A 112,418-nucleotide genomic window follows, 5' to 3' on the forward strand; every position below is an offset into this window, starting at 1 on the left:
GTAGCGCCCGGCCAGCGCGTCGAGGCTGTCGAGCCCGTGCGCGCTCTCGTCGGCGCAGACCGGCACCGGCCGGGCGATCCGCGCCAGCAGCGCGTCGGAATCGGCCGGCAGCGGCTGCTCGACAAGCTCGACCCCGACCTCGGCGCAGGCCGCGAGGTGCGCTTCCAGAATGTCGGGCGACCAGCCTTCATTGGCGTCGACGATCAGCCGTGCCTGCGGCACCGCGGCACGTATGGCCTTGAGGCGGGCGATGTCGCCGGCCGCGCCGAGCTTGAGCTTGAGCAGTTCGTGGCCGGCATTGCGGGCGGCGTGCGCCATCGCCTCCGGCGCGTCGAGGCTGAGCGTGTAGGCAGTGACCACCGACTGCGGCGCCGGCAGGCCGGCCAGCTCATGGGCGCGCCGACCGTTGCGCTTGGCGTTGAGGTCCCACATCGCGCAGTCGAGGGCGTTGCGGGCCGCGCCCGGCGGCAGGTGGATCATCAGGTCTTCGCGCCGGAGCCCTTCGGCGACGAGCTTTTCGAGCGCCGCGAGCTGTTCCGCGACCCCCTCCACCGTCTCGCCATAGCGGCCATAGGGCACGCATTCGCCGCGTCCGACATGGGCCCCGTCGCGCAGCGTGACGGTGACGATGGCGGCCTCGGTCTTCGAGCCGCGGGCGATGGTGAAGCGGCCGCGGATCGGGAAGCGTTCGGGCGTGACGATGAGATCGGTCATGGTGGATACAGCCGGGAACGGGACGAATCGGTGCCCATCCGTCAACATAATCCCCACTGTCCCCGACCGGGCGTCGCATCGAAAGCACAGTCGCGCCGATTAAGTCGCCGAACCGGCGTCATTAAATCGAATCGCGGGGGCGCTATCTCGACGGTCGCAGGCCCCACCGCTAAGTAATGCATTGCGAATTCCGTATCGGCGTCGCGGCCGGAGGGCGGTCGTGCCCGCAGGAGAGGTCATCTTGGGAGCTGCTGAAGCGCCGCTTCTGGCTACCGCCCGCAATGGCCGCGAACTCGTGTTCGTGGGCAATGGCGGCTGGATTGCCGGGCAGGGCCGCGCGCTGGAAGGCAGCGTGGACGCGGCGCTGGCGGAGGTGCGCGCGGCGCCCGCCGAGACGGCGCGGATCGACCTTTCCGGGGTGCGCAGCTTCGACACGCTCGGAGCCGTGGTGCTCGACCGGCTGCTGCAGGCGCTCGACAAGGACGGCATCCGCTTCCAGATCGTCGGGCTGGAGCGCCGCTTCCGCCCGCTGCTCGACGACATCGTCAAGGGCAGCCACGAGAACCCGCCGCGCCGCCACCGCGTGAACCCTTTGCTGGGCGGCATCCAGCTGATCGGCAAGACGGCGGTGGCGACCGCCGAGGACGGGCTGGCGCTGCTCTCCTTCATCGGCGCGGTGGTCTCGGCGTTCCTGCGCGTGCTGGTGCGCCCGCACACTTTCCGCTTCATCTCGATGATCTATCATCTGGAGCGGGCGGGCCTGCGCGCGGTGCCGATCGTCGCGCTGATCACCTTCCTGATCGGCTGCATCATTGCCCAGCAGGGCATCTTTCATTTCCGCAAGTTCGGCGCCACCACCTATGTCGTCGACATGGTCGGCATCCTCACGCTGCGCGAACTCGGCGTGCTGATCGTCTCGATCATGGTGGCCGGCCGCTCGGGCAGCGCCTTCACCGCGGAACTCGGTTCCATGCGCATGCGCGAGGAGGTCGACGCGCTGCGGGTGATGGGGTTCGACCCCAACGAGGTGCTGGTGCTGCCGCGACTGGTAGCGCTGATCATCGCCGTGCCGCTGCTCACCTTCATCGGCAATATGTGCGCGCTGTTCGGCGGCGGGCTGGTGGTCTGGCTCTATGGCGGCATCTCGCCGGAAATCTTCCTGAACCGGCTCAAGGACGCGATCGCGCTGAACACGTTCGAGGTCGGCATGATCAAGGCGCCGTTCATGGCGGCGATCATCGGCCTGATCGCCTGCATGGAGGGCATGCGGGTCGGCGGCAGCGCCGAGTCGCTCGGCGCGCACACCACCGCTTCGGTGGTGAAGGCGATCTTCCTGGTGATCGTGGTGGACGGGCTGTTCGCCATGTTCTTCGCCGCGATCGACATGTGAGGGCGCCGGTGCACGCCGACAGCGAAACCCGCCGCAGCAGCGCCCAGGCTCTCCCGGAAGTGGCGCCGGGCGAGCCGATCATCCATGTGCGCGACCTCGTGGTCGGGTTCGGCGAACGGATCATCCTCGACGGCCTGTCGCTCGACGTGATGCGCGGCGAAATTCTCGGTTTCGTCGGCGCCTCGGGCGGCGGCAAGTCGGTGCTGACGCGCACCATTCTCGGGTTGGTGCCCAAGCGCGCCGGCACGGTGGCGGTGTTCGGGCAGAACCTCGACGAACTGACCCATGCCGGACGCCGGGCGCTGGAACAGCGCTGGGGCGTGCTGTTCCAGCAGGGGGCGTTGTTCTCCTCGCTCAGTGTGCGGCAGAACATCCAGTTCCCGATGCGCGAATATCTCGACCTGTCGCAGGGGCTGATGGACGAACTGACCGTCGCCAAGCTGGAGATGGTGGGCCTCGCCCCCGACGTGGCGGAGAAGGCGCCGTCCGAACTTTCCGGCGGCATGATCAAGCGCGTGGCGCTGGCGCGCGCGCTGGCGCTCGATCCCGAGATCCTGTTCCTCGACGAGCCGACCTCCGGCCTCGACCCGATCGGTGCCGGCGAGTTCGACGAACTGATCGCCACCCTGCAGCAGACTTTGGGGCTTACGGTATTCATGGTAACCCACGATCTGGACAGCCTTCACACGGTCTGCGACCGCATCGCGGCGCTCGCCGAGGGCAAGGTCATTGCCGTCGGGCCGATCGAGACCATGCTGGCTTCGAAACATCCCTGGGTTTCGGCCTATTTCCACGGGAAGCGGGCGCGCGCCGCCGGCTTCGGGGTTGAGGGGGCGCGCTGAGGAGACCATGGAGACACGCGCCAACTATACCGTCATCGGACTGTTCACCCTCGCCGTGGTCGCGGCGGGTTTCGCCTTCGTCTGGTGGTTCACCGGATCGGCCAATCGCGGGCCGCGCACCTCCTATGACGTCGTGTTCAGCGGCGTGGTGAGCGGGCTGCTGACCGGCTCGACCGTCACCTTCAACGGCATTCCGGTCGGCGAGGTCACGGCGCTGCGGCTGGACGAACAGGATCCGCGCAAGGTGATCGCGCGGATCGCCGTGCAGCCGACCACGCCGATCAAGTCCGACACCCGGGCCACGCTCGACTCGCAGCTGCTCACCGGCCTCGCCTCGGTCGGCCTGGTCGGCGGCTCGACCCAGGCCGCGCCGCTGCCGGTGCCGCCGGAAGGGCAGTTGCCGCGCATCGACGCCGACACGTCGGCGGTGCAGGACCTGATGCGCACCGCCCGCGAGGTGCTGGGCCGCGTCAACGACATCGCCATCCGCGTCGACGACCTGATCAAGGCCAATGACGCCAAGGTGTCCTCGGTGATCGACAATGTCGACAAGTTCACCGCCGCGCTGGGCGACAACGCCGGCAACATCGACAGCTTTCTCAAGGAAATGGGCGGTGCCGCGCAGCGTATCTCGACGCTCGCCGACAATCTCGACAAGGTCGTCACCGCCATCGACCCGACCAAGGTCGGCAACACGATCAACGACATCAGCGGCTTCACCGCCCAGCTCGACACCATGGCCAACAAGTTCAACGTCATCCTCGACAATGTGAACGCCATGACCACGAGCGAGGAAGGCAAGGGGATGTTCAACGAGATTTCCAGCGCCGCTGCGGAGGTCCGCAAGCTCGCCGCCAATCTCGACACCCGCACGGCGGAGCTTTCGGCCAATCTCAACAAGTTCACCGGACCGGGGCTGCGCCAGTACGAGGCGCTGGCGGTGGACGGCCGGCGCACGCTCGCCGAGATCGAGCGGGTTTTCCGCAATCTGGAGCGCAACCCGCGCCAGTTCATCTTTGGCGGTTCGAATGTTCCCAATTACAGTGGGCGCTAGGCGATGGGGCGCCAGATGATGAGTATCCGGGGAACCGACGGGGGCAGGGGCGTTCGCGTGACCTTCGACGAGACAGGCCGCCGGCTCAAGGCGGGCGAGCATGCTGTGCGCGAGGGCGCCCTGCGCACCGCAGTCGGGCGGAGACGTGCCGGGGTGGCGGGCATCGTGGCGCTCGCCCTCGCGCTCGGCGGCTGCGGCACGCTGCTTTCCGGCGGCGACAAGGCGTTGCCGACCTTCGACCTGAGCGCGCCGTCGGATTTCCACGCGCCGCGCCGGGGCTCCGGCCTCATCGTGGTGGGGCCGCCGACCGCGCTGGCGGTGCTGGACACCGAGCGGATCGTGGTCGAACCGCAGCCCGGACAGATCACCTATCTCGGCCAGGCGCAGTGGAGCGACCGCCTGCCAGCCCTGTTCCAGGCGCGGCTGATCGAATCGTTCGAGAATGGCAATCGCGGCCGCTCGGTCGGCCGCGCGGGCGATGGGCTGAGCGCCGACTACATGCTGCTCTCGGACCTGCGCGCCTTCGGGCTGCGCACCTATCAGGGCGGTCCCGAGGCGGTGGTCGAGGTATCCGTCAAGATTGTCGGGGCCAATTCGGGACGGATCGTCGCCGCGCAGGTGTTCTCCGGCCGCGCCCCGGCCACCTCCACCAGCGGGCCGGACGCCACGCGGGCGCTCGATCAGGCCTCGGACGAGGTATTCCTGCAGATCGTGCGCTGGGCGTCGAGCCGCTTCTGACCCGGCCCGACGCCGGGACGGGGCACGGCCGTGCCAGTCGCGGCGCTCCCGCCGCGCCGACATACGCAAAAGGCCCGGCGGAAGCCGGGCCTTTTTTGTTACGCCCATTCAGGCGGCGGTCAGAACCGGTAGCCCGATGGCGGCACGCACGTTGCCGGTCAGGTCCACCCACAAGGTGCGACTCGCGCCGCGCCCTTGATCCTGAGAGAGGGACCGCCTCAGCCTGCCCCGCCGCCACCGAAACCGGGCCTGCCCGGTTTCGGCACTCAGCGACGTGCAGGGGCGAACGGACTTCCTCAGAAGTCCATTCCGCCCATTCCGCCCATGCCGCCGCCCGGCATGGCCGGGGCAGCGCCACCCTTCTTCGGGATGTCGGCGATCATCGCCTCTGTGGTGATCAGCAGCGAGGCCACGGAGGCCGCGTTCTGGATCGCCGAGCGCAGCACCTTGGCCGGGTCGATAACGCCGGCCTTGTACATGTCGACATACTCGCCGGACTGGGCGTTGAAGCCGTAGGCGTAGTCGCTCTTCTCAAGGATGCGGCCGACGATCAGCGAGCCGTCTTCGCCGGCATTGCTGGCGATCTGGCGCGCCGGGTACTGCACGGCCTTGCGGACGATGTCGACGCCGGTCTTCTGGTCGGGATTGGCGGTGACGACCGCGTCCAGCGCCTTGATCGCGCGCAGCAGGGCAACGCCGCCGCCCGGGAGCACGCCTTCCTCGACCGCCGCGCGGGTGGCGTGCAGGGCGTCGTCGACGCGGTCCTTCTTCTCCTTGACCTCGACCTCGGTGGCCCCGCCGACGCGGATCACCGCGACGCCGCCGGCCAGCTTGGCAAGGCGCTCCTGCAGCTTCTCGCGGTCGTAGTCCGAGGTGGTCTCCTCGATTTGCGCCTTGATCTGCGACACGCGGTCCTCGATGTCCTTCTTGGCGCCGGCGCCATCGACGATGGTGGTGTTTTCCTTCTCCAGCACGACCTTCTTGGCGCGGCCGAGCATGGCGAGGGTCACCGTGTCGAGCTTGATGCCCAGATCGTCGGAGATGGCGGTGCCGCCGGTGAGGATGGCGATGTCCTGAAGCATGGCCTTGCGGCGGTCGCCGAAGCCGGGCGCCTTGACGGCCGCGACCTTGAGGCCGCCGCGCAGCTTGTTGACCACGAGGGTGGCGAGCGCTTCGCCCTCGATGTCCTCGGCGATGATCAGCAGCGGCTTGGAGGTCTGCACCACGGCTTCCAGCACCGGCAGCAGTTCCTGCAGGCCGGAGAGCTTCTTCTCGTGGATGAGGATGTAGGGGTCCTCGAACTCGACCCGCATCTTCTCGGCATTGGTGATGAAGTAGGGGGAGAGATAGCCGCGGTCGAACTGCATGCCTTCGACCACGTCGAGCTCGGTCTCGGCGGTCTTGGCTTCCTCGACGGTGATCACACCCTCATTGCCGACCTTCTGCATCGCCTCGGCGAGGTACTTGCCGATCTCGGCGTCGCCATTGGCGGAGATGGTGCCGACCTGGGCGATCTCGGCGTTCGAGGTGACCTTGCGGGCGTTCTTCTTGAGGTCGGCCACGATGGCGTCGACGGCGAGGTCGATGCCGCGCTTGAGGTCCATCGGGTTCATGCCGGCGGCGACCGACTTGGCGCCTTCCTTGACGATGGCCTGGGCAAGCACGGTGGCGGTGGTGGTGCCGTCGCCGGCGAGGTCGTTGGACTTCGAGGCCACTTCGCGCACCATCTGGGCGCCCATGTTCTCGAACTTGTCCTCGAGCTCGATCTCCTTGGCGACGGTGACGCCGTCCTTGGTGATGCGCGGGGCGCCGAAGCTCTTCTCGATGACGACATTGCGGCCCTTGGGGCCGAGCGTGACCTTCACCGCATTGGCGAGGATGTCGACGCCGCGCAGCATCTTCTCGCGCGCGTCGCCAGCGAACTTAACTTCCTTGGCAGACATGATTTCTTCTCCGGTGATGCGTTGCGAGCAGCGTCAGGCGCTGCCTCAGGCGGCCTTCTTGGCCGCGGAGGCGCCTTCCAGAACGCCGAGGATGTCGGACTCTTTCATGATGAGGTAATCGACGCCGTCGATCTTGACCTCGGTGCCCGACCACTTGCCGAACAGCACCCTGTCGCCAGCTTTCACGTCGAGTTCGACGAGCTTGCCGGCCTCGTCGCGGGCACCGGGGCCAACGGCGACGACTTCGCCCTGGGAGGGCTTTTCCTTGGCAGTGTCGGGAATGATGATGCCGCCCGCGGTCTTCTCTTCCGCATCGATACGCTTGACCACGACCCGGTCATGCAGGGGACGGAACTTCATCGGTTCTCTCCAATCGTGAACGATCGTTTGCTCCTGCAACCGCGTCCGCCGGGCCGCCGGCCTCGACGGAATTCGCGTTGCCGGACGGACATCTAGGCGCCGGGGAAAGGCCGCGCAAGGCGTGGGCGGCAAAAAATTGGCAGTCCCGGGATCAGAGTGCCAGCAACGTGAGCGCCTGTCTGTCAGCACTCATTTCAAAATGCTGCTAATGCTTTGATTTTGAACAGCTATTTGCAAATTTAACCTTGCCGGACGGCTGAGCCGGCTACACACTCGGATTCGGTCGCGATCAGGAGGCTCCGCATGACCGAACACAGGGTAACGTCGCGTGGCGTGGCTTTGGACGGTGCCGCGCCGAAGGTATCCGAGGATTTTCGCCGGCAGCTTGAGGGCTACGGGCTGACCACCGCGCAGATCCTCTACCGGATGCCCGATCATCCGGGCATTCTCCAGACCTATCTCTGGCAGCATTACGATCTCTGTCCTCATTTTCCCGAGCTGAAGCGTTTCCTCGCCTTCTGGCGGCGGGAGCTGGAAGGCCCGCTCCATTCCGTCACGGTGGCGCATGCGCGGCTGATCGGACCGGCGGAACTGCGCCGGGTGGAGGGCGAGTTCGTGCTGAACTGAGCCTTTCGAGCTTGCCCGTCTTTTGAGCGTGCTGCCCTCTTCTTGCCGCTTCCGACGTGCTATGAGGTTGCGCGCAGGAGGGGGGCCGGTTCGGCGCCCGCAGAAAGTCAGGCAGCTGGTCAGTTTCGTGGATCATCGTTCTCCGCGCACGTCGGAACTGCTCTCGGCGATCGTCACCGCCCATTCGGCGGAGCGTATCGGCGTCGGCGAGATTGTGCATGCCCTGCGCAACCGTGCCTTCGGCCTCTCCATCCTGCTGCTCGGGCTGCCGAACTGCCTGCCGATGCCGCCGGGCCTGCCGGTCATCTGCGGCATCCTGCTCTGCCTCGTCGGCGGGCAGATGGTGATGGGCCGGGACGAACTGTGGCTGCCGCGCTGGCTTGCCAACCGCACCCTGTCGCGCGGGCTGCTGGAGAAGATCGTCAACGGCTCGCTGAAATGGATCCGTCGCTTCGAGGGCTATTCGCGCCCGCGGCTGCCCTATTTCTCCTCGCCCTCCGCTCGCTTCGTGCTCGGTGGACTGGTGGTGCTGCTCGGGTTGCTGCTGCTGCTGCCGATCCCGATCTTCGGCAACCTGCCCCCCGGCATCGCGGTGGTCATCCTCGGCCTCGGCCTGGTGGAGCGCGACGGGGTGTTCATCCTCACCGGCGTCGTCGCCACGCTGATAAGCTTCGGCGTGATGGGGCTGCTCAGCTGGCTGCTGTTCCAGGGCGCGCTGGCGGTCATCTGAGCCGATCGGCTTCGTCTACCTTGATGGGCGCATACCTTGATGGGCGCATGAGGCGAATTCGCCTCACCCCCGGCCGACGAAGGGTGCGCTGCTGGCCATCAGGGTCATGCTCAGCACATTCGCGTCGAGCGGCAAGCTGGCCATGTGGGCGACGGCGCGGCCGGCATGGACAGGGTCGAAGGTCGGCTCGACCATGATCTGGCCGCTGGCCTGAAGCACGCCGGTCTTCATCTTCGCCGTCATGTCGGTCTCGGCATTGCCGATGTCGATCTGGCCGCAGGCGATGTTGTGGGCGCGGCCCTCCAGCGCCACCTGCCTGGTGAGGCCGAGGACGGCGTGCTTGGTGGCGGTATAGGGGCCGGTCAGCGGACGCGGCGCGTAGGCCGAGATCGAGCCGTTATTGATGATGCGTCCGCCCTTGGGGTCCTGCGTCTTCATCAGCCGCATGGCGTGCTGGATGCACAGGAACACGCCGGTGAGGTTGACGTTCACCACATGCTGCCAGTCTTCGAGCGGAATGTCCTCGATCGGCGTCGCCGGGGACCAGCCGCCGGCATTGTTGAACAGCACGTCGAGCCGGCCGAAACGCTGCTTAACCGTGTCGAACAGCGCGGCAACCGAGGCCGGGTCGGAGACATCGGCGGTGACCGGGTGGCCCTTGCCTTCCATGGCGGCGGCGACGGCTTCCAGCGGGTCGGCGCGGCGACCGGCAAGCACGACGGTGAAGCCGGCCTCGCCGAGGGCGAGCGCGGCGGCCTTGCCGATGCCGGTGCCGGCGCCGGTGACGAGGGCGATGCGGGTGGCGTTCATGCGGGTTCCTCCCAGAGCCGGCGAAGATGGCCGACGCGCGGCCGGCGGGCAAGGTGGGTGTCGGGCGGCAGGAGGGGGAAGGGATCGCGGCGCGCCCCCGCGCTCGATGCGATCATCGGAAGGAACCCTGAAGCATTGTCCGCGTTGTCAAGGCGAACCTGATGCTTTCAAAACCGGAGGTCAAGGCCATGCCCGCGATCCTGATGTGGCTCATCGGTATTCCGATTCCGATCATCATTCTGCTTTATCTCCTCACCTGACGATGAGTGGATTTTTCTCTCGCCGCTTCGAGGGGTGAGGGTCTGAAAATGGGTCGCCCGGCGAAGAACGGGCGGCCCATCTCATTTTTACACGCGAAGATCAGCGTCCATAGGGCGGCCGGGGAATCGAGGTGTGCGCCGCGCGCAACGCCGCCGACCAGCGCTCGCGCAGATCGTGGAAATAGGGCTCTCCGGCCTCGACGCGGAAATTGAGTTCGGCCTGCCCGGCATCGCGGCGCGCCATCAGCACGTCGATCGGCATGCCGACGCCGAGATTGGAGCGCATGGTGGAATCCATCGAGATCAGGCCCGACTTCAGCGCGTCGTAGAGATCGGTCTCGAAGGTGATGGAGCGGTCCAGAACCGGCTTGCCGTATTTATGCTCGCCGATCTGCAGGAACGGCGTGTCGCTGGTGCATTCGATGAAATTGCCGGCGGCATAGATCATGAACAGCCGCATGCGCCCGCCATTGACCTGCCCGCCGAACAGGAACGACACGTCGAAGCGCAAATCGGCGTCCTTCAACGCCTCGCCATAGAGATCGTAGACGTGCCGCACCGCCCGTCCGACCAGTTGCGTCGCCCGGAACATGCTGGTGCAGGTGGACAGAGTGTCCTTGAGCCCGGTCTCCGGGTTGTCGAGCCCCTCCTGCAGCGTGCTGATCACCGCCTGCGAGATCGAGAGATTGCCGGCGGTGGACAGCGCCAGAACATGACGGCCCGGCTCCTCGAAGACGTGCAGCTTGCGGAAGGTCGAGACGTTGTCGAGCCCGGCATTGGTTCTCGTATCGGCGATCATGACGAGGCCGTCACGCACCAGAATACCGCAACAATAGGTCATTGAAGGCGCTTCCCCTGTCCTGCCGGCCAGGAGGCCGGCAGTTCGTTCCCGCGCCCTTATACCGGTGCGCTTTCCTGTCGGGCAACCTCGGCCCCGACCGCTACCCCTGAACCTGACGGCTCGACTGGTCCACCTTGAGGGCGACGGTGAGGTTTTCGTCGCCGCCGCCATAGCGATTGCCGCGCACCGGCGCGGCGCCGAGATAATCGAGCCCTACGGCGACGCGGACATAGGCTTCGGTGGGGCATTGGCGGTTGGCGGCGTCGAAGCCGATCCAACCGAGCCCGTCGACATAGGCCTCCGACCAGGCATGGCCGGCCTGATGCCCGGCGCCCTGCGCGGCGTCTGCTCCGTCGCCGACCAGATAGCCGCTCACATAGCGCGCGGGCACGCCGACATGGCGGGCGCAGGCGGTGAACACATGGGCGAAATCCTGGCAGACCCCGCGTTTCAGCCTGAACGCCTCCGAGGCGGTGGTGGAGACATGCGTCGGGTCGGGATCGAACTCCATCGCCTCGGTGATGGCGTCCATCAGCGCGTGCAGCCGGGCGATGCGGTCGCTCTCGCCGCTGCCGGTGGCCTCGGCGAAGGCGACGAGGTCGGAATCCGGGGTGGTGAGGTCGGTGCTGCGCAGGAACAGCGAAGGGGGAAAGCGCTCGTTGATGCCGCGGATGACGCCGGCGGTGTCCTGCGTCTCGACCTCGCCCTCCACCAGCACGCGAAGCTCCCGGAGCGGCCCCTCCACTGCGAAGGTGTGGGTACGGTTGCCGAAGGCGTCCTGATGGGCGCGTAGCTGACAGCCCTCCGACACGTCGATGCGCCAGGAGACCACATACTGGCCGTCATGGCTGCACGGCGTCAGGCGCAAGGTCTGGATCGCGCCATTGGCCGGCGGATCATAATTGTAGATGGTCGCGTGATTGACATGGATACGCATGACGCAGGCCGGTTCAGAGCAGGTACTGCTCGGTGACGGTGGAGCCGAGGCGGTTGTTCTCGGTCACGAAGGAATCGATGTATTCGTGCAGTCCGGTCTGGAAAATGTCCTCCATGCGGCTGTTGCCGAGCCGGGACAGGGTCGAGCGGGCCAACCGCTGGGAGCCACCCTGCCGGCCGTAATAGGCGGCTATATCGTCGAGATAGCGCGTTATGTTCTGGTAGCAACTGGTGAGCGAGCGCGGCATCTGCGCGTTGAGGATGAGCAGGTCCGCCACCAGCCACGGCTTCACGCTCTCGCGGTAGACCCAGTGGAACGAGGTCAGCGCCGACACCGAGCGCAGGATCGAGGTCCACTGGAAGTAGTCGAGCGGACCGCCGATATGCTCGGAATCCGGCAGCAGCACGTGGTATTTGACGTCGAGGATGCGGGCGGTGTTGTCCGCCCGCTCGACATACATGCCCACCCGCGAGAACCAGAAGGCGTCGTTGCGCAGCATGGTGCGGTAGGCGGCGCCGTCGAAGCGGAGCGAGGTCTCCTTGACGAAGGACATGAAGCGCGCCAGTTCCTCGCGCGTCATGTTCTTGGTCGAGTGGCGCTTCAGCTCCAGCCAGGAGGAGTTGATGGTCTCCCACATCTCCATGGTCAGCGCGGTGCGCACCGAGCGCGCATTGGTTCGGGCGATCTCGAAGCAGTTGCGGATCGAGGACGGGTTCTCCGGCGCGAAGGCCAGGAAATTGATGACGTTCTGTTCGGTCACCTCGTCGCCGTGGACGGCCTTGTAGGCCTCGGCGCAGCCGGCGGTGAGCAGGGCCGAGCGCCACTCATTGGTGGACCCGCCATAGGCGGCGGGAAGCTGGGCGAGGCGCTGGGTCACGTCGAGGATGCGGGCGAGGCAGTCCGCCCGCTCCATATAGCGGGCCAGCCAGTAGAGATTGTCGGCAGTACGAGAAAGCATGGGACCCGCGTTCTATTTGGCGTTGCGCCAGGCAAGCGTGGCGACGCCGGCCGCGATCAGGAGCGAACCGCCGACGCGGTTGATGGTGGCGATCAGGCGCGTGCTCTGCACCGCGCCGCGCAGGCGGCCGGCGAGCAGCGCGTAGCCGAAGGCATTGGCGGCGGCGAGGGCGAGGAAGGTCGCCTCGAAGATCAGAAGCTGGGTCAGGAAGTCCCGACCGGGATCGAGGAATTGCGGTAGGAACGCCACGAAGAAGGTGATGCTCTTGGGGTTCAGCGCCGTGACCACCCAGGCATGCGCCATCATCCTCCAGGCCGAGCCGGCCGTGCGGGCCTCGCCGAAGCTGGCCTTGCCGCCGGCCCGCCAGAGCTTGATGCCGAGCCAGATGAGATAGGCGGCGCCGACCCATTTCAGCGCGGTGAACAGCGTCGCCGAGGTGGCGAGCAGGGCGCCGAGGCCGAGCATGGACAGCGTCATGGCGGTGAAGTCGCCCAGCGCCACGCCGAGGGCGACGGGCAGGGCGACCTTGCGCCCCTGGCCGAGCGCATAGGAGACGACGAGAAGTATGGTCGGCCCGGGTATCACCAGCAGGACCGCCGAGGCGGCGACGAAGGCCAGCCATGTTTCAATCGACATCTGCGCTCCCCTCATTGCATTCCAGAGAGCACCGTCATCCTGAGGTGCGAGCGAAGCGAGCCTCGAAGGATGCTCATCTGGGGCGATATCCTTCGAGGCCCGGCTGCGCCGGACACCTCAGGATGACGTGGTGTTTTCCGTCCCTAGAACGCCGAACTCAGTTTTCCTCCAGCACCCAGGTGTCCTTGGTCCCGCCGCCCTGGCTGGAATTGACCACCAGCGAGCCGGCCTCCAGCGCCACCCGGGTCAGCCCGCCCGGCACGATGCGCACCCTGTCGGAGCCGGTGAGCACGAAGGGGCGCAGGTCGACATGGCGCGGCGCGATGCCTTCCTCGACGAAGGTCGGGCAGGTCGACAGCGCCAGCGTCGGCTGGGCGATGAAATTGTTGGGGTCCTGCTTCAGCTTGGCGCGGAACAGCTCGATCTGCGCCTTGTCGGCGCGCGGGCCGATGAGCATGCCGTAGCCGCCCGAGCCATGAACCTCCTTCACCACGAGATCGCCGAGATGGTCGAGCACGTATTTCAGGTGGTCGGGCTCGCGGCAGCGCCAGGTCGGCACGTTCTTCAGCAGCGGCTCCTCGCCGAGATAGAAGCGGATGATGTCCGGCATGTAGCTGTAGACCGCCTTGTCGTCGGCGACGCCGGTGCCGACGGCGTTGGTCAGCGTGACATTGCCGGCATTGTAGGCGCTCATCAGCCCCGGCACGCCGAGCGCGCTGTCCGGCCGGAAGGTGAGGGGGTCGATGAAATCGTCGTCGAGCCGGCGATAGATGACGTCGACCCGGCGTGGCCCCTCGGTGGTGCGCATGTAGACGACATCGTTGCGCACGAACAGGTCGCGGCCTTCGACCAGTTCGACGCCAAGCTTGTCGGCCAGGAAGGAGTGCTCGTAATAGGCCGAGTTGTAGATGCCGGGAGTGAGCACCACGACCGCCGGGTCGCTGTTGGGGCTGCCCGGGGCCAGCGATTTCAGCGTCGCCAGCAATTCGTCGGTGTAGTTCTCCACCGGGGCGACGCGGTTGTCGGCGAACAGCTCCGGGAAGAGCCGCATCATGATCTCGCGGTTCTCCAGCATGTAGGAGACGCCGGAGGGCGTGCGGGCATTGTCCTCCAGCACGTAGAAGGTGTCGGCATCCACCCGCACCACGTCGATGCCGGCGATGTGCACATAGAGGTCGTGCGGCACTTTCTGGCCGTTCATCTCCGGCCGGAAGGCGGGGTTCTGGTAGACGAGGTCTTCGGGAACCACGCCGGCCCTGAGGATTTCGCGGCGCGAATAGATATCCTTGAGGTACAGATTCAGCGCCCTGGTGCGCTGTTCCAGCCCCCGCGACAGCCGGCGCCATTCGCTGCCGGTGAGGATGCGCGGAATGATGTCGAAGGGGATCAGGCGCTCCTGGGCATCGCTGTCGCCATAGACGGCGAAGGTGATGCCGATGCGCCGGAAAATGAACTCGGCCTCCTTGCGCCTCATGTCCAGCACGTCCGGCGGAACGTTGCTCAACCAGCGGGAGAGAGTGGCGTAGGCGGAACGGATCGAGCCGTCCGCATTGGTCATTTCGTCGAAGGCGACGCTCATTGGTGCAAATCTACTCCCCAACTCCGCCAAGTTAGCTACAAAGCTCGTGCCAGCGGAAGGGGAGGAACACTCCCCATGGCGATAATTGCGAGTTTGCGCACCGTTTGCCCATTTGGCGGGCAATGTGCCCTCACTTGCGGCGGATGGTGCGGTGAATTGCGGCGGAGAGCAGCTTTAGGCCCGCCGTCGAGGGAGGAGAATCGGATGTCGACCTTGGCAGGGCCGGTGACGGCGGCGGTATTGGTCATCGGCGACGAGATACTTTCGGGGCGTACCAAGGACCGCAACATCGGCTATATCGCCGAGTACCTGACCGCCATCGGCGTCGATGTGCGCGAGGTGAGGGTGGTGCCGGACATCGAGGAAGAGATCGTCGCCGCCGTCAACGCGCTGCGCGTCCGCTACAGCTACGTGTTCACCACCGGCGGCATCGGGCCGACCCATGACGACATCACCGCCGATTCGGTGGCGAAGGCGTTCGGGGTGGCGATCGACGTCGATCCCCGCGCCCGCGCCATGCTGCTCGAATACATCAAGCCCGAGGACCTCAACGAGGCGCGCCTGCGCATGGCGCGCATCCCGGCCGGCGCCGAATTGGTGCCGAACCCGGTGTCGAGGGCGCCCGGATTCTGGATCGGCAACGTCATCGTCATGGCCGGCGTGCCGACCATCATGCAGGCGATGCTGGACCAGGTGGCGCCGAAGCTACAGACCGGCGTGCGCATGCTGTCCGAGACGGTGCGGGCGGATGCGCGCGAAGGCGATGTCGGCGGCCCGCTCGGCGCCATCGCCCAGGTCAACCCCGAGGTGAGCATCGGCAGCTATCCCTTCATGGCCGACGATGGACGACCGAACACCAACCTCGTGGTGCGCGGCCGCGACCCGGCGAAGGTGGCGGCGGCGGTGGCGCAGGTGCGGGCGATGGTCGAGGGACTGCGCAAGCCGGGCTGAACCGGCGGGCTGACGCTGCGGCTTGAACCTTATGGTCCGCTTTTTCCCGTGCGAAGCCGGCAATTTCCGCCCGGCGGCACTGGAGAAGGCGGTGCGCTGCCGCTAATGATCTGGGCGACGTTCTGCCAGCCGACCGGGATCCACCTCGATGTCCGACGACCGCCAGAAGAAGGCCTTTCCGGTCTCCTGGGACCAGTTCCACCGTGATGCGCGCGCCCTTGCCTGGCGGCTGGCTGGCGCCGGCCCGTTCGAGGGCATCGTCTGCATCACCCGTGGCGGGCTGGTGCCGGCCGCCATCGTGGCGCGCGAACTCGGCCTGCGGATGATCGAGACGGTGTGCATCGCCAGCTATCACGACTATACCCAGCAGGGCGAGATGCAGGTGCTGAAACCCATTTCCGGGGCGGTGACGGCGGCGGTCGGCGAGGGCGGCCGGGGGCTGCTGGTGGTCGACGATCTGGTCGATACCGGCAAGACGGCGCGTCTGGTGCGCGATATGCTGCCGGCCGCCCATTTCGCCACGGTCTACGCCAAGCCGCTCGGCCGGCCGCTGATCGACACCTTCATCACCGAGGTGAGCCAGGATACGTGGATTTATTTCCCGTGGGATATGGGGCTGAGCTTCCAGCCGCCGATCCGCGACGGGGCAGCGTGAGGACGACACATGGCCGGCAGCCACAATGACGACGAGACCGACGACGCCTATGACGCCGCCTTCGACCAGCACCGCGCGGCGCTCTACGACATGCTCATGGACTATGCCGACACGCATGAGCTGAGCGACAGCTTCATGGCGGTGCTGGCTTCCGATATCGGCCTGTCGCTGCGCATGGTCGCCTATGCGGCGGAGACCGAGAAGCCGTCGGTCGGCGGGCTGCGGCTCGACCTCGACCGCTATGCCCGCGAATTGGGCGACAGCGTGCGCGACGCCAAGAAATACGCCGCCGAGTTCATCGCCGAGGCCAAGGCCGCCCAGGAGGCCGACGAGGAAGAGGACGACGACGAGGACGAGGATGGGGCCGCAGAGGGCGAGCCGAAGGCCCAGCCCTCCTGAACGCGGATGCCGGGAGGTCGCTCGCCTTTCGGCTTCCCCTGCGCTATGCCGGGCTGCGGTAAACAGCGCCGCTTAGGGAACCCTACCGATGACCCCCGCGATCATCTCCGGCATTCTGCTTTCGCCGATCACGGCCTTCGTCGCGCGTTTCCTGCTCGTCTTCATGTTCCTCGGCAGCGCCATCAGCAAGATCGTCGACTTTGCCGGCGCCGAGGCCGAGATGGCCCATTTCGGCCTCAGCCCGCCCTGGCTGTTCGCCGTGGCGACCGTCGTCACCCAGGCGGTTGGCGGGGTGCTGATCCTGCTGAACCGGGCGGCCTGGCTGGGGGCCGGGGCGCTGGGCATCTTCACGCTGCTGACCATCCCCATCGCGCACCATTTCTGGAACATGGAAGGTCCGATGGCGCAGTTCGAATTCTATGTGGCGGTCGAGCATCTCTCGGTGCTCGGCGGCATGTTGCTGGTCGCCATCCTGGCCGAGCGCACGCGCGCGGCCTGACGGCGGAACGTCTTACGGGAGCCTTCATGAACACCGCGGCGCGCACCATCGATCCCACCAGCGACGCGGCCATCGCCGCCTCGGTGACGCCGCGCCCGATCGAGGAGATCGGCGACCGGCTCGGCGTGCCGGCCGCCGCGCTCTATCGCTACGGTCCCGACAAGGCGAAGATCGCGCTCGATTTCGCCCGCAAGGCCGAGGCGAAGGCGGATGGCCGGCTGATCCTCGTCACCGCGATCAACCCGACCCCGGCGGGCGAGGGCAAGACCACCACCACCATCGGCCTCGGCGACGCGCTGGCCCGCGCCGGCAAACGCGTCGCCATCGCGCTGCGCGAGCCGAGCCTGGGCCCGGTGTTCGGCTCCAAGGGCGGCGCGACCGGCGGCGGCCATGCCCAGATCGTGCCGATGCAGGACATCAACCTGCATTTCACCGGCGATTTCCACGCCATCAGCGCCGCGCACAACCTGCTCGCCGCCACCATCGACAACCACATCTACTGGGGCAACGCGCTCGACATCGACACCCGCCGCATCAACTGGCGGCGCGTGGTCGACCTCAACGACCGCGCGCTGCGCAGCGTGGTGGTGGGTCTCGGCGGGCCGGGCAACGGCTTCCCCCGCGAGGACGGCTTCGACATCACGGTGGCGAGCGAGGTGATGGCGATCTTCTGCCTCGCCCGCTCGCTGGAGGACCTGGAAGAGCGGCTTGGTCGCATGGTGGTGGCGCAGAACCGCGCCCGCCAGCCGATCACCGCCGGCCAGCTCAAGGTGACGGGGGCGATGACGGCGCTGTTGCGCGACGCCTTCCAGCCCAATCTGGTGCAGACGCTGGAGGCGACCCCGGCGGTGGTGCATGGCGGGCCGTTCGCCAACATCGCCCATGGCTGCAATTCGGTGATGGCGACCCGCACCGCGCTCGGCCTCGCCGACTACGTGGTGACGGAGGCCGGCTTCGGCGCCGATCTCGGGGCGGAGAAGTTCCTCGACATCAAGTGCCGGCAGGCCGGGCTGACGCCCTCCGTGGTCGTCATCGTCGCCACGGTGCGGGCGCTCAAGATGCATGGCGGCGTGGCGCAGAAGGACCTCGGGGCGGAGAATGTCGCCGCCGTTTCCGCCGGCACTTCCAATCTCGTGCGGCACATCGAGAACATGAAGGCGTTCGGCCTGCCGGCGGTGGTGGCGATCAACCGCTTCACCGGCGACACGGCCGCCGAGATCGACGCGATCAGGGCCGCCTGCGCGGCGGTCGGCGCCAGCGTGCATCTGTGCTCGCACTGGGCGGACGGTTCGGCCGGGGCCGTCGGGCTGGCCGAGGAGGTGGCGGCGCTCGCCGCCGGCCCGTCGGCGTTCCGCCCGCTCTATGCCAGCGAGTTGCCGCTTCTCGCGAAGATCGAGGCCATCGCCACCCGCATCTACCGCGCCGGCGCGGTGGCGGTCGAGCCGGGCGCGCTGCGCAAGCTTGGCGAGTTCGAGGCGCAGGGCCATGGCGACCTGCCGATCTGCATGGCCAAGACCCAGTACAGTTTCTCCGCCGACCCGACCCGGCGCGGCGCGCCGGAAGGCTTCGTGCTGCCGGTGCGCGATGTGCGGCTCTCGGCCGGCGCCGGCTTCGTGGTGGCGCTGTGCGGCGACGTGATGACCATGCCGGGCCTGCCCTCGCGCCCGGCGGCGGAAGACATCTTCGTCGACGAGACCGGCTTCATCGGCGGTGTGTTCTGACGGCAGCGAACGCCACCGCTGCACGGCACCCGCGGGCGTGGCGAAACTGGTAGACGCAACGGACTTAAAATCCGTTTCTCTCTGAGAGTGCCGGTTCGAACCCGGCCGCCCGCACCATCTTCTTCTTTCCGCACGGGCGGGAGGGGCGCGGCAGGCGTCCCATCCCGTTGGTGGTCCGACCGGCGGCCAGCCGGCTCGGGTGTGCCGGCCCGTTCAGTCGACCAGTTCGATCCTGTGCTCATAGTGGCCGGCATCCCGGCGCGTCGTGGTCATCTGTCCGCGCGCGCCGATGAACCGGCCGGTGCCGCCGACAATGGCCCGCACCTGCGGCGCGTCCACCACCATCTCGCCGGCGCCGACCGCGTAGACCGAGCGTCCGGCGATGACCAGCGTATTGGCGTCGCCGAAATCCAGCACGATGTCGGCGAGGCGGTCGAAGAATTTGTCGCCGGCGCCATCGGGCACACCCACCGTGGTGATGAGGCCGTTCATGGTGCCTTTCTTGCCATCCGGGGTGGTGAAGCCGGCTTCGAAGGCCAGCATGTCGCCATGCGAGGCGCCTTCCTTGCCGAGGTCGATATGGACCAGTTCCGGCTTGTCCTGGGTGACGCTGAAGGTCTCGCCGGCCTGTGCGGCGGGGGTGAGCAGAAAGGCACAGAGAAGGCCCGCGAGCGGGGTGAGGGTTTTCATGTGGCGCGTCCTGATGGCTGGAAGGTGCCCGTACGGGAGCACGATAGCTCCACCTATCGCGGTACCAATCACGCCGTGCAGCCGCAAAGGCTATTTTTGGACGCATTTTCCGGCCGGGCGCGCGGGTTCGGCCGCGTCGGCGCCGGTCAGAGGCCGCCGAGTATCGTGTCGGCGAGCCCGGCCACGGTGGCGACATGGGCGCGGCTGGCCTCATAGGCGGCGTCGCCGTCGCGGCGGCGGATGGCCTCGTGCACGCGGCGCATCTCGCCGATCGCCTGGGCGTGGCGCCCCGGCGTGGCGATGGTCATGCCGCGCAGATGGTTGATGCGGGCGTTGAGCGAGCGCACCACGTCCCACGCCACGCGCTTTCCGGCGGCGCGGAACAGGATTTCGTAGAATTCGGTCGTCGCCTTGAGCACGCCGCGCGGGCTGCCGGCCTTGAACGCGGCGTCGATGGTGTCGATGGCGGCGCCGAGTTCGGCGATGGCGGCGGCATCGGCCTCGACCGCGCAGGCCCGCGCCGCCTCGCTCTCCAGCAGCCCGCGGATTTCATAGATCTGCGCCGCCTGCGAGGGGTCGGGCCGCGCCACCGCCGGGCCCTGGTTGGGAATGGTCTCGACCAGCCCCTCGGCCTCCAGATGCCGCAGCACCTCGCGCACGACGGACCGGCTGACGCCGAGCCGCTCGCACAGGGTGCGCTCCACCAGCCGCTCGCCGGGCTTGAAGCGGAAATCGAGAATGGCGTCGCGCATCTTCTCCAGCGTCAGGCCGCGCAGCGTGACCGACTGGCGCTCCACCTTCATGCCGTCCGCACCGGGCAGTTCGGCGCCTTCCGGCGCATCCGTCCGCATGGTCATCCCCGCCGTTGCGCCCATCCGCGCCCCTCGCTTCCTTGTCGCCCGACCCCGTGGCGAACGCAATTGACTCGACTGTCTTATGGTATACCATCTTACGAACAAGCTTCATACACCTGCCGGACGCTGGACATGCCGCTCGCACTCAGGAAGATCGTCACCTACACCGAAACCACCCTGATCGAGGGCGGGCGCGCGGCGCCCGTGCCGCTGCGGTTCTTCGCCGCCGCCGCGGTGCTGCGCAATCCATGGGCGGGGCAGGGCTTCGTCGAGGATCTGCGGCCGGAGATCCACGCCGTTGCTCCGGTGCTGGGCGAGACGCTCACCGCCGAGATCCTGCGCATGGCCGGCGCGGGCGAGGCGGTGGAGGGCTATGGCAAGGCCGCCATCGTCGGCACGTCCGGCGAGGTCGAGCACGCCTCCGCGCTCATTCACACGCTGCGTTTCGGCAATCACTATCGCAGCGCGGTCGGCGCCAAGAGCTATCTCGCCTTCACCAACACCCGCGGCGGGCCGAACACGCCGGTCGTCATCCCGCTGATGCACAAGCTCGACGAGGGCATGCGTTCGCACTACCTCACCATCCAGTTCTCCATCCTCGACGCCCCGGCGCCGGACGAGATCGTGGTGGCGCTCGGCGCCTCTATCGGCGGGCGGCCGCATCACCGCATCGGCGATCGCTACCAGGACCTGAAGGAACTCGGCGACACCCAGCAGACGGCGTCCCGCCATGGCTGAGGGGCGCGCGGTCGAGGGCATGGCGGTTCACGAGGGCCGCGACGGCCATGCGGTGCGCACCCGCTATCGCCGGCAGGGCGTGACCGGCGCGACGCCGGTCGTGCTGGTGCACGGCGTCGGCATGGCGATCGCGGCTTGGGAACCGCAAATCGCCGCGCTCGCCGCGCGCTTCGACGTGATCGCGCTCGACATGCCCGGCCATGGCGGCTCCAGCCTGCCGCCGGTCGATGCGAGGCTCTCCGACTACAGCGACGCCGTGATCGCCGTGCTCGACGCGCTCAAGCTGCCGGCGGCGGTGGTGGTCGGCCATTCCATGGGGGCGCTGGTGGCGCTCGACACCGCTTTGGCTCACCCTTCCCGTGTGCTCGGCGTCGCCGCGCTCAATGCCGTGTTCTGCCGCACGCCGGAACAGCGCGCCGCCGTGCTCGCGCGCGCCACGGCGCTGGCCGGGGAGGGGGGCGCCGGCGCGCCGGACGAGTCGCATCAGGCGGCGGTGCAGCGCTGGTTCGGCGCGCCGGTGCCGCCGGCGCTGCGGGAGGCGGCCGCGCGGGTCGCCCGGCTGCTCGCCGCCTGCGACCCCGTCGGCTATGCGCGCACCTATGCGCTGTTCGCTACCTCCGACGCGGTGCACCGCGAGCGGCTCGCCGCGCTCACCGTGCCGGCGCTGTTCATGACCGCCGACGGCGATCCCAATTCCACCCCCGCCATGTCCGAGGCGATGGCCGCTCTCGCCCCGCGCGGACGGGCGGAAATTCTCGCCGGCGCGCGGCACATGATGAACCTCACCGCGCCCGACGAGGTGAACCGGCGTCTTCTGGCCTTCCTCGACGAGGTCGCGCCGATGCGCCGCGAGACGAAATCCTTCGACCCGAAGGCGTTCCGGCAGGCGCTCGGCGCCTTCCTCACCGGGGTCACGGTGGTGGCCACCCGCGATGAGGCGGGCGACATGCGCGGCTTCACCGCCAACTCGTTTTCCTCCGTCTCGCTCGACCCGCCGCTGATCCTGGTCTGCATCGCCCGGACCGCGTCGAGCTACCCGGTATTCGCCGCCGCCGCGAACTTCGCCGTCTCGATCCTCGCCGCCGACCAGAAGGAAGTCTCGGCGCTGTTCGCCTCGAAATCGGCGGACAAGTTCGCCGCCAGCCGCTGGCATCTCGGCCCGGCCGGCAGCCCGGTGATCGAGGGTGCCAGCGCCTGGTTCGACTGCACCCGCCACGAGGTGGTGGAGGCGGGCGACCATGTCATCCTGATCGGCAAGGTGGCGGGCTTCGGCGCCGCCCCCGCCGCCCCGCTCGGCTATTGCCGCGGCGCCTATGTCGATGTGTCGCTGGGCCAGGAAGCGCTGGCGCGGCGCGACGAGCCGGCCCGCGTCGGCGCTATCCTGGAGCGCGACGGCGCGGTGCTGCTGGTCGAGAACGGGAAGGGCGGGCTCGATCTTCCCGCCGGCACCTGCCTGGAGCCGGCGAGCAACCCGCGCAGCCTGCGCGGCGCGCTCGCCCGGCTCGGCATCGAGGGGCGGCTCGGCTTCCTGTTCGCCGTGTTCGAGACTCTGGGCGCCGGCGAGGGCAGCGTGTCCATTTACTATCGCGGCGGCTTCGAGGGCGAGCCGCGCCCCGAGCACGGCGCGCGACTGGTGCCGTTCGCCGACATAGACTGGGCGCGGCTGGCGGACGAGGCGGTCCGCACCATGCTGCGCCGCTATGTCCGGGAACGCAGCGAAGACACCTTCGGCATCTATGTCGGCGACGCCATGCGCGGCACGGTCCATCCCTTGGCCGCTGCCGCCTCCGCCCCGATGCCGACGGCCAGCGCCTGAAGAACCAGCGGGGACCAAGGTCATGAAGTTCTCCCTCTTCGCCCACATGGAACGCACCGATCCCGCGATTCCCCATCGCCGGCTGTTCGACGAGCTGGAGGCGATGGCGCTGGCTGCCGAGGCCGCCGGCTTCGAGACGGTTTGGATCGGCGAGCACCACGGGATGGAGTTCACCATCGCGCCCAACCCGTTCATCCAGCTCGCCCATCTCGCCGCCCGCACCTCCACCATCCGGCTCGGCACCGGCAATGTCGTCGCCCCGTTCTGGCACCCGATCCGGCTCGCCGGCGAGGCGGCGATGATGGATGTCGCCTGCAATGGCCGGCTCGATCTCGGCATCGCCCGTGGCGCCTACATGTTCGAATATGAGCGGCTGCTGCCGGGCCTCGACGCCATGGGCGCGGGGCTGCGCATGCGCGAGCTGGTGCCGGCGGTACAGAAATTGTGGGAGGGCGACTATGCCCATCAGGGCGAGTTCTACGCCTTCCCCACCACCACCGCCTCGCCCAAGCCGGTGCAGGCCGGCGGCCCGCCGGTGTGGATCGCCGCCCGCGACCCCAACAGCCACGCCTTCGCGGTGGCGAACGGGTGCAACGTGCAGGTCACGCCGCTCGCTTCCGGCGATGGCGAGGTGGCGAGCCTGATGGAGCGCTTCACCGCCGCCGTGGCCGCTCACCCGCAGGTGCCGCGCCCGAAGATCATGCTGCTGCAGCACTGCTTCGTCGGCGAGAGCGACGCCGAGGTCGACCGGCTCGCCGACGACCTCTCCGCCTTCTACGGTCTGTTCGGGGCCTGGTTCGCCAACAAGCGGCCGATCCGCCAGGGCATCATGGCGCCGCTCTCGCCCGAGGAGCGCGCCGCCTTCCCGCAATATGCGCCCGAAACCGTGCGCCGGAACCTCGTCATCGGCCGGCCGGACGAGGTGATCGCGCGGCTCAAAGCCTATGAGGCGATGGGCTACGACCAGTTCTCGATCTGGATCGACAGCGGCATCGGCCATGCGCGCAAGATGAAGTCGCTCGACCTGTTCATCCGCGAGGTGATGCCGGCCTTCGCGCCGGCGCCCGCCGCCGCGGCGATGGCGTGAGGAAACAGCTTATGGCCACCCCCGCCCTGCGCGACGACTTCAGGCTCTATATCGACGGCGCCTTCGTGGCCGGCGAAGCGAGCTTCGAGAGCCTCGATCCGGCGCGCGGCATGCCTTGGGCGCGGATGCCGGCCGCCTCCGCCGCCGATGTCGACCGCGCGGTGCGTGCCGCCCATCGTGCCTTCGACGATTCGGCCTGGGCCGAGCTCACCGCCACCCAGCGCGGCAGGCTGCTGACGAGGCTCGGCGATCTGGTCGCCGCCCATGCGCCCGAACTGGCCGAGCTGGAGACCCGCGACACCGGCAAGATCATCCGCGAGACCCGCGCGCAGATCGGCTATGTCGCGGAATATTATCGCTATTTCGGCGGCCTTGCCGACAAGTTCGAGGGCGCGCATCTGCCCGTCGACAAGCCCGACATGGAGGCTTATCTGCGCCGCGAGCCGATCGGCGTGGTGGCGGCGGTGGTGCCGTGGAACTCGCAGCTCTTCCTCTCGGCGGTGAAGCTCGGCCCGGCGCTGGCGGCCGGCTGCACCGTGGTGCTGAAGGCCTCCGAGGACGGCCCGGCGCCGCTGCTGGCCTTCGCCCGGCTGGTGCATGAGGCCGGCTTCCCGCCCGGCGTGGTCAACATCCTCACCGGCTTCGGCGAGGAGTGCGGGCGCACGCTCACCGCCCATAAGCTGGTCTCCCGGGTCGCCTTCACCGGCGGGCCGTCGACGGCCCGGCACGTGGTGCGCAACACGGCGGAGAACCTCGCCTACACGACGCTGGAACTCGGCGGCAAGTCGCCGGTCATCGTGTTCGCCGATGCCGATCTGGAGAGCGCGGCCAACGCCGTGGTGGCCGGCATCTTCGCCGCCTCCGGCCAGAGCTGCGTCGCCGGCTCGCGGCTGTTCGTCGAGGAAAGCGTGCGCGAGAAGCTGCTCGCGATCCTTGCCGAGAAGGCGCGTCGCATCCGCATCGGCGATCCCGCCGATGCGGCGACCGAGATGGGGCCGCTCGCTACCCCACGCCAGCTCGCCCATATCGAGGCGACCGTGGCGGCGAGCCTGGAGGCCGGCGCCGCGCTCGTCACCGGCGGTGGCCGGCCGGCAGGGTTCGAGGACGGGCTCTATTACGCGCCGACCATCCTCGCCTGCGCCGGCAACGAGGTGCCCTGCGCGGCGCAGGAACTGTTCGGTCCGGTGCTGTCGGTGATCGCCTTCGAGGGTGAGGCCGACGTCGTCGCCAAGGCCAATGACAGCCCGTTCGGGCTGGCCGCCGGCGTCTTCACCTCCAACCTCACCCGCGCACACCGACTGATCCGCAAGCTGCGCGCCGGCATCGTCTGGGTGAACACCTACCGCGCGGTCTCGCCCATCGTGCCGTTCGGCGGCTACGGCCAGTCCGGACTCGGCCGCGAGGGCGGCGCCGAATCCATACGCGACTACACCCGCACCAAATCGGTCTGGATCCGCACCTCCGACGAGCCGATCGCCGATCCCTTCGTGATGCGCTGAGGAGACCCGCCATGCTTTACGAGATGCGCACCTACCGGCTGAAGACCGGCACGGTCCCGGCCTATGTGAAGCTGGTGGCGGATGAGGGCATCGCGCTCCAGAAGCGCCATCTCGGCCAGCTGGTGGGCTATTTCACCAGCGAGATCGGGCCGCTGAACGAGATCGTCCATATCTGGGCCTATGCCAGCCTGGACGACCGCGCCGCGCGCCGCGCCCGGCTCAATGCCGATCCGGCGTGGCAGGCCTTCCTTCCCAAGATCCAGGCGCTGATCGAGGTCATGGAGAACAAGATTCTCCTGCCGACCGCGTTCTCGCCGCTGGACTGAGACCCGAGCGCGACAAGCGCCGCCTTGTGCCGACGAAAGCAGCGTCGGCGAAACAGAGATCCAAAGGGGAATCAGAGATGTCTCGCAGCAACGGAATGCGCCTAGCCAAGGCCATCGCCTTCAGTGCCCTCATCGTCGGCGCCGGGCTCGGCGTCGCCGCCGCCCAGTCGCAGGCGATCGTCTTCACCAGCTGGGGCGGTACCACCCAGGACGCCCAGAAGAAGGACTGGGCCGAGCCCTTCACCAAGAAGACCGGCATCGCCGTGAAGCAGGACGGCCCCACCGATTACGGCAAGCTCAAAGCCATGGTCGAGAGCGGCAATGTCGACTGGGACGTGGTCGACGTCGAAGCCGATTTCGCCGCCGCCGCCGCCAAGGACGGGCTGCTGGAGCCGATCGACTTCGGCGTCGTCAACCGCGGCGATCTCGACCCGCGCTTCGTCACCGACCATGCGGTCGGCAGCTTCTATTATTCCTTCGTGCTCGGCTTCAATCCGGCCAGCCTCGGTGAAAAAGCCCCCAGGAACTGGGCCGACGTGTTCGACACCAAGGCCTTCCCCGGCAAGCGCACCTTCTACAAATGGTCGGCGCCGGGCGTGCTGGAGATCGCGCTGCTTGCCGACGGCGTGCCGGCCGACAAGCTCTACCCGCTCGACCTCGACCGTGCCTTCAAGAAGCTCGACACCATCAAGTCCGACATCGTCTGGTGGGGCACCGGCGCGCAGTCGCAGCAATTGCTGGCCTCCGGCGAGGCGCCGATCGGCCAGTTCTGGAACGGCCGCCTGTTCGCGCTCGAACAGAGCGGCGAGAAGGTCGGGGTGTCGTGGGAGCAGAATCTCACCGCCGCCGACATGCTCGTGGTGCCCAAGGGGGCGAAGAACAGGGAGGCGGCGATGCAGTTCCTGGCCGAGGCGACCAGCCCGGAAGGTCAGGCCAGCTTCGCCACCGACAGCGGCTACGCGCCGGTCAACGTCAAGTCGGCGGCGCTGATGCCGAAGGACGTGGCGGCGAACCTGCCGGACCAGCACACCTCGTCGCAGATCAATCTCGACATGGCCTACTGGGCGGCGCATCGCGACGAGATCGGCAAGCGCTGGTACGCCTGGCAGGCGAAGTGAGGCCGGCGCGCCTTCGCCCCCTTGCCTTCGCCCGGGCGGAGGCGCGCCGAACGGATTCGAACGCAGGCCGGCGGCGCCGTCGGCCTGCGCCTTTTCCATCGTCCAACCGACCGCCCTTCGCGGCCGGCCCGATGCGAGCCTTTCGATGACCCTTTCGCACGCCGCGCATGTTCCCTCTCCGGCGCGACCGCGCCGGCTGCCGGCCGGCCTCGCCGCCGTGACGCCGGCCTTTGCGCTGGTGGCGGTGGTGTTCGTGCTGCCGGTGCTGGCGCTGCTGCTGCGCAGCGTGCTGGAACCTGAGCCGGGACTGCAGAACTACGCCGCCTTCTTCGCCTCGACCACCTATCTGAAGGTGCTGGGCAACACCTTCCTGGTCGCCGCCACGGTGACGGTGGCCACCGTGCTGCTCGGCTTCCCGGTCGCCTGGTTCCTGGCCATCGCTCCCGGCTTCTGGTCGCGGCTGCTGTTCGCCGTGGTGATCCTGTCGATGTGGACCAACCTGCTGGCCCGCACCTATGCCTGGATGGTGCTGCTGCAGCGCACCGGCCTGATCAACCGGACACTGATGAATCTCGGCCTCATCTCCGAGCCGCTGCCGCTGATCAACAACCTGGTCGGCGTCACCATCGGCATGACCTACATCATGCTGCCCTTCATGATCCTGCCGCTGCACGCCACCATCCGCTCCATCGATCCCTCGGTGTTCCAGGCCGCGTCGCTGTGCGGGGCGAGCCGCTGGCAGGCCTTCACCCGGGTGATGCTGCCGCTGACCGCGACCGGCATCGCCGCCGGCGCGCTGATGGTGTTCGTGATGTCGCTCGGCTATTTCATCACCCCGGCGCTGCTCGGCGGCACCTCCAACATGATGCTGGCCGAACTCATCGCCCAGCTCGTGCAGTCGCTGCTCGACTGGGGGCTGGCGGGCGCCGCCGCGCTGGTGCTGCTGGTCGTCACCCTCGCCATCTATGCGGTGCAGCTGCGCTTCTTCGGCTTCGGCCAGGCGAGGAGCTGAGGCGATGCTGCTCGATTTCTCCCGCCTCGGCCCGTGGCGCCTCGTGCTGGTGCTCATCGCCCTGCTGGTCGGCGCCTATCTGCTGCTGCCGATCCTGCTGATCGTCGGGCTGTCCTTCGGCTCGTCGCGCTGGCTGCAGTTTCCCCCGCCGGGCTGGACGCTGCGCTGGTACAGGGAACTGTTCGACGATCCCGCGTGGATCGCCTCCTTCCTCACCAGCTTCCGGATCGCCGCCGTGGTGACGGTACTGTCGGTGGTGATCGGGCTGATGGCCTCGTTCGGCCTCACGCGCGGGGAGTTTCGCGGGCGGGAGCTGCTGCGGGCGCTGTTCCTCACCCCGATGATCCTGCCGGTGGTGGTGCTGGCGGTGGCGCTCTACGCGTTCTTCCTGCGGCTGCATCTCAACGGCACGTTCACCGGCTTCGTGCTGGCGCATCTGGTGGTCGCGCTGCCGTTCTCGATCATCGCCATTTCCAACGCGCTGGAGCGTTTCGACCGCGACATCGAGACCGCCGCCATCGTCTGCGGCGCCAGCCCGCTGGAGGCGAAGCTGCGGGTCACCCTGCCGGGCATAAGGCTCGGGCTGATGAGCGCGGCGCTGTTCTCCTTCCTCGCCTCCTGGGACGAGGTGGTGATCGCCATCTTCATGGCGAGCCCGGACCTGCAGACCCTGCCGGTGCGCATCTTCTCGACGCTGCGCCAGGACCTCTCCCCGGTCATCGCCGCCGTCTCCACCGTCCTCATCGCCCTGACCGCCGGTCTCATGGCCCTCGCCGCCCTGCTCCGGAAGGACGCACGATCATGACCTGCTTTCTCGACATACGCGGCATCACCAAGAGCTTCGGCAAGGTGGCCGCCGTCTCCGACGTCTCGCTCGAGATCGCGCGCGGCGAATTCATGACCTTCCTCGGGCCCTCCGGCTCCGGCAAGAGCACCACGCTCTACATGATCGCCGGCTTTTTCGACCCGAGCGCCGGCGACATCCGGCTTGAGGGGCGCAGCATCCTGCGCGAGCCTTCGAACCGGCGGAACATCGGCATGGTGTTCCAGCGCTACACGCTGTTTCCCCATCTGAGCGTGGCCGAGAACGTCGCCTTTCCGCTGCGGGTGCGGCGGCGGCCGGCGGCCGAGATCGCGCGCAAGGTCGAGCAGATGCTGGCGCTGGTCCGGCTGGAGGGCTTCGCCGACCGGATGCCGGCGCAGCTTTCCGGCGGCCAGCAGCAGCGCGTCGCGCTGGCGCGGGCGCTGGCCTATGATCCGCCGCTGCTGCTGATGGACGAGCCGCTCTCCGCCCTCGACAAGAAATTGCGCGAGGAAATCCAGGTCGAGATCCGCCGCATCCACCGCGAGACCGGCGTGACCATTCTCTATGTCACGCACGACCAGGAGGAAGCGCTCAGCCTGTCCGACCGGGTGGCGCTGTTCAACCATGGCCGCATCGAGCAGGTCGGCAAGGGGCGCGACCTCTACGAGGCGCCGCGTACCCGTTTCGTCGCCGGCTTCGTCGGCCATTCCAACTTTCTCGACTGCACCATCGCCGCCCATGCGGGCGAGCGCGCCGATATCGTGCTGCCCGATGGCAGCCGGTTGCCGGAACTGCCGATCGACCGGCAGGCGCCGGTCGGCGCCGCGGCGCGGCTGATGATCCGCCCCGACCGGCTGCGCATCTCCAGCCCGGCCGGAGCCGATGCGCCCGCCGGCATCGACGCGGTGCTGTCCGACGCCACCTTCATCGGCGAGACCTTCCATTTCGCGCTCACGACGGCATGGGGCGGCGCGCTCAATGTCCGCATGCCCTCGCACACGCTGCCGCCCGCCGGGCACGGCGTGGGCCAGCGGGTGCGGCTGAGCTGGGCGCCGGGCGACGCCCGGCTGTTCGCGGAGTAGGGCGAACCGACGTCACGCCGGCCCGGTCATCGCCGCCTGAATCCTGAGCGTCGATCCGTTCTGGAGACTGGTTCACCGATCTGATTGCGATGCAATCAGATCGGAACGTGCTCTAGCCCGTCGCGGCCGTCTCGCTCTCGCGCATCATCAGCGCGGCGCCGAGGAAGAAGTCGAGCGCCCCGATGCCCAGCAGGATACTGGCCAGATCCGGTATCCACCACACCTCGCCCCCGCGCGGCACATAGGCGAGGATCGAGGCGGCCATGAAGGCGAGGCAGCCGAGAAGGTTGATGAACACGATCCGCCAGTCGAGCTGCCTCGGCCGCCAGCTCCAGTAGCTATGCCCGGCTTCGGCATAGGCGAGATAGCCTGAGACCAGGAACAGCACCGAGCCGATCATTCCCGGCAGCCACACCGCCACATCCTGCACGTACCAGCCGTCGCCGACGCACAGCGGGTCGAAGGTGTTGAAGTTGAAGGCCACCGTGCCGACGAACTGGCAGAAGGTGCTCAGCCATCCCGGGCTGCGCGGGTGCCAGCCGATCAGCGACAGCCGTCGCGGCGCGGCGGCATCGGCCGGGTCGAGCGTGAATTCGGCGGTGTTGGCGGCCTGGAAATGCTGGAGATAGCCCGCCAGCGTGAACGGGATCGAGCCCATGAAGAACACGACATTGATGGGCGTCGCCGGAAGGCCGGCAGCTTCGGGCAGCAGGCTGAGCAGGCTGCCGAGCATGAACAGCAGCGAGCCGAGCGCGAACAGTGCGCCGGTCCACCAATTATAGGCCTGCGTCTGCCAGAACGGGACCGGCGCGTTCTCCAGCGCCCGCGCCGCCCGCTCCAGGCCCTTGCGGTGCTGGCGCGCCCGCCAGATGATTCGCCGGCCGGCATAGGCGTAGCTGCGCCTGGTGATGAAGGGCCACGGTCCGGCAATGTGCATGCGCGGGCCGAGCGGATGGAAGAGACGCGCCCTCATCGGCGGTTTACGCCGCCTTCGCGCCTATCAGCGCTGCGGTGGCGTCGCTCGCCTCGCCATCGAGCCGGTCGACCGGCAGCACCTTCGGCTCGGCGACATCCACCAGGGCCGCAAGATCGAAGCGGGTGAAGTTCAGGCTCTTGTAGTCGCGCACGAAAAACAGCTTGCGGTCGAGGTCGGAAAGGCTGGTCCAGGAGGTGAATTCGGTCGCGTAAGGTTCCGAGGCCGGCTGGTCGAGCCCCGCCACTTCCATGTGGCTGCCGCCCTGCGCGGGATAGTCGATGCTCACCCCGCGCGGCCGGTCGAAATTGTTGAGGATGTGCGCCAGCGTGCGCATGGCGAGGTCCGGCGTCGCCGCCTTCTCGGTGAACTGGGCGTAATAGGCGGCGCGAACGAAGCGCCCGACCGAGGTGTTGGAGGCCGGCAGGCCGGCGGTGGCGATACCGGAATCCGGCTGCACCGCCTTGTAGCCGCCGAAGCTTGCCGACGACCGGTCGACATTCGAGAGGAAGGTGTAGTTGTCGAGGTTGGTGAGGTGCCAGGCGAAATTGGGGCCGTTGGTCATCACGCCCACCGGGTTGTCGTGCACGCTCATCTCGCCGTGGTCGAACTCGATCACCAGCGCCGCGCCGGTGGCGTCGTGCACCACATAATGGAACGGCGATTCGATCCCGCCGAGTATGGCGAGTGGAACGAGCACGATCGGCTGCGCATCGAGCGCGGCCTTCACCTGCGCCACCGTGGCGAACTGGCCGAGGCACCAGGTGCCGAGATCGGAGGCGGACAGCACCGCCTGCGTCATCGCCACCGAGCGCTGCTTGCCGGCCGCCGTCGGGTAGGACAGCAGGCTGAAGCTCAAACCCTGGTCATTGAGGCCCTCCAGCACCTTGAGATCGTCGATGCCGATCGGCGCCTCGGGGGTGGGAACCCGGCACGGCATGGTGACGGTCAGCATGGCGTGCCGGGCGCGGAATTCCGCCGCCGGGTGCCCCTCGACCTCCGAGCGGGTGGGGAAGCCGACGGGGAAATAGACGATCTGGTAGGGCAGGTCGATGGTGAGCTCCAGCGTGCGGCCGAAATACGCCTTCCCCTGCGCGTCGCGGTAGCTCAGCGATGTGCACATCTCGTCCTGTCCCCTTCGGTTCGGCTCGGGCCCCTCTGGCACCGGTTGCGCGCGACAGTCCTGCTGAACCGGGCCATTGGCGCCGGCGCCGCCGTCGAGCCGCGACTGTTCGAGGTTTGGTGGCATGATTCAGCAGGAGGGAAAAGGGCGAACCCTGCGTCACCCTCGTGTCCGGAGGCCGCCGGGCCGTTCGCGCGCCGTGGCGCCACCGGAATTTGATCTGCCGCCAAGCCCTTGCTACCCCTTTGTTCCAAGGCTTCCGACTCGCGGAAGACTTTGCCGGAGGCTGCCATTGACATACGGGTTCTCCGTTTCAGGTCACGTGGTCCGGCGGCTGGAGCGTCGCCCCTCATGGCGGCGGCGCGCCGCGGTCGTGACCCTCGCCATCTGGCCGCTCACCGGCTGCGTTTCCACTGGCGCGCCCGCGATTCCGCTGTTTGGCGCCTATTTTCCGTCCTGGCTGCTCGCCGCGCTGCTCGGCATAGTCGGCGCGGTGATCGTGCGGCTGCTGTTCGTCCGGATCGGCATTGACGACGCGCTGCCGGTCCGTCTCCCGGTCTATGTCTGCATCGCGGCCGCCATCGGCTTCGCGATCTCTCTCCTCGGCTTCGGAAGGTAGGCCGTGGACACGCAAGACCATCCCGGCCCCCAACGTCGACTGGCGATCGTCGTCAGCCTGCTGGCGGTACTGGCGGCGGGATTTCTGGGCTGGGAGTATATCCGCAATGCCGAACTCAACCCGCTGTCGCAGGATGCGGAACTCACCGCCGACGTGACGGCGATCTCGGCTTCCGTCCCCGGACGTATCGTCGCCATCGGCGTCCGCGAGAACGATGCCGTGCGCAAGGGCGAACTGCTGTTCGCCCTCGACCCGGCGACCTATCGTCTTCAGGTCGAGCAGGCGAAGGCCGACCTGCGGCTTGCCGAAGCCACGCTGGGCGACAAGCAGCGCACCGTCACCGCGGAACGGGCCAATGCCGTGATCGCGCAGGATCAGGTGACGCGGGCGCGGCAGAATCTCGAACTGGCGACGCAGACCCTCGGCCGGCTGGAGGCCTTGCGGCCGAAGGGCTATGTCAGCGCCCAGCAGGTGGACGATGCGGCGACCGCCAAGCGCGATGCGCAGGTGAGCCTGAGGCAGGCGATGCAGCAGGAGGCGGCGGCCGTCGCGCTGGTCAGCGATACCGCGGCGGCGGTGGCGCTGGTCGAGGCGCGCCGCGCGGCGCTGGCGATCGCCGAGCGGGCTTTGAACGACACCCAGGTGACGGCGCCGTTCGACGGCAAGGTGGTGGGGCTGGAGACGGCGGTCGGCGAATATGTGCTGCCGGGCCAGTCGATCTTCGTGCTGATCGACACCGGCGCCTGGTACGCCTCCGCCGCCTTCATCGAGACCGAGCTGGCGCGGCTGCGCGTCGGCAACTGCGCCAGCGTCTACACGCTGGCCGATCGCGAGGTGAAGATGCGCGGCCGGGTGGAGGGCATCAGCTGGGGCGTGCAGTCGACCGAGCAGATCAGCCTGCCGCGCAAGATGCCGATCGTGCCCAAGAGCCTCGACTGGGTGCGGGTGGCGCAGCGCTTCCCGGTCCGCATCCGCCTCATCGATCCCCCGTCCGACCTGATGCGCATCGGCGCGTCCGCCACCGCGATCGTGCACCATGACACGGACTGCTGAGCAGCCCTGGGCCGGCATCTTCCGGCAGGCCTGGGCCGATCTCCAGCCCTTTCCCGGCCGCTTCGCCATGACCTGGCGCGTCGCCCTGCTGTGCGCGCTCGTCTGCGGCACGGCGATGCTCTACAAGGTGCCGGAATCCGCCATCAGCTGCTACCTCATCATCTTCCTGATGCGGCCCAACGGGGCGGAGTGCGTGGCGCAGGCGATCGGCCTGACCATCCTCGTCAGCCTCATCGTCCTCCTCATGGCCCCGATCATCCAGGCGACGGCGGACCAGCCGCTGCTGCGCATCGCGCTGATCGCGGCGACCTCGTTCGCCTTTCTGTTCCTCAGCTCGGCCTCTCAGCTCGGCGAGATAGGGGCGATCATCGCGCTGGTCATCGCCTTCGTGCTGACGCTGGTGGATCAGGTGCCGGCCGGGGAGATCGTCACGCGAGGCCTGCTCTATGCCTGGCAGATGGCGGTCATGCCGATGGCGCTGATGGCCGTTTTCTGCATGGTCTTCGGTACGTCGCCCCATCGCCTGCTGCGCCGGAGCGTGTGCCGCCGTCTCGACGCCGCCGCGCAGGCGCTGTCGGGGGAGGCGCGTGCGCCGCTCCGCGTGGCATTGGAGGAGGGGCTCGCGGCGGGCGACAAGCAGGCCATGCTGGCGCGCCTGCTGCACACCGCGCCGAGCGCGGAGGTGAGGTGGCTCTCCGGCGCCGCGGCGACCGCCTATCGCCTGCTGCTGGCGGTGGCCGCGCTGCCCGCCGAAATCGGTTCCGACGCGCGAAAGGCGCTTGCCGACCAGTGTCGCTCGGCAGCGGCCCTCATTGCCGGCGGCCGGCGCCCCGAGCCTCCGCCGGCTGTGGCGATAACAGACACGGGACCGGCCGGTGTCGTCAGGGAGGCACTGGCCGGGCTGGCGCAGCCGAATGGCGGCTCCGGTGCCACAGCGGCCAAGCCGGCCTTCCTGGCCACCGACGCCTTCACCAATCCCGATCACCAGCGCTACGCGCTGAAGACGACGGCGGCGGCGATTGCCTGCTATCTGATCTATTCGCTGATCGACTGGCAGGGCATCCATACGGCGATGATCACCTGCTATGTGGCCGCGCTCGGCACCACCGGCGAGACCGTGCACAAGCTGGCGCTGCGCATCATCGGCTGCCTGATCGGCGCGTCGCTCGGTCTCGGATCGATCCTGTTCGTCATCCCGCATCTGCAATCGGTGGGAGGGCTGATGGCGCTGGTCTTCGCTGGCGTGCTGGTCGCGGCATGGGTGTCGTCGGGCAGCGAGCGCGTCTCCTATGGCGGGGTGCAGATCGGGCTCGCCTTCCTGCTCACCATCCTCGACGGCTTCGCGCCCAGCACCGACATGGATTCCGCCCGCGACCGCGTCGTCGGCATCCTGCTCGGCAATCTCGTCGTCTATCTCGTCTTCACGCAGATATGGCCGAAGAGCGCGGTGGTCGATGTGCGCGAGCGGCTCGCCCGCGCGCTGGCGGCGCTGTCGCGGCTGGCGGCGATGGACCCGCCCGCGCGCGCCGCCGGCATCGCCGACGCCGCGGCGGCGGAAACCGAACTGGCCAAGGCGCGCGAAGCGCTGGCGCTGCTGCCGTTCGAGCCGCCTCATCAGCGCCCGCCCGAGGCTCTCGTCCAGCGCCTGCGCCGGCTGGTGGAGGAAGCCCGCAGCGCGCTGCCCCCGTTGATGTTCGCGGCCAACGTGCCGGCGGAGACCTCGGCCATGTTCGCGCAGGCGGCCGAGCGGATCGGCCGGCACGAGGGAGGCAAGTCGCCCGCGGGGGCGGCGGTGCCGGCAGGCGAGGCGACCGAGCCCCTCGCCCGGCGGGCCGAGCGCATCGCCGCACTGGCGGCGGGGTAGGGGGCATGGCCGCACATCTTCGCTTCCCCCGTTCGCGGCCAGGCGCTCTCTGGCTTGTTTTGGCCGGGCTCCTGCTGCCGGGCTGCGCCACCAATGCGCTGAAGACGGCGCCGCAGAGCCATGACCAGCCCTGGGCGCCGGAGACGGCCGCCCCGGCAGGGGGCGAGGGCGCCGTGGAGACCGGCGGGGCGGCGACATCCGCCGGGGTGTTCAGCGTGCCGGCCGACCCGCAGGTGGCGCAGATGCAGCCGACGCCGGGCATCGACCCCCGCCGCGCCTACGGCCTGCCCGAACTGATCGACATCGCCCAGACTCAGAACCCGCTGACCCGCGTCGCCTGGCAGCAGGCGCGGCAGGCCGCGCTGGCGACCGGCATGGTGGAGGCGACCTATCTGCCGTTCATCTCGGCCAATGTGATCGGCGGCTGGCAGGACGTCTCCGCATCGCTTCCCGTCGCGATCGGCAGCACCAGTCAGGTGTCGAGCCGGATCGAGGGCGTGTCGCCGCAGGTGGCGCTGCAATGGCTGGTGTTCGATTTCGGCCAGCGCGACGCGCTGCACAGGACCGCGCGCCACAACGCCACTGCCGCCAATATCCTGTTCAACGGCGCGCATCAGAAGATCATCCATGACGTGACGCGCAGCTATTTCCTCTACAGCGCGGCGCGCGGCCGGGTGCGGATCGCCGAGCAGAACGCCGTCAATGCCCGCGACATCTCCGCGGCGGCGCAGGCACGCAATGACGAGGGGCGCGGCACGACGGTGGAAGTGGCGCAGGGGCGGCAACTGGTGGCCCAGGCGCAGTTCGGCCTCGTGCAGGCGCAAGGCGCCGAGCGCGACGCCTATCAGGTGCTGCTCGGCGCCATGGGCGTGTCGCCGATGACCCGGCTGAAGGTCCGCGAGGCCGGCCGCCGGGCGTTGCCGGAATCAGTCGGCGCGCCGACCGAGGCGATGATCAAGGCCGCGCTCGCCCGCCGCCCGGATGTGCTGGCCTCGTTCTCCGCGATGAAGGCGAGCCAGTCGGCTATCGGTGCGGCGCAGGCGGAATTCATGCCGAAAGTGTTTCTCGGCGCGGTGGCGGCCGGCGGCGATGCCAGCTTCAGCGCCACCGGCCTGCCGACTATCGGCCAGCAGGCCTCCGCCACCGGCGTCCTTCTGGGCGTGACGGTGCCGCTCTATGATGGCGGGCTGCGCGCGGCGCAGCTCAAGAACGCGGAATCGCTGGCGGCGGCGAGCGAGGCCACCTTCGAGACGACACGCGACACCGCGGCCCGGGAGATCGTCATCAGCGCCGAGACGCTGCGCTCGGCGCTCGCCTCCTATCGCGCGGCGACAGCGCTCGCCAGCGCCGCTGCCGTGACCTATGACGCGGCGGTCGACGCCTACACCAGCGGGGTCGGTGACATTACCGCCGCGACCGCTGCCGATAGCGGCCTGCTCACCGCCCGGCAGGCCCAGTCGGATGCCCATGCGGCCTCGCTGGTGGCGGCGGCCAACCTCGCTTTCGTGCTCGGCGCGATGACGTCGAGCGAGGTTCCGGCCGGGCTCGCCGGGCGGTGAGGGCGCCCCTTGCCGCCCCGGCGATCGCATCCTGCGGCAAGCGGGTTGCTTGATTTCAAGGCAGCGATATCGCTTACTCCACGGCAGTGGGTAGCTTTTGCGACCATCATCGCCCTGCCTGCCCGCGAAGCGGTGCCGGTATCCCGGGCAGGCCGCCGCGCCGCCGCCTTTCTCCCGGCGGTGGTGCCGACCGCCCCCGCTGTTCTCCGTCCACGTCGCATCATGAAAGGACGCCAGCCTTGACGTCAGAAAAGCCCAGCGCCGGTCTGCGCAACGATCTCCTCGACGACATCTATTCGTCGGCCGATCTGCTCGGGATGCTGCCGAAGTCCGAATTCCCACTGGTGGAGAGGGAGCCGCGCCACGTCTTCGCGGCGGTGCGCGACGAACTGATGCTGGACGGCAATTCGCGGCAGAACCTCGCCACCTTCTGCCAGACCTGGGTCGATGACGAGATTCGCGACCTGATGGACCTGTCGATCGACAAGAACATGATCGACAAGGACGAGTACCCGCAGACGGCGGAGATCGAGGCGCGTTGCGTGCGCATGATGGCCGACCTGTGGAACGCGCCGGACCCGCAAGGCACCGTCGGCTGCTCCACCGTCGGCTCGTCGGAGGCGGCGATGCTGGGTGGCCTCGCGCTGAAGTGGCAGTGGCGCAAGCGTCGCGCCAAGGAGGGCAGGCCGGCCGACCGGCCGAACATGATCTGCGGCCCGGTGCAGATCTGCTGGCATAAGTTCGCCCGCTATTTCGACGTCGAGCTGCGCGAGATCCCGCTCGAAGGCGACCGGCTGATCATGACGCCGGAGGAGGTGCTGGCGCGTGCCGACGAGAACACGATCGGCGTCGTGCCGACGCTGGGCGTCACCTTTACCTGCCAGTACGAGCCGGTGAAGGCGGTGAGCGACGCGCTGGACAAGCTGCAGGCCGAGACCGGGATCGACATCCCCATCCATGTCGACGGCGCTTCCGGCGGGTTCCTCGCGCCGTTCTGTGCGCCCGAGGTCGAATGGGATTTCCGCCTGCCACGCGTGAAGTCGATCAACACCTCCGGCCACAAATTTGGCCTCGCGCCGCTGGGCGTGGGCTGGGTGATCTGGCGCGAGGTGGCCGACCTGCCGCCGGAACTCGTCTTCGATGTGAACTATCTCGGCGGCGACATGCCGACCTTCGCGCTGAACTTCTCCCGCCCGGGCGGGCAGGTCATTGCGCAGTATTACAATTTCGTCCGACTGGGGCGCGAGGGCTACGCCAAGATCCAGAACGCCTGCTACGATACGGCGGAATATCTCGCCCGCGAGATTGCTGCGCTCGGCCCGTTCGAGCTGCTCTATGACGGCAATCGGCACGAGGGCATTCCGGCACTGTGCTGGAAGCTGAAGGACGAGAAGGGCTTTGGCGGCTACACACTCTACGATCTCGCCGACCGGCTGCGCTCGCGCGGCTGGCAGGTGCCGGCCTATTCCCTGCCGGCGGACCGGCAGGACCTGGTGATCCAGCGCATTCTGGTCCGCCACGGGGTGAGCCGCGACCTCGCCAGCCTGCTGCTCGACGATTTCCGGCGCGCGCTGGACTTCTTCGCCAAACACCCCGTCACGCATCCGCTCACCGATGACGAGGCGGGCGGGTTCAACCACAACTAGGCTTCGAGGGCCGGGCGCCCGAGCGCGCCCGGCTTCTTCGACAATCGGTTCAGCCGAGCGTCATCAGACTGGCATTGCCGCCGGCGGCGGCGGTGTTGGTGCTGGTGGAGCGCTCCAGCATCAACAGGTCGAGCGGATAGGTCTCGCCGCGCGCGATGTCGTCCGGCGCGAGCCCGTGCACCAGCACGATGGGACCTTCGCGCGCGGCGATCGCCTCGTTGAGCTGGCGCAGCGCGTCGCCGTCGCCCTCGAACAGCACGGCGTCGAAAACAGCGTCGGCATGGTTGTCGGTCAGGCTGACCCACATCTCCAGCCCGGCGGGCAGCGGCGGCAGTTGCGAGCCTTCCAGCAGCACGCGGTTGCCGGTCGCCAGTGCCGCTGCGACCTGCACGGCGAGGCCCTTCGGCGTCGACGCGAGGCACAGCACGATGCCGCGCGGGGAGAGGGCATAGAGGTTTCGCTCGCCGACCGGGCCGGGCAGTTCCTGCATATAGCCGAAGGGCGAGGCGTCGAGCACCGCGCCGCACAGGGTCCGTGTACCGGTATCGGACTGGAAGTCGACCCAGAGCCGGGCCGGGGCAGGGGCCTGCTTCGGCGGCAACAGGGCCGCCGGGCGCCGCGCCAGCAGCCGGCCGAGATAGAGCGGCCCGCCGGCCTTCGGCCCGGTGCCGGAAAGGCCATGTCCGCCAAAGGGCTGCACCCCGACCACGGCGCCGATGATGTTGCGGTTCACGTAGACATTGCCGACCTCGATGTGGGAACTGACCCGGGCGATGGTCTCGTCGATGCGGGTATGCAGCCCGAAAGTGAGGCCGTAGCCGGTGGCGTTGATCGCCTCGATCAGGCGATCGAGCTCGTCGCGGCGGTAGCGCAACACATGCAGCACCGGGCCGAACACCTCGCGCCCGATCTCGGCGATGTCGCCGATCTCGATCAGGGTCGGCGGCACGAAGGTGCCGTGGCGCGCCTCTTCCCCGAGGGCGACCCGCTCCACCCGGCATCCCGCCTCGCGCAGGCGCTCGACATGGGCCTCGATGCCGGCCTTCGCCTCAGCGGTGATGACCGGGCCGATATCGGTCGACAGAAGGACCGGATTGCCGACGCTAAGCTCCTTCAGCGCCCCGCGCAGCATCTCCAGCGTGCGGTCCGCGACGTCCTCCTGCAGGCACAGGATGCGCAGCGCCGAGCAGCGCTGGCCGGCAGAATCGAAGGCCGAGGCGAGAACATCGGCCACCACCTGCTCGGCCAGCGCCGAGGAATCGACGATCATCGCATTCTGGCCGCCGGTCTCGGCGATCAAGGGGATGACGCTGCCATCGGGATTGAGCCGATCCGCGAGCTGGCGCTGGATCAGCCGCGCCACCTCGGTGGAGCCGGTGAACATGACGCCGCGCGTGCGGGGATCCGCCACCAGCGCCGCTCCCACCTCGCCGGCGCCGGGAAGAAGCTGCACGGCGCCCGCCGGCACGCCGGCCTCGCGCAGGATTTCGACGGCGGCGAAGGCGGTCAGCGGCGTCTCCTCGGCCGGCTTGGCCAGCACGACATTGCCGGCTGCCAGCGCTGCGGCGACCTGCCCGGCGAAGATGGCGAGCGGAAAATTCCACGGGCTGATGCAGGCGACCGGCCCAAGCGGGCGATGAGTGTCGCCCGAGAATCCGTCGCGCACCTGCGCGCCGTAATAGCGCAGGAAGTCCACCGCCTCGCGCACCTCGCCGACGGCGTTGGGATAGGACTTGCCGGCCTCGCGCACGATGATGCCGATCAGCGCCGGCATGCGCGCTTCCATCAATTCGGCGGCGCGCAACAGGCCGGCGGCCCGCTCGGCCGGCGGTGTCGATTGCCAGATCGGCGCCGCGGCGTGGGCGAATTCCATGGCGCGGGCGACGGTCTGCGGCGTCGCCTCTTCGACCGTGCCGACCTGGTCGCGATGATCGGCGGGGTTGAGCACCGGGCGGGCGACGCCCTCGGCCGGGCCGTCGGCGAGCAGCGGCTTGGCCGCCAGCGGCGCAGCGCTGCCGGCCAGCAGGGCGGCGGCGAGAGAGGCGAGGCGCTGCTCGTTGGAGAGGTCCAGCCCGGCCGAATTGCGGCGCTCGTCGCCGAACAGGTCGGCCGGCGCAGCGATGCCGGGATGCGGCGCGCCCACCGGATCCATCCGCCGGGCGGCCTCGACCGGGCTCTCGATCAGTTCGTCGACCGGGACGGCGGGGTCGGCGATGCGGTTGACGAAGGAGGTGTTGGCGCCGTTCTCCAGCAGCCGCCGCACCAGATAGGCGAGCAGCGTCTCATGGGTGCCGACCGGCGCGTAGATACGGCACGGCCGGCCGAGCTTCTCGCGGCCGACCACCTCCTCGTAAAGCGGTTCGCCCATTCCATGCAGGCATTGGAATTCATATTGTCCGGCATAGTAGTTGGCGCCGGCCATTTCCATGACGGTCGAGAGCGTCTGCGCATTGTGGGTGGCGAATTGCGGGAATACGGCGTCGGGCGCCGCCAGCAGCTTGCGGGCGCAGGCGAGGAAAGCGACGTCGGTGTGGAGCTTGCGCGTATAGACCGGAAAGCCTTCCAGCCCCTCGACCTGGGCGCGCTTGATCTCGCTGTCCCAATACGCTCCCTTGACCAGCCGCACCATCAGCCGGTGGCCGGAGCGACGGGCGAGGTCGATCAGGAAATCGACCACATAGGGGCAACGCTTCTGATAGGCCTGAATGACGAAACCGATGCCGTTCCAGCCATTTAGCGCCTCATCAAAACAAAGAGATTCAAGCAGATCGAGCGAGATTTCGAGCCGGTCGGCTTCCTCGGCGTCGATATTGAGGCCGATGTCGTAGTGCCGCGCCAGCTTGGCGAGCGCTGTAACACGTGGCAACAACTCATTGATAATACGGGAATATTGCGAGCGGCTGTAGCGTGGGTGGAGCGCGGAGAGCTTGATCGAGATGCCCGGCCCTTCATAGATGCCACGCCCAGCCGAAGCCTTGCCGATGGCGTGGATGGCCTGCTCGTAATCGGCGAAATAGCGTTGCGCGTCGGCCTCGGTGGTGGCGGCCTCGCCGAGCATGTCGAAGGAATAGCGGAAGCCCTTCGCCTCCAGGCGGCGGGAATTGGCCAGCGCCTCGGAGATGGTCTGGCCGGTGACGAACTGCTCGCCCATCATCCGCATGGCGACGTCGACGCCGCGGCGGATCAGCGGCTCGCCGCCGCGTCCGATGAGGCGGGTAAGCGCGCCGGACAGCCCGGCCTCGCTCGATGTGGAGGTCAATTTGCCTGTGAGAACAAGGCCCCAGGTGGCGGCGTTGACGAACAGCGAAGGGCTGTGGCCGACATGCGCCTGCCAGTCGCCATGGCCGATCTTGTCGCGGATCAGCGCGTCGCGGGTGGCGCGGTCGGGAATGCGCAGCAGCGCCTCAGCGAGGCACATCAGCGCCACGCCCTCCTGGCTGGACAGCGAATATTCGTGGATCAGCCCCTCCACCGGCCCCTTCTGGCCCTTCTCGCGCAGGGTCTGCACCAGATGCCGGGCGCGGGCCTGCGCCGCCTCCGCCTTCGCCGGTGGCAGCGTGGCGGGGCCGAGCAGCACCGGCACGGCCTCGGTTTCCGGCAGCCGATAGGCGGAAGTGATGCGGGCGCGCAGCACGCCCTGGGGCTGGATGCCGCGGGCAAAGGACAGGAACGGGCTGTCCGCATGCACGTCGCCATCGGCGACTGCGGGGACTGCTGCCACATCAAGCTGCTGAACCGCCGAAAGTCCGCTCTCGGTGCGCTCGATTGCAGCCGTGAGGGCCTGCTTGACGAGAGCGTGCGCGGTGCAACCCTCGCGCTCGGCGGCGGCCTTAAGCCGGCCCCGCAACGCCTCGTCGATCTTCACGCCGATGGTGGTCTGAGACATGGCCGCCCGCCCCGCTATGTTCTGGAAACGTCACCCTATGGGCATCCCCATATGGCAAAGGTGTAACCTCAGGCGAGAAAAGGCGCAACCAAATCTGGCGGCACGGCGCGAGCGCATTTGAAGGTGGCACCGCATGGGCAACCCTCGGCGTTTGCGGGTTGTAACCTAAGCCGCCGCGCCGGCCGCCGCGCCTCCGATCCCGGCCCCCCACGTCTGAGGCCATGGTCACACGCAGGATACTCCTTGGCAGTTGGTCGCGCGATGCCCACCTGACCTTCATGACCCGTCTCGCAAACGTCCCTCTCTCCGTCCTCGACCTCTCCTTCGTCGCTTCCGGCAGCAGCGGCCCCGAGGCGCTGCGCGGCACGCTCGATCTGGCGCGCCATGTCGACGCGCTCGGCTTCGCGCGCCTATGGGTGGCCGAGCATCACAATCTGGCCTCGGTCGCCTCCGGCGCGCCGGACATCATGGCGGGGCAGATCCTCGCGGTGACGGAGCGCATCCGCGTCGGCTCGGGCGGCGTGATGCTGCCGAACCATGCACCGCTGATGGTGGCGGAGCGGTTCAAGGTGCTGGAGGCGCTCTATCCCGATCGCGTCGATCTCGGTCTCGGCCGGGCGCCGGGCACCGACCAGCTCACCTCCCACGCGCTGCGGCGGCGCCAGGATGTGGACCCCGGCGACGATTTCCTCGACCGGCTGAAGGAACTGATGCTGTGGGACAGCGGCCAGTGGCCGGCCGACCACCCCTATCGCAATATCCAGGTGATGCCGGTCGACGTAAAGCTGCCGCCGCTCTGGCTGCTCGGCTCTTCCGGCTACAGCGCCCGGCTCTCGGCGCAGATCGGGGTGGGCTATGCCTATGCGCATCATTTCGCCCAGCATGACGTGCTCGACGCCATGCTGAGCTATCGCGACGCCTTTCAACCCTCGGAGCGGCTGGCGGCGCCCCACGCCATCCTCGCGCTGGCGGTCGTGTGCGCGCCGACCGACGAGGAGGCGGAATATCTCGCCGGCAGCGTCGATCTCGCCCATCTCAGGCGCGCGCGCGGCCATTACGGCCCGATCCCGACCGCGGAGGAGGCGGCCGCCTATCCCTATAGCGAGGCCGACCGCGTCTTCATCCGCCGCAACCGCGACAAGGTGCTGGTCGGCGGGCCGGGCAAGGTGGCGGAGGGGCTGGAGCGCTTCCTCGAGACCACGCTGGCGGACGAATTGATGATCACCACCGCGATTCCTGACATGGCGGCGAAGAAGCGCTCCTACACGCTGGTCAAGGCGCTGCAGGCGGCGCCGGCGGCCTGACGCAGCGTCCGAAACAGCGTTATCCCGGACGGCCGCAGGCCGATCGGAGATCGCCTGCCGATAACGGATGACGATCCCGGCTCTCCGCTGCGCTTCGGCCGGGATGACGTCTGAAAGGGGCTACCCCGGCGCCCGAGCCGGGCGGGTGACCAGCCAGATGCCGAGCGCGATCGGCACGATGCCGAGAATGTCGAGCGGCGGCACCGCTTCGCCCAGCAGCAGCCAGCCGAAGAACAGGCCGAGCGGCGGCATCAGGAAGTGCAGGCTGGAGGCCGCCGTCGCCGAGGCGCGGGTGAGTAGATAGAACCACAAACCATAGCCGCCTATGGAAACCGCGACCACCAGAAAGGCGAGGCCGCCGAAAAGGTTGGCGGTGAGGTGGATGTCGGCCGGGTTTTCGGTGGCGAGCGCGACGGGAATGAGCGCAAGCCCGCCCGCCAGGCACTGCACGGCATTGCCGCTCCACACCCCGCCGCGCGGGGCGAGATATTTGAACGCGAGCGTGCCGGCGGCCAGCGCGGTGACCCCGCCGCCGATCAGCAGCGTGCCGGCCAGGCTCTCATGCGCACCGGCGAGGCGCGAGCGCAGCACGATGACGACACCGAGAAGGCCGAGCGCGATGCCGGCCCATTTGGCCAGGCTCATCTTCTCGCCCAGCAGCGGCCCGGCGGCGAGCGCGACCAGCAGCGGCAGACAACTGGTGAGCACCGCCGTATAGGCCGAGGAGGTGAAGGTGAGCGCGGTCCAGTTCAGCCCGAGATAGACCGCGTTGTTGAGAATGCCGATGCCGATCAGCGCGAGAATGTCGCGCCGGCGGATCGGCGGCAGGTCGCGCCGGCGCGCGCCGCTGTCCCACAGCGGGGCGAGTGCCAGCATGATGGCGCCGGCCAGCAGCAGGCGCGCCGACAGCAGGATCAGCGGCGGGCAATCGGCCAGCGCCAGCTTGGCGCCGGCGAAGGCCGAGGACCACAGCACGCAGAACAGCGCCACCAGCAGCGGCAGCGGCAGGAAGGTGGCGGCGGCGCCGGTGTGCGGCGCGACCGGGCGCAGGGCGGCCAATGGCGTGGAATCCGCCAGGCCCGCCTTCGATGCGGGAGGCATCGCTCGTCTCCATGTCTCGATGCGCGCGCACCCTAGGCGAACCGAGATGGATCGGAAAACGAGATGTTTTCATGGCATCCATGAGAAAATCCGATCCTGCGCCGGTGCAGGGCGGTCTCAGGGGCGCCAGCCGTAGATCCAGCGATAGCGCTCGAGCACCGCGCTTTCCGGCTGGACGCGCATCACCAGGTCGCGGGCGAGGCGGGCCGGGCCTTTGAGGTGGTAGATGCGGTCCATGCCGCGCGCGGCGCGCTGCACCTGCGCGGTGCGGGGCAGGCGCGCGGCCTCGTAGCGGCGCAGGGCGGCGGGAATGTCGGGCGTGCTCGCCAGTTCGCGGGCCAGCACCATCGCGTCCTCGATCGCCTGCGCCGCGCCCTGGGCGAGGAAGGGCGGCATGGCATGGGCGGCGTCGCCGAGCAGCGTCACCGGGCCGGCGCCCCAGCTTGTGAGCGGGTCGAGATCGAACAGCGACCAGCGCAGCCAGCGCTCGGGGGCGTCGAGCAGCGTGCGGGCCTGCCTGCACCAGCCGCGGTAATGCGCGAGCAGTTCGTCGCGTGTCCCGGCCTCGCTCCAGCCATGGGCCTGCCGCTCGTCCGGCGTGACGGCGACCAGATTGATCGCGCGGCCGGCCTTCACGGGATAGCTGACCAGATGCGCGCCGGGGCCGAGCCAGAGCCGGGTCACCGGGTCGGCGAGGTCGGCGGGCAGGGCGTTCGCCGGGACGGTGGCGCGCCAGGCGGCGCGGTGGCGGAAGCAGGGCGTCGCTTCCGGGTGAAGCGCCGCGCGCACCACCGAGCGCAGCCCGTCGGTGCCGACCAGCGCATCGGCGTGGAGCGTCTCCTCGCCGCCGGCGTGGCGCAGGCGGAGGGCGACGCCGGCGGAATCGGCCGTGAAGCCCTCCAGCGCGTGGCCGAGCCTGAGCGTGATCGCCGGCACCTCGCGCATCGCGGCGAGCAGGGCGGCTTGCAGATCGGCGCGGTGAATGACGAGGAAGGGGCCTCCGAAGCGGGCCTCGGCCTCCGCGCCCATCGGTCCGCCGCTCAGCCGCGTACCGCGCCGCCCGTCCATCACCGCGAAGGCGTCGGGAAACACCGCGTTGGCGGCGACGCGCTCATAGACGCCGAGCGCCTCCAGGCAGCGCGTCGCGTTGGCGGCGAGCTGGACCCCGGCGCCGGCTTCTTCCAGCACCTTCGCACGCTCGACAAGCGTGACGGCAAAGCCGGCCTTGGCCAGAGCGAGGGCGGCGGTGAGCCCGCCTATGCCGGCGCCGGCGATGGCGATGCGACGCGCGGACACGCCCGCCGCTCAGGCGGCGGCCGGAATCTCGAACAGCGCGCCCGGCGGAGTCGATTCGGTGCCGTGCAGGTGGGGATCGAACTTGTAGAGGGTGGAGCAATAGGGGCAGACGATCTCGTCGTCCGAGCCCATGTCGAGGAAGACATGCGGATGGTCATAGGGCGGCAGCGCGCCGACGCACATGAATTCCTTGGCCCCGATGGAGATTTTCGGCACGCCGGCCGAATTGTGGAAATGGGGAACTACGTGGCCCGCCATGATGTTCGCCTGTCCGCGCTCGCGTTGAAATCGGCGCGACCATAACCGCTGCCGCGCCGCGGTCCAAGGGGGCGGATGCCGCGCCGGTGCGCCGCGCCCCATCGCTTCGCCATAATGGCGGGGCAGGAAGCGGTAATCGCGCCCGATGTTTCCTATATTCTCGCCATGTATCGCTTCTTCGCCGCCTTCGGCTTCCTTCTCGCCTTCGCCGGTGCCGCCCATTGGGTGGTGCCGGCGGGGCGGCAGGCGTTCGCGCTGATCTCGGCGCGGGACGATGCGGCGCGGCTCGCCGATCTCCAGCTCGACGGCGTGCTGACCGAGGTGCGGACGGCGTCGGAAATCGACGCCGCGCTGGCGGAGAATGACGGCGAGCTGGCGACGAGCTTCATCGAGCTGGCCGACGCGCGCGGTGTGAAGGTGACGGCGGAGCGCCGCGCCCGCGTCGCACTGGCCAATGCGCCGGGGGCAAGCCTCGCGCGCGGGGCGGGCCGCTTCGGCCAGGGGTTCCTGACCGGGCAGGGCGAGGACCTCGCCGGCCTCGCCGGGGCCACGATGGGCGACCTCACCGTGTGGGGCGACGTGCGCGACCTCGGCCGCGAGGCGGTGCACTGGGCGCGCGGCGAGCCGGTGGACCGGTTCATGGTGAACCTCGCCGGCATCGGCATCGTGGCGACCGGGGCGACCTATGCCGCCTTCGGCGCGCCGCTGACGCTGCGGGCGGGCATTTCCGTGCTCAAGGGCGCCAGGCGGGCCGGGGTGGTCGGCGGGCGCTTCGCCGGCACTATCGCGGCGGCGATGCGTGGCGGCTCAAAGGCGCAGTTCGCCGCGCTGGCGGGCGATCTCGGCACGGCGGGATCGAAGGCGGGAACGCGCGCCACCTTCGCCGGTCTGCGCCATGTCGACGATGCGGCGGGCGCGGCGCGGCTGCGGGTGCTGGCGCAGGCCAAGGGCGGCAAGACGCTGGCGGTGGTGAAGACGCTGGGGCGCGGCGCGTTGTTCCTTACCGAGGCGCTCTCCAGGCTCGCCTTCTGGGTCATGGCGGGCGTGCTGAACCTGTTGGGCCTGATCGCCTCGTTCAATTCCATGGTGGTGGCGATGCTGCGCCCGATGTGGAAGAAAAAGCGTCGCTGGCCACTTGCCCTGCCGGCGTAAAGAGCCGGAGGCGATGATGCGCCGATCCTTCCTGACATTGCTTGGCCTCGCCGTGGTGTCGCTGGCGGCCTTGCCGGCCGGCGCGGCGGAGAATCGCTGCGGCTGGTATGTGAACCCGACGCCCGGCAACTGGTATCTCTCCGACCGCGACGGCGACTGGTGGATGCGCTCTCAGGGCGGCATGGAGGCCGAGGGCTTCGAAAACGCGCCCGATTTCGACACCCGGCAATATGTGAAGCTGCAGCCCAATGGTTACGGCTATGGCTGCGCGTGCCTGAGCGTCGACACCGACAAGGCGAAAATGAACATCTCCCGCATCTATTCCGGCACCATCCTGCCGCTGTCGCGCTGCCGCAACGACAAGGCGCTGGACAAGCCGGACTAGGATGGCGCCTGCGGGAGGCGGGTTGGCAGCGGCGGCCTGGCTGATTAGCGTGCCGTTTCCCCCGGACGGAGCGCTCCATGCCGACCTTCAGCCACGACGGAATCGACATCGCCTATCTCGATGAGGGAGAGGGCGAGCCCATCGTGCTGGTGCACGGCTTCGGTTCGAACAAGGAGATCAACTGGGTCGGGCCGGGCTGGGTGTCGACGCTGACCGGCGCCGGGCGGCGGGTGATCGCGCTCGACAATCGCGGCCACGGCGCCTCCGCCAAGCTCTACCAGAGCGAACTCTACGACCCGTGGCTGATGGCGCGCGACGTGCTCGCGCTGCTGGACCATCTCGGCCTGAAGCGTGCCGACCTGATGGGCTATTCGATGGGCGGGCGGATCAGCGCCTGCGCAACGCTGACCGCGCCGGAGCGGGTGCGCTCGCTCGTTCTCGGCGGCATCGGCATCCATCTTATCGCCGGCGCCGGCCTGCCGATCACCATCGCCGATGCGCTGCGCGCACCGAGCCTCGACGAGGTGAGCGACCCGATGGGCCGCCTGTTCCGCGCCTTCGCCGACCAGACGAAGAGCGACCGCGAGGCGCTGGCCGCCTGCATCGTCGGCTCGCGCCGCACGCTGAGCCGCGACGAGGTGGCGCGCATTGCCGTGCCGACGCTGATCGCGGTGGGCACGCGCGACGAGGTGGCGGGGGCGCCCGGCCCGCTCGCCGAACTGATCCCCGGTGCGCGGGCGATCGACATTCCCGACCGCGACCACATGCGCGCGGTGGGCGACAAGGTGTTCAAGGAGGCGGTGCTGGCCTTCCTCGCCGAGCCGCGCTGAGGCGGCGGTGGGCATCTGTGCCCCAGTGGCTTGTTCGCATTTCGATTCAACCGGGCCGGAAAGATGAGTCAACGGAATCGGTTGCCGGGCGTTGTTCGCAGGAGGATTCATGCGCGGCTCACATTTCGATTCAACGGCGCGCGCCGTTGGTGGCGAGGGGCGTTCCTGCATTCCTGCAATGGCGGCGGCGTAGGCCGTCGCGGAGGCCTGTGCTAGGCTCGGGCCAACTCGGTACATCCGGCTGGCGCCCGCGGGCGAACGGCGAGGGTAGAAAAATGGCTGTGAATACTCTTCAGCGCGTCGAGGCGCCGCGCGCGCTCGACAAGGTCGATCCGGTCTGGGCGCGGGTGCGCGCCGAGGCGGAGACGATCACCCAGCGCGAGCCGGCGCTGGCCAGCTTCGTGTTCTCCACCGTGCTCTACCATACCTCGCTGGAGCGGGCGGTGGCGCACCGCATCGCCCAGCGGCTCGACCATGGCGACGTGCCGGCGGACATCATCCGCCAGGCCTTCGAGGAGGCGGTGGCGGACGACCCGCAGATCGGTGTCGCCATCCGCGCCGACATCGTCGCCGTTCTCGACCGCGACCCGGCGACCGACCGGGCGATCCAGCCGCTGCTCTATTACAAGGGCTTCCACGCCATCCAGACCCACCGCCTGGCGCACTGGCTGTGGAAGCATGGCCGCACCGATTTCGCGCTCTACCTGCAAAGCCGCTCCTCGGCGGTGAACCAGGTCGACATCAACCCGGCAGCGCCTTTCGGGCGCGGCATCTTCTTCGACCACGCCACCGGCATCGTGGTGGGCGAGACGGCGGTCATCGAGGACAATGTCTCGGTGCTGCAGGGGGTGACGCTGGGCGGCACCGGCAAGGAGCATGGCGACCGCCACCCGAAGATCCGCCATGGCGTGCTGCTCGGCGCCGGCGCAAAGGTGCTCGGCAATATCGAGGTCGGCCATTGCGCCCGCGTCGCCGCCGGCTCGGTGGTGCTCAAGCCGGTGCCGGCCCGCACCACGGTGGCCGGGGTGCCGGCCAAGGTGGTGGGCGAGGCCGGCTGTGCCGAGCCCTCGCGCAGTATGGACCAGATGTTCGACCAGTACGCCGACATGCCCTCCTTCCTCGGCGAGGCGATCTGAGCCCCGTTGTGTGAACAGCCGATTGTGCCGGCGCCGGTTGCGCCGGCCGGCGCGTCGTGGCAAGCCTGCGGCCCGATCAAACCTTCTGGGAGCACGGACTTGGAAAAGAAGGACCTGGAACGCGTCCAGACCTATATGCGGCGCCTGTTCACCAACACGCAGCTGCGCGTCGTCGCGCGCCCTAAGAAGAAGGATTCGGCCGAGGTCTATCTCGGCGACGAGTTCATCGGCGTCCTGTTCGAGGACAAGGAGGATGGCGACCTCTCCTATAATTTCCAGATGGCCATTCTCGACACCGATCTCGAGGACTGAGGGCGATGCCCGTCTATGCGCTCGACGGGGTGGCGCCGGAATTGCCGGCGCTCGGCCGCTTCTGGATCGCCCCCACCGCCGAGGTGATCGGCAATGTGCTGGTCGGCGACGAGGCGAGCGTGTGGTTCGGCTCGGTCATACGCGGCGACAATGAGCGCATCACGCTGGGCGCCCGGGTGAACATCCAGGAACTGTGCGTGCTGCACACCGATCCCGGCTTCCCGATGACCATCGGCGACGATTGCACCATCGGCCACAAGGCGATGCTGCACGGCTGCACCATCGGCGCCAACAGCCTGATCGGCATGGGCGCGACCATTCTCAACGGGGCCAAGATCGGCCGCAACTGCCTGGTCGGCGCCGGCGCGCTGGTGACCGAAGGCAAGGAATATCCCGACAATTCGCTGATCGTCGGCGCGCCGGGCAAGGTGATCCGCACCCTCGACGCGGCGATGGAGCAGCGCATCCACGGCACCGCCGCGCATTATGTGCGCAACTGGCGGCGTTTCGCCGAAGCGCTGAAGCGGGTCGACTGAGGCGACGGCGGGACCGTGTGCGCCCCGGGACGGGCTTGAACACCGTCGGGCCGCGTCGGGATGGGGCGCCGCGCGGGCGGCGCGAGGATATTCAAACAGCGTGAACATGGCGCTCATGGCCATTCTGGCCTTCGCCCATGCCTTCGAGCAGGCGACGCTGCTGCGACGGTCTGCGGCCCTGCCCGTTTGACTGCGGCCCTTGCCAAAACGCCCGGTCCCAAGGCAATCGGCTTGCGGACATGCCGGAGAACGGCGTTCGTCATGCTATCGCCGCAACCCTTCCGGAGATATAGATCGAACATTATAAAACGGCCCGATTGAAGCCGGCGGAGCGGGTACGAGGCGTATGTGACACAGGCGGATCGCGAGAGTGAATGGGCCGCTGACATGCGCGCCGCACGATCGGGCGATGCCGATGCGTATGGCCGGTTTCTCCAGTCGGTGACGCCGCATCTGCGTGCCATGGCCCGGCGGAATTGCGCCCAATACGGGGCCCCCCTCGGCGATGCCGAGGACGTGGTTCAGGAAGCCTTGCTGGCGATCCATCTGAAGCGCCGGACATGGGACCCCGCCCGGCCCATCACGCCATGGATTTCGGTCATCGTCCGCAACAAGCTGATCGACATGCTGCGCCGGTCGGTTCGGTTGACCGTGCCCATCGACGATCTCGCCGAAGTGCTCGCGGCCGAGGAGCCGGCCGACGATTCACCCGCCGTCCATATCGGGAGCCTGATGGGCAGGCTGAAGGAGCGCCAGCGCGCCGTCGTTCAGGCCGTCAGCATCGAAGGCTGCACGACCCGGGAAGCCGCCGCCCGTTTGCGCATGAGCGAGACGGGCGTTCGCGTGACGCTGCACAGGGCATTGAAAGCCCTTGCGGCGCTTCATCAGGCGAACCCGGGATGAACGGCAGATCCCCTTGCCGTTTGCGCCCGGCTGCTTTCTTGCGGCCGCCGGTTGCGGCGCCATTCGGGCCGCTCCTGGGGCCGCCCGAATGGCGCAAAGCTCAGTTCCGGCCGACCGAATAGGGCGCCAGCACATCGCCGAGCGAGACCCAGTTGTCGGTGTCGTCCTGCGCCTGCCGCTTGACGAAGCGATAGCCGGTCTCGTGCCACAGCACGATCGCGGCCTCCTGGTTGTCGAGCACCAGGTCGCCGCGATCGGTGACGACGGTGAGGACGGCGTGGCCGTCGCCCTTGCGGTCGCGCACCACGGTCACCAGCAGCGTGTCGGCCGGCCAGCCGAGCCCGATCAGCGTGCGGCGCTTGAGCAGCACATAGTCCTCGCAATCGCCATAGCCGTCATCGGGATAGGTCCAGCGCTCGATCTCGCCATAGTGGTCGAGGTCGGTCATCGGCTCGATACGGCGATTGATGTCGTCATTGACCTGGTGCAACTGGGCGAAATCGGCCTCGGTGAGCGCCACCTTGCCGCCCCGCCCGGTGTGCATGCCGCAATCGGCCGGGTTCTGCGTGCAGAACTGGAAATAGCCCATCGGCACGGTGGTGTGCGCGCCGACCGCCATGTTGGCGGCGAAGCTGGAGAGCATCGCCACCGTCCTTTCCGCGCGGGCGGGCGCGGCCTGTGTCAGCACCGCCGCGAGGGTTGCCGCAACAACCGCTTTGCCCGCCGCGAGAAGGGCCCATTCGAGCCTCTTTTTCATCGCGTACCTCATCCCTGTCACTGGATGAGAGCTTAGCGGAGAGGATTTTATACGCGTCTAAGCGATGCCGTAGATTCGTAACAACGCTGGACAGGGAATGTTAATATGTCTTTTTGTTGGTGTTAACCACGACAATAGGCAAACTGTTCATCACGCTGTTTAAGCCGACCGCAACCGTCTCCGGCGTCGCGCGGGGAGGGCGCGCGGGCGTTCACGCCAAGATGCACGCCGGTATGCCTTGCCGCCGCGCGCCGGGCGGCCTATGTGATCGACGTGCTCGAACCGCCCCGCCTTGCCGCCCACAGACGCGAACCGATGCTCAACGTGCCGCCGGTGATTACCGTGCTGGCGGCGGCGATGCTGCTTATCCAGCTGGTGCGCGACTGGGTCGACGTCGAGACCGGCATCGAGATCCTGGCGCTGTTCGCCTTCATCCCCGCCCGCTTCGACCCCTCCGTGCTGGCCGACGGCGTGCTGCCGGGCGGGACGGCGGCGGATGCGTGGACCTTCGTGACCTATGCCTTCCTGCATGGCGGCTGGACCCATGTCGGGCTGAACCTGTTGTGGATGCTCGCCTTCGGCACGCCGGTGGCGCGCCGCTTCGGCGCCGTGCGCTTCCTGCTGTTCTTCGCCGTGACGGCGGCAGCGGGGGCGGGGCTTCACCTCGTCACCCATGAGGGCGAGCTGGTGCCGATGATCGGCGCCTCGGCGGCGGTGTCGGGCTGCATGGCGGGCGCGCTGCGCTTCATGTTCGCGCATGAGGGCCGCGGCGCTTGGCGGCCGGGCATGATGGAGAGCGCGGTGCACTTTCCCGCGCCGCCGCTGACCCGGGTGATGCGCGACCGGCGGGTGATCGGCTTCGTGGCGGTGTGGTTCATCATCAACCTCGCCTTCGGCGTCGGCGCGCCGGCCGGCATCGTCGACGGCAGCGTCGCCTGGCAGGCGCATATTGGCGGCTTCCTGGTCGGCCTGCTGCTGTTCCCGCTGTTCGATCCGATCCGCGGCCGCCCCGATGGCGATTACTACTCCCCGCCGACCCGGCACTGACGCGGCGGAGCCCGTCTGCCTGCGAACCACTCGCCTGCCGCCGAACCACTTGCCTGCCGCTGCGTTAAAGCGGATCATCCCGACGATGGCTCGCCCGTTTTCGACGGGAAGAAGCCGAATGAGCGGGCGGCGGACCGGAGCGTGCTCCGTCGTCCCGCGGATCCGGGAAGGAGGCTTGCATGACGGTTCGGACCATTCTTGAGGAAAAGGGCTTCGAGGTGCAGACGATCGCGCCCGAGGCAACGCTGCGCGAGGCGACGGAACTGCTGGCCGCCAAGCGCATCGGCGCGGTCGTGGTGACCGATCCCGAACGCCGCGTGGTCGGCATCCTGTCGGAACGCGACGTGGTGCGCGTGATCGGTCTCGACGGGCCCAGCCGGTTCGACGACAGCGTCGCCTCGGTGATGACCACGCGTGTGGTGACCTGCGACGGCAACGAGACCGTCCATCAGATCATGGAGCATATGACCGGTGGGCGCTTCCGGCACCTTCCGGTGGTGCAGGGCGGCAAGCTGGTCGGCATCATCTCCATCGGCGACGTGGTGAAGGAGCGCCTCGCCGAGATGGAGCGCGAGAGCCACGCCATGCGCGAATACATCATGTCGGCGTAGGCCGCGCGCGCCTGCGACATGGCCGGGCCGGGCGACCTGCCGGGCGACCTGGCGACGCGCTTCGGCACGATGGGCAAAGCGTGGATCCCCGGGTGACGCCCGGGGATGACGGCGCGAGGGCGGGAACCCGCCGTCGCGCTCGTCCGCAGGTCGATCCCGGATCGCGTCCCGCGCGGCTGCCGGGCCGGCTCTAGAAGCGCGGCGCGTCGGTCTTCTTCGGCGTGCCGTACACGGCCGCCGGGTCGAACAGACGGCCTTCATCGTTGACGGCGAGCTTCAGCTCGGGCGTCGGCGCGGCACCGAGCGGCACCGAGCGGAAGAAGCAGGAGCGGTGCCCGGTGTGGCAGGCGGCGCCGGGCACACCGGGGCCGAGGCTCGGCATGCGCACCCGCAGCACCACGGCGTCCTGGTCACAGTCGACCCGCAGCTCGACCAGCGTCTGGAACTGGCCGCTCTCCTCGCCCTTCTTCCACAGCTTGCCGCGCGAGCGGCTGAAATAATGCGCGACGCCGGTCTCGATGGTCAGCGCCAGCGCCCGGGCGTCCATATGCGCGACCATCAGCACGGTGCCGTCATCGGCATCGACGGTGACGGCGGTGACGAGGCCATCGGCATCGAATTTCGGGGAGAGGCGCTCGCCCTCCTCGATCTCGGCGGTGCTGCCACGCGGGGCGAAGGATGTGTGGGTCACGGGAGCCTGCGGAAGCGCGGCGCGCTCACGAACGCACGCCGCGCAGCAGGCTCATGAAGCGAACCTGCTCCTGCGGGTCGTCGCGGAACACGCCGGTGAACTGGGTGGTGACGGTGGAGGCGCCCTGCTTGCGCACGCCGCGCATGGCCATGCACATGTGCTCGGCCTCGATCAGCACGGCGACGCCGCGCGGCTTCAGAATCTCGTCGATCACGGTAATGATCTGCGAGGTCAGGTGCTCCTGGGTCTGTAGCCGGCGCGCATAAATGTCGACGATGCGGGCGATCTTGGACAGGCCGACCACGCGCTCGACCGGGAAATAGGCGATGTGCGCCTTGCCGACGAAAGGCACCATGTGGTGTTCGCAATGCGAGTGAAACTCGATGTCGCGCACCACCACCATGTCGTCGAAATTGCCGATCTCGCCGAAGGTGCGGTCGAGAATGGCTTCCGGCCCGGCGCGGTACCCGCTGTACAGTTCCTCATAGGCCCGCGCCACGCGCTTGGGCGTGTCGAGCAGCCCCTCGCGCGCGGGATCGTCACCCGCCCAGGCGATCAGGGTGCGTACGGCGGCCTCCGCCTCCTCGCGCGAGGGGCGGCGCGCGGCAGACGCCTCCATCTCGCTCTGGGCGCTGCGCATCAACGACTTAAGCACGGCATCCATGACGAACTCCGTTCGACGGCGCGCCTCTTCAACGGCGCCGAAGTGTCCCTGTTCCGTCTCGTCATACGTGCCGCCACTCGCCACGGATCAGCCACGCATCCAGACCATAGCCACCGAGCGGGCGCGCCGGAAGGGACTTCCCGGCTGTTGCTTTCGCTTGGCGGCCACCGCACCTATATAAGCCAGAGCGGCCGGGCTGCAATGCGGGCGATGGCTGCCTTTGCGCGGATGAACGGCTCCGACGGACGGACGATCTGGCATGCTCAACGATGTTTATAACCGCCGCATACTTGAACTTGCCGCCGACATACCGCGGCTCGGCCGGCTTGCCGCGCCCGATGCCTCGGCAACGGCGCATTCCAAGCTTTGCGGCTCTACCGTGACCATCGACCTGGCGCTGCGCGACGGGGTGGTGGCGGATTTCGCCCATGAGGTGCGGGCCTGCGCGCTCGGGCAGGCCTCCTCCTCGGTGATGGGCGCGCTGATCGTCGGCTCGACGCCGGCCGAGCTGCGCGCGGTGCGCGAGGCGATGCGCCGCATGCTGAAGGAGAACGGCCCGCCGCCGGACGGACGCTGGGCCGAACTCGCCGTGCTGGAGCCGGTGCGCGACTACAAGGCGCGCCACGCCTCGACCCTGCTCACCTTCGACGCCGTGGTCGACGCGCTCGACCAGATCGCGGCGCGCGATGCCGCCCGCGAGGCGGCGGAGTAGGGGCCTTTCCGCCGGCCGCATCCCGGCCGAAGCGGGTCGGCCTGCCGCGGTCCGGGATGACGGGCGTTGCGGCGAGTTCACTGCCGTGAGGGCTCAGCGTTCGGTGAAGAAGGTAAACAGCACCTCGCCCTTGGCGTCGGTGAGGCAAAGAAAACGGTTCGCCGTGTCGGAGCGGTCGCGTTGGATATAGGCCTCGCCCATGATGACGCCCTTCACCTCGGTGTCGCCGAGCTTGCCCTCGGCCTGCGCGATGGTGAGTCCGTCAATGTCGATATAGATGTCCTCGATCGAGGGCGACGCCTGCTTGAGATTCTTCAGCGCGTCCGCCTTGCAGGCGGCGACGCGCTGCATGTCCGGGTCGACCTCGGGCGAGGTGGCGGCGGAAGGCGCCGGCTGGGTGCCGCCGGCCGGGCCGGGCGAGACATGCCCCGCTGCCGGCGGTTGCTGAGCGGGCGGGTCCTCGGCGGGCGGCAACTGCGCGGGCACCTGTTGCACCGGCACCTGTGGCGCGGGCGGTTGCTGGGCGAATGCGGGGCCAGCCATGAGGAGACCGCCCGCCAGCGCCGCCATCGTCCAGAACCCTGTTGCCGTCATCACGCTCTCCCCGGGTGCCGACCGGCATCTTCGCCGGTCCTCCATCGGGGCAACGCGGCGGAGTCGCGCCGGTTCCCGGTTAGGGTCGCGCCATGAGCGCGCCGCGTCCCGCAATCAGCGTCGCGGCGCTGGTGGCCCGGCTGCCGCGGCTGATGCTGCGGGCGCCGATCCTGGTCTACCGCTACAGCTTCTCCGCCTTCATGGGCCGGCAGTGCCGCTATCTCCCGACCTGCTCGGAATTCGCCGAGGAGGCGATCGAGACCCATGGCGCCTGGGCGGGCGGCTGGATGGCGGCGGGGCGCATCTGCCGCTGCCATCCCTGGGGCGGGTCGGGCTTCGAGCCGGTGCCGGCGCAATTGCCGCCAAAAGCGGCGTGGTATATGCCGTGGCGCTACGCACGGCCCCCCGGGAGCGGGACGCCGGGCGACGATTGACCGAGACCCATGAAGACCGAATACGTGTGAAGACCAACACGCCTACCTGCGTGGTTCGCAGGAGTGGGCAGGAGAAAAACCGATGTCCGAGAATCTCGTGGCGCAGAACGTCGCCGGCGCGCCGGCAACTGTGAACCTCACCTTTCCCGATGGCGCCGTCCGAGCCTATGCCTCCGGCACCACCGGCACCGAGGTCGCCGCCTCCATCGCCAAATCGCTGACCAAGAAGTCGCTGGCGATGAAGCTCGACGGGGTGCTGAGCGACCTTTCCGATCCCATCACGTCAGACGCGAAGTTCGAGATCGTCACCCGCGAGAGCCCCGAGGCGCTCGAACTCATCCGCCACGACGCCGCCCATGTGCTGGCGGAAGCGGTGCAGACGCTGTGGCCGGGCACCCAGGTGACCATCGGCCCGGTGATCGAGAACGGCTTCTATTACGACTTCTTCCGCAACGAGCCGTTCACCCCGGACGATTTCACCGCCATCGAGAAGAAGATGCGCGAGATCATCGCCCGCGACGCGCCCTTCACCAAGGAGGTGTGGGACCGCGAGACGACCAAGCGCGTGTTCGCCGAGAAGGGCGAGGCGTTCAAGGTCGAGCTGGTGGACGCCATCCCCGCCGACCAGATGATCCGCATCTACAAGCAGGGCGAGTGGTTCGACCTCTGCCGCGGCCCGCACATGCCGAGCGTCGGCAAGGTGGGCGACGCCTTCAAGCTGATGAAGGTGGCCGGCGCCTATTGGCGCGGCGACAGCAACAACCAGATGCTGACCCGCATCTACGGCACGGCATGGCGCACCCGCGAGGAACTCGACGCCTATCTCCACCAGCTGGAGGAAGCGGAGAAGCGCGACCACCGCCGGCTCGGCCGCGAGATGAACCTGTTCCACTTCCAGGAGGAGGGGCCGGGCGTCGTGTTCTGGCACCCGAAGGGCTGGAACCTGTTCCAGAACCTCGTCGCCTATATGCGCCGGCGCCTCGCCGCCGACTATGCCGAGGTCAACGCCCCGCAGGTGCTCGACAAGTCGCTGTGGGAGACCTCGGGCCATTGGGGCTGGTACAAGGACAACATGTTCAAGGTGCAGCCGGCCGGCGACACCGAGGACAATGACCGCGTCTATGCGCTCAAGCCGATGAACTGCCCCGGCCATGTGCAGATCTTCAAGCACGGGCTCAAGAGCTACCGCGACCTGCCCATGCGCCTCGCCGAATTCGGCAATGTGCACCGCTACGAGCCCTCGGGCGCGTTGCACGGGCTGATGCGGGTGCGCGGCTTCACCCAGGACGACGCCCACATCTTCTGCACCGAGGAGCAGATGGCGGCGGAGTGCCTGAAGATCAACGAGCTGATCCTCTCCACCTACGCCGATTTCGGCTTCGAGGAGATCGTGGTCAAGCTCTCCACCCGCCCCGACAAGCGGGTCGGCTCGGACGCGGTGTGGGACCACGCCGAGGAGGTGATGGGCCGGGTGCTGATCCAGATCGAGGCCGAATCCGGCGGCAAGATCAAGACCGGCATATTGCCGGGCGAGGGGGCGTTCTACGGACCCAAGTTCGAGTACACGCTGCGCGACGCGATCGGCCGCGAATGGCAGTGCGGCACCACGCAGGTCGACTTCAACCTGCCGGAGCGCTTCGGCGCCTTCTATGTCGACGCCGATGGCGGCAAGAAGACGCCGGTGATGATCCACCGCGCCATCTGCGGCTCGATGGAGCGCTTCACCGGCATTCTGATCGAGCACCATGCCGGCCATTTCCCGCTCTGGCTGGCGCCGGTGCAGGCGGTGGTGGCGACCATCACCTCCGAGGGCGACGACTACGCGCAGGAGATCGTCGCGGCGGCGAGGAAGATGGGGCTGCGCGTCGAGCAGGACCTGCGCAACGAAAAGATCAACTACAAGGTGCGCGAGCACTCGCTGGCCAAGGTGCCGGCGCTGATCGTGGTCGGGCGCAAGGAAGCGACTGACCGCACTGTCTCGATCCGCCGGCTCGGCTCGCCCAACCAGACCACGCTGACGCTGGACGAGGCGCTGGCGGCGCTGGTGGCGGAAGCGAGCCCGCCGGACACGCTGCGGGATTGAGCGGGCGCGCGGCTTCCTCTGCCTGCCGAAGGAGAGGAGGCCGTCGGGCTGATGCCTATTTGTCCGGCGTCTCGGCCGGGCGCACCGGAGGCGGAATGGGCGGTGGCGGGTAGGGCTCGGTCTCGCGCCGCAGGCTGGGGTTCGAGGTGGCGCCGGGCACGTTGAGCCGGCGCTGCTGGGGCGTCCAGTAGGACGGGCCCTGCATCAGGTTCTGGCTGTTGGGCCGGACCGAATCGCGTCGCTGGGGCATGGTGGGATTGGGCCTCGTGGTAACCTGGGCCATGGCGGCGGTGGCCGCAACGACCGTTGCCGCCGCCAGAAGAACCGCCGGGAATGTCTTCATCACTGAACGTCGCGCCTCCCGTCCCTCTATGTAGGGCACCGGGGCGCGCGCCGCCATGCCCGGCTCGCGCTTCGCTTCCGCCCCCCGCTCGCGTCACATGCCGGCCGCCGCGCCGCCCTACCGCGATAGGGGGCGCCGCCGGCGAAGGCGAAGTTGCGATTTTTGTCGCGTGCGGCCGTGCCCGGCGGCGTTGCTAAGGGGGGGCATTGTGTGGATAGTCCGCGCTTGCCCGCGTCGGGGCCGGTGTCGAGAAGCTGAGAGACGGTGGAAGCGGGATCATGACGGACCAGAACGCGTCGATTCTGGTGGTCGACGATGTCGCCGAAAACCGGGACCTGCTGATGCGCCGGCTGAAGCGGCTCGGCTTCACCCATATCGACGAGGCCGCCAACGGCATCGAGGCGCTCGCCGCCATCGACCAGAAGCCCTACGACCTCGTGCTGCTCGACATCATGATGCCGGAGTTGGACGGCTTCGGCGTGCTCGACCGGCTGCGCGCCGACGGGCGCATCAACGAGTTGCCGGTGATCGTCGTCTCCGCGCTCAACGAGATCGAGCCGGTGGTGCGCTGCATCGAGCTGGGCGCCGACGATTTCATCTTCAAGCCGTTCAACCCGACCCTGCTGCGCGCCCGCGTGCTCGCCACGCTGGAGAAGAAGGGGCTGCGCGACCGCACCCGCGACGAGCTGAAACGCAAGCAGGCGGAACTCACCGAGGCGCGCACGCTGCAATTGGCGCTTGTGCCGCCCCCCTTCGCCGGGGCCTTTGGCGGGCGGCAACTGACCATCGACGTGCTGCTGGAGCCGGCAAAGGAGGTGGGCGGCGACCTCGTCGACTACTTCCCCGTCGGCGATTCGAAGATGGTGGCGGTGATCGGCGACGTCTCCGACAAGGGCGCCGGCGCGGCGCTGATGATGGCCCGCACCCATTCCATGTTCCGCTCGCTCGGCACCCGCCCGGACGCGGCCGAACTGTTTTCCGACCCGGCGCGCGCGGTCGGGCTGGTGAACGACGCGCTGGCGCGCGGCAACGGCTCCTGCATGTTCGTGACGCTGCTGCTGGCGGTGCTCGATGTGCCGGCCGGCACGCTCGCCTATGTGCGCGCCGGCCATGTGCCGCCCTATCTGCGCGCGGTCGACGGCACGGTGTCGCGGCTCACCGCCGCCGGTGGACCGGCGCTCGGCGTGGTGGAGGAGTTCGTCTTCCGCGCCGCGACGGTGACGATGGCGGCCGGCGAGGGGCTGCTGGTGGTGACCGACGGGCTGACCGAGGCGCACGACCATGCCGGCGATCTCTATGGCGAGGCGCGGGTGGGCGATTTTCTCGCCGCGCTCGGCACGGAGAGCGCGCCGCTGCCGCGCCTCGCGGCGGGGGTGCGGGCGTTCGAGGCGGGCCTGCCGGCCTTCGACGACATGGCGGCGCTGCTGCTGACGCTGGACCCGCCCGGCGCGGGCTGAGGGGACGAGGGGAAGGGATGACCGAGGACGAGTGGGTGAGCGAGGCCACGCTGCTGCGGGCGACGCTGGAGAACATGTCGCAGGGCGTCGCCATGTACGACGCCAAGCATCGCCTGGTGACCTGGAACCAGCTGTTCCGCGAATATCTCGACATGCCGGACGAGTTCCTCGGCACCGAGCACACCTTCTCCGACTATATCCGCTATCTCGGCGCGCGCGGCGAGTTCGGCGAGGTCGACGTCGAGACGGCGCTCGCCCAGCGCCTCCTGCAGCTCCAAAAGCCGCACCGCTTCGAGCGCACAAGGCCGGATGGCACCATTCTCGAAGTGCGGCGCGACCCGGTGCCGGGCGGCGGCTTCATCGCCATCTACACCGACATCACCGAGCGCAAGCTGGCCGAGATGAAGCTGCGCGAGGACGAGGAGCAGTTGCGCGCGATCGACGCCGCGGCGCCGATCGGCCTCGTCATCATGGACCTGACCCACAAGGTGGTGCGCCATTCCAATGGCTGCTTCGGCCGCCTGATCGGCCGCGGCGCCGGCGCGCTGGTCGGCCGCGCGCTGGGCGAGCTGTTCGACGACCCGGCGCGCGGGCAGGAACTGGCGGACATCCTCGCCACGCCGTCGAGCGAGCGACAGGAGTTCAACCTGCCGCATGCCGACGGCTCGACCATCTGCACCATGGTCTCGCATGAACGGCTGGACTTCCGCGGCACGCCGGCGGTGATCGCCACCTTCGTCGACATCAGCGACCGCGTGCGCATGGAGCAGCAGCTGCGCGAGGCCAAGGAGGCGGCGGAATCGGCCAGCCGGGTGAAGTCGGCCTTCCTGGCCAATATGAGCCACGAACTGCGCACGCCGCTGAACGCCATCATCGGCTACAGCGAGATCCTCTCGGAGGACGCCGCCGACGCCGGCGACAGCGCGCTGGTGGCCGACCTCGACAAGATCCAGGCGGCGGGCAAGCACCTTCTGGGGCTGATCAACGACATCCTCGACCTGTCCAAGATCGAGGCCGGGCGCATGGACGTCTATCTGGAGCAGGTCTTCCTCTCGCGCATGGTCGAGGAGGTGAAGACCATCGTCGGCCCGATGATGCAGAAGAACGCCAACCAGCTGGTGATCGACTGCCCGATCGATGTCGGCACGCTGCGCACCGACCTGACCAAGCTGAAGCAGAGCCTGATCAACCTGCTGAGCAACGCCGCCAAGTTCACCAAGGACGGCACGGTGACGCTGCGCATCGCCCGCGACACGCTGGCGGACGGAAGCGAGGCGGTGCGCTTCGATGTCCGCGACAGCGGCATCGGCATGAGCGAGGAGCAGATGGGCCGGCTGTTCCAGGCCTTCACCCAGGCGGATTCCTCGACCACCCGCAACTTCGGCGGTACCGGCCTCGGCCTCACCATCACCCGGCATTTCGCCGCCATGCTGGGCGGCACCATCTCGGTGGCGAGCGAGCCCGGCAAGGGCTCGACCTTCACCATCGAGCTGCCCGTCGAGGCGCCGGTGGCGGCTGCCGAGCCGGACGAGGCCGAGATCGTCGACCCCGGCGCGCCGGCCGAGCCGGGCGCGATCACCGTTCTGGTGGTCGACGACGACCCGGCGGTGCATGACGTGCTCTCGGCGACGCTCGGCAAGGAAGGCTATGTGCTGCGGCACGCGCGCGACGGTGTCGAAGCGCTCAACATCATGCGCAAGGAGCCGCCCGACATCGTCACGCTCGACGTGATGATGCCGAAGATCGACGGCTGGTCGGTGCTCGGCATCATGAAGTCCGAGCCGGCGCTGGCGCATATACCGGTGATCATGCTCACCATCGTCGACGACCGGAACCTCGGCTATTCGCTCGGCGCGTCGGAATACATGACCAAGCCGATCGACCGGCAGCGGCTGATCGCCCTCATCCACAAATTCGCGCCGGGCAACGAGGACGGCGTGGTGTTCGTCGTCGACGATGACGAGCCGGTGCGCGCCATCATGCGCGCCACCATCGAGGGTGCCGGTCTTGCCGTGGCCGAGGCGGCGAACGGGCAGGAGGCGCTGGACTGGCTGGAGCGCCACCCGCTGCCCGCCCTCGTGCTGCTCGACCTGATGATGCCTGTCATGGACGGCTTCACCTTCCTTTCCCGGGTGCGGGCGCAGCCGAAATACGCCGATCTGCCGATCGTCGTGCTCACCGCCAAGGAACTGACCGAGGACGAGCGTGATTTCCTCGCCCGCAACACGCTGCTGATCCTGAACAAGGGCGCGCAGCCGATCGGTTCGCTCGGCGCCGCGCTCGCCCATATCGCCAGCCACGGCCACTGAGAGAGGCGCGATGACGAAGATTCTCCTCGTCGAGGACAATGAGATGAACCGCGACATGCTTTCGCGGCGGCTGACGCGCAACGGCTTCGAGGTGGTGATCGCGGTCAACGGGCAGGAGGGGGTGGACCTCGCCCTCGCCGAGAAGCCGGCGCTGATCCTGATGGATATGAGCCTGCCGGTGCTGGACGGCTGGGAGGCGACGCGGCAGGTGAAGGCCAATCCGGAGACCGCCGGCATCCCCGTCATCGCGCTCACCGCGCACGCCATGGCCACCGATCGCGAGCAGGCGATGGCGGCCGGATGCGACGATTTCGACACCAAGCCGGTCGAGCTTCCGCGCCTGCTGGGCAAGATCAAGGCACGGCTGGGCCTGCCGGAATAAGGCCGCCGCGGCGTCGGCGAGACCGTCACCGTGGCGTCATGTGACGCTTCCATAACGGCGCGCGGACCGGTTCTGCCACCCGGCGGGATATTGGCCGGTGCGTCTCCGTTTTCCTGATCTCCCGGCGAGAAAGTAATCGGCCTATGGCAACCATCGCGCTCATGTTCAGCGGGCTGGGACTGTTCTTCATCGGCGTGCGGGGCCTTTCGGCCAATCTCGTGCCGTTGGTCGGGCGGCGGGCCCGCGCCGCCTTCGCCCGCGCGCTGCGCGGCAATGTCAGAACGGCCATCAGCGGCACGCTCGCCGGCATGATCACCCAGAGCTCGACGGCGGTGTCGTGGATCGTCGTCTCCTTCGTGCGCGGCGGCGTGCTGGCCGACGGCCCGGCGCTGATGGCGCCGAGCTGGTCGAATGTCGGCACCGCGCTGCTGCCGCTGATCGTCGCCATCGACACCTCGACCGCCGCCGGCCTCGTCATCGGCGTGGTCGGCTTCATGACCTATTTCCGCCTGGCGCGCGGCGACCGCATGCGCAACGTGATGGAAGCGGCGCTCGGCGCCGGGCTGCTGCTGTTCGGCATGCATCTCGTCTCCATCGCCGTGGGGCCGATGCGCGAAGCGCTGATGGGCCACCCCGCCTGGAACGCGGCGGTGGAGAATCCCTGGCTGCTGGCGCTGATCGGCGCCGGCTTCTCGCTGGCGGCGCAGTCCTCCTCGGTGGCGGCGGCGCTGGCGGTGGCGGCGGTCGGCGGCGGCTTGCTGGACTTCGGCTCGGCGCTGCCCCTGATCGCCGGTGCCAACGCCGCGGCAATGATCAACAACGCGGTGCTGATACCGGGCGAGACGCGACCGGGCCGGGTCGTGTTCGCGTTGCAGGTGGTGCAGAAGCTGGGCGGATCGCTGCTGCTGGTGGCGCTTGCCGTTTTCGCGGCGCTGCGGCCCGACCTTGTGGCGGCTCTGCTGCGGAACGGGAGTGGCGATGTCGGCGCCGAGCTGGCGCTGATCTTCCTGGCGACGCAGATCGGCGGCGCGTTGACGTCCGCCCTGCTTGAAGGGCCGACCCGCCGCGCCGTGGCCCGGCTGCTGCCGATGAACGCGGTGGAGACGCTCTCCCAGCCCGCCTTCCTGCTGCGCGAGGCGCTGGGTGACACCGAAGCGGCGCTCGACCTGTCGATGCGCGAGGTGGCGCGGCTCGGCGCCCGCCTGCCGCAGATGGTCGAGCATGTGCGCGAGGAGGGCGATGTCTCGGCGCCGCCGGCGGCGGTGCTGCGTGCCGCCGGGGCGGCGCTGACCGAGGCGATCCGCGCCTATCTCGCCTCGCTGCTGGACGCCCGGCTGTCGCGCGACCAGGTGGCGGTGGCGCTGCTGCTCGACGATGCCGCGAACAATACCGGGGCGCTGCATGAGGCGCTGGCCGACTATGCCCATGAGGCGGCGGCCGCCCGCGCGGTGCCCACCGCGCAGCGGCTCAACGAGGCGCTGCACCTGCTGCTCGGCGCGGTCGCCGACCATGCCGAGAGTCTCGGCGCCGAGGAGCCGGAGCTGGTGCTGGGCCTGCTCGGCCATCGCGACCGGCTGATGGAGGATCTGCGCCAGCGGCTGTCGTCGCAGAATGACCTGTCGGCGGAGGAGCAGAACGCGCTGTTCCGCATGACGGTGCTGTTCGAGCGGATCGTCTGGCTGGCGCGGCGGCTGGTCAACGGTCTGACGCAGGTACGCCGCGCCCGGAACGGGACCTAGGGAACGTTTTGCCGGTCAGGTCGATTCAACCTGATCGGATCAGGCTCTCGCGGATTCCTTCAGGCGGCAATCGTCACGCGGCCAGCGAGAAGGTGAGGCGCTTCACGTTGCGATTGCCTTCGCGCGCATAGGCGAAGCTGTCGCACAAGGTGCGCACGAGGTGGACGCCGAGCCCGCCTATCGGGCGCTCCTCCACCGTGCCGGCAAGATCGGGCGCCGGCGCGGCGAAGGGGTCGAACGGGTCGCCATCGTCGCTGAACACCAGTTCCAGCCGGTCGCCCGCCCGCCGCACATGGATGGCGATCTCGCCGGCCCGCCCGTCGGGGTAGCCGTAATCGACCGCGTTGTTGAAGAACTCGTCCACCGCGAGCTGGAGCCGGTAGGCCGGCTTGGCGGCAATGCCGGCGGCCCGCGCGTAGGCCTCGATCCGCGTGCTGAGCCTATCGAGCTGCGTGACATCGTTGGGCAGGCGGAGATCGAACTCGATGTCGGTCATTGCCCGCTCCGCCACCTCCGCCGGAATTGTCAGGTCATGGTGGCGAGGGCGGCCTCGCGACTGGTATGGATCGGGATGAGCGAGGAAAAGCCGCTGACGTCGAACACCTCGTGCACCTGCGGGACCAGGCCGCACACCGCGAGCGTGCCGCCGGCGCCGCGCACCAGCTTGGTGGCCTTCAGCACCACGCGCAAGCCGGCGGAGCTGATATAGGTCAGTTCGGCGAAATCGAGCAGGATCGTGCCCTCGTTCGGCGCGCCGGCGAGGAACTCCTCCAGCTTCGGCGAAGAACTGCTGTCGAGCCGGCCCTTGACGGCGGTGACAACGATGGTGCCCTCGACGATGCGGTCGATATGTATCAAGGCCTGGCTCCAGAAATCGGTTTCGGCGGCGCAGTGCGGCGGTGGCCGCGCCCGCGAGCGCCTGCCAGCCCGTCTGCGCGCAGGTGAAGCAGGAGTATCGGCAAAGCCGGGGGCGTGCAAGCGCATGAAAACGCAGCCGCGCCGGCGCGCCGCCGTGGCCGGTGTCGGGCGGCCGGTGGCGGCATCCGGCGCGGCGCCGGTCAGTGCTCGAAGCGCAGGGTGAGCTTCTGCCGCGTGCCATCCTTGCCGAGGATCAGCTTGTCGGCGCGCTTGCTCAGCATGTAGCCGACGAAGCGTGCCACCGCCTGCGCGTCGCCGAGCAGGTCCTCCGGCGAGGGACGCTGCGTCGGGATGGCGATCGGCTCGCCCTCGTAGATCAGGCTGACATCGAAATTGTTCTCGTCGAAATGCGCCCGCATTTCCAGCGAGCCCTGCGCCACCTCGGTGTCCAGCAGCATTTCCACGCCCTCGGCGACCACCGGGATGGCGGCGGCGACGACATCGCGGCGCGCCCCCCACAGGTCGCCCTGATGCTCCAGGAACTCCGTCGCCACGGTGAAGGGATTCTCCAGCGTCGTGACGGTGCGCGAGGCCTCCTGCCGGATGCCGATGCGGAAGAACAGGTTCAGCCCCACCGCCACGCCGGTCGAGACCGAGAGCGGCGATTCGAGCACGGGCTGCATCCAGTCCGGGGTGCTGGTCACCAGCTCGGGCAGGATGGCCACGGTGAGGCCGGCGAGAACGGCGAGGCCGACGGTGAAGATGCGCCGGTCGCTCAGGCGCCGCGAGAGGATGAGGTCCATGCCGGCGACGATGAGGAAGGCGGAGGCATAGACGAGAATCGCCCCGACGACCGGCGCCGGAATGAGCGTGATCGCGCCGATGAGCTTGGGGGAGAAGGCGGCGGCGAGGATGACCAGCCCGGCGATGGTGCCGATCCGCCAGGCGGTGGCGCCGGTGGCGAAGGCGACGCCGATGGCGGCCGAGGAGGAGGCGCTGGCGAAGCCGCCGGTCACCGCCGCGCCCATGTCCGCGACCGTGTTGGCGCGGATCGCCCGGCCGGCCTGATTCATGTCGGCGCGGCGCCAGTCGGCATCGTCCATGCGCTGCATGGAGACGACGGTGCCGAGCATGTCGACGGCGGAGATGATGCCGGTGATGATGGCCGCGGGCACGAGCGCCCAGGAGAGGGTCATCCCCGGCCAGCCGATGCGCGGCAGGTCGACATAGCGCAGGGTCTCGAAGGTCGCCGCCGGCGCCGGCGCCACGCCGAGATAGGCGGCCAACACCCAGCCCACCGCGGCGCCGATGGCCACGGCGAACAGGCGAAGCAGGCCGCGCGAGAAGATGGCGAACACGATGATGATGACGAGCGAGACGAGGCTGACGAAGGGGTAGCGCCCGTCGAGCGCGCCCTGTGCCACCTCGGTGAGGCCGAAGAAGCGCCGCAGTGACGGCTCCGCCAGCGCCACGCCCAGCATGGTAACCGCGACACCGCAGATCTCCGGCGGGAACACCGCGCGCAGCGCGCCCATGAACCGGGTCAGCGAGAGCTGCGAGACCGCCGCGATCAGGCTCATCGTGGCGTAGAGCGCCGGGCCGCCGGCCGACAGCGACTGAACCGCCAGTGGCAGATGCGGCGTGTTCGGGATCTGCACCAGCAGCATGCCGGCGCCGAATTTCGGCCAGCACTCGATGATGGTGGCGATGCCCATGAAGATGATGCAGCTCGTTATCAGCACCTGCGTGTCGTCGAAGGACAGGCCGGCCTCGGCCGCCGCCACCAGGGGATAGACGAGGAACAGCAGCGCAAGGGTCGCGTGCTGCACGCCGAGAATGACCAGCGTGCCGAGCGGCGGCTTCTCATCGGCCGAATAGAGGATGTTTGACGGCTTGCGCGGCATGGAGAGGCCCTGAGGAGGACGGAGGCGGCGACGGCTCCCGCCGGGAAGAGACACGAGGCCCGCCGCCCGGCGTGGCCGCCGACGAGAGAATCCGTCCGGCGACTATGGAATTTCGAGCAGAGGCGGGCAAGTTCGCATGCGTTTGATCTTTGGTCGTGCTCAATAGCGGAGGGGCGAGAGTTCCAGCACGCTGGCGACCGCTATGGCGCAGTAGCACAGGACGGCACCGGCCTGCACGGTGCGCCGCCGCGCCAGCGCGGCGATCGCACTGAACAGGGCGGCGGCGCCGATCATCGCATTGAAGGGTGACGTCAGCGCGATACCCCAGAACCACGCATTGGCGAGGATGGCCAGCAGGTGATAGGCGGCCAGCAGCAGCAGCGCCCAGCGCCCGTCTTGCTCGAACGCGGCGGCCGGCTCGGTGATCGGGGTGTCGGTCGGCACGATGAGCGCGGCGGCGAGGAACAGCACCATGGCCAGGCCGACGAGGAAGGTGAAGTCCGCCAGCGTCCAGGAGGCGCGCGGCGCCAGCTCGGCCAGCGCCCACCAGAATTGCAGGATTTCGCCCAGCACGATGGCCGCCACAACCAGCGGCAGCCAGTCGAGGGCCACCTGCCGGCGTGACTTGAAGGCGATGGCGAAGCCCGAGAGAATACGGGCGATGCCGAGCCCGAGCATGGTCGAGAGAACGACCGCCACCCAGTGAAAGATATCCATCGGAGGTCGCCGTCTCCCGCTTGTGCTCCCGGCGCCGCACCGGCGCGCCGCCGCGAGAATGGCACGTCGCCGCCCGGTGATTAAGGCCCTTCCGGCAGCGCGAACACGGTGAGCTGGCCGCCGAGCGCGGTATAGCGCGACAGCGCCGCATAGGCATCCCCGGCGCCGGAGCCGGCATTGGGGTCGGTGAGCCCGGCGGCGAGGCCGATCCCCGCCCAGCCGCCGACGCCGGACAGCACCGCGACATATTGCCGGCCGCGATGAGCGTAGGTCATCACATTGCCGACGATGCCGGAGGGCGTCTTGAAGCGGTACAGTTCCTTGCCCGTGCGCGCGTCCACCGCCTTCAGCCATCCCTCCAGCGTGCCGTAGAACACCACCCCGCCCGCGGTGGCCAGCGCCCCGGACCAGACCGAGAAGGTCTCCGGCAGCGACCAGACGGCGCGCCCTTCGCGATTGTCCCAGGCGATGAAGCGACCCGTCCGCCCATCGCTGCCGGGCGACGGGTACATGGCCAGCGTGGCGCCGACATAGGGCTGGCCGACGGCGTATTCGACGTGGAACGGCTCATAATCCATGCACAGCGTGCTGACCGGCACGTAGAAAAGCTGGGTCTGCGGCGAGAACGCCGCCGGCTGCTGGTTCTTGGCGCCGATGGCGGCGGGGCAGATGCCGGAATAGGTGACGTCCTCGCCTTCCGCCTCGGTTCCGTATTTCGGGTCGCGGACCGGACGGCCGAAGCCCGGGCTCGCCCGGTCCATGTCGATGCCGCTGGACCAGTTGGTGTCCGGCTCGAACTTTTCCGCCACGATGAGGTCGCCGGTCGCCCGGTCGAGCGTGTAGGCGAAGCCGTTGCGGTCGAAATGGGTGAGGAGCGGGCGCGTGCGGCCGTCGACGACCTGATCGGTGAGGATCATCTCGTTGACGCCGTCATAGTCCCACTCGTCATGCGGGGTCATCTGGTAGACCCAGCGCGCCATGCCGGTGTCGGCATCGCGGGCGAAGATGGCGTTCGACCATCTGTTGTCGCCGGGCCGCTGCGAGGGATTCCAGGTGCCGGGATTGGCGGTGCCGTAATAGATGAGGTTGAGCGCCGGGTCGTAGGCGAACCAGCCCCAGGGCGCGCCGCCGCCGACCTGCCACTGGTCGCCCTGCCAACTCTTCAGCGAGGAATCCGCACCGACCGGGCGGCCGAGTTCGGTGGTCCGGTCCGGATCGACCCGCATGTCGGCGTCCGGCCCGGTGGAATAGGCCCGCCAGGCCAGCGTGCCGTCCTTGATGCGATAGGCGCTGATGTGCCCGCGCACCCCGAACTCCGCCCCGGCGATGCCGACGATCAGCTTGTCCTTCACCGGCATCACGGTGGCGGTGTTGGATTCACCCTTGCGCGGGTCGCCATTGGCCACCCTCCAGCGTACCGCGCCGGTCCTGGCGTCCAGCGCCACGACATGGGTGTCGGCCTGGGCGAGGAAGACCATGCCGTCGGCATAGGCGAGGCCGCGATTGACCAGATCGCAGCACATGATGGCGGCGGTGTCGGCGCTCTGCCGGGGCTGGTATTTCCACAGCATGCGCCCGTCATGGTCGAGGTCGAGGGCGTAGACGGCGTTGGGAAAGGGGGCGTGGACATACATCACCCCGTCCACCACCAGCGGGCTGCCTTCATGGCCGCGCAGCGCGCCGGTGGAGAAGGTCCACGCCACCTTGAGCCGGCCGACATTGGCCGCGTCGATCTGGTCGAGGCGCGAATAGCGGGTGTTGGCATAGTCCAGAGTCTGGATCGCCTGCTGGGCGGGGTCGGCGAGGTGGGCCGGCAGGTCGTCGGCGGCGCCGGCGGTGATGGCGCCGGCGAACAGCGCCGCAAGCAGCATCGCACGCAGCGCCACACGTGGCGCGGCAGCGGCGAGAAGCGCCGGCAGGGGAGAGGTGATGGCCAATGTCATCTCGCAGCTGGCGTTCGGGTCCGGCGGGACGCGGCGCGGTTCGCCGCACCGCGACCGATAGCACGCGACCGTTGCGGAAGGGCAAGGGGGGCGGCGGGCGGCCCCGCGGGCCGTGCGTCGCCGGTAAACGGGAATTGCCGGGCGGTGCCCGGGATTTTCATTTAAAGCAGAGTATGGCCGAGCGGCGATCCAGGAGGCGACAGCGGCGTTGTCTTCAGGGGCCCGTCCCGACCGATACCGGAGTTCGCCATGCCTGCCACGCTGCCTGCTATCCTGCCCGTCAAACTGCCTTCCGTCCTTGTCGCCCTGGTGCTCGCGGCGTTTCCCGGCGTCGCGCAGGCCCAGTATCCCGGCAATCCGGCGCTGCGCAATCCCGGGGCGACGACGCCCGCGCCCAGGCGCGCCGGCCCGCCGCCCGCCACCTATGAGCCGGCGCCGCAGCCGCCGCCGGCGATCCGGCAGGACAACCCGTTCCCGAGCTGCGTCACCGCGCCCTGCAACGCGCCGCCGGTGATCCAGACGCCGCGTTCGGGAGAATGAGCCGGCGGCTGCCGGCCCGGGAGGCGCCGGCAAGGGCCTGCGTCTCCCGGTCATATCGGCGGTTTCAGTTTCGGTTTGGGGAGTTGCGGGCAGGGGCGGGCGAGGGATTCGGCCTTCGCAGGCCCGGAATCACGGCCTTGAGCGGCACGTCGCTACCGTCGTCAATGCGCATCGGCTCCCTGCGGCCGATCGGCCGTCGCTCTGCTCACAGCGCGAAGAAGTCGCTGCAGAGCGGCGCGCACATCAGCAGCGGTGGGACGACGTGGATCGCGCCATCGGCTACTCCGTCACACGACATCAAGAGGCTGCGGCGTCCGCCCGCCGTCGGGGCTGAGGGCGCGGAGGGGCGGCGTTTCCCGTGGCCTGAACTGCGGCGCATCCGCCGGGATGTCGCGCGATGGGCGCGGCTGCAACGTCGCGATGCAGTCGGCGTCACTGCTTGGCACGGTGCTCGCAAGGAGCCGCTCCGCGCCACTTACTGACGCCAGCGCGGCGCTTGAAACCTGACTTTCGCGCACCGGCCACGATCCGGCATGCATGACATGCCAGTTCATTGCTGGCTCGATCATCCTTCCCGCAGCCGGTAGCCGACACCGGGCTCGGTGATGATGAAGCGCGGGTTGGCGGCATCGTCTCCCAGCTTGTCGCGGATGTGGCCGATGGCGATGCGCAGATAATGCGTGTCGTCGGCGTGCGCCGGGCCCCACACCGTGGCGAGGAACTGGCCGTGGGCGATGAGGCGGCCGGGGTGGCGGGCGAGCAGGGCGAGCACGTCGAACTCCTTGCGGGTGAGCTTCACCTCGCGCCCCTCCACGCGCACCGTGCGGCTGGCGAGATTGATGCTGAGCGGGCCCAGCGTGTGCTCGGCCGGCTCGCTGACGCGGTCGAGCCGTGAGCGCAACAGCGCCCGCAACCGCGCCAGCAATTCGCCCACCGCGAAGGGCTTGGTGACGTAGTCGTCGGCGCCCGCGTCCAGCGCCGCGATCTTCTCGGTTTCCTGATCGCGTACGGACAGGACGAGGATCGGCACGCGCGACCATTCGCGTATGGCGGCGATCACCGCCTTGCCGTCCATGTCCGGCAGGCCGAGATCGAGCACGATGCAGTCCGGCGCCGAGGTGGCGGCGAGTTCGATGCCCTGCCGGCCGCGCTCCGCCTCGGTGATGTCATAGCCGCCGCTGCCGAGCGCGATGCGCAGAAAGCGGCGGATCGGCGCGTCGTCTTCCACCACGAGAATGCGGGCAGGGGGCGTGTCAGGCTCGGTCATGTGCCGTCGTCGGTGGGCGCCGTGGCGAGGGGCAGGCGCAGCGCGATGGTCGTGCCGCGTCCGTTCGGCCCGGGCAGCGCGCGGGCCGTGCCGCCGTGAGCCTCCACCAGACCGCGCACGATGGCAAGTCCGAGCCCGGTGCCGGCGGGGCGCCCGTCGCCTTCGGTGACGCGGTGGAACAGGTCGAACACTTTCTCCCGCTCGCTGTCGGGAATGCCGGGGCCTTCATCGCTGATCGCGACCAGCGCCTCCGGCCCTTCGGCATGGGCCGAAACGGTGATGGCGGTGTCGGGCGGCGCGTATTTGGCGGCGTTCTCGATCACATTGGTCAGCGCCTGGCCGATCAGCACCGGGTCGACATCCAGCATGGGCAGATCGCGCGGCAGGGCGATGTCGAGATGATGGCCGGCAAGCGACCGGGCGAGGTCGGTGCGCACCCGGCCGACGATTTCCGCCAGTTCCACCGGCGCGCGGCGGGGCGTGAGCGCGCCATGGCCGAGGCGGGTCATGTCGAGCAGGTTCTGCACGTAGCGGTCGAGCCGGCGCGCCTCGTCGAGCGCGGTGCCGGCGAGTTCCCGCCGGTCGGCGCGGGAAAGCCCGTCCGGGTCCTCGGCCAGCGCGGAGACCGTGCCGATGACGGTGGCGAGCGGGGTGCGCAGATCGTGGCTCACCGAGTTGAGCAGCGCCCCGCGCAGCCGCTCGCTCTCGCCGGAGACGCGGGCATCCGCCAGTTCCTCGGCGAGGCGCACCCGCTCCACCGCCACCGCGACCTGGTCTTCCACCGCCAGCAGCAGACGGCGGGTCTCGGGATCGAGGCTGCGGCTGCGGTTGCGAAAGCGCACGCCAATGACGCCGAAGGTCGTCGCCCCGGCGGCGAGCGGCACGAACAGCCACTCGCTCATCGGCAGGGTGGCGGTGCCCGCGCCGGCGGGATCGTTGCGCTCGAACGCCCAGCGGGCCGCACCCTCGGCGCGAGCATCGAGTTCCTCGATGGTGGGATGGCCCTGCACCTGTTCCAGCGTGCCGGACGGGCCGGGCATGAGGATGAGCGACTGGCAGTCGAGCGTAGCGGCGATGTGGTAGGCGCCCGCCCACAGCACGTCGTCCGCTTTGCCGGCTGAGGCGATCTTGCGGGCGAAATCGTACAGCGTCTCGGTGCGGCGCTGTGCCAGCCGCATGCTTTCCACCTGCGCCTTCAGCCGGCTGGCGAGCGTTCCGGTGAACACCGCGCCGACGAGGAAGACGAGGATGGAGACGATATCCTCGGGGTTGGAGACGGCGAGTGTGTAATAGGGCTCGGTGTAGAGCAGATTATAAGCGAGGGAGCCGAGCGCGGCGGCGGCCATGGACGGGCCGAGCCCGTAATTCGCCCCTACGACGAGCACGGCGGTGAGATAGATGGCGGAGACGGCGCCGCCGGGAATGGCGTCCCACACGCCGACCGGCCAGGCGAGCAGGCTCGCCGCCGCCACGGCCACTGTCGCCGCGACATAGCCGCGCCAGTCCGCTGCCACGCGCGGCCAGCGGGCGGCGTGGCGGCGATGGGCGGGCTTCGGATCGGTGACGACGGTGACCTCGAAATCCGTCGCCGCGTCGAGCAGTCGGTCGGCTACCGGCTCGCGCAGCAGCCCCGCCGCCGTGCGCCACCAGGTGCCGTGGCCGCGCGGGCGGCCGATGACGAGGCGCGAGACGTTGCGGCTGCGGGCGAAGCGCAGCAGCTCGGCGACGGCGTCGGATTCGGCATGCAGCGTCGCGGTTTCCGCGCCGAGAGTCTCGGCAAGGCGCAGCGCGTCGAGCGTCGCGGCGCGCGCTTCCGCTGGCAGGGTCTCGTGGCGCGGGGTGACGACGGTGGCGACGATCCAGGGCAGGCGCGCCCGGTCCGCCATGCGCCGGCCGGCACGGATCAACGCCTTCGCCACCGGCGCCTCGTTGACGCACACCAGCAGGCGCTCGTCCGTCGGCCACGGCCCCTTGACGGCGTTCGCCCGCATATAGGCCAGCATTTCCGCGTCCACCCGGCTCGCGGCGGTGCGCAGGGCGAGTTCGCGCAGGGCGGTGAGGTTGCCGCGCGAGAAGAAGTTTTCCAGTGCCCGCCCGACCTGCTGCGGCACATAGACCTTGCCGTCCCTAAGCCGCTTGATGAGCTCTTCGGGTGGCAGGTCGATCAGCTCGATGCCGTCTGCGCGCTGCAGTACATGGTCGGGCACGGTTTCCATCACGCGCACCCCGGTGATGCGCGAGACGATGTCGTTGAGACTCTCGATGTGCTGGATGTTGAGCGTCGTCGTCACGTCGATGCCGGCGTCGAGAACCTCCAGCACGTCCTGCCAGCGCTTGGGATGGCGCGAGCCGGGGGCGTTGGTGTGGGCGAGTTCGTCGATGAGGGCGAGGGCGGGGCGGCGGGCGATCAGCGCGTCGAGGTCGAGTTCGCTCAAGGCCTGGCCGCGATATTCCACCGGACGGCGCGGCAACTGCTCCAGCGTGCGCAGCAGCGCGGCCGTCTCCGAGCGGCCGTGCGTTTCCACCAGCGCCACCACCACGTCGAGCCCGTTCAGCTGGAGCGTGCGCGCCTCTTCCAACATGGCAAAGGTCTTGCCCACGCCGGGGGAGGCGCCGAGGAAGATTTTCAGTCGTCCCGGCGCGCCCCGGCCGCGCGCCTCCGTGCGCGCCTCCTCCAGGAAGGCTTCGGGGGCGGGGCGCTCCTCGTGCGGAGTGGGCATCGCGTCACGCAGGGTCCGTTAGCGATTCAGCGCATCCAGCGCGAGATTGAGCGCCAGCACATTGACTCGCGGCTCGCCGAGAAGGCCGAAGCGGCGGCCCATGGTAGAGCCGTTCACCAACGCGCGCACCTCGTCCTCGGGCAGGCCCCGGGCGCTGGCGACGCGGCTCACCTGAAGCGCGGCGGCCGCGGGCGAGATGTCGGGATCGAGCCCCGAGGCGGAGGCGGTGACAAGATCGGCCGGCACCGGCCCGCCGCCCAGCGCGGCGACCCGCGCCTTTACCGCCTCGGCGAGCGCGGCGGAGCTGGGCCCGAGATTGGAGCCGGTGGAGCTGGCCGCGTTATACGGGTCCTCGATGCTTTTCGCCGGGTCTGCCGGATCGGCGCCGGTGGTGGCGGAGGGGCGGCCGTGGAAATAGCGCTTCGAGGTGAAGGACTGGCCGATGAGCGATGAGCCCACCACCCGGCCCCCGACCACCACCGGCGAGCCATTGGCGGCTTCGGGCAGGGCGAGTTGCGCGAGGCCGGTGACCGCGAGTGGATAGGCGAGGCCGGTCAGCGCGGTGAACAGCGCGAGCAGAACCAGCGCGGGGCGAAGTGTGCTGATCATATCCGGGTCCTCTCAGGCGAGATGCAGCAGGTCGACGACAAGGTCGATGGCCTTGATGCCGAGGAAGGGAACGATGAGCCCGCCGAGCCCATAGACCAGCAGGTTGCGCCCCAGCAGGGCGGAGGCGGAAGCCGGCGTGTAGGCCACCCCCTTCAGCGCGATGGGGATGAGCGCGACGATGACCAGCGCGTTGAAGATGACGGCGGACAGGATCGCCGATTGCGGGCTTCCCAGCCCCATCACATCCAGCACGCCGAGGCCGGGATAGGCCGCGACGAACAGCGCGGGCAGTATGGCGAAGTATTTCGCGACATCGTTGGCGACCGAGAAGGTGGTGAGCGCGCCGCGCGAGATGAGCAGCTGCTTGCCGACCAACACGATCTCGATGAGCTTGGTCGGGTCGCTGTCGAGGTCGATGAGGTTGCCCGCCTCCTTGGCGGCGGGGGTGCCGGTGTTCATGGCGACGCCGACATCGGCCTGCGCCAGCGCGGGGGCATCGTTGGAGCCGTCGCCACACATGGCGACCAGCCGGCCTTCGGCCTGCTCACGGCGGATCAGCTCCAGCTTCTTCTCCGGCGTCGCCTCGGCGAGGAAGTCGTCGACCCCGGCCTCGGCGGCGATGGCGGCGGCGGTGAGCGGGTTGTCGCCGGTGATCATCACCGTGCGGATGCCCATGCGCCGCAGCTCGGCGAAGCGCTCGCGGATGGCGGGCTTCACCACGTCCTTGAGGTGGATGACGCCGAGCACGCGCCGGTCGCGTGCCACCACCAGCGGCGTGCCACCGCTGGCGCCGATACGCTTGACGATCTGGTCCACGGCGTGGCTCAGCGGCGCGCCGGACAGCACGGCCATGGCGTCGGAGGCACCCTTGCGGATGGAGGTGCCTTCGGGAAGATCGACGCCCGACATGCGGGTGTGGGCGCTGAACGGCACGAAGACCGCGCGAGGGTCCGCGGTCCCGCTCAGCCCGTAGCGGCGGCGGGCGAGGTCGACAATGGACTTGCCTTCCGGCGTGTCGTCGGCCAGCGAGGCGAGCAGCGCGGCCTCCGCCAGTTCCTGGTCGGTGATGCCCGGCGCCGGCTCGAACGCGTCGGCCATGCGGTTGCCGAAGGTGATGGTCCCGGTCTTGTCGAGCAGCAGCACGTCGATATCACCCGCCGCCTCCACCGCCCGGCCGGATTTTGCGACGACATTCGCCTTCACCAGCCGCTCCATGCCGGCAATGCCGATGGCCGAGAGCAGGCCGCCGATGGTGGTGGGAATGAGGGTGACGAACAGCGCGACGAGATAGATCACCGGGATGGTGGTGCCGGACCAGGACGCGAAGACCGGCAGCGTCACCACCACCAGCAGGAACACCAGCGTCAGCGCCGCGAGCAGGATGTCGAGCGCGATTTCGTTCGGCGTCTTCTGGCGGCGGGCGCCTTCGACCAGCGCGATCATGCGGTCGAGGAAGGTCTCGCCCGGCTTGGCGGTGACGCGCACCACCAGCCAGTCGGACACCAGCCGCGTGCCGCCGGTAACGGAGGAACGGTCGCCGCCGGATTCGCGGATCACCGCTGCGCTCTCGCCGGTGATGGCGCTTTCATCTACCGAGGCGGCGCCTTCCACCACCTCGCCATCGGTGGGGATCGTGTCGCCCGCCTCCACCAGGATCAATTCGCCGACCTCGACGCTCTCGATGTCGCGCGAGCGGTAGGCGGTGTGGTCGCCGGGAATGATCAGCACCTTGGCCCTGGCGGAGGATTTGGTGGCGCGGAACGCATCCGCCCGTGCCTTGCCGCGCCCTTCCGCCACCGCCTCGGCGAAATTGGCGAACAGCACGGTGAACCACAGCCACAGCGCGATCTGTAGCCCGACGACGGCGTTGGGTCCCGCCGCCAGCGCCTCGCGCAAGGCGAGCACGGTGGCGACGAGGCTCACCACCGCCGTGGAGAAGATGACCGGATTGCGCGCGAGGCTGCGCGGATCGAGCTTGCGGAAGGCCTGCATCATCGCGGGGCCGAGAATCTCGGGCGCGAAAAGGCCGAGGGAGGGGGAGGAATGCTTGTTCATGGCCGTTGTCTCGGCTGACGTCAGAAGGTGCGGCCGGCCAGCAGGGAGACATGCTCCGCCAGCGGGCCGAGGGCGAGGACAGGCAGGAAGGTGAGCGCGCCGATAATGAGGATGGTCGCGATCAGCAGCGCCACGAACAGCGGCCCGTGGGTGGGGAAGGTGCCGGCCGTCGGCGGCGCGGTCCTCTTCGCCGCCAGGCTGCCGGCGATGGCGAGGATGGGGATGATGTAGCCGAAGCGGCCGAGCATCATCGCGATGCCGAGAAACGTGTCGTGCCACGCCGTGTTGGCGGAGAAGCCGGCGAAGGCCGAACCGTTGTTTCCGGTGGCGGAGGAGTAGGCGTAGAGCAGTTCGGACAGCCCATGCGGCCCGGCATCCTGCACGGAGGTCTGGGCTGTTCCGGCGGCTATGGCGAGCGCGGCGAAGACGAGCACGCCGAGCGGCATGATGAAGAGGGTGAGCGCGGCGAGCTTGACCTCGCGCGCCTCGATCTTCTTGCCGAGATATTCCGGCGTGCGGCCAACCATCAGCCCGGCGAGGAACACGGCGAGGATGACGAAGAGCAGCATGCCGGTGAGACCGACGCCGACCCCGCCGAACACCACTTCGCCGAGCTGGATGTTCAGCATCGCCACCAGCCCGCCGAGCGGGGTGAAGCTGTCATGCATGGCATTTACCGAGCCGTTCGACGCCGCCGTCGTCGCCGCCGCCCACAGGGTGGAGCCGAGAATGCCGAAGCGGACCTCCTTGCCCTCCATATTGCCCGCGCCGGCCTCGACCAGCCCGGCCTGCAGCGGATTGCCGGCCTGTTCGGCAGCATAGATCGCCGCAAAGCCCAGGACGAACAGCAGCGCCATGGCGGCGAACAGCGCGCGCCCCTGCCGCCGGTCGCCGACCATGCGGCCATAGGTGAAGCAGAAAGCGGCGGGGATGGCGAGAATGGCGAGGGTCGAGACCAAGTTGGAGAGCGCCGTCGGGTTCTCGAACGGATGGGCGGAGTTCACATTGAAGAAGCCGCCGCCATTGGTGCCGAGCTGCTTGATGGCGACCTGACTCGCCACCGGGCCGAGGGCGATGGTCTGCCGCGCGCCCTCCAGCGTCGTCGCGTCCAGGGAGGCGGCGAGTGTCTGCGGCATGCCGGACAGGACGAAGAAGAGTGCCAGCAGCAGCGCACCGGGCAGCAGGATGTAGAGGGTCGAGCGGGTGAGATCGACCCAGAAATTGCCGAGCGACCTGCCCTGACGGGCGGCGAGCCCGCGCGCCACGGCGGCGGCGACCGCCATCCCGCTGGCGGCGGAGACGAAATTCTGCGTCGTCAGCCCCACCATCTGGCTGAAATTGGAGAGCGTCGTCTCGCCGCCATAGGACTGCCAGTTGGTATTCGTCACGAATGACAGGGCGCTGTTGAAGGCGAGCGGCGCGGAAAGGCCGGCAAAGCCCTGCGGGTTCAGCGGCAGCCAGTCCTGAAATACCAGGATCAGGAACAGCACGGTGAAGCCCGCCGCGTTGAACGCCAGCAGGGCAAGCGCGTAGCTGGTCCAGCGCTGTTCGCTGCGGGCGGCCGGGCCGGCGGCGGAGATGAGCGCACGCTCGACGGGGGCGAGGAAGCGCACCTCACCGGCGAAGGTCGCCGCCATATAAGCGCCGAGTGGCACGGCAATGGCGACGAGCAGCGCGGCGAAGAGAGCGAACGAGAGGAGGTCGGCGTCCATGGCGCGCGCTCCTAGAACAGTTCAGGGCGCAGCAGCGCCAGCAGTAGATAGGCGAAGAGGGAAATGGCCGTTGCCAGGCCGAGGGCGATGTCGAAGGACATTTGTGCCCCCTCAGAGCCTGTCTGCGGCATGGATAGCGGCGGACGCTATGGCGAAGAGCGCGAGCCCTCCTGCAAGGAAGGCGAGGTCGGTGAGCATGACGAACTCCGTTTCAAACTTCCTCGGAGCTACGCCTCAAGCGCATAAAGCGAATAGATGGATTGTGAGGGAGCGCATAAAGCGCGCGTAAGGCGGCGGCGCAGGCAGAGTTGACGGGGTTGGACGTGGGGAAGACCGCGCCGCCCGGCGAACGCCCACCGGGCTTATACGTCTTGGCCTGCTGCCGGTTTCGTGGACACCGCGATTGGGTGTTTCATGAAGCCGGAGGTGGCAGATTGGCCTGCTGCCAGACCCGGGCGCCGTTGGCGAAGAGATAGAGGCCGCCACCATCGGAAAGTTTGTATTCGCCCTCCCGGCCCTTGGCCGTCCGGCACGCTGCATCTGACAAGGCCATGTTCGCCATCCCTGCTGATCGCTGGGATCACGAAAACACGGGCTGCAGGCCAACAACAAGGCCAACAAATTCGCGGGATGGGGTGGCTCTGGCTGCCCTGGCCGGGACCGCGAGCAGATGCTGGAAGCTAAATTAGCCAGCAATTTCAAGGGGCAGGAGAGTGATCTGGGAAAAGCTGAGCCGCCCCGGAAATGGGGGGTGGCTCCCTGAGCAGGACTCGAACCTGCGACCATTCGATTAACAGTCGAACGCTCTACCAACTGAGCTATCAGGGACCGGGGACGCCGTGGCGTCTCGGAGGCGGCGATATAGCAATGCAGGACCGGTTTGTGAAGCCCGATCCCGCAGGCATGTGGATATCCTTCAGGCGCTGAGCCTTTCCTGCTGCCCGGCGAACTGCAGCTGGTGGAAGGTGAAATAGCGCCCGCGCTGGGCCACGAGCTCCTCATGGCGCCCGCTTTCGACCACGCGGCCCTTCTCGATGACGCAGATCCGGTCGGCATTGATCACGGTCTGCAGCCGGTGGGCGATGACCAGCGTGGTGCGGTTGGCCTGCAGTTCCTGCAGCGCCTTCTGCACCTCGGCCTCGGATTCGCTGTCGAGCGCGGCGGTGGCCTCGTCGAGCAGCAGGACCGGCGCGTCCTTCAGGAAGGCGCGGGCGATGGCGATGCGCTGGCGCTGGCCGCCGGAGAGCTGGGTGCCGCGCTCGCCGACGCGGCTGCCATAGCCGCCCTCGAAGCCCATGATGAAGTCATGCGCATGGGCGGCCCTGGCGGCGGCGATGATCTCTTCATCGGTGGCCCCCGGGCGCCCGGCGGCGATGTTCTCGCGCACCGTGCCGGTGAACAGGAACACGTCCTGGCTGACGAAGCCGATGGACTGGCGCAGCGACTTGCGGGTGACCTGGTCGATGTTCTGGCCGTCGATGGTGATGGTGCCGGAATCGAGGTCGTAGAAGCGCTCCAGCAGGTTCATCACCGTGCTCTTGCCGCCGCCCGAGGGGCCGACCAGCGCCGTGGTCTGGCCGGGCTCGGCGATGAAGCTGAGGCCGCGCAGCACCGGCTCGCTCTCGCGATAGCTGAAGGTCACGTCGTCGAACACGATCCGCCCGCCGTCGACGGCGAGTTCCGGCGTGCCCGGCGGGTCCTGCTCCACGGCCGGACGGTCGAGCAGGGAGAACAGCATGCGCGCCCCGAGCAGGTGGGTGGTGAGGTCGATGTTGAGCCGCGCGAGCCGCTTGGCCGGCTCGTAGCAGAGCAGCAGCGCGGTGATGACGGAGAAGAACTCGCCCGGCGTGCGCCCGGCATGCAGCACGCCCCAGCCGGCATACATGACCACGAGGCCGATGGAGACGCCGCCCAGCGCCTCCATCATCGGGCCGGACTGCGACTGCGCCCGCATCATGCGGTTCGAGGCCTTCTCCATCCGGTCGATGCGCTCGTAGATCTTGGCCCGCTGGCTGTCCTCCATGGTGAAGGACTTGATGGTGCGGATGCCCTGGAACGAGTCGATCGACTCGGTCATGATCTGGATCGAGGTGTGGAACTCGCGGCTGAAGATCTTCTGCACCTTGCGGATCAGCGCGCGCACGCCGCCGACCGCGATCGGCATCACGATGAAGCCGATCAGGGCCATGAACGGGTCCTGGATGATCATCACCGCGGTGAGGCCGATGACGGAGAGCAGGTCGCGCCCGAGGCTGGTGATGATGAGGTTCAGCACGTTGCGCGCCGCCTGCGCGCCGGTGTTGAAGCGCATCATGATCTCGGCGGTATGGCTGCCGGAGAAGAAGGTCACGTCCTGCGTCAGCAGGCGGTCGAGCACGCGCTTCTGGTTGTCGGCGACGATGCGGTTGCCGACCTTGGCGAGCGTCACCGCCTGGCCATAGGCGGCGAAGCCCTTGGTGACGGAGAGCGCGACGACCGCCCCCGACAGGATCCAGATGGCCGAAGAACTCTGCTCGACGAAGATGCGGTTGATGACGGTGCCCATGAGATAGGCGAGGGCCGAGGTCGTCCCGGCCATGAAGGCCATGAACACGAACGACAGCGCGTAGCCCTTCCAGTGGCGGCGCCCCTCCATCACGAACAGCCGCCGAACCGTGTCGCGGGTTTCGGGGCTGATCATGTTGGCGAGCGCGTTGGCCATCTTGGGTGGCAACATCAGCGAAAATCCTTTTCACAGGGGCCCGGCCGGATCGGGCGTCGCGCCGGGCTCGCTTCGCGAGCGGGGAGGGGCGCGGGATCATCAACGACGATCGCGGGGCGTTGTCAAACCACGGGCGGTGGCGCTCCGGAGGAGAAATAAACGCGTGACGACACCCGCCGCCGGCCCTGTTTCGAGGATCGGCGGCGGGCGCGTGAACTGGAGGCCACGCCCGGAATCGAACCGGGGTGCACGGATTTGCAGTCCGCTGCGTAACCACTCCGCCACGTGGCCCGACCGGGGTTGCCAGAGGCATCCGAGGGGCCGGCGCGCCTCATAACAGAGGTGAGGGCGATGAGCAACGCGCCCGCGCCGATAAGGGCGTGCAGGCGGTGGATGGCGCTGCGCGGGCTTGGCCGCGGCCGGCGGCGGCAAGGCTGGAAATCTTCAAGACAGGCTGCCGAGAATACTTGCATTGGAGGCGCGCGTGCCGCAATTCTCTGCCGTCCGCCCGCGCCCTGCCTTCGCGCGATCTTCCGCGCGACCCGCGCGCGGGTCTGCCCGTCTGCTTTCGAGGTTGTCGCCGAATGATCGATTTCGCCGAACTGCGCCGCGCCATGGTGGATGCCCAGGTGCGTGCCAACGACGTCACCGACCTGCGCATCGTGGCCGCCATGCTGGAGACGCCGCGCGAGCGCTTCGTGCCCGCCAGCCTGCGCAACTTCGCCTATGTCGACGACGACGTGCTGGTGAAGGAGGGCGCGCCGGCGCGCTACCTCATGGAACCGATGGTGCTCGCCAAGCTGCTTCAGGCCGCCGAGATCGGGCCGGATGCTCTGGTGCTCGATATCGGCGCGGCGAGCGGCTACTCCACCGCCGTGCTGGCCAAGCTGGCCGGCCAGGTGGTGGCGCTTGAGGAAGATGCCGACCTTGCCGCGCAGGGTTCGGCGCTGCTGGTCGATCTCGGCCTGCTCAACGCCGCCTATGTGCAGGGGCCGATGCCCGCCGGCTGGCCGGACGAGGCGCCCTATGACGCGATCCTGGTCAATGGCTCGGTCGATTCGGTGCCCGAATCGCTGCTGGCCCAGCTCAAGCCCGGCGGGCGGCTGGTCGCGGTGGTCGGGCGCGGCCGCGCCGGGCGCGCGACGGTGTTCACCCACACCACCGGCGGCATGGGTTCGCGGGTCGTGTTCGACGCCGCGGTGCCGACGCTGCCGGGCTTCGAAGCCGTGCCCGGCTTCGTGTTCTAGCGGTTTCCGCCGCCCCCTGTGGCTGATCTGCCGCGTGTCGGCGTAAATCGTCCGCCGCACCAAACCGAGCGGTTCACAGCCCTTCACCAAGCACCTATCTTGCGTTCGCGTCATACAGAGAATGAGAGAGTCGCCCGGGGGCAGGCGGCTTCCAATCAGTTTAGCGTTCGCAGAGGTTGGGACATGTGGCTGTCGGCTACCGGGGGGAAGGTCGTCGCGTGGGCGACGGTCGCTTTTTTTGTTGGCATTGCGGTGCCAGCGAAAGCACAGACCCTCGAACAGGCGCTTTCGGCCGCCTATCGCAATAATCCCACACTGAACTCGCAGCGCGCCGCAACGCGCGCCACGGACGAATATGTGCCGATCGCCCTGTCGGGCTATCGCCCGCAGATCTTCGGCAGCGCCTATGCCGGGGCCCAATGGGCCGAAACGCGCGTCGATGCCGGCGAAACCGCACTGCTCGGCGGCGCCTCGGTCAGCCAGTCCAGGACCTACCCGACGGGTTTCGGCATCACCATCAGCCAGACCATCTATAATGGGTTGAAGACCGCGAATTCGGTGCGCAGCGCCGAATCGCAGGTGCGCGGGCAGCGGGAACTGCTGCGCAACACCGAGCAGCTGGTGCTTCTCGACGCCGCCACCGCCTATATGAACGTGCTGCAGAACGCGGCGCTGGTCGACCTGCAGAAGCAGAACCTCGAAGCGCTGCGGGAAGAGCTGCGCGCGGCCCGCGACCGCTTCTCCGTCGGCGAGATCACCCGCACCGACGTCGCCCAGGCGGAAGCCAGCGTCGCCAATGCCCAGAGCGAGCTGGCGCTGGCCGAATCGAACCTGAACACGGCCAATGCCGTGTTCTTCCAGGTCATCGGCCTGCGCCCGACCAAGCTGAGCCCGGGCCGTCCGATCGACCGGCTGTTGCCCAAGACGCAGCAGCTCGCCGTCGATTCGGGCCTCACCCGCCACCCGGCGGTGAAATCGGCCGAGTTCGCCGTCGATGCCGGCATGTCCAATGTGAAGGTCGCCGAGGCGGCGCTGTCGCCGACGCTGACCCTGAACGGCTCCGCCTCGTCGGACTATAACAGCTCCATGGATGTGCAGAGGCAGACCTCGGCAGCGGCGACGCTGAACCTGACCGTGCCGATCTATCAGGGCGGCGGCGAGTACGCGACGATCCGCCAGGCCAAGGAGACGCTGGGCCAGCTGCGGATCGAGGTCGATGTGAACCGCGAGCAGGTGCGCGCCAATGTCGTCCAGTTCTGGGGCGCGCTGGAAGCGGCGAAGGCGGCCATCGAATCGGCGCAGGCCTCGGTGGCGGCGAACGAGATCGCCCTGCGCGGCGTGCGCGAGGAATGGCGCGTCGGCCAGCGCACCACGCTGGACGTGCTGAACGCGCAGACCGCGCTGTTCGATGCCCGCGCCAGCCTCGTCATCGCGCAGCGCGACCGCGTCGTCGCCTCCTACGCGGTGCTGTCGGCCAGCGGCCGGCTGAGCGCTGCCACGCTCGCGCTCAAGGTTCCGGTCTACAACCCGCAGATCCATTACAATCAGGTGCGCGACGCCTGGATCGGCGTGCGCACGCCGGGCGGGCAGTGAGCGCGGCGGGACGGCACGCAAAGACGGCGGCGGCGGTGTAATCCGGCCGCCGCAGCGGCCGCCGCAACAACCCAGGTGCGCATTTGCCCGGCTACCGTTAACCTTACCTGTCGATGCCTGTTTGTCGTTCCGGCTTACAGCTTGGCGTTCCGCCGCAGGCGGTTCACACTTTACGAAGTGTTAACGGGCGAATCGCGCGCCTGCGGCCGCAAGGCCGGGGCGGCATCCCTTGGAGAATCGGAAAGCGTCCATGGCGGTGAATGCGAGAGGCAACGAGCCGTCGATGGAGGAAATCCTGGCCTCTATCCGCCGCATCATTTCCGACGAAGTGGCGAGCGATCCGGTGCCCTCCACGCGCAATGACCCGCCGGCGCGTTCCGGGCGCGAAGGTTCTGCGCGCGACGGTGGCAGCCGCGAGGCCAGCGCCCGCGACACGTCGGCCGGCCGGGCCGCCGCGCCCGGGCGCGAGCCGTCGGGCAACGCCACGCTGCGCCCCGCTTCCCCGGCGCCGTTGCGGCCGGCGGCGGCCGCTCCCTCGTCCGCCACGCTCTCCTATGCCCCCGCGCCATACCGCGAGCGTCCGGAGGCTCCGGTGGACTATGCGCCGCGGGGCCGGGCGCCGGCGGCCGACCCGTTCGCGGCCCGCCCGCTCAGCCTGTCGGCAGCCTCCTCGGTCTATTCGGGCGGTTCCGCCGCCCGTGCCCTTGAGACGCCGATGCCGTCCCGCCCGGCGAGCGAGACACGGCCCCCGGAGCCGCGCCGCGCCGAGGCCCGCCTGTTCCCCGATTCCCGGCCGCTTCCCGATCACCGCCCGCTGCCGGACCTGCGCGCGCTGCCGGAACCGCGCGCGCGGCTCGAACCCCGTCTGGTCGAACCCCGTGCGGTCGAACCCCGTGCGGTCGAGCCGCGTCTGGTCGCGCCGCGCGCGTCCGCCGCTTCGCGGCCTTCGGCCGTGCCGATGGCGGGCCCGTCCGCGATTAAACCGTCGGCAGCGGCGCCCTCAGCCGCCGGGGCGCCGGTGGCGCGGCCCATGATGGCGCGGCCGCAGGCGCCTCTGGACAGCGATCTGGACAAGCCGCTCGCCGCGGCCCTGCTCGACCTCGCGCTGGTCGAGCAGGCGGTTCAGGCCGAGCTGGCGAATGCGGTCATCGCGGCGCCGGCGGCCGGGGAGGGCTCCGCCAGCGGGATCGCGTCGGCTGACGTGAAGGTGGCCGGCAAGGTACCGGCCGGCGGCGAGATCCGTTCCGCCCAGCCCGGCGACGTGGCGACGGCCGCGCGCGGCGAGATCGGCCATGCCCGCATGCCCGTGCCGGCCGCGCCAAGCTGGTTGCCAGAGCCCGACGCCACCGCCGCGCCGGGAACCATTGCGCCGGTCATGGCGGAGGCGGCCACGGCGGACGCGCCCGAAGACACTGCCACCGTCGCCCCGGCCGAGGCGAAGCCGGTCGCCGAGACCGCCGAGATGCCCCGGCCGCCGCATGACGTGCCAGCGGCGAGCCTGTCTGCCGCGAGCCTGCCGGCGGAGGAGCCGGTCAAGGCCCCGGTCAGGGACGGCACGGGCGGAACCACGGCGGCGAGGGCCGAGACGGCACCGGACGCGCCGTCCGTCGCGGCGCCGATGCGGCCCGACTTCCGCAGCCTCGACCCGCGCCCGCCGGAACCGCGCCCGCTGGACGCCCGCCTTGCCGAATCCCGCCTCGCCGAGACCCGCCTGTCGGAATCGCGCCTCGTCATGGGCAGCCGCCTCGGCAGCGCCCCCGAGGCGGGCGAGCCGGAGCGCGAGCGGCTGGTCTCGGCGCCCGCCAGCAGCGCGGTGTCGGCCGCCTTCGGCTCGCTGCACCGGACGGTGAACGCCAACCCGCGCACCGTCGAGGATCTCGTCGCCGCCGCCTTGCGGCCGATGCTGAAGGCGTGGCTCGACGAGAACCTGCCGGCCATGGTCGAGCGGCTGGTGCGGGCGGAGATCGAGCGCGTCGCCCGCCAGGGCCAATAGGCCCGCCCGGCAGGAAATCGCCGGTCGCCTCGCTGTCGCGCGCGAGAGCGGGAACCGGCACATAACACACGGCCCGGGCCATGGTGAGTTGACTTGGGGCACCGGCTCCGCTTTCTCTCGCACCCATTCCATTCAGGTGCCGGAGCCAAAATGCTCGACAACAGGTTCGATCCCGCCGCCGTCGAAGACCGCATCTACCAGAGCTGGGTGGAGGCGGGCGCCTTCAAGGCCGGGCGTCCGGAGCGGGCAGGGGCCGAGCCCTATTGCATCGTCATCCCGCCGCCCAACGTCACCGGCTCGCTCCATATGGGGCACGCGCTCAACAACACGCTGCAGGATATTCTCTGCCGTTTCGAGCGCATGCGCGGCAAGGACGTGCTGTGGCAGGTCGGCACCGACCATGCCGGCATCGCCACCCAGATGGTGGTGGAGCGCCAGCTCGCCGAACGCCAGCTTCCCGGCCGCCGCGACATGGGCCGCGCCGCTTTCGTCGAGCGGGTCTGGGCGTGGAAGGAGGAATCCGGCGGCACCATCATCAACCAGCTGAAGAAGCTGGGCGCTTCCTGCGACTGGTCGCGCGAGCGCTTCACCATGGACGAGGGCCTGTCCCGCGCCGTCCTCAAGGTGTTCGTGCGGCTCTACAAGGAAGGGCTGATCTACAAGGACAAGCGGCTGGTCAACTGGGACCCCAAGTTCCAGTCCGCCATTTCCGATCTCGAAGTGCTGCAGGTGGAGGTGAAGGGCCATCTCTGGCACCTGCGCTATCCGCTCGCCGACGGCGTGACCTATGAGCACCCGATCGCCTTCGACGAGAACAACCAGCCCTACGAGTTCGAGACCCGCGACTACATCGTCGTCGCCACCACCCGCCCGGAAACCATGCTCGGCGACACCGCGGTGGCGGTGCACCCGGAGGACCCGCGCTATCAGGGCCTCGTCGCGGCCAATGCCAAGGTGCGGCTGCCGCTGGTCGGCCGGCTGATTCCGATCGTGCCGGACGAGTATTCCGACCCGACCAAGGGCACCGGCGCGGTGAAGATCACCCCGGCGCACGATTTCAACGATTTCGAGGTCGGCCGCCGGCACGAGCTGCCGATGATCAACGTGCTCGACGCCGAGGCGCGGGTGACGCTGGCCGGCAATGAGGACTTCCTCGCCGGCGCCCAGCCGGGCGCCGGACTCGACGCCGCTCTGGCGCTCGACGGGCTGTCGCGCGAGGCAGCGCGCAAGGCCATCGTGGCGCTGCTGGAAGAGGGCGGCGTGCTCGACCGGATCGAGCCGCACACCCACATGGTGCCACATGGCGACCGCTCCAATGTGGTCATCGAGCCGTGGCTGACCGACCAGTGGTATGTCGACGCCCACACCCTCGCCCAGCCGGCGCTGGCCGCCGTGCGCGAGGGGCGCACGAACTTCGTGCCGAAGAACTGGGAGAAGACCTATTTCGAGTGGCTGGAGAACATCCAGCCCTGGTGCGTCTCGCGCCAGCTGTGGTGGGGCCACCAGATCCCGGCCTGGTACGGGCCCGACGGCACGGTGTTCGTCGAGGAGACCGAGGAGGCGGCGGTCGCGGCCGCGCTCGCCCATTGCGTGCAGGCCGGAATCATCTCTGACGCCGAGGCGCAGGAGCTTGCCGCCGATCCGGAGAAGCGGGCGGCGCTGATCACCCGCGACGAGGACGTGCTCGACACCTGGTTCTCCTCCGCGCTGTGGCCGTTCTCGACGCTCGGCTGGCCGGACGAGAGCGCGGAAGTCGCGCGCTTCTACCCGACCACGGTGCTCATCACCGGCTTCGACATCATCTTCTTCTGGGTCGCCCGGATGATGATGATGGGGCTGCACTTCATGCCCGACGTGCCGTTCCGCGACGTCTACATCCACGCCCTCGTCCGCGACGAGAAGGGTGCCAAGATGTCGAAGTCCAAGGGCAACGTCATCGACCCGCTCGACCTCGTGTCGAAATACGGCGCCGACGCGCTGCGCTTCACCCTGGCCGCCATGGCGGCGCAGGGGCGCGACATCAAGCTCGCCACCTCCCGCGTCGAGGGCTACCGCAACTTCTCCACCAAGCTGTGGAACGCCGCCCGCTTCGCCGAGATGAATGGCTGCGGGCGCGATCCCGCCTTCGTGCCGCGCAACGCCGAATCCCGGCTCAACCGCTGGATTCTTTCCGAGACCCAGAAGGCCGGGGCCGAGATCACCCAGGCGCTGGAGGCCTACAAATTCAACGAGGCGGCGGGCGCGGCCTATCGCTTCGTGTGGAATATCTTCTGCGACTGGTATCTCGAACTCGCCAAGCCGGTGTTCAACGGCAATGGCGGCTGGAAGGACGAGACGCGGGCGACCACCGCCTTCGTGCTCGATGAAATCCTGAAGCTGCTGCACCCGTTCATGCCCTTCCTCACCGAAGAGCTGTGGGCGCGCACCGCCGAGACCGGCGCCCCGCGCGCCAGCCTGCTGGCGCTGGCCGAATGGCCGGCGCTGGAAGAGCTGGAGGCACCCGACGCGGAAGCCGAGATCGGCTGGCTGGTCGACCTCATCACCGAGATCCGCTCGGTCCGCGCCGAGATGAATGTGCCGGCGGGGGCGCAGATTCCGCTGGTGCTGGTCGGCGTGCGCGAGGAAGTGCGCGAGCGCGTGGTGGTGTGGCTCGACACGCTGACGCGCCTCGCCCGGCTGTCGGGCATCGCCTTCGAGGCGGAAGCGCCGGCGGGCTCGGTGCAGATCGTCGTGCGCGGCGAGACCGCGGCGCTGCCGCTGGTCGGCATCATCGACATGGAGGCGGAAGCGGCGCGCCTCACCAAGGAACTCGGCAGGGCCGCCGACGACATCGCCAGGGTCGACGCCAAGCTCGGCAATGACGACTTCATCCGGCGGGCGCCGGAGGAGGTGATCGAGGAGCAGCGCGAGCGTCGCGAGGCGGCGTCCGAGCGCGCCGCCAAGATCCGCGAGGCGCTGGCGCGCCTCGGCCGGATGGGCTGAGGCGCGCGACAGCGCCGGGGGCGAGGAAACAGAGCATGCCGTTCATCGAGTCGTTCCAGCCGGGCGACTTCCTCTCCACCATCGTCAGTCTCGTCGTCGCCTTCGCGATGGGAACGCTGATCGGCGCCGAGCGGCAATACCGCCAGCGCACCGCCGGGCTGCGCACCAATGTGCTGGTCGCCATCGGCGCCTGCCAGTTCGTCGACATGGCGATGCACCTCGCCGGTCCCGAGGGCGCGGTGCGGGTGGTGGCCTATGTGGTCTCCGGCATCGGCTTTCTCGGCGCCGGCGTCATCATGAAGGAAGGCACCAACATTCGCGGCCTCAACACGGCGGCGACTCTGTGGTGCTCCGCCGCGGTGGGAGCCTGCGCCGGGGCCGATCTCGTCGCACAGTCGGTGCTGCTGACCGGCTTCGTGCTGGCCGGCAACACCATGCTGCGCCCGCTGGTGGGCGCGCTGGAGCGCCTGCCGCGCAGCGAGGAATCGACCGAGGCGACCTATGGCGTCAGCCTGATCACCGGTGCGTCACGGGCGGCGGAACTGCGCAGCAAGGTCTCCGCCCTGCTGGAAGCCGCCAAGTTCCCGATCGAGGAGGTGGAGATCCAGGACCGACCGGACGGGACGGCGGAACTGCGGGCGACGCTGGTCAACACGTCGGTGCGGGTGGTCGAGCTGGACGGGGCGGTCGCGCGCCTGCGCCACCTGCCGGGCGTGACCTCGGCCGACTGGACCCGCTCGGCCGCCGACTGAGAGCGGGGCCGAGCGGGAGCGGGGACGATCGGTGGCGGGGGGCGCTATTCCGGCGAGGCGCCGGCGGAGGGTGCTTCCGTTCCTGCGGCCAGCCGCTTTTCCATGCGGTCGAGTTCGGCGCGCAGACGTTCGATGACGTCGGCGGCTTCGGACAGTTCGTCCTCGACCTTGTCGCGACGGAACTGGTCCAGATCCGCCGCCATCGCCCGCAGGCGCTCCACGATATTTCCGCTCGTCACGTCGCTCTCCCTGATGTGATCGCCGCCATCCGGTGCCCATCCACGGAGTTTTCAGGGCGTCGGAGGCATTGAAGAATCGAATGTTTCCAATCTGACCGCTATCGCGATTTTGTGACTGGCCGGCAACAGTGTCACGCATTCGCAACCATAACAGGAGACCACGAGGCGGGCGCCGCGATGCCGCCACAAACCGGCACGAAATCCGACGGATAGACGGAGGATAAAGGTGCCGGATGCGGTGCCGACAAGAGCCTCCGCGCCGGGATGCGTGAAGAAAATGGACGTCAGGACGATCATCGACAAGCGGAACCTGCCGAGCCGCCATGTGACGGAAGGTCCGTCGCGCGCGCCGCACCGTTCCTACCTCTATGCGATGGGGCTGACCCGCGAGCAGATCCACCAGCCGCTGGTGGGCGTCGCCTCGTGCTGGAACGAGGCCGCGCCCTGCAACATCTCGCTGATGCGCCAGGCGCAGGCGGTGAAGAAGGGCGTCGCCGCCGCCTCCGGCACGCCGCGCGAATTCTGCACCATCACCGTGACCGACGGCATCGCCATGGGCCATGACGGCATGAAGGCCTCGCTGGCCTCGCGCGAGGTCATCGCCGACTCGGTCGAACTCACCATTCGCGGCCACGCCTATGACGCGCTGGTCGGCCTCGCCGGCTGCGACAAGTCGCTGCCGGGCATGATGATGGCGATGCTGCGCCTCAACGTGCCGTCCATCTTCATCTATGGCGGCTCGATCCTGCCGGGCTCGTTCCGGGGCCAGCCGGTGACGGTGCAGGACATGTTCGAGGCGGTCGGCAAGCACTCGGTCGGGCTGATGTCCGACGACGACCTCGACGAGCTGGAGCAGGTGGCGTGCCCCTCCGCCGGCGCCTGCGGGGCGCAGTTCACCGCCAACACCATGGCCACGGTCTCCGAGGCAATCGGCCTCGCGCTGCCCTATTCGGCCGGCGCGCCGGCGCCTTACGAGATCCGCGACCGCTTCTGCATGGCGGCCGGCGAGCAGATCATGGACCTCGTCGCCCGCAACATCCGCCCGCGCGACATCGTCACGCTGAAGGCGCTGGAGAACGCCGCGACCGTGGTCGCCGCCTCCGGCGGCTCGACCAATGCGGCGCTGCACTTGCCGGCGATGGCGCATGAGGTCGGCATCAAGTTCGACCTGTTCGACGTCGCCGCAATCTTCAGGCGCACGCCCTACATCGCCGACCTCAAGCCCGGCGGGCGCTATGTCGCCAAGGACATGTTCGAGGCCGGCGGCATTCCGCTCTTGATGAAGACGCTGCTGGAGCACGGCTTCCTGCACGGCGACTGCCTCACCGTCACCGGCCGCACCATGGCCGAGAACCTCGCCTCGGTGAAATGGAACCCGCACCAGGACGTGGTGCGCCCGGCCAATGACCCGATCACCGTCACCGGCGGCGTGGTCGGCCTCCAGGGCAACCTCGCCCCGGAAGGGGCCATCGTGAAGGTGGCGGGCCTCAAGAACCAGAAGTTCACCGGCCCGGCGCGCTGCTTCGACGGCGAGGAGGCCTGCTTCGAGGCGGTGACCCACCGCGCCTATGAAGAGGGCGAGGTGCTGGTCATCCGCTATGAGGGGCCGAAGGGCGGCCCCGGCATGCGGGAAATGCTGTCCACCACCGCCGCCCTCTACGGGCAGGGCGCGGGCGACAAGGTGGCGCTGATCACCGATGGCCGCTTCTCGGGCGCCACGCGCGGCTTCTGCATCGGCCATGTCGGGCCGGAGGCGGCGGTCGGCGGCCCGATCGGGCTCATCCGTGACGGCGACATCATCACCATCGACGCGATCGAGGGCACGCTTGACGTGGCGCTTTCGGACGAGGAACTCGCCGCCCGCCGGGCGGAGTGGAAGCCGCGTCCTTCGCCCGTCGGCTCGGGGGCCATCTGGAAGTTCGCGCAGGCCGTGGGACCCGCCCGTGACGGTGCGGTCACCCATCCCGGCGGCGCGGCCGAGACGGCGTGCTATGCGGACATTTGATCGTTCGGGCCGCAGCCCGCTCCTCCTCCTGTGCGCGCCGCTGCTGTGCGCCGTCGTGCTGGCGCCCTCGCGGGCCCCGGCTTTCGACGGCACGCCCGGCGCGGACGCGCCCGCCGGTGCCGCCATCCCGGCCGCCAAGCCGCGCACCATTGAGGAATTCGTGCGCATCGGGGCGCAGGCGCTGCGCTCGGGCGAGACCGAGAAGGGCATCGATTCGCTGCGCTACGCCGCCGACCAGGGCCATGCCGGCGCCCAGTGGAAGCTCGGCCGCATGTATGCGGAAGGCGAGGGCGTCGAGCGCAACGACATCAAGGCGTTCGAGTATTTCAGCCAGATCGCCAACATGCATGCCGACGACAACCCGGCGACGCCGGAGGCACGCTTCGCCGCGGATGCCTTCGTGGCGCTCGGTTCCTACTATCTGGTGGGCATTCCCAACACCAAGATCCGCCGCGACCCGGCCCGGGCGCGCGACATGTTTGCCTATGCGGCGTCCTATTTCGGCGACCCGGACGCGCAGTACCATCTGGCGCGGCTCTATATCGACGGTGACGGCGTCGACCGCGACCCGCGCTTCGCCGCCCGCTGGCTGGGCCTTGCCGCCCACAAGGGCCAGTATCTGGCGCAGGCGGCGCTTGGCGGCATGCTGTTCAAGGGCGATGACGGCATTCCGCGCCAGAGTGCGCGGGGGCTGATGTGGCTGACGCTCGCCCGTGACGGCGCGGCCGGCCCGCAGGACAAATGGGTGGTCGACCTCTATGAGGACGCCTTCGCCAATGCCAGCGCGGATGAGCGCGCCATGGCGCTGGTCTATCTCGAACAGTACATGAAGACCGTCCGCTGAGCCGGCGCCCGACCGCCCGCCCTCGCGGGTCGGCCCTCTGGCCGTCCGGGAAGGCGGCGCTTTCGAAAGGCCGGTCTACGCCCTGAAGGCCAGTTCGGCCCACACCGGCACATGGTCCGAGGGCTTCTCCCAGCCGCGCACATGCTTGTCGATGCCGACCGCCTTCAGCCGGTCGGTAGCCTGTGGCGAAAGCAGCAGGTGGTCGATGCGGATGCCGTTATTGCGCTGCCACGCCCCGGCCTGATAGTCCCAGAAGCTGTAGAGTCCGGCCTCGTCGGTGGCGGCGCGCAGCGCGTCGGTCATGCCGAGGTTGAGCAGTTCGCGGAAGGCCGCCCGCGTCTGCGGCAGGAACAGCGCGTCCTCCACCCAGGCCTGCGGGTTGGCGGCGTCCTCCGGCTCGGGAATGACGTTGTAGTCGCCGCACACGACCAGCGGCTCCTCATAGGCGAGGCGGTCGGCGATATGCGCCTTCAGCCGCTGCATCCAGCCGAGCTTGTAGGGGTATTTCTCGGTGTCCACCGGATTGCCGTTCGGCAGGTAGAGGCCGCAGACCCGCAGTGAGCCCTCGGGCGTCGAAACCACCACCTCGATGAAGCGTGACTGCACGTCGCCATCGTCGCCCGGCAGGCCGGAGGCGACCTCGTCGAAAGGCAGGCGGGAGAGCACGGCGACACCGTTGAAACCCTTCTGGCCATGCACCGCGACATTGTAGCCGAGTGCCTCGAACGCCTCGCGCGGGAACGCCTCATCGGTGCATTTCAGCTCCTGCAGGCACACCACGTCCGGCGTGGTCTCCCTCAGCCAGGCGACGGCGTGCTCCTGACGTTGCCTGATCGAATTGACGTTCCAGGTGGCGATGCGCATCGGGCTCTCACGGCAGGCGGAAAATCGGTAGATGGACTTGGAGCGATCACGCGGGCCAAACGCCCGCACCAATCACTCGGGCCCATGAATCGGGCCCATGAATCGGGCCCATGACTCGGGTAGACGACTCGGGTCGACGACTCGGGCCAACCACTCTACAGCACCGGCAGCAGGCGGCGCACGACGAGGGCGGAGGACAGCGCCACCTCGTCGATGAACAGGCGGAAATCGAAATGCGACTCGCGGCCGGCGAGGTCGGACAGGGTGCGCACCACCAGCCAGGGCGTGGCGAAGGCGCTCGCGACCTGCGCCATCGCCGCGCCCTCCATCTCCACCGCCGCGCCGCCGAGTTCGCGGAACAGCCGCTCGCGCGGCGCTTCGGCGTTGATGAACTGGTCGCCGGTGAGGATGCGCCCGTAATGCAGGCGGGGCGCACGTTCGCCGCCGGTGGCGGAGAGGGGCGCGAGCGTGAGGTCGGCCAGCGCCGTCCGCACCCGGCCGATCAGTTCGCCATCGGCGGCGTGGCCAAGCCCTTCATACGGGCTGAAGAAGGGCAGGTGCCCCGCCTGATAGACGACGAACGCCTCGTCCGGGGAGTAGTAGCCGGCGTCGTGCTGCACCACATGGTCGGCGATCACCACGTCGCCGACCGACAGTGCCGGGTCGAGCCCGCCGGCGATGCCCGAGAACAGCAGCAGGCGGCATTCGAACCGCTCCAGCAGCAGCGTCGCGGCGATGGCGGCGTTGACCTTGCCCATGCCGGCGCGCGCCAGAACCACCTGGTGCCCGTCGAGCCGGCCGGCGTGAAACACCATGCCGGCGCACTCGGTGACCTCGGCGCCTGTGAGATTGTCGGCGAGAAAGGCGAATTCCTGCGGAATGGCGCAGAGCACGCCGACCGGGCGCATCAGAGCGCGAAGCTGGTGCCGCAGCCGCAGGACGCGGTGGCGTGCGGGTTCGCGACGCGGAACGAGGCGCCGATCAGGTCGTCGACATAGTCGATATGCGAACCGGACATGTATTCCAGCGAAACCGGGTCGATGACCACGCTCGCCCCGCCCTCGGCAATGACGATGTCGTCCGCCTCGCGCTCGCGGGTGATGTCGAACTTGTACTGGAAGCCCGAACAGCCGCCGCCCTCCACGCTCACACGCAGCATGGTCTGCGGCGGTTCCCCGCTCAGAATCTCGGCGATCCGCCGCGCCGCGCTGGCGGTGACGCCGACGGCATGGGCGGAAATCGTGTCGGGCGAAGGACCTGCGCTCATTTCGCACACTTCCCGTTGAATATGACCTGCCCTGATAGTTAAGTGCTGCCGCCCCCGAGTCAAAGGGGGCTTCACGAAACTCTGGCAGGAGGAACGCGCATGGCGGTGGCCGGGGCGAGGCCGCGGGCGCCATGGGCGTCGAAGGCGGAGGAGAGCCGGGGGCGGCTCCATCCGGAGGCCGGAGGGGACGCGCGCAGCGCGTTCCGCCGCGATGCCGACCGCATCATCCACTCCAGCGCCTTCCGCCGGCTCGCCTACAAGACGCAGGTCTTTTCCTATCATGAGGGCGATCACTACCGCACCCGGCTGACCCATACGCTGGAGGTGGTGCAGGTGGCGCGCTCGGTGGCCCGCGCGCTCGGCCTCGACGAGGATCTGAGCGAGGCGCTGGCGCTGGCGCACGACCTCGGCCATCCGCCCTTCGCCCATGCCGGCGAGAGGGTGCTCGACGCCTGCATGGCCGCCTATGGCGGGTTCGATCACAATGCTCAGTCGCTGCGCGTGGTGACGCGGCTGGAGAACCGCTACCCCGATTTCGACGGCCTCAACCTCACTTGGGAGACGCATGAGGGGATCGTCAAGCATAATGGCCCGCAGACGGGTCCGCTGCCGCACGCCATCGCGGTGCATGCCGAGCGGCAGGACCTGTGGTTGTGGAGCTGGCCCTCGGCCGAGGCGCAGGTCGCCGCCATCGCCGACGACATCGCCTATGACGTGCACGACCTTGACGACGGGCTGCGGGCCGGTCTCTTCGATCTCACCGAACTGACCGGACTCCCGCTCATCCACACCGTCCTCGCCGATATCGCCGCCCGCTGGCCTCATCTCGACCGCGCCCGCACCTTCCATGAGCTCGGCCGGCGGATGATCACCGTGCTGATCGCCGACGTGGTGGAGGAAAGCCGCCGGCGCATCGCGCAGGCCCAGCCGGAGGACGCCGACGCGATCCGCCGCCTCGGCCGCCAGGTGATTGGATTCTCGGCGGAAACGGCGGCGGCGGAGAAGGCGATCAAGGCGTTTCTGTTTCCCCGCATGTACCGCCATCCCCGGGTGATGCAGGCCATGGACGCCGCCGGCGCCGTGGTGCGCGAACTGTTCGAGCGCTACATGGCCGACACCGCCGCGCTGCCGGAGGAATGGCGCGCCAGCGTGGAGGGCCGGACCCAGGCGGCGCGCGCCCGGCGCATCGCCGATTTCCTCGCCGGCCAGACCGACCGCTACGCCCTCGCCGACCACGCCCGCCTCTTTGACAGGGCACCTGAACTGCGGTAGCGGCAGCGGCCCCTTCTGGGTCTGGCCGTGCCGGGAGTTGCTCCTCATGAACCTCTTCGCCCTCTTCGTCGATCACGTCCGCGCCGCCCTCGCCGATCTCGCGCGCGAAGGGGTGGCGCCCCCGGGCGTCGATACCGCGCGGGTGGTGGTGGAGCCGCCGCGCGACGCGTCCCATGGCGACCTCTCCACCAATGCGGCGATGGTGCTGGCGAAGGAAGCAGGGCTGAAGCCGCGCGACCTCGCGGAGAAGCTGACCGCCAAGCTCGCGGCGATACCGGGCGTCGCCAAGGTTGATGTCGCCGGCCCCGGCTTCATCAACCTCACCCTCGACGGCTCCTACTGGCCGCAGGTGATCGCCGCCGTCCTTCGGCAGGGCCGGGATTTCGGTCGTTCGGACAGTGGAGCGGGCCAGCCGATCAATGTCGAATATGTCTCCGCCAACCCCACCGGGCCGATGCATGTCGGCCATTGCCGCGGCGCGGTATTCGGTGACGCGCTGGCCAGCCTGCTGGCTTTCGCCGGCTGGAAGGTGACGCGCGAATATTACATCAACGACGCCGGGGCGCAGGTCGACGTGCTCGCCCGCTCGGCCTTCCTGCGCTACCGCGAGGCGCTGGGCGAGGCGATCACCATTCCCGAAGGACTCTATCCCGGCGATTACCTCGTTCCCGTCGGCAAGGCGCTGGTCACCAAATATGGCCGCACGCTGCTGGACAAGCCCGAGGGCGAGTGGCTGCCGCCAGTGCGTCAGGTCTCGATCGACGCCATGATGGCGATGATCCGCACCGACCTGGCGGCGCTGAACATCCGGCACGACACGTTCTTCTCAGAGCGCACGCTGCATGCGCGGCCCGATGGAGCGCCGAGCATCATTGACCGTCTGATGGACAGCCTGCGCGCCCGCGATCTCGTCTATGAGGGACGCCTGGCGCCGCCAAAGGGCCAGCCGGTGGAGGACTGGGAGGACCGCGAGCAGACGCTGTTCCGCGCCACACGGTTCGGCGACGACGTCGATCGCCCGCTGATGAAGTCGGACGGCGCCTACACCTATTTCGCGGCCGATATCGCCTATCACAAGGACAAGTACGACCGCGGCTTCAGGCGGATGATCGACGTGTGGGGCGCCGACCATGGCGGCTATGTCAAGCGCATGCAGGCGGCGGTGAAAGCGGCCTCGGACGGGGCGGCGAGCCTTGATGTCGAGCTCTGCCAACTGGTGCGGCTGCTGCGCAATGGCGAGCCGGTGAAAATGTCGAAGCGCTCCGGCGATTTCGTCACGCTGCGCGACGTGGTCGACGAGGTCGGGCGCGACGCGGTGCGGTTCATGATGATCAACCGCAAGAATGACGCCGTGCTCGACTTCGATCTCGCCAAGGTGATCGAGCAGTCACGCGACAACCCGGTGTTCTATGTGCAGTACGCCCATGCCCGGGCCTGCTCGATCCTGCGCAATGCCGGGCAGGCTTTTCCCGACCTGCCGCAGGCGCCCGCCGATTTCGCCGGCGGGGCGCTGGCGCGGCTGGACGACGAAGGGGAAGTCGGCCTCGCCCGGCTGATCGCCAACTATCCGCGCATGGTCGAACAGGCCGCGTCGGCGCGAGAGCCGCATCGGGTGACCTTCTATCTCTATGATCTCGCCAGCGCGTTGCACGGACAATGGAACCGCGGGAAAGATATGCCTCATTTACGCTTCATTATCGAAGATGATCGAGAGTTGACTTATGCGCGGCTGGCTCTTGTGCACGCAGTCGCACTGATCATCGCTTCAGGACTCTCCATTCTTGGAGTCGATGCTCCCGAAGAAATGCGGTGAGCGCGTCGCGACGGTTCGTTCGGCCCTGCGCTCCCGTGATGCCGCCCGGCGGGTGGCCCCTGTTGTGATCGTGTCGAACGGAATCTGAAGATGGGCAATGAGAACATGCGTGATCGGCCGGAAAACCCCGCCGAGGATCCGCTTGCCGAACTTGCCCGCCTGATGGCTCAGGAAGACGACCTTGCCGCGTTGACCCGGAAAGCGCCGCAACCGGCGCCGACCGCCCCTCCTCGGCCGGCTCCGCCGCGCCGTCCGGCCGAAGAGGGGCGTCCGGCCGCGGGCTCCTTCGCCGCGCTGGCGGCGGAAGTCTATGGCGAGGGCGTGCCGCGCGCGGCACCGATGGCGCGTTCCGGCGCCGAGGAAGCGACGCGCGACACTCATCGCGACCCCGCCCGTGGCGACCGTCCCGTCGATCCGCGGGCACCCCACATGCCCCCGCGCCCGCAGGCCACCGAGGCCGTGCGCCGGGCACCACTGTCGCGTCCAGAGGCCCCGTCTCCGTCTTCGGCGGCCCCCTCTCCGGCGGCCCCCTCTCCGGCGGCCATCCAGCCCCTTTCGCCACGCGCCGCCGCCCCCCGTCCCGCCGGGCTGCGGGCCGAGGCGCCGCTTTCCCCGGCGCGTCCTTCCATGCTCTCGCCGGACGCCCCCCGCCAGGAAGCGCTTCGGCAGGAAGCGCTTCGCCAGGATGCTGCGCGTCAGGAGGCGGCCCGTCAGGAGGCCGCGCGCCAAGAAGCTGCGCGCCAGGAAGCCGCGCGTCAGGAGGCGGGGCGTCAGGGCCAGGAAGCGGCCCGTCAGGAGGCTCTTCGCCAGCAGGCGGCCCGTCAGGAGGCGCTCCGTCGCGAGGCGCTTCGTCAGGAAGCCGTCCGCCAGGAGGCCGCACGTCGCGAAGCGGCCAGCCGCGAGGCGGCGCGCGCCCAACCCGCGTCAACCGCCCGCGCCGAGGAGACCGCTACCGGCGCCGACATCCCGGCCTGGATGACCCGCGCGACTGCGGCCGCTCGCGCCTCCACCGCCGACGCCGCCATGGCGCCGAAAGTTGCGGCGCCGGCCGCCATGGCGGCGCCGCCTGCGGCCTCCCGCCACGCCAGCGCGCCGCAGGCCTTCGATCTCGACGAGGATGCCTATGACTACGGGCGTTCCGCCAGCGATCACGAGCCCGGTCCCGAGGCCTATGAGGAATACGAGACCGATGAGACGGCGCCCGCTCATCGCAGCCGCCGCCGGCTGCTGATGATCGGCGGTGCGCTGGTGGTCTTCATCGGCGCCGCCGCCGTCGGCTACGTCCTGGTGTCGGGCCCGTCCGGCTCCGGCCCTTCGGGCGAGCCGCCCATCATCCGGGCCGACCAGGGGCCGAACAAGGTGGTTCCGAACCAGCCGGCACAGGAGCAGACCGCCGACGGCCAGAAGCTGATCTATGACCGGGTCGGCGGCAGCGCGACGACCGGTAACGAGCAGGTGGTCTCCAGCGAGGAGCAGCCGGTCGATGTCTCGCAGGCGGCGCAGCCTCAGCCGCGCGTCATCCAGACCACCCCTTCCGGCAGCGCGTCGCCGGCCAGTTCCGGCGAGCCCAAGCGCGTGCGCACGCTGACCGTGCGTGCCGATGGCACCGTCGTCGAGGACACGTCGCCGCCCGCCTCGCCGCTGCCTCCGGGCGCGAGCGCCGAACCTGCCGGGGGGGCGGACCGTGCGGACAGTCCCGTGGCGCTGAATCTCGGCACCGGCGGGGCGGTTCCGACCACGCCTGCGCCACTGTCATCCACCCCCTCCATCGTCGACAACATGCCGGACGATCCGCCGCCAGCACCGGCTCCTCGCGTTGCCGCGGCCCCGGCCCCGGCGGCGTCTCCGTCCCCGGCCGCGAGCAGCGCTTCGGTGCCGGCGGGGGCCTATGTGGTGCAGATCGCGGCGGTGCGCTCCGAGGCTGAGGCGCAGGCCACCTGGCGGGGGGCGCAGGCGAAATATGGCATGCTGGCCAACCAGCCGCTGAGCGTGAAGCGCGCCGATCTTGGCGACCGTGGCATCTTCTATCGCGTACAGGCCGGCTCCTTCGGCGCCCGCGAGGGTGCGGTCGATCTGTGCGAGGCACTGCGCGCCCAGGGTGGCAACTGCATGGTCGTCCGGAACTGATGCACCGGATATGACCCCCGTTCCCGCGCCGCGCGCGTTCATCACCGGCTGTGCCGGCACCTCGCTCACGCCCGACGAGGTCGCTTTCCTTGGGGAGGCGGCGCCGTGGGGGCTGATCCTGTTTCGCCGCAACATTGAGAGCCCGGCTCAGGTGGCGGCGCTGGTCGCCGCCTTCCGGGCCGTTGTCGGTCGCGTCGATGCGCCGGTGCTGACTGACCAGGAAGGCGGCCGGGTGCAGCGGCTCGGGCCGCCGCATTGGCCGGCCTACCCGCCCGCCGAGGTCTTTGCCCGCCGCGCCGAGGCCGGCGACATGGACGGCGCGGCGCAGGCGGCGCGTTTGGGCGCGCGGCTGATGGCGGACGATCTCGCGGCGCTGGGAATCACCATCGACTGTCTGCCCTGCGCCGACCTGCGTCTGCCCGAGGGCCATGGCATCATCGGCGACCGGGCCTATGGATCGAGCCCCGCCCAGGTGGCGCATCTCGCCCGCGCGGCGGCGGAGGGGCTGATCGGTGGCGGCGTGCTGCCGGTGCTCAAGCACATTCCCGGCCATGGCCGCGCCCGCGCCGACAGTCACGAGAGCCTGCCGGTGGTCGAAACCTCACGGGCCGAACTGGAGGCGACCGATTTCGAACCGTTCCGCCTTCTCGCCGACCTGCCGCTCGGCATGACGGCACACGTCGTCTACGCCGCCATCGACCCCGATCGTCCGGCGACGACATCGAAAAAGGTGATCGAGGAGATCGTTCGCGGCCATATCGGCTTCGATGGCGCACTGATGAGCGACGATCTTTCCATGGGCGCGCTGGCCGGTTCGCTGGCGGGCCGCACCGAGGCCGCCTTCGCCGCCGGCTGCGACCTGGCGCTGCATTGCAACGGGCGGCTCGACGAGATGGCGGAAGTAGCGTCGCGCTCGCCGGTGCTGGCGGGCGATGCCGGGCGACGCTGCGCGGCTGCGCTGGCTCGCCTCACGCCGGCGGAAGAAATTGAGCGAAGCGAGGCGCAGACGCGTTTTTCGGCTATGATCGCGGCGTTCTGAACATCGCCGCGGTTCCCATGGTTCAAAGCCAGTTCACCTTCGATGCCGATGCCGTGCGCCAGGCGGGCGAGCCCGCGCTGGTGGTCGATGTCGATGGCTTCGAGGGGCCGCTGGACCTTCTGCTGGCGCTGGCGCGGACCCAGAAAGTGGATCTGCACCGCATTTCCATTCTTCAGCTCGCCGAGCAGTATCTGCTTTTCGTCGAGGAGGCGCGGCGCATCCGGCTTGAACTGGCGGCCGACTATCTGGTGATGGCGGCGTGGCTGGCCTATCTCAAATCGCGCCTGCTGCTGCCCGATCCGCCGAAGGAGGAGGGGCCGAGCGCCTCCGACCTCGCGGCCGACCTCGCCGAGCGGCTGCGCCGGCTGGAGCAGATTCGCGCCGCGGCGGCGCATCTGGCGACGCGCGACCGCATCGGTCACGAGGTGTTCGCGCGTGGCGCGCCGGAGCCGCTGCAGGCGGCCGGTCCCGTCGTCTACGAGGCGACGCTTTACGACCTGCTCGCCGCCTATGGCGCGCAGCGCCAGAAGATGGCGCTGTCGCATGTGCGCTTTGCCCCGCGCAATGTGATTTCGCTCGCCGAGGCCCGCGACCGGCTGGAGCGGCTGATGGGCCGGCTGGCGCTGCACGGCGAATGGGCGCGGCTCGACGGCTTCCTGCTCAACTGGATCGCCGATCCGAAGATGCGCGCCACGGCGCTGGCCTCCGGCTTCTCGGCGACGCTGGAAATGGTGCGCGAGGGGCTGATCGACGTGCAGCAGGAGGAAAGCTTCGCGCCGATCTGGATACGCAGCCGGCGCGACGCTTCCGAGGAGGGCGCATGAGCGCCGACGCCGCCCGCCGGCCGATGCCGGCCCCCGGGACGCTGCAGGAGGCGCAGTCTGCGCCGGCCCGCGATCCCGGCCTGCGCCTATTGGAAGCGATGCTGTTCGCCGCCGGCGAGCCGCTCGACGAGGCGACGATCGCCGCCCGCCTTCCGGAAGGCGCCGACGCCCGCGCCCTGCTCACCGCGCTTTCCGCCGATTACGCCGATCGCGGCTTCAATCTCGTGCGGGTGGCCGGCAAATGGATGCTGCGCACCGCGCCGGACCTCGGTTTTCTGCTCGCCCGCGACAAGCCGGAGCCGCGCCGGCTCTCCCGCGCCGCGCTGGAGACGCTCGCCATCATCGCCTATCACCAGCCGGTCACCCGTGCCGAGATCGAGGAGATACGCGGCGTCTCGACCAACAAGGGCACGCTCGACGTGCTGCTGGCCGCCGGCTGGGTACGCCTGCGCGGGCGCCGTCGCAGCCCGGGCCGGCCGGTTACCTATGGCACCACCGAGACCTTCCTGGTCCATTACGGGTTGGATGCCATCCAGGACCTGCCGGGCCTTGATGAGTTGCGCGGCACCGGGCTGATCGACTCGCGGGTGTCGGCCGGCCTCACCGTGCCGCTGCCGAGCGACGATCCCGGGCTGAAGGATGACGAGGACCCGCTGGAGCCGGAATTCGAACTGTCCTTCGCGCCGGAACCCGAAGGCGATCCGGATGGCGAGGACTGACGTCATTCCCGAGCATCTCGCCAATTCACCTGCCACGCCCGCAGCGACAGGAGCCGCCATGCCGTCCACGCCTTCCCGCACGCCGGTCTCGCTCGCGAGCCGGCTGGTGATCGAGGATGTGCGGCACGGCTATGACGAGGTGGAGGCGGTGCGGGGCGTCAGCCTCACCGTCGAGCCGGGCGAGATCATCTGCCTGCTCGGCCAGTCGGGCTGCGGGAAAACGACGTTGCTGCGGCTGATCGCCGGCATCGAGCGGCCGACCACGGGGCGTATCCTGCTCGACCGGCAGGTGGTGGCCGGACCCGATGCCTTCGTGCCGCCGGAGAAGCGCGCCATCGGCCTGGTCTTCCAGGACTATGCTCTGTTTCCGCACCTCACCAATGTCGAGAACGTCGCCTTCGGGCTGCGCCGCCTCGGGCGCGAGGGCGCGCATGACGAGGCGCTGCGGGCGCTCCAGCGGGTACGGCTCGAAGCCTATGCGGAAAGCTATCCACATGCTTTGTCGGGTGGCGAGCAGCAGCGCGTGGCGCTGGCCCGCGCGCTCGTGCCGCGCCCCGGCATTCTCCTTATGGACGAACCGTTCTCCGGGCTGGACAGTCGGTTGCGGGGCAGTGTGCGCGCCGAGACGCTGAAGGTGCTGCGCGACGCCCGCGCCACCTGCATCATCGTCACCCACGACCCGGAAGAGGCGATGCGGCTCGGCGACCGGATCGCGCTGATGCGCAAGGGAAAGCTGGTCCAGGTGGGGCCGCCGGAGGAACTCTACCGCCACCCGGCCGATCTCGACGTGGCGCGGTTCTTCTGCGAAATCAACGAGGTGGAGGGGGTGGTGCGCGGTGCGCGGGTCGACACCCCGCTGGGCCGGTTGCACGCGCCGGACCTTGCCGAAGGAAGCCGCGCGGTGGCGGCGATCCGTCCGCAGGGGGTAGAGTTGAAGGCGCCCGGCTCGGGTGTGCCGGGACGAATCGTCACCCACCGGTTCCTCGGCGAGCTCGACCTCTACGAAGTGGCGGTGGAAGGGCTGGACCGGCCGCTGGTGGCACGTCGACGCACCACGGCCGGCCTATTGCGTGGGCATGACGTCGGAGTGAACATCGATCCGGCGGAGGTTCTTGTCTTCGCCGCGGGGCGGCCCTAGTGTCCGGGTTCAATTGCGATGCGCGGCCGCGAGGGGCCGGCGGCGCTTCGGACAAGGGAGTTATGTCATGGGTTCGTTGAGCATCTGGCACTGGATCATCGTGCTGGTGGTCGTGCTCCTCCTCTTCGGGCGCGGGAAGCTGTCCGAGCTGATGGGCGATGCCGCCAAGGGTATCAAGGCGTTCAAGAAGGGCATGGCCGACGACGACGACACGGCGGCGAAGCCGGGCGAGCCGGCGCGTTCGATCGATCACCAGTCGAAGGTGGAAGCCGAGCAGAGCAAGGTCAGCTAAGTCCGGCCTCACGGCTTTTCGATCGGGGAGGGTCGCCATCAGCGGCCCCGCGTAATGCATGCTTGATATCGGCTGGACGGAGCTTCTCGTCATCGGCGTGGTTGCCCTTGTGGTGATCGGGCCGAACGAATTGCCACGCGTGTTGCGGACGGTGGGCCAGAGCGTGCGCAAGCTGCGGCGCATGGCGGGCGAGTTTCAGGGGCAGTTCAACGAGGCGCTGCGCGAGGCGGAGCTTTCCGACCTCAAGGACAGCGTGAGCGGCCTCAAGAACGACCTTGCCGGCATGGCGAGCGACGCGCGCAACACCATTGCCAAGGCGATCCCGGAAAACGCGCTGCCAACCAATCCGCTGCAGGATATCGCGAACGATCTGAAGGCGCCGACCGGCAGCGTCGAGGCCGGCACCGGCCTGCCGCCGGCCGAGGTGGCGCAGGACGCGCTGCCGCCGACCGGCGATCTGGAGCCGCACCCGTTCGAGACGGTGGAGGACGAGGTTCGCGCCGCCACCGCCGGGCTCGACACCGCGTCCTCCCCACCCGACGCGCCGAGGCCGCAGACGGCGATGGCGCCTGCCGACGCCAAAGCCGCCGACATCAAAGCCGCCGACGTCAAGCCGGTGCAATCCGGGCCTGCCGAGTCCGCCCCACCGGCCCCGAAGCCGAAGCGCGCGCGTGGCGCCTCCTCGGTGGTGGAAACCGCGGCACCGAAGCCCGCCGCCCGGCGCGCGGCGCGCAAGCCTGCCGCCACGCCGGAAGCCGTCGAGCCGGAAGTATCCGAAGCGGTCGCCTCGCTCGATCACGCCGCACCCGCCGCGCCGGCAAAGCGGGCGACCAAGCCGCGCGTCAAGGTCAAGCCGACCTCCGGCAGTGAAGGGCCGGCCACATGAGCCAGGACGAAATCGACGCTTCCAAGGCTCCGCTGATCGAGCATCTGATCGAATTACGCACCCGGCTGATCAAGTCGCTGATCGCGTTCTTGATCGCCTTCTTCGCCTGCTTCATGCTGGGCAAGTTCATCTACAATATCCTGCTCTGGCCCTATGAGTTCGCGGCCGGCGGCACCGAGCACGTGAAGCTCATCTACACCGCGCCGCAGGAATTCCTGTTTACCCAGATCAAGCTCGGCATGTTCGGGGCGGCATTCATCTCCTTCCCCATCGTGGCGACGCAGATCTACATGTTCGTCGCGCCGGGGCTCTACAGCCACGAGAAGAACGCCTTCCGCCCCTATCTGGTGGCGACGCCGGTCTGCTTCCTCATCGGGGCGGCCTTCGTCTATTTCGTCGCCATGCCGCTGGCGATGACCTATTTCCTCTCCATGCAGCAGATGGCGGGGCCGGATTCGCCGGAAATTTCCATGCTGCCGCAGGTCAGCGAATATCTGTCGCTGATCATGACGCTGATCTTCGCCTTCGGCATCTGCTTCCAGCTGCCGGTCATCCTGACGCTGCTGGCGCAGATCGGCATGGTCAACTCGGACCAGCTGCGCAAGGCGCGGCGCTACGCCATCGTCGGCGTGTTCATCGCGGCGGCGGTGCTGACCCCGCCGGACATTGTGAGTCAGTTCGCGCTCGCCATCCCGACCCTGCTTCTCTACGAGGTCTCAGTCTACCTCGTGCGCCTGGTCGAAAAGAAGAAGCGCGCGGCGGCCAAGGCGGCGGAGAGTTCCGCCGTCTGACGCAACCCGGCCGTCGTCCCGTCGCCGGGACCGTTCGACGCTCCGGGCGGGCGATCCCGGCCGGCGTCTGGCTCGGCCGGGACGGTATCCTACCGGAGAGGGCTCAGTGTCCTCCGGACGAACCGCACTTGTCCCCGCCTTCCCGATTGGCTACGTCCCTGCATGCCCTGCGTGAGGCGGGGACAGGCGCGTTTGAAGGCGAGACTGCCATGCACGACATCAAGTGGATCCGCGAGGAGCCGGAAGGGCTCATCAACGCGCTGGTGCGGCGCGGCACGGATGAAGCCGAGGCGAAGGCGCTGGTCGACGGGCTGATCGCCCTCGACGAGACCCGGCGCGGCGGCATCGGCAAGCTGGAAGAGCTTCAGGCCCGCCGCAACGCCGCCTCCAAGGAGATCGGTGCCGCCAAGAAGGCGGGCGAGAACGACCGCGCCGAGGCGCTGATGGCCGAGGTCGGGGCGCTCAAGACCGATATTCCCGCGCTGGAAGGACAGGTGAAGGCGGCCGAGGGCGAACTGCACAACCGCCTCGCCGCCATTCCCAACGTGCCGTTGCCCGAGGTGCCGGAAGGCGCGGACGAGCACGGCAATGTCGAGATCGCGCTGGTCGGGCAGAAGATCGGCTTTCCTTTTGTCGCGAAGCAGCATTTCGAGATCGGCGAAGACCTCGGCCAGATGGATTTCGAGGCCGCCGCCAAGCTCTCCGGTGCGCGCTTCGTGGTGCTGAAGAACAAGCTCGCCCGGCTGGAGCGCGCCATCGGCCAGTTCTTCATCGACACCCACACCGAAGAACACGGCTACATGGAAGTCGCGCCGCCGGTGCTGGTGAACGATGCCGCCATGTTCGGCACCGCGCAACTGCCGAAGTTCCGGGATGATCAGTTCGCCGCAACCCGAGAGATTACGACCGCTGAGCTCTCCGAATTTGGTCATACTTCTGGCAAAGCCAGCGGCGCAAAGTTGGCGAGCATTGAGATGATGATGCTTAGCGAAGCGGAAAAGGACGAGTTGCGGGCGAAGGCCTTTGGTGAAGGGTTACAAGAACTTTTGGATTATAAGAATTCTGGAAACCTCTGGCTCATCCCCACCGCCGAAGTCCCGCTGACCAATCTCGTCGCCCAGTCCATCCTCTCCGAGGAGGAACTTCCGCTGCGCTTCACCGCGCTCACCCCCTGCTTCCGCGCCGAGGCGGGGTCGGCGGGGCGCGATACGCGGGGGATGATCCGCCAGCACCAGTTCAACAAGGTGGAGATGGTCTCCATCACCACGCCGGAACAGTCGGCGGACGAGCATGAGCGCATGCTGTCCTGCGCGCAGGCGGTGCTGAAGAAGCTCGGCCTGCATTTCCGGGTGATGACGCTGTGCACCGGCGACATGGGCTTCGCCTCGGCCAAGACCTATGACATCGAGGTCTGGCTGCCGGGGCAGGGCGCGTATCGCGAGATTTCCTCCTGCTCCACCTGTACCGATTTCCAGGCGCGGCGGATGAATGCGCGCTACCGCCCGGCGGGCGCCAAGGCGCCGCGCTATCTGCACACGCTCAACGGTTCGGGCGTGGCGGTCGGCCGGGCGATGGTGGCGATCCTGGAGAATTACCAGAACGAGGACGGCTCGGTCACGGTGCCGGAGGTGCTGGTGCCCTATATGGGCGGGCTGACGCGGATCGAGAAGAACTGAGCGGAAGACGGGCCGTCATCCCGGCATCGCCGCAAAGCGATATCCGGGATCGCGGCAGGTCGCAGAACGATCCCGGCGCGGCGCTTCGCTTCGGGGGATGACGTCGAAGGTAAAAGCGAGGACAGATGCGCATCCTGGTGACCAATGACGACGGCATCCACGCGCCGGGGTTGGAGGCCTGCGCCCGCATCGCCCGGGCGCTCTCCGACGATGTGTGGGTGGTGGCACCGGAAACCGACCAGTCGGGCGTGTCGCATTCGCTCTCGCTGTCCGATCCGCTGCGGCTGCGGCAGGTGGAGGAGAAGCGCTTCGCGGTGAAGGGCACGCCGACCGATTGCGTCATCATGGCGGTGCGGCACATCCTCGCCGATCACAAGCCCGACCTCGTGCTCTCCGGCGTCAATCGCGGCCAGAACGTCGCCGAGGATGTCGGCTATTCCGGCACGGTGGCCGGCGCCATGGAAGGCACGGTGCTGGGCATCCCCTCCATCGCCCTGTCGCAGGCCTATGGCCTGGAGACGAGGAAGGCGCCACCCTATGACGTCGCCGAGCATTGGGGCCCGCAGGTGGTGCGCACGCTGCTGGAAGAGGGTATTCCCGCCGGCATCGTGGTCAATGTGAACTTCCCCAACCGGCCGGTGGACGACGTGCGCGGCATCGCGGTGACGGCGCAGGGTCGGCGCGACCAGAACCTGCTGCGCATTGACGGGCGTGCCGACGGGCGCGGCAATCCCTATTACTGGATCGCCTTCGAGAAGCATATCTTCGAGACCGTGAACGGCTCCGACCTGCACGCGCTCGACGAGGGTTGCATCTCGGTGACGCCGCTGCGGCTCGACATGACCGATGAGCCGATGATGACCCGGCTCGCCCAGGTCTTCGCCAAGCCGGTCATCGCCTCGAAGCCGCGCTGACCCCATGGGGCCGTTCCGGTTGGGGCAGGGAGGCCGCCCGTGAGCGACGCCGGCGAGAACGAGGACCTGCAGCGCGCCGAACTGCTGCTGGCGCTGCGCAAGCGCGGCCTGCGCGACCGGCAGGTGATGCGCGCCATCGAGCAGGTGCCGCGCGAGCGCTTCGTCGAGCCGGCCTTCCGCCCTGTCGCCTGGCGGGACCTCGCCTTGCCGATTGATTGCGGCCAGACCATCAGCCAGCCGACCGTGGTGGCGCTGATGACCGAGGCGCTCGAACTCGGCCCCTCGCACAGCGTGCTGGAGGTCGGCACCGGCTCTGGCTACCAAAGCGCCATCCTCGCCAACATCGCCGGCCATGTGGTGAGCGTGGAGCGTTTCCGCACGCTGGCCGACGCGGCGGCGCGCCGGCTCGCCTCGCTCGGCATCGCCAATGTCGAGGTGCTGGTCGCCGACGGGCGCGCGGGCGTGCCGCAGCGTGCGCCGTTCGACCGCATCCTGCTGACCGCCGCGGTGGAGCAGGTGCCGCCGGCGCTTTTCGAGCAATTGGCCATGGGCGGCATACTGGTCGCCCCGGTCGGGCCGGCGGAGGGAACTCAGTTCCTGATGCGCTACCGGCGCGGGCTACAGGGGCTGGAGACCCGCGAACTGGCGCTGGTGCGCTTCGTGCCGATGCTCCCCGGTATCGCCGCGGTACTCTGAGAATGCCCGGAATCCGCCATTTTTCCTGACGTGCAGGTTTCGGCTTAAGCGGCTGTTTACCTGTACGACGCATAAATCTCACCGAGTCCAGCGTTCGGGTGGGGTGCGATGCGTAATTTTCTGACGGCGTCCGGTAGCGGTCCCCTCATGCGGATTTCCTTCGTCGCGCTGATGGCTGGAGGAATGGCCGCCTGCAGCGCCGATTCCGCCCGGTTCAACAGTCCCAACAGCAATCCGTTCGCCTCCTCGCCTACCTATACGGGGTCGGTCGCCGCCGCCCCGACCGGTTCGGTGCAGGGCGCCCCGATGGCGGGTGGGTCCGCTTCCGGGGTGCCGCTGGCGCCGATCGGGCAGCCCGTTGCCAGCGCCTACCCTGCGCCGGCGCCGTATGGCACGCCCGCTCCCTATGGTTCTCCGGCGCCCTACGGCACGCCCGCCCCCTATGGTTCCCCGGCGCCGTATGGCGCTCCCGCTGCCGGTTCGTCCCCCTACGGCGCCCCCGCGCAGGTCGCCGCCGCTCCGGCCCGCGTCTCGCCGGCGGCGCCCGCTCAGGCCGGCTATGGCGGTACCCAGCCGCTCTATGGCAGCCAGCCGCAGCAACTCTCCTCGCCGGTCGCCGCCGCGCCGGTTCGCACCCCGGCCGCGCAGGCCTCCGCCACCGGCGGCGCGCATGTGGTGTCGCCGGGTGAGACGCTGAGCTCGATCGCCCGCAACAACGGCCTCTCGCGCGGCGAGTTGGCGAGTGCCAACGGCATCGACATCAACGCCATGGTGCGCATCGGCCAGAAGCTCACCATTCCCGGCGCCTCGGGCGGCACGGTTGTCGCCGCCGCGCCGAAGCCGGCGCCCGCCGCTCCTGCCACGCCGAAGCCCACGCCGGTGGTCGCCTCCGCGCCGGCCAAGCCCGCCAGCACGCCCGTCGCGCAGGCACCGGCCGGGCCGAAGCCGCAGACCATCGCCGCCGTGAAGCCCTCCGAGACGCCGGACGACATCCGCACCGCTGCCGCCGGCCCACAGTTCCGATGGCCGGTGCGCGGGCGCGTCATCTCCGGCTTCGGGCCCAAGCCCGGTGGCCAGCAGAACGAGGGTATCAACATCTCGGTGCCCGAGGGCACCTCGGTGAAGGCCGCCGAGGACGGTGTCGTCGCCTATGCCGGCAGCGAGCTGAAGGGCTATGGCAATCTGGTCCTGATCAAGCACGCGGATGGCTGGGTCACCGCCTACGCCAACAACAGCACGCTCGACGTCAAGAAGGGCGACACGGTCAAGCGCGGGCAGGTGATCGCCAAAGCAGGCCAGACCGGTAACGTCACGTCGCCGCAGGTGCATTTCGAGATTCGCAAGGGTTCCCAGCCGGTCGATCCCTCGCAGCATCTCGCCGGCCTCTGAGCCGCATTGCTTTCCCCGGCGGAGCCGCCGTGCTCCGCCGTCGATTTCCGGCGCGACGTTTGGACCTCGGCGCCGGTCAGCGCGGGGCGGCCGGCGGTTCCGACAGGGGCACGCCAAGCCGCCCCGCGACATCCTGAACATATTGCCACGCCGTGCGGCCCGAACGCGCCCCGCGCGTGGTCGACCATTCCAGGGCTTCCTGTCGCAGCGTCTCCGGTTCGATGGGGATGGCGAAATGGGCGATGTAGCTGTCGATCATCGCCAGATACTCGTCCTGGCTGCATTTATGGAAGCCGAGCCACAGGCCGAAACGGTCGGACAGCGAGACCTTCTCCTCCACCGCCTCGCCGGGATTGATGGCGGTCGAGCGCTCGTTCTCCACCATCTCGCGCGCGAGAATGTGGCGGCGGTTCGAGGTGGCGTAGAAAATGACATTCTCCGGCCGTCCCTCGATGCCGCCCTCCAGCACCGCCTTCAGCGACTTGTAGGAGGTGTCATCGGCATCGAAGGAGAGGTCGTCACAGAAAATGACGAACCGGAACGGCGCCGGCCGCACCAGGCTCATCAGCGCCGGCAGCGTCTCGATGTCCTCGCGGTGGA

The 112,418-nt window shown here is 68.9% G+C and carries 105 protein-coding genes and 3 tRNA genes (2 of these 108 only partly in view); 65 read left to right on the forward strand and 43 right to left on the reverse strand.

All coding sequences use genetic code 11. From position 1 onward, the window contains the following. Positions 1-714, reverse strand: partial view of an N-acetyl-D-Glu racemase DgcA gene (gene dgcA, locus KHC23_RS10300; protein WP_213372146.1) — the 5' portion only. The gene continues 264 nt to the left of window position 1, outside the view; 714 of the gene's 978 nt are visible here — the first part of the coding sequence; it begins with the start codon at positions 712-714; its stop codon lies off the left edge, out of view. A 241-nt stretch (positions 715-955) separates the two neighbouring features. Here dgcA and KHC23_RS10305 point away from each other — a divergent pair, with 241 nt between their 5' ends. The 4 genes from KHC23_RS10305 to KHC23_RS10320 are packed head-to-tail and all read left to right on the forward strand — an operon-like array spanning position 956 to position 4,738. After that, positions 956-2,104, forward strand: a complete 1,149-nt coding sequence (locus KHC23_RS10305; protein ID WP_213372148.1) for an ABC transporter permease — start codon at positions 956-958, stop codon at positions 2,102-2,104. 59 nt (positions 2,105-2,163) lie between these two features. Further along, positions 2,164-2,946: an ABC transporter ATP-binding protein gene (locus KHC23_RS10310; RefSeq protein ID WP_213373195.1), complete on the forward strand. Its 783-nt coding sequence runs from the start codon at positions 2,164-2,166 to the stop codon at positions 2,944-2,946. A 7-nt stretch (positions 2,947-2,953) separates the two neighbouring features. Then, positions 2,954-4,000 carry an MlaD family protein gene (locus tag KHC23_RS10315; protein ID WP_213372150.1) on the forward strand — a complete coding sequence of 349 codons (1,047 nt, stop codon included), beginning with the start codon at positions 2,954-2,956 and terminating at the stop codon, positions 3,998-4,000. A gap of 57 nt (positions 4,001-4,057) precedes the next feature. Beyond that, positions 4,058-4,738, forward strand: coding sequence for an ABC-type transport auxiliary lipoprotein family protein (locus KHC23_RS10320; RefSeq protein WP_271188610.1), 681 nt, complete (start codon positions 4,058-4,060; stop codon positions 4,736-4,738). A gap of 296 nt (positions 4,739-5,034) precedes the next feature. Here KHC23_RS10320 and groL read toward each other — a convergent pair whose 3' ends face one another. Further along, entirely contained in the window at positions 5,035-6,681 is a 1,647-nt protein-coding gene (gene groL / locus KHC23_RS10325; RefSeq protein WP_213372152.1) for a chaperonin GroEL, read from the reverse strand. 45 nt (positions 6,682-6,726) lie between these two features. Beyond that, positions 6,727-7,041: a co-chaperone GroES gene (groES, locus tag KHC23_RS10330; protein ID WP_213372154.1), complete on the reverse strand. Its 315-nt coding sequence runs from the start codon at positions 7,039-7,041 to the stop codon at positions 6,727-6,729. Positions 7,042-7,344: 303 nt separating this feature from the next. On the opposite strand from groES, the gene KHC23_RS10335 reads away from it, so the two are divergent. Then, positions 7,345-7,668, forward strand: a complete 324-nt coding sequence (locus KHC23_RS10335) for an usg protein (RefSeq protein WP_213372156.1) — start codon at positions 7,345-7,347, stop codon at positions 7,666-7,668. A gap of 127 nt (positions 7,669-7,795) precedes the next feature. Then, a complete protein-coding gene (locus KHC23_RS10340; protein ID WP_271188611.1) occupies positions 7,796-8,398 on the forward strand; it encodes an exopolysaccharide biosynthesis protein in 603 nt (200 codons plus the stop codon). Between the two features lie 63 nt (positions 8,399-8,461). On the opposite strand, the gene KHC23_RS10345 is transcribed toward KHC23_RS10340, so the two are convergent. The 6 genes from KHC23_RS10345 to KHC23_RS10370 all read right to left on the reverse strand — a co-directional run bounded on the left by KHC23_RS10345 (position 8,462) and on the right by KHC23_RS10370 (position 14,419). Next, the gene (locus tag KHC23_RS10345; protein WP_213372158.1) at positions 8,462-9,208 is read right to left on the reverse strand and encodes an SDR family oxidoreductase; all 747 of its coding nucleotides are present in this window, start codon (positions 9,206-9,208) and stop codon (positions 8,462-8,464) included. Positions 9,209-9,568: 360 nt separating this feature from the next. Beyond that, positions 9,569-10,309 (reverse strand): proteasome-type protease, encoded by a 741-nt coding sequence (locus KHC23_RS10350; protein WP_213372160.1) that lies wholly within the window; start codon positions 10,307-10,309, stop codon positions 9,569-9,571. A gap of 100 nt (positions 10,310-10,409) precedes the next feature. Then, on the reverse strand, positions 10,410-11,246 hold the full coding sequence (locus KHC23_RS10355; protein WP_213372162.1) for a transglutaminase family protein: 837 nt from the start codon (positions 11,244-11,246) through the stop codon (positions 10,410-10,412). Between the two features lie 13 nt (positions 11,247-11,259). Beyond that, a complete protein-coding gene (locus tag KHC23_RS10360) occupies positions 11,260-12,204 on the reverse strand; it encodes an alpha-E domain-containing protein (protein WP_213372164.1) in 945 nt (314 codons plus the stop codon). A 12-nt stretch (positions 12,205-12,216) separates the two neighbouring features. After that, entirely contained in the window at positions 12,217-12,840 is a 624-nt protein-coding gene (locus KHC23_RS10365; RefSeq protein ID WP_213372166.1) for a LysE family translocator, read from the reverse strand. A gap of 157 nt (positions 12,841-12,997) precedes the next feature. Then, a complete protein-coding gene (locus KHC23_RS10370; protein ID WP_213372168.1) occupies positions 12,998-14,419 on the reverse strand; it encodes a circularly permuted type 2 ATP-grasp protein in 1,422 nt (473 codons plus the stop codon). A gap of 213 nt (positions 14,420-14,632) precedes the next feature. On the opposite strand from KHC23_RS10370, the gene KHC23_RS10375 reads away from it, so the two are divergent. The 6 genes from KHC23_RS10375 (at position 14,633) to KHC23_RS10400 (ending at position 18,761) form a co-directional block, all read left to right on the forward strand. Next, positions 14,633-15,370 carry a competence/damage-inducible protein A gene (locus KHC23_RS10375; RefSeq protein ID WP_213373198.1) on the forward strand — a complete coding sequence of 246 codons (738 nt, stop codon included), beginning with the start codon at positions 14,633-14,635 and terminating at the stop codon, positions 15,368-15,370. 148 nt (positions 15,371-15,518) lie between these two features. After that, positions 15,519-16,025, forward strand: coding sequence for a xanthine phosphoribosyltransferase (gene gpt, locus KHC23_RS10380; RefSeq protein ID WP_213372170.1), 507 nt, complete (start codon positions 15,519-15,521; stop codon positions 16,023-16,025). Positions 16,026-16,034: 9 nt separating this feature from the next. Further along, positions 16,035-16,424, forward strand: coding sequence for a hypothetical protein (locus KHC23_RS10385; RefSeq protein ID WP_213372172.1), 390 nt, complete (start codon positions 16,035-16,037; stop codon positions 16,422-16,424). Between the two features lie 88 nt (positions 16,425-16,512). After that, entirely contained in the window at positions 16,513-16,923 is a 411-nt protein-coding gene (locus tag KHC23_RS10390) for a DoxX family protein (RefSeq protein WP_213372174.1), read from the forward strand. A 26-nt stretch (positions 16,924-16,949) separates the two neighbouring features. Next, on the forward strand, positions 16,950-18,644 hold the full coding sequence (locus tag KHC23_RS10395; protein WP_213372176.1) for a formate--tetrahydrofolate ligase: 1,695 nt from the start codon (positions 16,950-16,952) through the stop codon (positions 18,642-18,644). 31 nt (positions 18,645-18,675) lie between these two features. Then, positions 18,676-18,761 (forward strand) — tRNA-Leu (locus KHC23_RS10400). Between the two features lie 96 nt (positions 18,762-18,857). Here the strand turns inward: KHC23_RS10400 and KHC23_RS10405 are convergent. After that, positions 18,858-19,334 (reverse strand): hypothetical protein, encoded by a 477-nt coding sequence (locus KHC23_RS10405; protein WP_213372178.1) that lies wholly within the window; start codon positions 19,332-19,334, stop codon positions 18,858-18,860. Between the two features lie 146 nt (positions 19,335-19,480). Then, positions 19,481-20,185 (reverse strand): GntR family transcriptional regulator, encoded by a 705-nt coding sequence (locus KHC23_RS10410; protein ID WP_213372180.1) that lies wholly within the window; start codon positions 20,183-20,185, stop codon positions 19,481-19,483. Positions 20,186-20,320: 135 nt separating this feature from the next. Here KHC23_RS10410 and KHC23_RS10415 point away from each other — a divergent pair, with 135 nt between their 5' ends. The 9 genes from KHC23_RS10415 (at position 20,321) to KHC23_RS10455 (ending at position 29,671) form a co-directional block, all read left to right on the forward strand. Beyond that, the gene (locus tag KHC23_RS10415) at positions 20,321-20,926 is read left to right on the forward strand and encodes an amino acid synthesis family protein (protein ID WP_213372182.1); all 606 of its coding nucleotides are present in this window, start codon (positions 20,321-20,323) and stop codon (positions 20,924-20,926) included. Next, entirely contained in the window at positions 20,919-22,742 is a 1,824-nt protein-coding gene (locus KHC23_RS10420; protein ID WP_213372184.1) for an alpha/beta fold hydrolase, read from the forward strand. Before KHC23_RS10415 ends, KHC23_RS10420 begins: the two co-directional genes overlap by 8 nt. 22 nt (positions 22,743-22,764) lie before the next feature. Further along, a complete protein-coding gene (locus tag KHC23_RS10425; protein ID WP_213372186.1) occupies positions 22,765-23,829 on the forward strand; it encodes an LLM class flavin-dependent oxidoreductase in 1,065 nt (354 codons plus the stop codon). 11 nt (positions 23,830-23,840) lie between these two features. Further along, complete coding sequence (locus tag KHC23_RS10430) at positions 23,841-25,328, forward strand: aldehyde dehydrogenase (RefSeq protein WP_213372188.1); 1,488 nt, start codon at positions 23,841-23,843, stop codon at positions 25,326-25,328. Between the two features lie 11 nt (positions 25,329-25,339). Further along, on the forward strand, positions 25,340-25,654 hold the full coding sequence (locus tag KHC23_RS10435) for an NIPSNAP family protein (protein WP_213372190.1): 315 nt from the start codon (positions 25,340-25,342) through the stop codon (positions 25,652-25,654). A 95-nt stretch (positions 25,655-25,749) separates the two neighbouring features. Continuing rightward, the gene (locus KHC23_RS10440) at positions 25,750-26,772 is read left to right on the forward strand and encodes an ABC transporter substrate-binding protein (protein ID WP_213373199.1); all 1,023 of its coding nucleotides are present in this window, start codon (positions 25,750-25,752) and stop codon (positions 26,770-26,772) included. A gap of 145 nt (positions 26,773-26,917) precedes the next feature. Continuing rightward, on the forward strand, positions 26,918-27,784 hold the full coding sequence (locus tag KHC23_RS10445; protein WP_213372192.1) for an ABC transporter permease: 867 nt from the start codon (positions 26,918-26,920) through the stop codon (positions 27,782-27,784). A 4-nt stretch (positions 27,785-27,788) separates the two neighbouring features. Continuing rightward, positions 27,789-28,589, forward strand: coding sequence for an ABC transporter permease (locus KHC23_RS10450; RefSeq protein WP_213372194.1), 801 nt, complete (start codon positions 27,789-27,791; stop codon positions 28,587-28,589). Then, a complete protein-coding gene (locus tag KHC23_RS10455; RefSeq protein ID WP_246544498.1) occupies positions 28,586-29,671 on the forward strand; it encodes an ABC transporter ATP-binding protein in 1,086 nt (361 codons plus the stop codon). The genes KHC23_RS10450 and KHC23_RS10455 overlap by 4 nt, the downstream gene beginning before the upstream one ends. Before the next feature lie 112 nt (positions 29,672-29,783). On the opposite strand, the gene KHC23_RS10460 is transcribed toward KHC23_RS10455, so the two are convergent. Beyond that, positions 29,784-30,644, reverse strand: coding sequence for a hypothetical protein (locus KHC23_RS10460; protein ID WP_213372196.1), 861 nt, complete (start codon positions 30,642-30,644; stop codon positions 29,784-29,786). A gap of 7 nt (positions 30,645-30,651) precedes the next feature. Continuing rightward, on the reverse strand, positions 30,652-31,767 hold the full coding sequence (locus tag KHC23_RS10465; RefSeq protein WP_213372198.1) for a linear amide C-N hydrolase: 1,116 nt from the start codon (positions 31,765-31,767) through the stop codon (positions 30,652-30,654). 373 nt (positions 31,768-32,140) lie between these two features. Between KHC23_RS10465 and KHC23_RS24770 the strand changes: the two genes are divergently transcribed. From KHC23_RS24770 to gad, 5 genes are all read left to right on the forward strand, one after another. After that, positions 32,141-32,386, forward strand: coding sequence for a YtcA family lipoprotein (locus KHC23_RS24770; protein ID WP_213372200.1), 246 nt, complete (start codon positions 32,141-32,143; stop codon positions 32,384-32,386). Positions 32,387-32,389: 3 nt separating this feature from the next. After that, positions 32,390-33,439, forward strand: a complete 1,050-nt coding sequence (gene mdtN, locus KHC23_RS10475) for a multidrug transporter subunit MdtN (RefSeq protein ID WP_213372202.1) — start codon at positions 32,390-32,392, stop codon at positions 33,437-33,439. Continuing rightward, on the forward strand, positions 33,423-35,303 hold the full coding sequence (locus tag KHC23_RS10480; RefSeq protein ID WP_213372204.1) for an FUSC family protein: 1,881 nt from the start codon (positions 33,423-33,425) through the stop codon (positions 35,301-35,303). Before mdtN ends, KHC23_RS10480 begins: the two co-directional genes overlap by 17 nt. Before the next feature lie 5 nt (positions 35,304-35,308). Next, the gene (locus tag KHC23_RS10485) at positions 35,309-36,862 is read left to right on the forward strand and encodes a TolC family protein (RefSeq protein WP_246544499.1); all 1,554 of its coding nucleotides are present in this window, start codon (positions 35,309-35,311) and stop codon (positions 36,860-36,862) included. A gap of 239 nt (positions 36,863-37,101) precedes the next feature. After that, positions 37,102-38,508: a glutamate decarboxylase gene (gad, locus tag KHC23_RS10490; RefSeq protein ID WP_213372206.1), complete on the forward strand. Its 1,407-nt coding sequence runs from the start codon at positions 37,102-37,104 to the stop codon at positions 38,506-38,508. Between the two features lie 49 nt (positions 38,509-38,557). On the opposite strand, the gene putA is transcribed toward gad, so the two are convergent. Beyond that, positions 38,558-42,394, reverse strand: coding sequence for a trifunctional transcriptional regulator/proline dehydrogenase/L-glutamate gamma-semialdehyde dehydrogenase (gene putA / locus KHC23_RS10495; RefSeq protein ID WP_213372208.1), 3,837 nt, complete (start codon positions 42,392-42,394; stop codon positions 38,558-38,560). A gap of 278 nt (positions 42,395-42,672) precedes the next feature. On the opposite strand from putA, the gene KHC23_RS10500 reads away from it, so the two are divergent. Next, a complete protein-coding gene (locus tag KHC23_RS10500; RefSeq protein ID WP_213372210.1) occupies positions 42,673-43,698 on the forward strand; it encodes an LLM class flavin-dependent oxidoreductase in 1,026 nt (341 codons plus the stop codon). Positions 43,699-43,818: 120 nt separating this feature from the next. Here KHC23_RS10500 and KHC23_RS10505 read toward each other — a convergent pair whose 3' ends face one another. From KHC23_RS10505 to KHC23_RS10515, 3 genes are all read right to left on the reverse strand, one after another. After that, positions 43,819-44,799 (reverse strand): DMT family transporter, encoded by a 981-nt coding sequence (locus KHC23_RS10505; protein ID WP_246544500.1) that lies wholly within the window; start codon positions 44,797-44,799, stop codon positions 43,819-43,821. A 117-nt stretch (positions 44,800-44,916) separates the two neighbouring features. Further along, the gene (locus KHC23_RS10510) at positions 44,917-46,095 is read right to left on the reverse strand and encodes an FAD-dependent monooxygenase (protein WP_213372212.1); all 1,179 of its coding nucleotides are present in this window, start codon (positions 46,093-46,095) and stop codon (positions 44,917-44,919) included. A 9-nt stretch (positions 46,096-46,104) separates the two neighbouring features. Further along, entirely contained in the window at positions 46,105-46,353 is a 249-nt protein-coding gene (locus KHC23_RS10515; protein ID WP_213372214.1) for a zinc-finger domain-containing protein, read from the reverse strand. A gap of 75 nt (positions 46,354-46,428) precedes the next feature. On the opposite strand from KHC23_RS10515, the gene KHC23_RS10520 reads away from it, so the two are divergent. The 7 genes from KHC23_RS10520 (at position 46,429) to KHC23_RS10550 (ending at position 51,607) form a co-directional block, all read left to right on the forward strand. Next, positions 46,429-47,505 (forward strand): hypothetical protein, encoded by a 1,077-nt coding sequence (locus tag KHC23_RS10520; RefSeq protein WP_246544501.1) that lies wholly within the window; start codon positions 46,429-46,431, stop codon positions 47,503-47,505. Positions 47,506-47,518: 13 nt separating this feature from the next. Then, positions 47,519-47,890 carry a DUF4087 domain-containing protein gene (locus KHC23_RS10525; RefSeq protein WP_213372216.1) on the forward strand — a complete coding sequence of 124 codons (372 nt, stop codon included), beginning with the start codon at positions 47,519-47,521 and terminating at the stop codon, positions 47,888-47,890. 77 nt (positions 47,891-47,967) lie between these two features. After that, the gene (locus tag KHC23_RS10530) at positions 47,968-48,720 is read left to right on the forward strand and encodes an alpha/beta fold hydrolase (RefSeq protein WP_213372218.1); all 753 of its coding nucleotides are present in this window, start codon (positions 47,968-47,970) and stop codon (positions 48,718-48,720) included. Positions 48,721-48,995: 275 nt separating this feature from the next. After that, a complete protein-coding gene (cysE, locus tag KHC23_RS10535; RefSeq protein WP_213372220.1) occupies positions 48,996-49,856 on the forward strand; it encodes a serine O-acetyltransferase in 861 nt (286 codons plus the stop codon). Between the two features lie 99 nt (positions 49,857-49,955). Continuing rightward, a complete protein-coding gene (locus KHC23_RS10540; protein ID WP_213372222.1) occupies positions 49,956-50,168 on the forward strand; it encodes a DUF3126 family protein in 213 nt (70 codons plus the stop codon). A gap of 5 nt (positions 50,169-50,173) precedes the next feature. Further along, positions 50,174-50,704 (forward strand): gamma carbonic anhydrase family protein, encoded by a 531-nt coding sequence (locus KHC23_RS10545; protein ID WP_213372224.1) that lies wholly within the window; start codon positions 50,174-50,176, stop codon positions 50,702-50,704. Between the two features lie 348 nt (positions 50,705-51,052). Next, entirely contained in the window at positions 51,053-51,607 is a 555-nt protein-coding gene (locus tag KHC23_RS10550; RefSeq protein ID WP_213372226.1) for a sigma-70 family RNA polymerase sigma factor, read from the forward strand. Between the two features lie 100 nt (positions 51,608-51,707). Here the strand turns inward: KHC23_RS10550 and KHC23_RS10555 are convergent, their stop codons facing one another. Further along, on the reverse strand, positions 51,708-52,364 hold the full coding sequence (locus tag KHC23_RS10555; protein ID WP_213372228.1) for a transglutaminase-like cysteine peptidase: 657 nt from the start codon (positions 52,362-52,364) through the stop codon (positions 51,708-51,710). Between the two features lie 273 nt (positions 52,365-52,637). Here KHC23_RS10555 and KHC23_RS10560 point away from each other — a divergent pair, with 273 nt between their 5' ends. Beyond that, positions 52,638-53,411 (forward strand): rhomboid family intramembrane serine protease, encoded by a 774-nt coding sequence (locus KHC23_RS10560; protein ID WP_271188631.1) that lies wholly within the window; start codon positions 52,638-52,640, stop codon positions 53,409-53,411. A 179-nt stretch (positions 53,412-53,590) separates the two neighbouring features. Continuing rightward, positions 53,591-54,022: a CBS domain-containing protein gene (locus tag KHC23_RS10565; protein WP_213372230.1), complete on the forward strand. Its 432-nt coding sequence runs from the start codon at positions 53,591-53,593 to the stop codon at positions 54,020-54,022. A 190-nt stretch (positions 54,023-54,212) separates the two neighbouring features. Here KHC23_RS10565 and hisI read toward each other — a convergent pair whose 3' ends face one another. Together hisI and folE are read right to left on the reverse strand one after the other, a co-directional pair. Further along, positions 54,213-54,713 (reverse strand): phosphoribosyl-AMP cyclohydrolase, encoded by a 501-nt coding sequence (gene hisI / locus KHC23_RS10570; RefSeq protein ID WP_213372232.1) that lies wholly within the window; start codon positions 54,711-54,713, stop codon positions 54,213-54,215. 25 nt (positions 54,714-54,738) lie between these two features. Beyond that, complete coding sequence (gene folE, locus KHC23_RS10575) at positions 54,739-55,377, reverse strand: GTP cyclohydrolase I FolE (RefSeq protein ID WP_213372234.1); 639 nt, start codon at positions 55,375-55,377, stop codon at positions 54,739-54,741. A gap of 259 nt (positions 55,378-55,636) precedes the next feature. On the opposite strand from folE, the gene KHC23_RS10580 reads away from it, so the two are divergent. After that, on the forward strand, positions 55,637-56,089 hold the full coding sequence (locus tag KHC23_RS10580; protein ID WP_213372236.1) for an iron-sulfur cluster assembly scaffold protein: 453 nt from the start codon (positions 55,637-55,639) through the stop codon (positions 56,087-56,089). A gap of 93 nt (positions 56,090-56,182) precedes the next feature. Here the strand turns inward: KHC23_RS10580 and KHC23_RS10585 are convergent, their stop codons facing one another. After that, on the reverse strand, positions 56,183-56,683 hold the full coding sequence (locus tag KHC23_RS10585) for a hypothetical protein (RefSeq protein ID WP_213372238.1): 501 nt from the start codon (positions 56,681-56,683) through the stop codon (positions 56,183-56,185). Positions 56,684-56,775: 92 nt separating this feature from the next. Here KHC23_RS10585 and yidD point away from each other — a divergent pair, with 92 nt between their 5' ends. Together yidD and thrS are read left to right on the forward strand one after the other, a co-directional pair. Next, positions 56,776-57,117 (forward strand): membrane protein insertion efficiency factor YidD, encoded by a 342-nt coding sequence (gene yidD, locus KHC23_RS10590; RefSeq protein WP_373878503.1) that lies wholly within the window; start codon positions 56,776-56,778, stop codon positions 57,115-57,117. A gap of 82 nt (positions 57,118-57,199) precedes the next feature. Next, a complete protein-coding gene (thrS, locus tag KHC23_RS10595; protein ID WP_213372240.1) occupies positions 57,200-59,200 on the forward strand; it encodes a threonine--tRNA ligase in 2,001 nt (666 codons plus the stop codon). 55 nt (positions 59,201-59,255) lie between these two features. Here thrS and KHC23_RS10600 read toward each other — a convergent pair whose 3' ends face one another. Beyond that, positions 59,256-59,543 (reverse strand): hypothetical protein, encoded by a 288-nt coding sequence (locus KHC23_RS10600; protein WP_213373206.1) that lies wholly within the window; start codon positions 59,541-59,543, stop codon positions 59,256-59,258. A gap of 278 nt (positions 59,544-59,821) precedes the next feature. On the opposite strand from KHC23_RS10600, the gene KHC23_RS10605 reads away from it, so the two are divergent. From KHC23_RS10605 to KHC23_RS10620, 4 genes are all read left to right on the forward strand, one after another. Beyond that, complete coding sequence (locus KHC23_RS10605) at positions 59,822-61,000, forward strand: PP2C family protein-serine/threonine phosphatase (RefSeq protein WP_213372242.1); 1,179 nt, start codon at positions 59,822-59,824, stop codon at positions 60,998-61,000. A gap of 17 nt (positions 61,001-61,017) precedes the next feature. Then, positions 61,018-63,309 carry a response regulator gene (locus tag KHC23_RS10610; protein WP_213372244.1) on the forward strand — a complete coding sequence of 764 codons (2,292 nt, stop codon included), beginning with the start codon at positions 61,018-61,020 and terminating at the stop codon, positions 63,307-63,309. Between the two features lie 10 nt (positions 63,310-63,319). Then, positions 63,320-63,691 carry a response regulator gene (locus KHC23_RS10615; RefSeq protein WP_213372246.1) on the forward strand — a complete coding sequence of 124 codons (372 nt, stop codon included), beginning with the start codon at positions 63,320-63,322 and terminating at the stop codon, positions 63,689-63,691. Positions 63,692-63,834: 143 nt separating this feature from the next. Next, on the forward strand, positions 63,835-65,430 hold the full coding sequence (locus KHC23_RS10620) for a Na/Pi cotransporter family protein (RefSeq protein ID WP_213372248.1): 1,596 nt from the start codon (positions 63,835-63,837) through the stop codon (positions 65,428-65,430). A gap of 73 nt (positions 65,431-65,503) precedes the next feature. Here KHC23_RS10620 and KHC23_RS10625 read toward each other — a convergent pair whose 3' ends face one another. From KHC23_RS10625 to KHC23_RS10645, 5 genes are all read right to left on the reverse strand, one after another. Further along, on the reverse strand, positions 65,504-65,926 hold the full coding sequence (locus tag KHC23_RS10625; protein ID WP_213372250.1) for an ATP-binding protein: 423 nt from the start codon (positions 65,924-65,926) through the stop codon (positions 65,504-65,506). Positions 65,927-65,955: 29 nt separating this feature from the next. Next, the gene (locus KHC23_RS10630; protein WP_213372252.1) at positions 65,956-66,288 is read right to left on the reverse strand and encodes an STAS domain-containing protein; all 333 of its coding nucleotides are present in this window, start codon (positions 66,286-66,288) and stop codon (positions 65,956-65,958) included. Positions 66,289-66,488: 200 nt separating this feature from the next. Beyond that, positions 66,489-68,192 (reverse strand): uracil-xanthine permease family protein, encoded by a 1,704-nt coding sequence (locus tag KHC23_RS10635; protein WP_213372254.1) that lies wholly within the window; start codon positions 68,190-68,192, stop codon positions 66,489-66,491. A 159-nt stretch (positions 68,193-68,351) separates the two neighbouring features. Beyond that, entirely contained in the window at positions 68,352-68,909 is a 558-nt protein-coding gene (locus KHC23_RS10640; RefSeq protein WP_213372256.1) for a hypothetical protein, read from the reverse strand. An 80-nt stretch (positions 68,910-68,989) separates the two neighbouring features. Then, a complete protein-coding gene (locus KHC23_RS10645) occupies positions 68,990-70,780 on the reverse strand; it encodes a methanol/ethanol family PQQ-dependent dehydrogenase (protein WP_213373207.1) in 1,791 nt (596 codons plus the stop codon). Positions 70,781-71,101: 321 nt separating this feature from the next. Between KHC23_RS10645 and KHC23_RS10650 the strand changes: the two genes are divergently transcribed. Further along, complete coding sequence (locus tag KHC23_RS10650) at positions 71,102-71,392, forward strand: hypothetical protein (RefSeq protein ID WP_246544502.1); 291 nt, start codon at positions 71,102-71,104, stop codon at positions 71,390-71,392. Between the two features lie 287 nt (positions 71,393-71,679). Here the strand turns inward: KHC23_RS10650 and KHC23_RS10655 are convergent, their stop codons facing one another. The 11 genes from KHC23_RS10655 to KHC23_RS10705 all read right to left on the reverse strand — a co-directional run bounded on the left by KHC23_RS10655 (position 71,680) and on the right by KHC23_RS10705 (position 82,747). Beyond that, a complete protein-coding gene (locus KHC23_RS10655) occupies positions 71,680-71,946 on the reverse strand; it encodes a hypothetical protein (protein WP_213372258.1) in 267 nt (88 codons plus the stop codon). Positions 71,947-71,957: 11 nt separating this feature from the next. Further along, entirely contained in the window at positions 71,958-72,659 is a 702-nt protein-coding gene (locus tag KHC23_RS10660) for a response regulator (RefSeq protein ID WP_213372260.1), read from the reverse strand. After that, positions 72,656-75,379 carry a sensor histidine kinase gene (locus KHC23_RS10665; RefSeq protein WP_213372263.1) on the reverse strand — a complete coding sequence of 908 codons (2,724 nt, stop codon included), beginning with the start codon at positions 75,377-75,379 and terminating at the stop codon, positions 72,656-72,658. Before KHC23_RS10665 ends, KHC23_RS10660 begins: the two co-directional genes overlap by 4 nt. A gap of 18 nt (positions 75,380-75,397) precedes the next feature. Further along, positions 75,398-75,988, reverse strand: a complete 591-nt coding sequence (gene kdpC, locus KHC23_RS10670; protein ID WP_213372271.1) for a potassium-transporting ATPase subunit KdpC — start codon at positions 75,986-75,988, stop codon at positions 75,398-75,400. Positions 75,989-76,000: 12 nt separating this feature from the next. Next, a complete protein-coding gene (kdpB, locus tag KHC23_RS10675) occupies positions 76,001-78,043 on the reverse strand; it encodes a potassium-transporting ATPase subunit KdpB (protein WP_213372280.1) in 2,043 nt (680 codons plus the stop codon). 20 nt (positions 78,044-78,063) lie between these two features. Then, complete coding sequence (gene kdpA / locus KHC23_RS10680; RefSeq protein WP_213372282.1) at positions 78,064-79,755, reverse strand: potassium-transporting ATPase subunit KdpA; 1,692 nt, start codon at positions 79,753-79,755, stop codon at positions 78,064-78,066. Positions 79,756-79,766: 11 nt separating this feature from the next. After that, positions 79,767-79,856 (reverse strand): potassium-transporting ATPase subunit F, encoded by a 90-nt coding sequence (locus KHC23_RS10685; protein ID WP_213372284.1) that lies wholly within the window; start codon positions 79,854-79,856, stop codon positions 79,767-79,769. A gap of 311 nt (positions 79,857-80,167) precedes the next feature. Then, a complete protein-coding gene (locus tag KHC23_RS10690; RefSeq protein ID WP_213373256.1) occupies positions 80,168-80,317 on the reverse strand; it encodes an Arm DNA-binding domain-containing protein in 150 nt (49 codons plus the stop codon). Between the two features lie 190 nt (positions 80,318-80,507). Continuing rightward, positions 80,508-80,583, reverse strand: a tRNA-Asn gene (locus KHC23_RS10695). 88 nt (positions 80,584-80,671) lie between these two features. Then, positions 80,672-82,471, reverse strand: coding sequence for an ABC transporter ATP-binding protein (locus KHC23_RS10700; RefSeq protein WP_213372286.1), 1,800 nt, complete (start codon positions 82,469-82,471; stop codon positions 80,672-80,674). A gap of 202 nt (positions 82,472-82,673) precedes the next feature. After that, positions 82,674-82,747 (reverse strand) — tRNA-Cys (locus KHC23_RS10705). 293 nt (positions 82,748-83,040) lie between these two features. On the opposite strand from KHC23_RS10705, the gene KHC23_RS10710 reads away from it, so the two are divergent. From KHC23_RS10710 to KHC23_RS10730, 5 genes are all read left to right on the forward strand, one after another. Then, positions 83,041-83,703: a protein-L-isoaspartate O-methyltransferase family protein gene (locus KHC23_RS10710; protein WP_213372288.1), complete on the forward strand. Its 663-nt coding sequence runs from the start codon at positions 83,041-83,043 to the stop codon at positions 83,701-83,703. Positions 83,704-83,886: 183 nt separating this feature from the next. Then, on the forward strand, positions 83,887-85,296 hold the full coding sequence (locus KHC23_RS10715) for a TolC family outer membrane protein (protein ID WP_213372290.1): 1,410 nt from the start codon (positions 83,887-83,889) through the stop codon (positions 85,294-85,296). A gap of 250 nt (positions 85,297-85,546) precedes the next feature. After that, positions 85,547-87,289, forward strand: coding sequence for a DUF2497 domain-containing protein (locus KHC23_RS24655; protein ID WP_271188612.1), 1,743 nt, complete (start codon positions 85,547-85,549; stop codon positions 87,287-87,289). Between the two features lie 150 nt (positions 87,290-87,439). Continuing rightward, positions 87,440-90,271, forward strand: coding sequence for a valine--tRNA ligase (locus KHC23_RS10725; RefSeq protein WP_213372297.1), 2,832 nt, complete (start codon positions 87,440-87,442; stop codon positions 90,269-90,271). A 35-nt stretch (positions 90,272-90,306) separates the two neighbouring features. After that, the gene (locus tag KHC23_RS10730) at positions 90,307-91,023 is read left to right on the forward strand and encodes an MgtC/SapB family protein (protein ID WP_213372299.1); all 717 of its coding nucleotides are present in this window, start codon (positions 90,307-90,309) and stop codon (positions 91,021-91,023) included. A gap of 44 nt (positions 91,024-91,067) precedes the next feature. On the opposite strand, the gene KHC23_RS10735 is transcribed toward KHC23_RS10730, so the two are convergent. After that, complete coding sequence (locus tag KHC23_RS10735; protein WP_213372301.1) at positions 91,068-91,262, reverse strand: hypothetical protein; 195 nt, start codon at positions 91,260-91,262, stop codon at positions 91,068-91,070. 277 nt (positions 91,263-91,539) lie between these two features. Between KHC23_RS10735 and ilvD the strand changes: the two genes are divergently transcribed. Both ilvD and KHC23_RS10745 read left to right on the forward strand, forming a co-directional pair. Continuing rightward, entirely contained in the window at positions 91,540-93,267 is a 1,728-nt protein-coding gene (ilvD, locus tag KHC23_RS10740; RefSeq protein WP_213372303.1) for a dihydroxy-acid dehydratase, read from the forward strand. Then, complete coding sequence (locus KHC23_RS10745) at positions 93,254-94,111, forward strand: tetratricopeptide repeat protein (RefSeq protein ID WP_213372305.1); 858 nt, start codon at positions 93,254-93,256, stop codon at positions 94,109-94,111. The genes ilvD and KHC23_RS10745 overlap by 14 nt, the downstream gene beginning before the upstream one ends. Positions 94,112-94,186: 75 nt before the next feature. On the opposite strand, the gene xth is transcribed toward KHC23_RS10745, so the two are convergent. The 3 genes from xth to erpA form a co-directional block, all read right to left on the reverse strand. Beyond that, positions 94,187-94,975, reverse strand: coding sequence for an exodeoxyribonuclease III (gene xth / locus KHC23_RS10750; RefSeq protein ID WP_213372307.1), 789 nt, complete (start codon positions 94,973-94,975; stop codon positions 94,187-94,189). Between the two features lie 155 nt (positions 94,976-95,130). Next, positions 95,131-95,883, reverse strand: a complete 753-nt coding sequence (locus tag KHC23_RS10755) for a 5'-methylthioadenosine/adenosylhomocysteine nucleosidase (protein WP_213372309.1) — start codon at positions 95,881-95,883, stop codon at positions 95,131-95,133. After that, entirely contained in the window at positions 95,883-96,242 is a 360-nt protein-coding gene (gene erpA / locus KHC23_RS10760) for an iron-sulfur cluster insertion protein ErpA (protein WP_213372311.1), read from the reverse strand. Before erpA ends, KHC23_RS10755 begins: the two co-directional genes overlap by 1 nt. 99 nt (positions 96,243-96,341) lie before the next feature. On the opposite strand from erpA, the gene KHC23_RS10765 reads away from it, so the two are divergent. The 14 genes from KHC23_RS10765 to KHC23_RS10830 all read left to right on the forward strand — a co-directional run bounded on the left by KHC23_RS10765 (position 96,342) and on the right by KHC23_RS10830 (position 111,818). After that, a complete protein-coding gene (locus KHC23_RS10765) occupies positions 96,342-97,514 on the forward strand; it encodes a deoxyguanosinetriphosphate triphosphohydrolase (protein ID WP_213372313.1) in 1,173 nt (390 codons plus the stop codon). A 46-nt stretch (positions 97,515-97,560) separates the two neighbouring features. Further along, positions 97,561-99,327 (forward strand): arginine--tRNA ligase, encoded by a 1,767-nt coding sequence (gene argS / locus KHC23_RS10770; RefSeq protein WP_213372315.1) that lies wholly within the window; start codon positions 97,561-97,563, stop codon positions 99,325-99,327. 90 nt (positions 99,328-99,417) lie between these two features. Then, positions 99,418-101,454 carry an SPOR domain-containing protein gene (locus KHC23_RS10775; protein ID WP_213372317.1) on the forward strand — a complete coding sequence of 679 codons (2,037 nt, stop codon included), beginning with the start codon at positions 99,418-99,420 and terminating at the stop codon, positions 101,452-101,454. Positions 101,455-101,464: 10 nt separating this feature from the next. Next, positions 101,465-102,493, forward strand: a complete 1,029-nt coding sequence (nagZ, locus tag KHC23_RS10780; RefSeq protein ID WP_213372319.1) for a beta-N-acetylhexosaminidase — start codon at positions 101,465-101,467, stop codon at positions 102,491-102,493. A 17-nt stretch (positions 102,494-102,510) separates the two neighbouring features. After that, complete coding sequence (locus tag KHC23_RS10785; RefSeq protein ID WP_213372321.1) at positions 102,511-103,317, forward strand: segregation and condensation protein A; 807 nt, start codon at positions 102,511-102,513, stop codon at positions 103,315-103,317. Continuing rightward, positions 103,314-104,036: an SMC-Scp complex subunit ScpB gene (gene scpB / locus KHC23_RS10790; protein WP_213372323.1), complete on the forward strand. Its 723-nt coding sequence runs from the start codon at positions 103,314-103,316 to the stop codon at positions 104,034-104,036. The genes KHC23_RS10785 and scpB overlap by 4 nt, the downstream gene beginning before the upstream one ends. A 58-nt stretch (positions 104,037-104,094) precedes the next feature. Further along, positions 104,095-105,174: an ABC transporter ATP-binding protein gene (locus KHC23_RS10795; RefSeq protein ID WP_213373210.1), complete on the forward strand. Its 1,080-nt coding sequence runs from the start codon at positions 104,095-104,097 to the stop codon at positions 105,172-105,174. A 67-nt stretch (positions 105,175-105,241) separates the two neighbouring features. Continuing rightward, positions 105,242-105,466: a twin-arginine translocase TatA/TatE family subunit gene (locus tag KHC23_RS10800; RefSeq protein ID WP_213372325.1), complete on the forward strand. Its 225-nt coding sequence runs from the start codon at positions 105,242-105,244 to the stop codon at positions 105,464-105,466. Positions 105,467-105,524: 58 nt separating this feature from the next. Continuing rightward, positions 105,525-106,352 (forward strand): Sec-independent protein translocase protein TatB, encoded by an 828-nt coding sequence (gene tatB / locus KHC23_RS10805; RefSeq protein WP_213372327.1) that lies wholly within the window; start codon positions 105,525-105,527, stop codon positions 106,350-106,352. Beyond that, complete coding sequence (gene tatC / locus KHC23_RS10810; RefSeq protein WP_213372329.1) at positions 106,349-107,143, forward strand: twin-arginine translocase subunit TatC; 795 nt, start codon at positions 106,349-106,351, stop codon at positions 107,141-107,143. The genes tatB and tatC overlap by 4 nt, the downstream gene beginning before the upstream one ends. A 209-nt stretch (positions 107,144-107,352) precedes the next feature. Then, positions 107,353-108,819: a serine--tRNA ligase gene (gene serS, locus KHC23_RS10815; RefSeq protein WP_213372331.1), complete on the forward strand. Its 1,467-nt coding sequence runs from the start codon at positions 107,353-107,355 to the stop codon at positions 108,817-108,819. 125 nt (positions 108,820-108,944) lie between these two features. Next, complete coding sequence (surE, locus tag KHC23_RS10820) at positions 108,945-109,733, forward strand: 5'/3'-nucleotidase SurE (RefSeq protein ID WP_213372333.1); 789 nt, start codon at positions 108,945-108,947, stop codon at positions 109,731-109,733. A gap of 39 nt (positions 109,734-109,772) precedes the next feature. Beyond that, positions 109,773-110,429: a protein-L-isoaspartate(D-aspartate) O-methyltransferase gene (locus KHC23_RS10825; protein ID WP_213372335.1), complete on the forward strand. Its 657-nt coding sequence runs from the start codon at positions 109,773-109,775 to the stop codon at positions 110,427-110,429. 183 nt (positions 110,430-110,612) lie between these two features. Beyond that, positions 110,613-111,818, forward strand: coding sequence for a M23 family metallopeptidase (locus tag KHC23_RS10830; RefSeq protein WP_213373211.1), 1,206 nt, complete (start codon positions 110,613-110,615; stop codon positions 111,816-111,818). A gap of 76 nt (positions 111,819-111,894) precedes the next feature. Here KHC23_RS10830 and KHC23_RS10835 read toward each other — a convergent pair whose 3' ends face one another. Continuing rightward, a protein-coding gene (locus KHC23_RS10835; RefSeq protein ID WP_213372337.1) for an ATP-binding protein crosses the window boundary here: on the reverse strand, positions 111,895-112,418 show its 3' portion. It continues 373 nt past the right edge of the window; 524 of the gene's 897 nt are visible here — the last part of the coding sequence; the start codon falls outside the window, past its right edge — the gene reads right to left on this strand; the stop codon is at positions 111,895-111,897.

It is taken from the genome of Ancylobacter dichloromethanicus (assembly GCF_018390645.1).
GTDB classification, from domain to species: domain Bacteria; phylum Pseudomonadota; class Alphaproteobacteria; order Rhizobiales; family Xanthobacteraceae; genus Ancylobacter; species Ancylobacter dichloromethanicus.

What these genes read in the sequence shown, in the direction of transcription:
- ilvD (WP_213372303.1), top strand. Translation starts at nt 91,540, where the DNA reads ATGGACGTCAGGACGATCATCGACAAGCGGAACCTGCCGAGCCGCCAT.
- KHC23_RS10645 (WP_213373207.1), bottom strand. Translation starts at nt 70,780, where the DNA reads ATGCTGCTTGCGGCGCTGTTCGCCGGCGCCATCACCGCCGGCGCCGCC.
- serS (WP_213372331.1), top strand. Translation starts at nt 107,353, where the DNA reads ATGCACGACATCAAGTGGATCCGCGAGGAGCCGGAAGGGCTCATCAAC.
- KHC23_RS10625 (WP_213372250.1), bottom strand. Translation starts at nt 65,926, where the DNA reads ATGACCGACATCGAGTTCGATCTCCGCCTGCCCAACGATGTCACGCAG.
- KHC23_RS10660 (WP_213372260.1), bottom strand. Translation starts at nt 72,659, where the DNA reads ATGACCGAGCCTGACACGCCCCCTGCCCGCATTCTCGTGGTGGAAGAC.
- KHC23_RS10640 (WP_213372256.1), bottom strand. Translation starts at nt 68,909, where the DNA reads ATGGATATCTTTCACTGGGTGGCGGTCGTTCTCTCGACCATGCTCGGG.
- KHC23_RS10430 (WP_213372188.1), top strand. Translation starts at nt 23,841, where the DNA reads ATGGCCACCCCCGCCCTGCGCGACGACTTCAGGCTCTATATCGACGGC.
- KHC23_RS10725 (WP_213372297.1), top strand. Translation starts at nt 87,440, where the DNA reads ATGCTCGACAACAGGTTCGATCCCGCCGCCGTCGAAGACCGCATCTAC.
- KHC23_RS10445 (WP_213372192.1), top strand. Translation starts at nt 26,918, where the DNA reads ATGACCCTTTCGCACGCCGCGCATGTTCCCTCTCCGGCGCGACCGCGC.
- KHC23_RS10345 (WP_213372158.1), bottom strand. Translation starts at nt 9,208, where the DNA reads ATGAACGCCACCCGCATCGCCCTCGTCACCGGCGCCGGCACCGGCATC.
- KHC23_RS10335 (WP_213372156.1), top strand. Translation starts at nt 7,345, where the DNA reads ATGACCGAACACAGGGTAACGTCGCGTGGCGTGGCTTTGGACGGTGCC.
- KHC23_RS10775 (WP_213372317.1), top strand. Translation starts at nt 99,418, where the DNA reads ATGGGCAATGAGAACATGCGTGATCGGCCGGAAAACCCCGCCGAGGAT.
- thrS (WP_213372240.1), top strand. Translation starts at nt 57,200, where the DNA reads ATGTCCGAGAATCTCGTGGCGCAGAACGTCGCCGGCGCGCCGGCAACT.
- KHC23_RS10360 (WP_213372164.1), bottom strand. Translation starts at nt 12,204, where the DNA reads ATGCTTTCTCGTACTGCCGACAATCTCTACTGGCTGGCCCGCTATATG.
- KHC23_RS10650 (WP_246544502.1), top strand. Translation starts at nt 71,102, where the DNA reads ATGCCTGCCACGCTGCCTGCTATCCTGCCCGTCAAACTGCCTTCCGTC.
- KHC23_RS10685 (WP_213372284.1), bottom strand. Translation starts at nt 79,856, where the DNA reads ATGTCCTTCGACATCGCCCTCGGCCTGGCAACGGCCATTTCCCTCTTC.
- KHC23_RS10450 (WP_213372194.1), top strand. Translation starts at nt 27,789, where the DNA reads ATGCTGCTCGATTTCTCCCGCCTCGGCCCGTGGCGCCTCGTGCTGGTG.
- KHC23_RS10420 (WP_213372184.1), top strand. Translation starts at nt 20,919, where the DNA reads ATGGCTGAGGGGCGCGCGGTCGAGGGCATGGCGGTTCACGAGGGCCGC.
- KHC23_RS10665 (WP_213372263.1), bottom strand. Translation starts at nt 75,379, where the DNA reads ATGCCCACTCCGCACGAGGAGCGCCCCGCCCCCGAAGCCTTCCTGGAG.
- KHC23_RS10410 (WP_213372180.1), bottom strand. Translation starts at nt 20,185, where the DNA reads ATGCGGACGGATGCGCCGGAAGGCGCCGAACTGCCCGGTGCGGACGGC.
- KHC23_RS10690 (WP_213373256.1), bottom strand. Translation starts at nt 80,317, where the DNA reads ATGGCGAACATGGCCTTGTCAGATGCAGCGTGCCGGACGGCCAAGGGC.
- KHC23_RS10355 (WP_213372162.1), bottom strand. Translation starts at nt 11,246, where the DNA reads ATGCGTATCCATGTCAATCACGCGACCATCTACAATTATGATCCGCCG.
- KHC23_RS10405 (WP_213372178.1), bottom strand. Translation starts at nt 19,334, where the DNA reads ATGAAAACCCTCACCCCGCTCGCGGGCCTTCTCTGTGCCTTTCTGCTC.
- KHC23_RS10515 (WP_213372214.1), bottom strand. Translation starts at nt 46,353, where the DNA reads ATGGCGGGCCACGTAGTTCCCCATTTCCACAATTCGGCCGGCGTGCCG.
- gpt (WP_213372170.1), top strand. Translation starts at nt 15,519, where the DNA reads ATGTCCGACGACCGCCAGAAGAAGGCCTTTCCGGTCTCCTGGGACCAG.
- KHC23_RS10350 (WP_213372160.1), bottom strand. Translation starts at nt 10,309, where the DNA reads ATGACCTATTGTTGCGGTATTCTGGTGCGTGACGGCCTCGTCATGATC.
- erpA (WP_213372311.1), bottom strand. Translation starts at nt 96,242, where the DNA reads ATGAGCGCAGGTCCTTCGCCCGACACGATTTCCGCCCATGCCGTCGGC.
- putA (WP_213372208.1), bottom strand. Translation starts at nt 42,394, where the DNA reads ATGTCTCAGACCACCATCGGCGTGAAGATCGACGAGGCGTTGCGGGGC.
- KHC23_RS24655 (WP_271188612.1), top strand. Translation starts at nt 85,547, where the DNA reads ATGGCGGTGAATGCGAGAGGCAACGAGCCGTCGATGGAGGAAATCCTG.
- tatC (WP_213372329.1), top strand. Translation starts at nt 106,349, where the DNA reads ATGAGCCAGGACGAAATCGACGCTTCCAAGGCTCCGCTGATCGAGCAT.
- argS (WP_213372315.1), top strand. Translation starts at nt 97,561, where the DNA reads ATGAACCTCTTCGCCCTCTTCGTCGATCACGTCCGCGCCGCCCTCGCC.
- KHC23_RS10715 (WP_213372290.1), top strand. Translation starts at nt 83,887, where the DNA reads ATGTGGCTGTCGGCTACCGGGGGGAAGGTCGTCGCGTGGGCGACGGTC.
- scpB (WP_213372323.1), top strand. Translation starts at nt 103,314, where the DNA reads ATGAGCGCCGACGCCGCCCGCCGGCCGATGCCGGCCCCCGGGACGCTG.
- KHC23_RS10525 (WP_213372216.1), top strand. Translation starts at nt 47,519, where the DNA reads ATGATGCGCCGATCCTTCCTGACATTGCTTGGCCTCGCCGTGGTGTCG.
- KHC23_RS10460 (WP_213372196.1), bottom strand. Translation starts at nt 30,644, where the DNA reads ATGAGGGCGCGTCTCTTCCATCCGCTCGGCCCGCGCATGCACATTGCC.
- KHC23_RS10500 (WP_213372210.1), top strand. Translation starts at nt 42,673, where the DNA reads ATGACCCGTCTCGCAAACGTCCCTCTCTCCGTCCTCGACCTCTCCTTC.
- KHC23_RS10365 (WP_213372166.1), bottom strand. Translation starts at nt 12,840, where the DNA reads ATGTCGATTGAAACATGGCTGGCCTTCGTCGCCGCCTCGGCGGTCCTG.
- cysE (WP_213372220.1), top strand. Translation starts at nt 48,996, where the DNA reads ATGGCTGTGAATACTCTTCAGCGCGTCGAGGCGCCGCGCGCGCTCGAC.
- KHC23_RS10730 (WP_213372299.1), top strand. Translation starts at nt 90,307, where the DNA reads ATGCCGTTCATCGAGTCGTTCCAGCCGGGCGACTTCCTCTCCACCATC.
- KHC23_RS10545 (WP_213372224.1), top strand. Translation starts at nt 50,174, where the DNA reads ATGCCCGTCTATGCGCTCGACGGGGTGGCGCCGGAATTGCCGGCGCTC.
- KHC23_RS10425 (WP_213372186.1), top strand. Translation starts at nt 22,765, where the DNA reads ATGAAGTTCTCCCTCTTCGCCCACATGGAACGCACCGATCCCGCGATT.
- KHC23_RS10370 (WP_213372168.1), bottom strand. Translation starts at nt 14,419, where the DNA reads ATGAGCGTCGCCTTCGACGAAATGACCAATGCGGACGGCTCGATCCGT.
- KHC23_RS10480 (WP_213372204.1), top strand. Translation starts at nt 33,423, where the DNA reads ATGACACGGACTGCTGAGCAGCCCTGGGCCGGCATCTTCCGGCAGGCC.
- KHC23_RS10755 (WP_213372309.1), bottom strand. Translation starts at nt 95,883, where the DNA reads ATGCGCCCGGTCGGCGTGCTCTGCGCCATTCCGCAGGAATTCGCCTTT.
- xth (WP_213372307.1), bottom strand. Translation starts at nt 94,975, where the DNA reads ATGCGCATCGCCACCTGGAACGTCAATTCGATCAGGCAACGTCAGGAG.
- KHC23_RS10605 (WP_213372242.1), top strand. Translation starts at nt 59,822, where the DNA reads ATGACGGACCAGAACGCGTCGATTCTGGTGGTCGACGATGTCGCCGAA.
- KHC23_RS10440 (WP_213373199.1), top strand. Translation starts at nt 25,750, where the DNA reads ATGCGCCTAGCCAAGGCCATCGCCTTCAGTGCCCTCATCGTCGGCGCC.
- KHC23_RS10485 (WP_246544499.1), top strand. Translation starts at nt 35,309, where the DNA reads ATGGCCGCACATCTTCGCTTCCCCCGTTCGCGGCCAGGCGCTCTCTGG.
- KHC23_RS10830 (WP_213373211.1), top strand. Translation starts at nt 110,613, where the DNA reads ATGGCCGCCTGCAGCGCCGATTCCGCCCGGTTCAACAGTCCCAACAGC.
- KHC23_RS10795 (WP_213373210.1), top strand. Translation starts at nt 104,095, where the DNA reads ATGCCGTCCACGCCTTCCCGCACGCCGGTCTCGCTCGCGAGCCGGCTG.
- KHC23_RS10700 (WP_213372286.1), bottom strand. Translation starts at nt 82,471, where the DNA reads ATGTTGCCACCCAAGATGGCCAACGCGCTCGCCAACATGATCAGCCCC.
- KHC23_RS10435 (WP_213372190.1), top strand. Translation starts at nt 25,340, where the DNA reads ATGCTTTACGAGATGCGCACCTACCGGCTGAAGACCGGCACGGTCCCG.
- KHC23_RS10530 (WP_213372218.1), top strand. Translation starts at nt 47,968, where the DNA reads ATGCCGACCTTCAGCCACGACGGAATCGACATCGCCTATCTCGATGAG.
- KHC23_RS10390 (WP_213372174.1), top strand. Translation starts at nt 16,513, where the DNA reads ATGACCCCCGCGATCATCTCCGGCATTCTGCTTTCGCCGATCACGGCC.
- groL (WP_213372152.1), bottom strand. Translation starts at nt 6,681, where the DNA reads ATGTCTGCCAAGGAAGTTAAGTTCGCTGGCGACGCGCGCGAGAAGATG.
- KHC23_RS10600 (WP_213373206.1), bottom strand. Translation starts at nt 59,543, where the DNA reads ATGAAGACATTCCCGGCGGTTCTTCTGGCGGCGGCAACGGTCGTTGCG.
- kdpC (WP_213372271.1), bottom strand. Translation starts at nt 75,988, where the DNA reads ATGATCAGCACACTTCGCCCCGCGCTGGTTCTGCTCGCGCTGTTCACC.
- KHC23_RS10785 (WP_213372321.1), top strand. Translation starts at nt 102,511, where the DNA reads ATGGTTCAAAGCCAGTTCACCTTCGATGCCGATGCCGTGCGCCAGGCG.
- KHC23_RS10655 (WP_213372258.1), bottom strand. Translation starts at nt 71,946, where the DNA reads ATGAACTGGCATGTCATGCATGCCGGATCGTGGCCGGTGCGCGAAAGT.
- KHC23_RS10465 (WP_213372198.1), bottom strand. Translation starts at nt 31,767, where the DNA reads ATGTGCACATCGCTGAGCTACCGCGACGCGCAGGGGAAGGCGTATTTC.
- KHC23_RS10710 (WP_213372288.1), top strand. Translation starts at nt 83,041, where the DNA reads ATGATCGATTTCGCCGAACTGCGCCGCGCCATGGTGGATGCCCAGGTG.
- KHC23_RS10615 (WP_213372246.1), top strand. Translation starts at nt 63,320, where the DNA reads ATGACGAAGATTCTCCTCGTCGAGGACAATGAGATGAACCGCGACATG.
- KHC23_RS10395 (WP_213372176.1), top strand. Translation starts at nt 16,950, where the DNA reads ATGAACACCGCGGCGCGCACCATCGATCCCACCAGCGACGCGGCCATC.
- KHC23_RS10555 (WP_213372228.1), bottom strand. Translation starts at nt 52,364, where the DNA reads ATGAAAAAGAGGCTCGAATGGGCCCTTCTCGCGGCGGGCAAAGCGGTT.
- folE (WP_213372234.1), bottom strand. Translation starts at nt 55,377, where the DNA reads ATGGATGCCGTGCTTAAGTCGTTGATGCGCAGCGCCCAGAGCGAGATG.
- KHC23_RS10765 (WP_213372313.1), top strand. Translation starts at nt 96,342, where the DNA reads ATGGCGGTGGCCGGGGCGAGGCCGCGGGCGCCATGGGCGTCGAAGGCG.
- KHC23_RS10505 (WP_246544500.1), bottom strand. Translation starts at nt 44,799, where the DNA reads ATGCCTCCCGCATCGAAGGCGGGCCTGGCGGATTCCACGCCATTGGCC.
- KHC23_RS10315 (WP_213372150.1), top strand. Translation starts at nt 2,954, where the DNA reads ATGGAGACACGCGCCAACTATACCGTCATCGGACTGTTCACCCTCGCC.
- KHC23_RS10800 (WP_213372325.1), top strand. Translation starts at nt 105,242, where the DNA reads ATGGGTTCGTTGAGCATCTGGCACTGGATCATCGTGCTGGTGGTCGTG.
- KHC23_RS10620 (WP_213372248.1), top strand. Translation starts at nt 63,835, where the DNA reads ATGGCAACCATCGCGCTCATGTTCAGCGGGCTGGGACTGTTCTTCATC.
- kdpB (WP_213372280.1), bottom strand. Translation starts at nt 78,043, where the DNA reads ATGAACAAGCATTCCTCCCCCTCCCTCGGCCTTTTCGCGCCCGAGATT.
- groES (WP_213372154.1), bottom strand. Translation starts at nt 7,041, where the DNA reads ATGAAGTTCCGTCCCCTGCATGACCGGGTCGTGGTCAAGCGTATCGAT.
- KHC23_RS10385 (WP_213372172.1), top strand. Translation starts at nt 16,035, where the DNA reads ATGGCCGGCAGCCACAATGACGACGAGACCGACGACGCCTATGACGCC.
- KHC23_RS10580 (WP_213372236.1), top strand. Translation starts at nt 55,637, where the DNA reads ATGCTCAACGATGTTTATAACCGCCGCATACTTGAACTTGCCGCCGAC.
- KHC23_RS10455 (WP_246544498.1), top strand. Translation starts at nt 28,586, where the DNA reads ATGACCTGCTTTCTCGACATACGCGGCATCACCAAGAGCTTCGGCAAG.
- KHC23_RS10635 (WP_213372254.1), bottom strand. Translation starts at nt 68,192, where the DNA reads ATGCCGCGCAAGCCGTCAAACATCCTCTATTCGGCCGATGAGAAGCCG.
- nagZ (WP_213372319.1), top strand. Translation starts at nt 101,465, where the DNA reads ATGACCCCCGTTCCCGCGCCGCGCGCGTTCATCACCGGCTGTGCCGGC.
- KHC23_RS10610 (WP_213372244.1), top strand. Translation starts at nt 61,018, where the DNA reads ATGACCGAGGACGAGTGGGTGAGCGAGGCCACGCTGCTGCGGGCGACG.
- tatB (WP_213372327.1), top strand. Translation starts at nt 105,525, where the DNA reads ATGCTTGATATCGGCTGGACGGAGCTTCTCGTCATCGGCGTGGTTGCC.
- kdpA (WP_213372282.1), bottom strand. Translation starts at nt 79,755, where the DNA reads ATGGACGCCGACCTCCTCTCGTTCGCTCTCTTCGCCGCGCTGCTCGTC.
- KHC23_RS10585 (WP_213372238.1), bottom strand. Translation starts at nt 56,683, where the DNA reads ATGACGGCAACAGGGTTCTGGACGATGGCGGCGCTGGCGGGCGGTCTC.
- KHC23_RS10415 (WP_213372182.1), top strand. Translation starts at nt 20,321, where the DNA reads ATGCCGCTCGCACTCAGGAAGATCGTCACCTACACCGAAACCACCCTG.
- yidD (WP_373878503.1), top strand. Translation starts at nt 56,776, where the DNA reads ATGAGCGCGCCGCGTCCCGCAATCAGCGTCGCGGCGCTGGTGGCCCGG.
- KHC23_RS10520 (WP_246544501.1), top strand. Translation starts at nt 46,429, where the DNA reads ATGCCGCGCCGGTGCGCCGCGCCCCATCGCTTCGCCATAATGGCGGGG.
- surE (WP_213372333.1), top strand. Translation starts at nt 108,945, where the DNA reads ATGCGCATCCTGGTGACCAATGACGACGGCATCCACGCGCCGGGGTTG.
- KHC23_RS10745 (WP_213372305.1), top strand. Translation starts at nt 93,254, where the DNA reads ATGCGGACATTTGATCGTTCGGGCCGCAGCCCGCTCCTCCTCCTGTGC.
- KHC23_RS10565 (WP_213372230.1), top strand. Translation starts at nt 53,591, where the DNA reads ATGACGGTTCGGACCATTCTTGAGGAAAAGGGCTTCGAGGTGCAGACG.